Source organism: Pseudomonas sp. PDM24, from assembly GCF_019218905.1.
Lineage (GTDB): Bacteria > Pseudomonadota > Gammaproteobacteria > Pseudomonadales > Pseudomonadaceae > Aquipseudomonas.
In genome coordinates, this window is sequence record NZ_JAHUWR010000010.1 from 57,672 (window position 1) to 172,017 (window position 114,346).

The 114,346-nt window shown below is 57.7% G+C and carries 109 protein-coding genes and 2 pseudogenes (1 of these 111 running past the window's edge); 56 read left to right on the plus strand and 55 right to left on the minus strand.

The window, feature by feature from the left end; genetic code table 11:
- Positions 1–745, minus strand: the 5' end (the start) of a protein-coding gene (locus tag KW837_RS26205) for a MacB family efflux pump subunit (protein ID WP_218399053.1). The gene continues 1,229 nt to the left of window position 1, outside the view; only the first 745 of its 1,974 coding nucleotides appear in the window; it begins with the start codon at positions 743–745; its stop codon lies beyond the left edge, outside the window.
- Entirely contained in the window at positions 746–1,906 is a 1,161-nt protein-coding gene (locus KW837_RS26210; RefSeq protein ID WP_218399054.1) for an efflux RND transporter periplasmic adaptor subunit, read from the minus strand.
- A 314-nt stretch (positions 1,907–2,220) separates the two neighbouring features.
- On the opposite strand from KW837_RS26210, the gene KW837_RS26215 reads away from it, so the two are divergent.
- From KW837_RS26215 to KW837_RS26235, 5 genes are all read left to right on the plus strand, one after another.
- On the plus strand, positions 2,221–2,703 hold the full coding sequence (locus KW837_RS26215) for a sigma-70 family RNA polymerase sigma factor (RefSeq protein WP_192343244.1): 483 nt from the start codon (positions 2,221–2,223) through the stop codon (positions 2,701–2,703).
- Between the two features lie 144 nt (positions 2,704–2,847).
- Positions 2,848–4,185 carry a lysine N(6)-hydroxylase/L-ornithine N(5)-oxygenase family protein gene (locus tag KW837_RS26220; RefSeq protein ID WP_218399055.1) on the plus strand — a complete coding sequence of 446 codons (1,338 nt, stop codon included), beginning with the start codon at positions 2,848–2,850 and terminating at the stop codon, positions 4,183–4,185.
- 309 nt (positions 4,186–4,494) lie between these two features.
- Entirely contained in the window at positions 4,495–4,944 is a 450-nt protein-coding gene (locus KW837_RS26225; protein ID WP_218399056.1) for a response regulator, read from the plus strand.
- Between the two features lie 152 nt (positions 4,945–5,096).
- Complete coding sequence (locus KW837_RS26230; protein ID WP_218399057.1) at positions 5,097–5,717, plus strand: response regulator transcription factor; 621 nt, start codon at positions 5,097–5,099, stop codon at positions 5,715–5,717.
- Positions 5,718–8,969, plus strand: a complete 3,252-nt coding sequence (locus KW837_RS26235) for a transporter substrate-binding domain-containing protein (RefSeq protein ID WP_218399058.1) — start codon at positions 5,718–5,720, stop codon at positions 8,967–8,969.
- A gap of 3 nt (positions 8,970–8,972) precedes the next feature.
- Here KW837_RS26235 and dkgB read toward each other — a convergent pair whose 3' ends face one another.
- Both dkgB and KW837_RS26245 read right to left on the minus strand, forming a co-directional pair.
- Complete coding sequence (dkgB, locus tag KW837_RS26240; protein ID WP_218399059.1) at positions 8,973–9,776, minus strand: 2,5-didehydrogluconate reductase DkgB; 804 nt, start codon at positions 9,774–9,776, stop codon at positions 8,973–8,975.
- Between the two features lie 254 nt (positions 9,777–10,030).
- Positions 10,031–10,939, minus strand: a complete 909-nt coding sequence (locus KW837_RS26245; RefSeq protein WP_192343250.1) for a LysR substrate-binding domain-containing protein — start codon at positions 10,937–10,939, stop codon at positions 10,031–10,033.
- A 105-nt stretch (positions 10,940–11,044) separates the two neighbouring features.
- Here KW837_RS26245 and KW837_RS26250 point away from each other — a divergent pair, with 105 nt between their 5' ends.
- From KW837_RS26250 to KW837_RS26265, 4 genes are all read left to right on the plus strand, one after another.
- On the plus strand, positions 11,045–11,911 hold the full coding sequence (locus KW837_RS26250; protein ID WP_218399060.1) for a pirin family protein: 867 nt from the start codon (positions 11,045–11,047) through the stop codon (positions 11,909–11,911).
- 127 nt (positions 11,912–12,038) lie between these two features.
- Entirely contained in the window at positions 12,039–12,665 is a 627-nt protein-coding gene (gene ycaC, locus KW837_RS26255) for an isochorismate family cysteine hydrolase YcaC (RefSeq protein ID WP_007907677.1), read from the plus strand.
- Positions 12,666–12,850: 185 nt separating this feature from the next.
- The gene (locus KW837_RS26260; protein ID WP_218399061.1) at positions 12,851–14,296 is read left to right on the plus strand and encodes a mechanosensitive ion channel family protein; all 1,446 of its coding nucleotides are present in this window, start codon (positions 12,851–12,853) and stop codon (positions 14,294–14,296) included.
- Between the two features lie 244 nt (positions 14,297–14,540).
- The gene (locus KW837_RS26265; RefSeq protein WP_192343253.1) at positions 14,541–14,981 is read left to right on the plus strand and encodes a carboxymuconolactone decarboxylase family protein; all 441 of its coding nucleotides are present in this window, start codon (positions 14,541–14,543) and stop codon (positions 14,979–14,981) included.
- 9 nt (positions 14,982–14,990) lie between these two features.
- Here KW837_RS26265 and KW837_RS26270 read toward each other — a convergent pair whose 3' ends face one another.
- Together KW837_RS26270 and KW837_RS26275 are read right to left on the minus strand one after the other, a co-directional pair.
- On the minus strand, positions 14,991–16,583 hold the full coding sequence (locus tag KW837_RS26270; RefSeq protein WP_218399062.1) for a DHA2 family efflux MFS transporter permease subunit: 1,593 nt from the start codon (positions 16,581–16,583) through the stop codon (positions 14,991–14,993).
- Entirely contained in the window at positions 16,580–17,701 is a 1,122-nt protein-coding gene (locus tag KW837_RS26275) for an HlyD family secretion protein (protein WP_218399063.1), read from the minus strand. The genes KW837_RS26270 and KW837_RS26275 overlap by 4 nt, the downstream gene beginning before the upstream one ends.
- A 288-nt stretch (positions 17,702–17,989) precedes the next feature.
- On the opposite strand from KW837_RS26275, the gene KW837_RS26280 reads away from it, so the two are divergent.
- The 3 genes from KW837_RS26280 to KW837_RS26290 all read left to right on the plus strand — a co-directional run bounded on the left by KW837_RS26280 (position 17,990) and on the right by KW837_RS26290 (position 22,026).
- Entirely contained in the window at positions 17,990–18,490 is a 501-nt protein-coding gene (locus tag KW837_RS26280) for a sigma-70 family RNA polymerase sigma factor (RefSeq protein WP_007907700.1), read from the plus strand.
- A gap of 40 nt (positions 18,491–18,530) precedes the next feature.
- A complete protein-coding gene (locus tag KW837_RS26285) occupies positions 18,531–19,505 on the plus strand; it encodes a FecR family protein (protein ID WP_218399064.1) in 975 nt (324 codons plus the stop codon).
- 97 nt (positions 19,506–19,602) lie between these two features.
- Positions 19,603–22,026, plus strand: a complete 2,424-nt coding sequence (locus tag KW837_RS26290; protein ID WP_218399065.1) for a TonB-dependent receptor — start codon at positions 19,603–19,605, stop codon at positions 22,024–22,026.
- A gap of 111 nt (positions 22,027–22,137) precedes the next feature.
- Here KW837_RS26290 and KW837_RS26295 read toward each other — a convergent pair whose 3' ends face one another.
- Positions 22,138–23,289 carry an MFS transporter gene (locus KW837_RS26295; RefSeq protein WP_218399066.1) on the minus strand — a complete coding sequence of 384 codons (1,152 nt, stop codon included), beginning with the start codon at positions 23,287–23,289 and terminating at the stop codon, positions 22,138–22,140.
- Between the two features lie 168 nt (positions 23,290–23,457).
- Between KW837_RS26295 and KW837_RS26300 the strand changes: the two genes are divergently transcribed.
- On the plus strand, positions 23,458–24,447 hold the full coding sequence (locus tag KW837_RS26300) for a diaminopimelate epimerase (protein WP_218399067.1): 990 nt from the start codon (positions 23,458–23,460) through the stop codon (positions 24,445–24,447).
- A 112-nt stretch (positions 24,448–24,559) separates the two neighbouring features.
- Here the strand turns inward: KW837_RS26300 and codA are convergent, their stop codons facing one another.
- From codA to KW837_RS26325, 5 genes are all read right to left on the minus strand, one after another.
- On the minus strand, positions 24,560–25,804 hold the full coding sequence (gene codA, locus KW837_RS26305) for a cytosine deaminase (RefSeq protein ID WP_063340985.1): 1,245 nt from the start codon (positions 25,802–25,804) through the stop codon (positions 24,560–24,562).
- Positions 25,805–25,816: 12 nt separating this feature from the next.
- Entirely contained in the window at positions 25,817–27,088 is a 1,272-nt protein-coding gene (gene codB / locus KW837_RS26310) for a cytosine permease (protein ID WP_123497898.1), read from the minus strand.
- 228 nt (positions 27,089–27,316) lie between these two features.
- Positions 27,317–28,141, minus strand: a complete 825-nt coding sequence (locus KW837_RS26315) for an alpha/beta fold hydrolase (protein ID WP_218399068.1) — start codon at positions 28,139–28,141, stop codon at positions 27,317–27,319.
- Between the two features lie 216 nt (positions 28,142–28,357).
- A complete protein-coding gene (gene queD, locus KW837_RS26320; RefSeq protein ID WP_003173033.1) occupies positions 28,358–28,714 on the minus strand; it encodes a 6-carboxytetrahydropterin synthase QueD in 357 nt (118 codons plus the stop codon).
- 255 nt (positions 28,715–28,969) lie between these two features.
- Positions 28,970–30,049 carry a patatin-like phospholipase family protein gene (locus KW837_RS26325; protein WP_218399069.1) on the minus strand — a complete coding sequence of 360 codons (1,080 nt, stop codon included), beginning with the start codon at positions 30,047–30,049 and terminating at the stop codon, positions 28,970–28,972.
- A 242-nt stretch (positions 30,050–30,291) separates the two neighbouring features.
- On the opposite strand from KW837_RS26325, the gene KW837_RS26330 reads away from it, so the two are divergent.
- The 8 genes and pseudogenes from KW837_RS26330 to KW837_RS26360 all read left to right on the plus strand — a co-directional run bounded on the left by KW837_RS26330 (position 30,292) and on the right by KW837_RS26360 (position 37,047).
- A complete protein-coding gene (locus KW837_RS26330) occupies positions 30,292–30,600 on the plus strand; it encodes a PepSY domain-containing protein (RefSeq protein WP_123497891.1) in 309 nt (102 codons plus the stop codon).
- On the plus strand, positions 30,600–30,920 hold the full coding sequence (locus tag KW837_RS26335) for a PepSY domain-containing protein (protein WP_218399070.1): 321 nt from the start codon (positions 30,600–30,602) through the stop codon (positions 30,918–30,920). The genes KW837_RS26330 and KW837_RS26335 overlap by 1 nt, the downstream gene beginning before the upstream one ends.
- Positions 30,921–30,923: 3 nt before the next feature.
- Positions 30,924–31,592, plus strand: coding sequence for a response regulator transcription factor (locus KW837_RS26340; protein WP_218399071.1), 669 nt, complete (start codon positions 30,924–30,926; stop codon positions 31,590–31,592).
- Positions 31,589–32,902, plus strand: a complete 1,314-nt coding sequence (locus KW837_RS26345) for a sensor histidine kinase (protein ID WP_218399072.1) — start codon at positions 31,589–31,591, stop codon at positions 32,900–32,902. The genes KW837_RS26340 and KW837_RS26345 overlap by 4 nt, the downstream gene beginning before the upstream one ends.
- Before the next feature lie 504 nt (positions 32,903–33,406).
- The gene (locus KW837_RS26350; protein WP_123497885.1) at positions 33,407–34,723 is read left to right on the plus strand and encodes a Na+/H+ antiporter family protein; all 1,317 of its coding nucleotides are present in this window, start codon (positions 33,407–33,409) and stop codon (positions 34,721–34,723) included.
- Positions 34,724–34,869: 146 nt separating this feature from the next.
- Positions 34,870–35,688: pseudogene (locus KW837_RS29175) on the plus strand (cache domain-containing protein); the annotation flags it as partial.
- A 102-nt stretch (positions 35,689–35,790) separates the two neighbouring features.
- The gene (locus KW837_RS29180) at positions 35,791–36,546 is read left to right on the plus strand and encodes a methyl-accepting chemotaxis protein (protein WP_371317174.1); all 756 of its coding nucleotides are present in this window, start codon (positions 35,791–35,793) and stop codon (positions 36,544–36,546) included.
- 336 nt (positions 36,547–36,882) lie between these two features.
- Positions 36,883–37,047 (plus strand): metallothionein, encoded by a 165-nt coding sequence (locus KW837_RS26360; RefSeq protein ID WP_218399074.1) that lies wholly within the window; start codon positions 36,883–36,885, stop codon positions 37,045–37,047.
- 69 nt (positions 37,048–37,116) lie between these two features.
- On the opposite strand, the gene KW837_RS26365 is transcribed toward KW837_RS26360, so the two are convergent.
- From KW837_RS26365 to KW837_RS26375, 3 genes are all read right to left on the minus strand, one after another.
- Complete coding sequence (locus KW837_RS26365; RefSeq protein WP_008071169.1) at positions 37,117–37,344, minus strand: DUF6555 family protein; 228 nt, start codon at positions 37,342–37,344, stop codon at positions 37,117–37,119.
- A 308-nt stretch (positions 37,345–37,652) separates the two neighbouring features.
- Positions 37,653–38,687 (minus strand): purine nucleoside permease, encoded by a 1,035-nt coding sequence (locus KW837_RS26370; RefSeq protein WP_218399075.1) that lies wholly within the window; start codon positions 38,685–38,687, stop codon positions 37,653–37,655.
- Between the two features lie 24 nt (positions 38,688–38,711).
- Positions 38,712–39,668, minus strand: a complete 957-nt coding sequence (locus tag KW837_RS26375) for a nucleoside-specific channel-forming protein Tsx (RefSeq protein WP_218399076.1) — start codon at positions 39,666–39,668, stop codon at positions 38,712–38,714.
- A 501-nt stretch (positions 39,669–40,169) separates the two neighbouring features.
- Between KW837_RS26375 and selD the strand changes: the two genes are divergently transcribed.
- Entirely contained in the window at positions 40,170–41,204 is a 1,035-nt protein-coding gene (gene selD / locus KW837_RS26380) for a selenide, water dikinase SelD (protein ID WP_218399077.1), read from the plus strand.
- On the plus strand, positions 41,204–42,307 hold the full coding sequence (mnmH, locus tag KW837_RS26385; protein ID WP_218399078.1) for a tRNA 2-selenouridine(34) synthase MnmH: 1,104 nt from the start codon (positions 41,204–41,206) through the stop codon (positions 42,305–42,307). Before selD ends, mnmH begins: the two co-directional genes overlap by 1 nt.
- Before the next feature lie 106 nt (positions 42,308–42,413).
- Here the strand turns inward: mnmH and KW837_RS26390 are convergent, their stop codons facing one another.
- Complete coding sequence (locus KW837_RS26390) at positions 42,414–43,088, minus strand: histidine phosphatase family protein (protein WP_218399079.1); 675 nt, start codon at positions 43,086–43,088, stop codon at positions 42,414–42,416.
- A 379-nt stretch (positions 43,089–43,467) separates the two neighbouring features.
- Between KW837_RS26390 and KW837_RS26395 the strand changes: the two genes are divergently transcribed.
- Both KW837_RS26395 and hemB read left to right on the plus strand, forming a co-directional pair.
- Complete coding sequence (locus tag KW837_RS26395) at positions 43,468–44,175, plus strand: glutathione S-transferase family protein (RefSeq protein ID WP_218399080.1); 708 nt, start codon at positions 43,468–43,470, stop codon at positions 44,173–44,175.
- 247 nt (positions 44,176–44,422) lie between these two features.
- Positions 44,423–45,397, plus strand: a complete 975-nt coding sequence (hemB, locus tag KW837_RS26400; RefSeq protein ID WP_192343275.1) for a porphobilinogen synthase — start codon at positions 44,423–44,425, stop codon at positions 45,395–45,397.
- A gap of 131 nt (positions 45,398–45,528) precedes the next feature.
- Here hemB and KW837_RS26405 read toward each other — a convergent pair whose 3' ends face one another.
- The gene (locus tag KW837_RS26405) at positions 45,529–47,058 is read right to left on the minus strand and encodes an FAD-dependent oxidoreductase (protein ID WP_218399081.1); all 1,530 of its coding nucleotides are present in this window, start codon (positions 47,056–47,058) and stop codon (positions 45,529–45,531) included.
- A 329-nt stretch (positions 47,059–47,387) separates the two neighbouring features.
- Between KW837_RS26405 and KW837_RS26410 the strand changes: the two genes are divergently transcribed.
- Entirely contained in the window at positions 47,388–48,482 is a 1,095-nt protein-coding gene (locus tag KW837_RS26410) for a DUF1615 domain-containing protein (protein ID WP_218399082.1), read from the plus strand.
- A 98-nt stretch (positions 48,483–48,580) separates the two neighbouring features.
- The gene (locus KW837_RS26415; RefSeq protein WP_218399083.1) at positions 48,581–49,201 is read left to right on the plus strand and encodes a glutathione S-transferase N-terminal domain-containing protein; all 621 of its coding nucleotides are present in this window, start codon (positions 48,581–48,583) and stop codon (positions 49,199–49,201) included.
- A gap of 131 nt (positions 49,202–49,332) precedes the next feature.
- Here KW837_RS26415 and KW837_RS26420 read toward each other — a convergent pair whose 3' ends face one another.
- Complete coding sequence (locus tag KW837_RS26420) at positions 49,333–49,773, minus strand: CBS domain-containing protein (protein WP_063340970.1); 441 nt, start codon at positions 49,771–49,773, stop codon at positions 49,333–49,335.
- 313 nt (positions 49,774–50,086) lie between these two features.
- Between KW837_RS26420 and KW837_RS26425 the strand changes: the two genes are divergently transcribed.
- Positions 50,087–52,447, plus strand: a complete 2,361-nt coding sequence (locus KW837_RS26425; protein ID WP_218399171.1) for a DNA polymerase II — start codon at positions 50,087–50,089, stop codon at positions 52,445–52,447.
- Here KW837_RS26425 and KW837_RS26430 read toward each other — a convergent pair.
- The 3 genes from KW837_RS26430 to KW837_RS26440 all read right to left on the minus strand — a co-directional run bounded on the left by KW837_RS26430 (position 52,412) and on the right by KW837_RS26440 (position 55,012).
- Positions 52,412–52,882: a DUF1810 domain-containing protein gene (locus KW837_RS26430; protein ID WP_008071147.1), complete on the minus strand. Its 471-nt coding sequence runs from the start codon at positions 52,880–52,882 to the stop codon at positions 52,412–52,414. The two genes, KW837_RS26425 and KW837_RS26430, sit on opposite strands and share 36 nt — an antisense overlap.
- A 29-nt stretch (positions 52,883–52,911) precedes the next feature.
- Positions 52,912–53,733, minus strand: coding sequence for an aldo/keto reductase (locus tag KW837_RS26435; protein ID WP_218399084.1), 822 nt, complete (start codon positions 53,731–53,733; stop codon positions 52,912–52,914).
- Between the two features lie 130 nt (positions 53,734–53,863).
- Entirely contained in the window at positions 53,864–55,012 is a 1,149-nt protein-coding gene (locus KW837_RS26440) for an aldose epimerase family protein (protein WP_218399085.1), read from the minus strand.
- Between the two features lie 250 nt (positions 55,013–55,262).
- Between KW837_RS26440 and KW837_RS26445 the strand changes: the two genes are divergently transcribed.
- From KW837_RS26445 to KW837_RS26455, 3 genes are all read left to right on the plus strand, one after another.
- Positions 55,263–56,012 (plus strand): hypothetical protein, encoded by a 750-nt coding sequence (locus KW837_RS26445; protein ID WP_218399086.1) that lies wholly within the window; start codon positions 55,263–55,265, stop codon positions 56,010–56,012.
- A gap of 254 nt (positions 56,013–56,266) precedes the next feature.
- Complete coding sequence (locus KW837_RS26450) at positions 56,267–57,052, plus strand: sulfite exporter TauE/SafE family protein (protein ID WP_192343282.1); 786 nt, start codon at positions 56,267–56,269, stop codon at positions 57,050–57,052.
- 93 nt (positions 57,053–57,145) lie between these two features.
- The gene (locus tag KW837_RS26455; RefSeq protein ID WP_218399087.1) at positions 57,146–58,504 is read left to right on the plus strand and encodes an erythromycin esterase family protein; all 1,359 of its coding nucleotides are present in this window, start codon (positions 57,146–57,148) and stop codon (positions 58,502–58,504) included.
- A gap of 18 nt (positions 58,505–58,522) precedes the next feature.
- Here KW837_RS26455 and KW837_RS26460 read toward each other — a convergent pair whose 3' ends face one another.
- The gene (locus tag KW837_RS26460) at positions 58,523–58,891 is read right to left on the minus strand and encodes a VOC family protein (protein ID WP_218399088.1); all 369 of its coding nucleotides are present in this window, start codon (positions 58,889–58,891) and stop codon (positions 58,523–58,525) included.
- 176 nt (positions 58,892–59,067) lie between these two features.
- Between KW837_RS26460 and KW837_RS26465 the strand changes: the two genes are divergently transcribed.
- Entirely contained in the window at positions 59,068–59,601 is a 534-nt protein-coding gene (locus KW837_RS26465; RefSeq protein WP_192343285.1) for a DUF4174 domain-containing protein, read from the plus strand.
- Between the two features lie 334 nt (positions 59,602–59,935).
- On the opposite strand, the gene ampC is transcribed toward KW837_RS26465, so the two are convergent.
- Positions 59,936–61,105 (minus strand): class C beta-lactamase, encoded by a 1,170-nt coding sequence (gene ampC / locus KW837_RS26470; protein WP_218399089.1) that lies wholly within the window; start codon positions 61,103–61,105, stop codon positions 59,936–59,938.
- Positions 61,106–61,261: 156 nt separating this feature from the next.
- Here ampC and KW837_RS26475 point away from each other — a divergent pair, with 156 nt between their 5' ends.
- Positions 61,262–62,134, plus strand: a complete 873-nt coding sequence (locus KW837_RS26475; RefSeq protein ID WP_218399090.1) for a LysR family transcriptional regulator — start codon at positions 61,262–61,264, stop codon at positions 62,132–62,134.
- 123 nt (positions 62,135–62,257) lie between these two features.
- Here the strand turns inward: KW837_RS26475 and gudD are convergent, their stop codons facing one another.
- A complete protein-coding gene (gene gudD, locus KW837_RS26480; RefSeq protein ID WP_218399091.1) occupies positions 62,258–63,601 on the minus strand; it encodes a glucarate dehydratase in 1,344 nt (447 codons plus the stop codon).
- A 23-nt stretch (positions 63,602–63,624) separates the two neighbouring features.
- Positions 63,625–64,971, minus strand: a complete 1,347-nt coding sequence (locus KW837_RS26485) for an MFS transporter (RefSeq protein ID WP_192343288.1) — start codon at positions 64,969–64,971, stop codon at positions 63,625–63,627.
- 366 nt (positions 64,972–65,337) lie between these two features.
- Between KW837_RS26485 and KW837_RS26490 the strand changes: the two genes are divergently transcribed.
- Positions 65,338–66,051, plus strand: coding sequence for a FadR/GntR family transcriptional regulator (locus KW837_RS26490; protein ID WP_218399092.1), 714 nt, complete (start codon positions 65,338–65,340; stop codon positions 66,049–66,051).
- A gap of 295 nt (positions 66,052–66,346) precedes the next feature.
- Here the strand turns inward: KW837_RS26490 and KW837_RS26495 are convergent, their stop codons facing one another.
- Positions 66,347–67,696 (minus strand): heavy metal sensor histidine kinase, encoded by a 1,350-nt coding sequence (locus KW837_RS26495; protein WP_218399093.1) that lies wholly within the window; start codon positions 67,694–67,696, stop codon positions 66,347–66,349.
- Positions 67,696–68,376, minus strand: a complete 681-nt coding sequence (locus tag KW837_RS26500; RefSeq protein ID WP_218399094.1) for a heavy metal response regulator transcription factor — start codon at positions 68,374–68,376, stop codon at positions 67,696–67,698. Before KW837_RS26500 ends, KW837_RS26495 begins: the two co-directional genes overlap by 1 nt.
- A 152-nt stretch (positions 68,377–68,528) precedes the next feature.
- Between KW837_RS26500 and KW837_RS26505 the strand changes: the two genes are divergently transcribed.
- Both KW837_RS26505 and queF read left to right on the plus strand, forming a co-directional pair.
- Positions 68,529–69,065 (plus strand): plastocyanin/azurin family copper-binding protein, encoded by a 537-nt coding sequence (locus KW837_RS26505; RefSeq protein WP_008071115.1) that lies wholly within the window; start codon positions 68,529–68,531, stop codon positions 69,063–69,065.
- 61 nt (positions 69,066–69,126) lie between these two features.
- On the plus strand, positions 69,127–69,957 hold the full coding sequence (queF, locus tag KW837_RS26510; protein ID WP_218399095.1) for an NADPH-dependent 7-cyano-7-deazaguanine reductase QueF: 831 nt from the start codon (positions 69,127–69,129) through the stop codon (positions 69,955–69,957).
- Between the two features lie 171 nt (positions 69,958–70,128).
- On the opposite strand, the gene KW837_RS26515 is transcribed toward queF, so the two are convergent.
- Entirely contained in the window at positions 70,129–70,392 is a 264-nt protein-coding gene (locus KW837_RS26515) for a DUF4404 family protein (RefSeq protein WP_218399096.1), read from the minus strand.
- A gap of 109 nt (positions 70,393–70,501) precedes the next feature.
- On the minus strand, positions 70,502–71,122 hold the full coding sequence (locus tag KW837_RS26520; RefSeq protein WP_218399097.1) for an HAD family phosphatase: 621 nt from the start codon (positions 71,120–71,122) through the stop codon (positions 70,502–70,504).
- Positions 71,123–71,322: 200 nt separating this feature from the next.
- On the opposite strand from KW837_RS26520, the gene KW837_RS26525 reads away from it, so the two are divergent.
- The gene (locus KW837_RS26525; RefSeq protein ID WP_218399098.1) at positions 71,323–72,012 is read left to right on the plus strand and encodes a VacJ family lipoprotein; all 690 of its coding nucleotides are present in this window, start codon (positions 71,323–71,325) and stop codon (positions 72,010–72,012) included.
- Positions 72,013–72,241: 229 nt separating this feature from the next.
- On the opposite strand, the gene KW837_RS26530 is transcribed toward KW837_RS26525, so the two are convergent.
- Positions 72,242–72,541: a PilZ domain-containing protein gene (locus tag KW837_RS26530; RefSeq protein ID WP_218399099.1), complete on the minus strand. Its 300-nt coding sequence runs from the start codon at positions 72,539–72,541 to the stop codon at positions 72,242–72,244.
- Between the two features lie 276 nt (positions 72,542–72,817).
- Here KW837_RS26530 and rssB point away from each other — a divergent pair, with 276 nt between their 5' ends.
- Both rssB and rssC read left to right on the plus strand, forming a co-directional pair.
- Positions 72,818–73,999: a two-component system response regulator RssB gene (gene rssB, locus KW837_RS26535; protein WP_218399100.1), complete on the plus strand. Its 1,182-nt coding sequence runs from the start codon at positions 72,818–72,820 to the stop codon at positions 73,997–73,999.
- Positions 73,999–74,481 (plus strand): anti-sigma factor antagonist RssC, encoded by a 483-nt coding sequence (gene rssC, locus KW837_RS26540; RefSeq protein WP_007897104.1) that lies wholly within the window; start codon positions 73,999–74,001, stop codon positions 74,479–74,481. The genes rssB and rssC overlap by 1 nt, the downstream gene beginning before the upstream one ends.
- 219 nt (positions 74,482–74,700) lie before the next feature.
- Here rssC and tal read toward each other — a convergent pair whose 3' ends face one another.
- Together tal and dusA are read right to left on the minus strand one after the other, a co-directional pair.
- The gene (gene tal / locus KW837_RS26545; RefSeq protein WP_218399101.1) at positions 74,701–75,627 is read right to left on the minus strand and encodes a transaldolase; all 927 of its coding nucleotides are present in this window, start codon (positions 75,625–75,627) and stop codon (positions 74,701–74,703) included.
- A 178-nt stretch (positions 75,628–75,805) separates the two neighbouring features.
- Positions 75,806–76,816: a tRNA dihydrouridine(20/20a) synthase DusA gene (dusA, locus tag KW837_RS26550; RefSeq protein ID WP_218399102.1), complete on the minus strand. Its 1,011-nt coding sequence runs from the start codon at positions 76,814–76,816 to the stop codon at positions 75,806–75,808.
- Between the two features lie 102 nt (positions 76,817–76,918).
- On the opposite strand from dusA, the gene KW837_RS26555 reads away from it, so the two are divergent.
- Both KW837_RS26555 and KW837_RS26560 read left to right on the plus strand, forming a co-directional pair.
- A complete protein-coding gene (locus KW837_RS26555) occupies positions 76,919–78,043 on the plus strand; it encodes a tyrosine-type recombinase/integrase (protein WP_218399103.1) in 1,125 nt (374 codons plus the stop codon).
- A 427-nt stretch (positions 78,044–78,470) separates the two neighbouring features.
- Positions 78,471–79,442, plus strand: a complete 972-nt coding sequence (locus KW837_RS26560) for an HNH endonuclease (RefSeq protein ID WP_218399104.1) — start codon at positions 78,471–78,473, stop codon at positions 79,440–79,442.
- Positions 79,443–79,569: 127 nt separating this feature from the next.
- Here KW837_RS26560 and KW837_RS26565 read toward each other — a convergent pair whose 3' ends face one another.
- The 4 genes from KW837_RS26565 to KW837_RS26580 form a co-directional block, all read right to left on the minus strand.
- Positions 79,570–80,160 (minus strand): glyoxalase superfamily protein, encoded by a 591-nt coding sequence (locus KW837_RS26565; RefSeq protein WP_218399105.1) that lies wholly within the window; start codon positions 80,158–80,160, stop codon positions 79,570–79,572.
- A 607-nt stretch (positions 80,161–80,767) separates the two neighbouring features.
- Positions 80,768–82,099, minus strand: coding sequence for an OprD family porin (locus KW837_RS26570; protein ID WP_218399106.1), 1,332 nt, complete (start codon positions 82,097–82,099; stop codon positions 80,768–80,770).
- A gap of 63 nt (positions 82,100–82,162) precedes the next feature.
- Entirely contained in the window at positions 82,163–83,707 is a 1,545-nt protein-coding gene (locus tag KW837_RS26575; RefSeq protein ID WP_218399107.1) for an MFS transporter, read from the minus strand.
- A gap of 9 nt (positions 83,708–83,716) precedes the next feature.
- Complete coding sequence (locus KW837_RS26580) at positions 83,717–84,925, minus strand: aspartate transaminase (RefSeq protein ID WP_218399108.1); 1,209 nt, start codon at positions 84,923–84,925, stop codon at positions 83,717–83,719.
- Positions 84,926–85,338: 413 nt separating this feature from the next.
- Between KW837_RS26580 and nac the strand changes: the two genes are divergently transcribed.
- The 12 genes from nac to KW837_RS26640 all read left to right on the plus strand — a co-directional run bounded on the left by nac (position 85,339) and on the right by KW837_RS26640 (position 95,107).
- On the plus strand, positions 85,339–86,244 hold the full coding sequence (gene nac, locus KW837_RS26585) for a nitrogen assimilation transcriptional regulator NAC (RefSeq protein ID WP_218399109.1): 906 nt from the start codon (positions 85,339–85,341) through the stop codon (positions 86,242–86,244).
- Between the two features lie 114 nt (positions 86,245–86,358).
- Positions 86,359–86,787 carry an acetyl-CoA carboxylase biotin carboxyl carrier protein subunit gene (locus tag KW837_RS26590; RefSeq protein ID WP_218399110.1) on the plus strand — a complete coding sequence of 143 codons (429 nt, stop codon included), beginning with the start codon at positions 86,359–86,361 and terminating at the stop codon, positions 86,785–86,787.
- 31 nt (positions 86,788–86,818) lie between these two features.
- Positions 86,819–88,171, plus strand: coding sequence for an acetyl-CoA carboxylase biotin carboxylase subunit (gene accC / locus KW837_RS26595; protein ID WP_218399111.1), 1,353 nt, complete (start codon positions 86,819–86,821; stop codon positions 88,169–88,171).
- Positions 88,168–88,839 (plus strand): 5-oxoprolinase subunit PxpB, encoded by a 672-nt coding sequence (gene pxpB / locus KW837_RS26600; protein WP_218399112.1) that lies wholly within the window; start codon positions 88,168–88,170, stop codon positions 88,837–88,839. Before accC ends, pxpB begins: the two co-directional genes overlap by 4 nt.
- The gene (locus tag KW837_RS26605; RefSeq protein WP_218399113.1) at positions 88,836–89,807 is read left to right on the plus strand and encodes a biotin-dependent carboxyltransferase family protein; all 972 of its coding nucleotides are present in this window, start codon (positions 88,836–88,838) and stop codon (positions 89,805–89,807) included. Before pxpB ends, KW837_RS26605 begins: the two co-directional genes overlap by 4 nt.
- 12 nt (positions 89,808–89,819) lie before the next feature.
- Complete coding sequence (locus KW837_RS26610) at positions 89,820–90,224, plus strand: biotin/lipoyl-containing protein (RefSeq protein ID WP_218399114.1); 405 nt, start codon at positions 89,820–89,822, stop codon at positions 90,222–90,224.
- Positions 90,225–90,243: 19 nt separating this feature from the next.
- Complete coding sequence (locus tag KW837_RS26615; RefSeq protein WP_218399115.1) at positions 90,244–91,011, plus strand: LamB/YcsF family protein; 768 nt, start codon at positions 90,244–90,246, stop codon at positions 91,009–91,011.
- 132 nt (positions 91,012–91,143) lie between these two features.
- Positions 91,144–91,896: an SDR family oxidoreductase gene (locus KW837_RS26620; protein WP_218399116.1), complete on the plus strand. Its 753-nt coding sequence runs from the start codon at positions 91,144–91,146 to the stop codon at positions 91,894–91,896.
- Positions 91,897–92,013: 117 nt separating this feature from the next.
- Positions 92,014–92,715, plus strand: a complete 702-nt coding sequence (locus KW837_RS26625) for an amino acid ABC transporter permease (protein WP_007935475.1) — start codon at positions 92,014–92,016, stop codon at positions 92,713–92,715.
- 6 nt (positions 92,716–92,721) lie between these two features.
- Positions 92,722–93,465, plus strand: a complete 744-nt coding sequence (locus KW837_RS26630; RefSeq protein ID WP_218399117.1) for an amino acid ABC transporter permease — start codon at positions 92,722–92,724, stop codon at positions 93,463–93,465.
- A 23-nt stretch (positions 93,466–93,488) separates the two neighbouring features.
- Entirely contained in the window at positions 93,489–94,217 is a 729-nt protein-coding gene (locus KW837_RS26635) for an amino acid ABC transporter ATP-binding protein (RefSeq protein ID WP_218399172.1), read from the plus strand.
- Between the two features lie 56 nt (positions 94,218–94,273).
- Positions 94,274–95,107, plus strand: coding sequence for an ABC transporter substrate-binding protein (locus KW837_RS26640; protein ID WP_204124423.1), 834 nt, complete (start codon positions 94,274–94,276; stop codon positions 95,105–95,107).
- Positions 95,108–95,669: 562 nt separating this feature from the next.
- Here KW837_RS26640 and KW837_RS29185 read toward each other — a convergent pair.
- From KW837_RS29185 to KW837_RS26675, 7 genes are all read right to left on the minus strand, one after another.
- Positions 95,670–95,993, minus strand: a complete 324-nt coding sequence (locus KW837_RS29185; protein ID WP_371317173.1) for an ogr/Delta-like zinc finger family protein — start codon at positions 95,991–95,993, stop codon at positions 95,670–95,672.
- A 138-nt stretch (positions 95,994–96,131) separates the two neighbouring features.
- Positions 96,132–96,338: a hypothetical protein gene (locus KW837_RS26650; RefSeq protein WP_218399118.1), complete on the minus strand. Its 207-nt coding sequence runs from the start codon at positions 96,336–96,338 to the stop codon at positions 96,132–96,134.
- Positions 96,335–96,493 carry a hypothetical protein gene (locus tag KW837_RS26655; protein ID WP_218399119.1) on the minus strand — a complete coding sequence of 53 codons (159 nt, stop codon included), beginning with the start codon at positions 96,491–96,493 and terminating at the stop codon, positions 96,335–96,337. Before KW837_RS26655 ends, KW837_RS26650 begins: the two co-directional genes overlap by 4 nt.
- Positions 96,494–97,428: 935 nt before the next feature.
- On the minus strand, positions 97,429–97,935 hold the full coding sequence (locus KW837_RS26660) for a hypothetical protein (RefSeq protein WP_218399120.1): 507 nt from the start codon (positions 97,933–97,935) through the stop codon (positions 97,429–97,431).
- Positions 97,928–98,614: a hypothetical protein gene (locus tag KW837_RS26665; RefSeq protein ID WP_218399121.1), complete on the minus strand. Its 687-nt coding sequence runs from the start codon at positions 98,612–98,614 to the stop codon at positions 97,928–97,930. Before KW837_RS26665 ends, KW837_RS26660 begins: the two co-directional genes overlap by 8 nt.
- Positions 98,601–98,870 carry a hypothetical protein gene (locus KW837_RS26670; RefSeq protein WP_218399122.1) on the minus strand — a complete coding sequence of 90 codons (270 nt, stop codon included), beginning with the start codon at positions 98,868–98,870 and terminating at the stop codon, positions 98,601–98,603. The genes KW837_RS26665 and KW837_RS26670 overlap by 14 nt, the downstream gene beginning before the upstream one ends.
- Before the next feature lie 305 nt (positions 98,871–99,175).
- Positions 99,176–99,391, minus strand: coding sequence for a hypothetical protein (locus tag KW837_RS26675; RefSeq protein WP_218399123.1), 216 nt, complete (start codon positions 99,389–99,391; stop codon positions 99,176–99,178).
- A 492-nt stretch (positions 99,392–99,883) separates the two neighbouring features.
- On the opposite strand from KW837_RS26675, the gene KW837_RS26680 reads away from it, so the two are divergent.
- A complete protein-coding gene (locus KW837_RS26680) occupies positions 99,884–100,588 on the plus strand; it encodes a hypothetical protein (protein ID WP_218399124.1) in 705 nt (234 codons plus the stop codon).
- Positions 100,561–101,537 (plus strand): annotated as a pseudogene (locus KW837_RS26685) (hypothetical protein). Before KW837_RS26680 ends, KW837_RS26685 begins: the two are co-directional and overlap by 28 nt.
- Here KW837_RS26685 and KW837_RS26690 read toward each other — a convergent pair.
- From KW837_RS26690 to KW837_RS26735, 10 genes are all read right to left on the minus strand, one after another.
- Complete coding sequence (locus KW837_RS26690; RefSeq protein ID WP_218399125.1) at positions 101,527–102,432, minus strand: DUF4145 domain-containing protein; 906 nt, start codon at positions 102,430–102,432, stop codon at positions 101,527–101,529. The pseudogene KW837_RS26685 and the gene KW837_RS26690 overlap by 11 nt on opposite strands.
- A gap of 47 nt (positions 102,433–102,479) precedes the next feature.
- The gene (locus tag KW837_RS26695; RefSeq protein ID WP_218399126.1) at positions 102,480–103,604 is read right to left on the minus strand and encodes a hypothetical protein; all 1,125 of its coding nucleotides are present in this window, start codon (positions 103,602–103,604) and stop codon (positions 102,480–102,482) included.
- Positions 103,605–104,228: 624 nt separating this feature from the next.
- A complete protein-coding gene (locus KW837_RS26700; protein WP_218399127.1) occupies positions 104,229–104,609 on the minus strand; it encodes a hypothetical protein in 381 nt (126 codons plus the stop codon).
- Positions 104,610–104,736: 127 nt separating this feature from the next.
- Entirely contained in the window at positions 104,737–105,786 is a 1,050-nt protein-coding gene (locus KW837_RS26705; protein WP_218399128.1) for a hypothetical protein, read from the minus strand.
- A gap of 428 nt (positions 105,787–106,214) precedes the next feature.
- Complete coding sequence (locus KW837_RS26710) at positions 106,215–106,649, minus strand: hypothetical protein (protein ID WP_218399129.1); 435 nt, start codon at positions 106,647–106,649, stop codon at positions 106,215–106,217.
- Between the two features lie 834 nt (positions 106,650–107,483).
- On the minus strand, positions 107,484–107,699 hold the full coding sequence (locus KW837_RS26715; RefSeq protein WP_218399130.1) for a hypothetical protein: 216 nt from the start codon (positions 107,697–107,699) through the stop codon (positions 107,484–107,486).
- 1,329 nt (positions 107,700–109,028) lie between these two features.
- Positions 109,029–109,316, minus strand: a complete 288-nt coding sequence (locus tag KW837_RS26720) for a hypothetical protein (RefSeq protein WP_218399131.1) — start codon at positions 109,314–109,316, stop codon at positions 109,029–109,031.
- A complete protein-coding gene (locus KW837_RS26725; RefSeq protein ID WP_218399132.1) occupies positions 109,313–110,026 on the minus strand; it encodes a peptidoglycan recognition family protein in 714 nt (237 codons plus the stop codon). Before KW837_RS26725 ends, KW837_RS26720 begins: the two co-directional genes overlap by 4 nt.
- 6 nt (positions 110,027–110,032) lie before the next feature.
- Entirely contained in the window at positions 110,033–110,566 is a 534-nt protein-coding gene (locus KW837_RS26730; protein ID WP_218399133.1) for a PAAR domain-containing protein, read from the minus strand.
- A gap of 147 nt (positions 110,567–110,713) precedes the next feature.
- On the minus strand, positions 110,714–111,076 hold the full coding sequence (locus KW837_RS26735; protein WP_218399134.1) for a DUF6124 family protein: 363 nt from the start codon (positions 111,074–111,076) through the stop codon (positions 110,714–110,716).
- Between the two features lie 710 nt (positions 111,077–111,786).
- Here KW837_RS26735 and KW837_RS26740 point away from each other — a divergent pair.
- Entirely contained in the window at positions 111,787–112,242 is a 456-nt protein-coding gene (locus tag KW837_RS26740) for a type VI secretion system amidase immunity protein Tai4 (RefSeq protein WP_218399174.1), read from the plus strand.
- 237 nt (positions 112,243–112,479) lie between these two features.
- Here KW837_RS26740 and KW837_RS26745 read toward each other — a convergent pair whose 3' ends face one another.
- Positions 112,480–113,271 (minus strand): transporter substrate-binding domain-containing protein, encoded by a 792-nt coding sequence (locus KW837_RS26745; protein ID WP_218399135.1) that lies wholly within the window; start codon positions 113,269–113,271, stop codon positions 112,480–112,482.
- Positions 113,272–113,644: 373 nt separating this feature from the next.
- Entirely contained in the window at positions 113,645–114,103 is a 459-nt protein-coding gene (locus KW837_RS26750) for a hemerythrin domain-containing protein (protein WP_218399136.1), read from the minus strand.
- Between the last annotated feature and the right edge of the window lie 243 nt (positions 114,104–114,346).

Consider the following 114,346-nt stretch of genomic DNA (forward strand, 5'->3'; position numbering starts at 1 on the left):
GCAGGTCCACGGCTTGCAGCGCGCCGGGTCGGGCCGTGCGCGGGGCGGCCGAGGGATGTGTGGCGGTGTCGCTGATGATCAGGCCGTCGCGGATTTCGATGACCCGGTTGGCGCGCCTGGCCACTTCGCGGTCGTGGGTGATCAGGATCACCACGTGCCCCTGACTGGCCAGTTCGTCGAGCAGGCTCATGACTTCGGCGCCGCTGTGGCTGTCGAGGGCGCCAGTGGGTTCGTCGGCGAGAATGATGTGGCCGCCGTTCATCAAGGCGCGGGCGATCGACACCCGTTGCTGCTGACCACCGGAAAGCTGATGCGGACGGTTGCCGGTGCGCGAGCCCAGGCCGAGGCGCTCGAGCAGGGCCGCTGCGCGGGCATGGCGTTCGTCCGCCGGGGTGCCGGCATAAATGGCGGGCATTTCGACGTTTTCCTGGGCCGATCCGGACGGGATCAGGTGGTAACCCTGAAACACGAAGCCGAAGGCCTCGCGCCGTAGCCACGCCAGTTCGTCACTGCCCAGACCGGCGACGTTTTCCCCTGCGAACAGGTAGTCGCCGCTGGTGGGGCGGTCGAGGCAGCCGAGGATGTTCATCAGGGTTGATTTGCCGGAGCCGGAAGCGCCGACAATGGCGACAAATTCGCCGGCATGGATCGACAGGTCGATGCCGCGCAGCACTTCCACCACGGGGCTGTCGCCACCGCCGTAGGCTTTGCGGATCTGTCGCAGGTCAATCAGGGGCGTTTGCATTCAGCCTCCGCTGCCGGTGAGCGGGGCGCTCAGCACGTGATCGCCTTCCGCCAGCCCCTCGAGAATCTGCGTGCGTAACCGATCGCTGATCCCGGTGCGAACCTCGCGGCGCTGAACCTCGCCGTTGGCCGCCACCACTTGCGCGATCTGGTGATCCGCCGCGGTGCCGTTTTGCAGGGCGGCGGTGGGCACCGTCAGCACGTTCTGCGCTTGCTGGGCGACGAAAAATACCTGGGCGGTCATGTCGGTCATCAAGGCGTTGTCGGCGTTGTCGACATCCAGCAGCACGGTATAAAGCACCACCCGTTCGCTGCCGCTGCGACCGCTGGTGGGGCTGCCCTGCGACTGTTCGAGCGGGCGCGGCGGCACCGGCAAAATCTGCCGCACGGTGCTGCTCCAGCGCCGGCTGCCACCGCTGAGGGTGGTGAACCAGGCGGTCATGCCGGGTTTGACCTGGCCGATATCGGCCTCGGAAACCTCGGCCCATACGGTCATCGGTGACAATCTTGCAATGCGCAATATCAGCGGCGTCTGTTGTTGGGCATTGAGCGTCTGGCCTTCCCGGGCACCGACGGCGACCACCGTGCCGGACATCGGCGCGTAGATCCGTGTGTAACCGAGCTCTGCTTCATCGCTGCGCAAGCTTGCCTGGGCTTGACGAATCTGCGCCTCGAACATATCGATGCGCGCTTGTCTCGCCCGGACTTCGGCGCGGGCGGTCTGCACATCTTCTTCGCGGGTCGCGCCGCCAGCCTTGAGGTTCTGCTGGCGCTGATACTTTTGTTGCGCCAGGTCGTGCTGGGCGCGCTGCTCTTGCAACTGGGCCTTGAGGTTGTCGATGGAAAAGCGCCCGGCGTCGAGTTTGGCTTTCTGGGTCGAGGGATCGATCTCCACCAGCAATTGGCCTTCCTTGACTTGATCGCCGGCCTCGACATGAATCTTCTGGATCTGCCCGGACGCCTGGGCGCCGACGTCGACATAACGTCGCGGTTGCAGGGTGCCGAGGGCGGTCACGCTGTTTTCGATATCGGCGCGGGTCACGGTGGCGGTGGCAAGTTTTTCACGCCCCGGCGGGATCACTTGCCAGGCGGCCAGGGCTGCGGCGGGGATCAGGCACAGAGCGACAAACAGGGCGCGTCGGGTAGGGCGGGGACGTTTCATGCGGGGTTCCAGCCGGTAGAAATCGGCCCGTCGCTCGGCGTGCGCGGCAGTGACCGGCGCCGCTGAACGCTGTCGGTGGACCGACAGACACGGGAAGCTGTCCTGTAAACGAGAACCCCGAACGGGAATTTAAGCGTTGATACATGGCGTTACAGGACGACAAATGAGGTTATTTCTCAAGTAAATGGATCCAGTGCTTTAAATCTATATGAGAATTACTATAAATTACGCCCCTTGCGCGCTGCCATCATCGTGCCGCCATCTCTTTTATGGCGCACTCTTTATGGCACAGATTGGCCCAAGAACCGGGAGTCATGTTGGAAAACTACTATCGCGAGCTGGTGTATTTCCTGAACGCCAAGCTAGGCAACCGTCAGGTGGCTGAAGATGTGGTGCATGACGCTTATCTGCGGGTGCTGGAGCGTTCCAGTGACACGCCGATCGAACAACCCCGGGCGTTTCTTTATCGCACCGCGCTCAATCTGGTAATCGACGACCACCGACGCAATGCCTTGCGGCAGGTCGAATCCCTGGACGTGCTCGACAGCGAAGAACGCTACTTCACGCCATCCCCCCACAACAGCCTTGATCACGGCCAGCGCCTGGACATGCTTCAGCGCGCACTGGCGGAGTTGCCAAAGCTGTGTCGCGAGAGTTTTCTTTTGCGCAAGATCGACGGCTTGTCGCACCCGCAAATCGCCGAGCACCTGGGGATTTCCCGGGCGCTGGTGGAAAAGCACATCGTCAATGCCATGAAGCATTGTCGGGTGCGCATGCGCCAGTGGGACGCCCATTGATCGGCACCGTTTAATCAGGCCTCGTTAAATTTTTTTTCATTGTCCTCGTTCCTATTCAACAGACGATCTGCTGCCGCACAAGGCTGGTCAGGTCACCCAGGCTTTATCCCCGCTGGTCCGGGGTTCATCCAGAGGACACTGGAAATGACACAGGCAATTGCATCGCCCATCGTTCACGACCTGATCGGCGTCGGTTTCGGCCCTTCGAACCTGGCTCTGGCCATCGCCCTGCAAGAGCGCGGGCCGAGCCAGGGCGAGCTGGATGTGCTGTTTCTCGACAAGCAGGCGGACTACCGCTGGCACGGCAACACCCTGGTCACCCAGAGCGAACTGCAGATTTCCTTCCTCAAGGACCTGGTGACGCTGCGTAACCCGACCAGCCCGTATTCTTTCGTCAATTACCTCAAGCACCACGGTCGTCTGGTGGACTTCATCAACCTTGGCACCTTCTATCCGTGCCGCATGGAGTACAACGACTACCTGCGCTGGGTCGCCGGGCAATTTACCGAGCAGAGCCGCTATGGCGAGGAAGTGTTGGCCATCGAGCCAGTGCTGCACCACCAGCAGGTCGAAGCACTGCGAGTGATCTCGCGTGATACGCAAGGTCAGCAGCATGTGCGCACCACTCGTTCGGTAGTGGTCAGCGCCGGCGGTACACCGCGCATTCCCGAAGCGTTCAAGGCACTGAAGGATGACGGCCGGGTGTTCCATCATTCCCAGTACCTGGAGCGCATGGCCAGGCAGCCGTGCGTCAACAACCAACCGATGAACATTGCGATCATCGGCGGCGGGCAGAGTGCGGCGGAAGCCTTCATCGACCTGAACGACAGCTTCCCGTCGGTGCAGGTGGACATGATCCTGCGTGGCTCGGCCCTGAAGCCGGCCGATGACAGCCCCTTCGTCAACGAAGTGTTCTCGCCGGAGTTCACCGACCTGGTGTTCCAGCAGGCCAGCAGCGAACGCGAGCGTCTGGTCAACGAGTACCACAACACCAACTATTCGGTGGTGGACATCGACCTGATCGAACGCATCTACGGCATCTTCTACCGGCAGAAAGTCTCGGGCATCGCGCGCCATGCGTTCCGTACCCTGACCACCGTCGAAAAAGCCACCGCCACCGAGCGCGGCATCGAGCTGACGGTGCGCAACAATGCCACCGGCGAAGTCACGGTTCGCCATTACGACGCCGTGGTGCTGGCCACCGGTTACGAGCGCCAGATGCACCGCAAATTGCTGGCTCCGCTGGAGCAATACCTGGGCGATTTCGAGGTCGATCGCCACTACAAACTGATCACCGACGAGCGTTGCAAGGCCGGCATCTACATGCAGGGTTTCTGCCAGGCCAGCCACGGCTTGAGCGACACCTTGCTGTCGATCCTGCCGATCCGCGCCGATGAAATTGCCGGCTCGCTGTATGACCATGGCAAGTCGCGTGGGCATGGGCGGTCGGTGATGGATTTGTTGTTGGCCACAGCGAGCTGAGATCTTCGGCGTCTGTGAGGCCGCCTTCGCGAGCAAGCCCGCTCCCACATGGGACCTGTGTTCGCAGGACTAATGTGGGAGCGGGCTTGCTCGCGAAGAGGCCCGAAAGAACATCACAAATCTTGAATCCAGAACCCTCCTGAAGAATCCCGCGCTGCAACGGCGCGGCGAAACCCGACCCGTTCCGAGGGCCATGTACTGAAGGGATAAATGGCGCAGTTTTTAGGAAACGTCCTACAGAACGCTTCCTCGGTCTTGCGTAGCCTTGCCGCCTCACTCATCAGTCATTGATTGACCTGGAGGCACGCGATGATCAACAAAACCTTGCGTATCCTGATCGCCGACGAACAGCATTTTCACCGGATGAAAACCGAGCGGCTGTTCAATCAGCTCGGTTATTACCGGGTGGCCCCGGTACAAAGCCTTGTGGAGATGCTGACCCTGGTCGAGTACGGTTGCGAGCCATTTGACCTGGTGGTCATCAATGCCTCGCTGGCGGATGGGGCATTGAACCTGCTCGGGTTCTTCCTCGATAACGGCCAGGTTCACCACACCTTGATCTACGATGGCCGGCCGGCACAGTTGTCGCCGATCCCGGCCGCCGGTGTTAAACACAAGGTTCAGCAAAAGGTTCAGGTGAGCCACGGGGCGCGACCGGATCTGGTGTCCATTCAACGGCTGATGGCGCTCATCGATCCGCCTGCGGGTGAAGCTTCACAGTCCCCCGTGCCTGCGCGATATCAGCATCAAATTGCTTGATTCTGGGTTGCCGCTCGTCGGAACTATCATTTCTGACAGGTACCTTCTTCCTGTCCGTCATGCAAAAGTCTTAGCGCAGCCGTTGCGTCCGGCACGTCGTTATCCGGCGTGCATTGGTGCGCAATCGTCAGATCTTTGCACAGGGAATTACCATGAAGTCAGTGCTGATTGTTGACGATCATCCGGTGGTACGCGGCGCAGTCAAAATCGTATTGGAGAAGGAGGGTTTCAAACGGATTTATGAGGCGTCCAGCGGTAGCGAGGCGTTGTCGATGCTCCGAGAGCATTCACCCACGCTGCTGGTGCTGGATCTGGTCATGCCCGAGGGCGATGGGCTGGATGTGCTGGACCGGATCAGGGCCAGTGATTGGTCATGTCTGGTACTGGTTTTCACGTCCCTGGATCCGCTGTTTTTTCAAGAGCGTTGCATGCGCGCCGGGGCCATGGCGTATGTCGCCAAGACCAACGACCTGAGTCAATTGCACAAAGCCGTGCATGCGGTCATGACCGGTTACACCTATTTTGCGCGGCTGCCTTCGGGATCGCAGGACGCCCTGCAACGCAGCGAAAAACAGATGATCGACAAACTCTCCAACCGCGAACTGACCATCCTGCAATACCTGGCCCGGGGCGCGAGCAACAAGGCCATCGCTGAGCTTATGCACCTGAGTCACAAGACCGTCAGCACCTACAAGACCCGCTTGATCGAAAAGCTTGGCGTGAACGCGGCGGTGCACCTGCGGGACTTCGCCAAGCGCAATCATCTGATCTGAATGAAACCGACCGTGCGCATCGTCCTGTTGGCCTTGGTGTTGAGCCTTGTGCCGCACGTTTCAGCGGCACTGGCTGACGAGCCGCAGCGGTTGCATTTGCTGGGGCGCTCCACCGTGGAGGGCTTTGAGGTCAAGCTGGATGAAAAGGACTGGCAATGGCTACGCGATAAACGAGCCCTTCGCCTGGGTGTAACGGGGGCGGATTACCCGCCGTTCGAAGTGACGCGTCACCGCGATGAACTGGAGGGCATCACGGCCGATTACGCCGAGCTGCTGGGGCAACTGCTGCATGTCAAAATCGACGTGCTGCGTTATGCCACTCGTGAGGCCGCCATGGACGCCCTCAAACGCCATGAGCTGGATCTGCTCGGAACCTCGAACAACTTCGAAGCGACCGACCCCGCGCTGACCCGGTCCCGAGCCTATGCCGAAGATCAGCCCATGCTGGTCACCCGACTGGACGAGCGAATGCCCGTCGACCTTGCCGGCAAACGCATCGCCATGGTCGAAGACTATTTGCAGGCGCAGACCGTTGAAGATTTTTATCCCGATGCAAGTTTGCAACTCTATCCCTCGGCACTCGATGCGCTCGGAGCGGTAGCGTTCGGGCCAGACGATGTGTACCTCGGAGACCTCATCAGCGCCAATTATCTGATCAACAATAACTACCTCAACAATGTTCATCTGGCGGGGCCTTCCGGTCTGGATGCCAATCTGTTCGGCTTTGCTTTGGCGAAGGACAATCCGCGTCTCAAAAGCATCATCGACAAGGCTCTGGCGGCGATTCCGATGGAACAGCGCGTGGTCATCGAAGTGCGCTGGAGTGCCGGCAGGGCTGATTCGGCGGGTCAGGAGCAGGTGCGTTTGAGCCCCAGTGAACAACGCTGGCTGGACCGGCATCCGACGGTCACTGTCGGTGCGATCGACAACTTTTCCCCGCTGACGTTCTACGATGCCCAAGGCCGGTTCAACGGGTTGACGGCGCAGTTGCTGACGCTGATCAGCCAGCGCAGTGGTTTGACCTTTCAGGTGCAACGCGGCCACTCACTGGACCGGCAGATTGAGCAACTCCAGGACGGCGAAATCGACCTGTTGCCTGTGGTCACTCCCAGTACCGAGCGTGAAGATGCATTGCTGTTTACCCGCGCCTACCTCAGCAATCCATTTGTGCTGGTCAGTGCAACGACGACGGGCAGCCCAAGGACGCTGGACGATCTGGCCGGTAAACGCCTGGCGATTTATCGTGGTCATCCGTTGTTCGGGTTCCTGCAGGCCCGGGCGCCGCAGGTGCGCCTGGTCGAAGTGCAAAGCCCGGCCGAGGGCATGGAACGGGTGATCAAGGGGCAGGCTGATGCGACGCTCAGTTCATTGATCGTCGCCCGTTACCTGATCGCTCGGCACTACCCGGATCGTCTGCGCGTCAGCAGCACTGTCGGCGACCAACCCGCCCGTATCGCCTTGGCCACGCACCGCGGCGCGCTGGAATTGCACTCGATTCTGAACAAGGCGTTGCTGAGCATTTCGCCTCAGGAAATGGACGATCTGGTGGCCCGCTGGAGCAATGATGTGGTGCTGGATGACAGCTATTGGCTGCGCCATCGTCAAGGCATTCTTCAGGCGTTTGCCGTGGCTGGCGCCCTGTTGTTGCTCGCCCTGGGCTGGATCGCCTGGCAGCGCCGGCAAATCCGTCAGCGCCAGCACTGGTTACGGCAATTGCAGGAGGCCAAGAACGAGGCGGACGATGCCAACCGCGCCAAAACCACTTTTCTGGCCACCATGAGTCATGAGATCCGCACACCGATGAACGCCCTGATCGGCATGCTCGAACTGGCCCTCAAACGTGCGGACGAGGGCGTCACCGATCGCTTTGCCATTGAGGTGGCGTCCGGTGCCGCACAACAATTATTGGCGCTGATCGGTGACATTCTGGACATCGCCCGTATTGAGTCCGGGCATTTATCCCTGACACCTGAACGCGCCAATCTTCGGGAGCTGGTGGAGTCGGTGTGCCGGGTTTTCGAAGGCCTTGCACGGCAGAATGAACTGGCGTGGCGAATCGATCTGGATGAACACAGTAATTGCGACGTGTTGATCGACCCCACCCGTTTCAAGCAGGTGCTGTCCAATCTGCTGAGCAACGCCATCAAGTTCACCCGTGAAGGCGAGGTGAGCCTGACGCTGCGGGTGACGCCCGTGACGCCCGTGACGCCGGAGCATCTGACGGTCAGTGTGCGCATTGAAGACACCGGCATTGGCATCAGCGACGTCGATCGGCACCGGTTGTTCAGCCCGTTCGCCCAAGCCAGCAATAACCCGCAGTCAGCTCGCGGCGGCTCCGGGTTGGGCCTGGTAATCAGCCGCACCCTGTGCGAAATGATGGGCGGCCAGTTGCAACTCGACAGCGTCCCTGGGCAAGGCACACAGGTCGACATCACCCTTGAGCTGATCGCACTGCAACCGTTGCCTTCCATTGCGGCAGTGGATAGCGGGGTGCAGGTGCCGACGCGACCACTGACGATTCTGGTGGTCGACGATCACCCGGCTAATCGTTTGTTGCTTTCATGGCAACTGAGCCACTTGGGGCATCGTGTTCTGGAGGCTGAAGAGGGCGCACGGGGGCTTGAGCTGTGGCGCGACTGTGAGTTCGATCTGGTGGTTACCGACTGCAATATGCCCAGGCTCAGTGGTTATGAACTGGCGGGTGCAATACGCGATGAAGAACGCGCCCAGGGATTACCGTCGACGCTGATTCTGGGCTTTACCGCCAATGCGCAGCCCGAGGAGAAAGTCCGCTGTCTGGAGGCAGGTATGGACGACTGCCTGTTCAAACCCATCCTGCTGGCGGATTTGAGCGCATGGCTGGCGTCCAGGTTTGCAAACGAAGCACCCGAGACGCTCGAAAAGCAACCCCCGCCCGAGATGGACTTGAGTGGCCTGGAGCAATACGTCGGTGCGGACCGCACACTGCTCGATCAGCTGGTGCGCAAACTGGTGGTGACCAACCGGGTTGATCGGGATGATCTGCTCGAGGCGCACGCCAGAGGTAATCGCCATGACCTGCAAGCCCTGGCGCACCGCATCAAGGGCGGTGCGCGCATGGTCCGGGCGGTGCGTTTGATCGAGCATTGCGAGCAACTGGAGCGGGTCATCGATGAAGGGAACACGGTGCTGCTCGATGAAGCCGTCGATCGGTTGCAGCACGCAATGTCATCGCTGGACAAGTATTTGAGCGCAGATTTGAGTCAAGGCTGAAACTCAATCCCACTGCGGCGCAATGCCTTTGGGGCTGGTCAGCCGCTGGCCGCGATCCAGGCCTGCGATCAGCGCCATGTCGGCGTCGCTCAGGGTCAGGGCGCAGGCCTGCAGATTGCCTTGCAGGTTGGCGCGTTTGGTGGAGGAAGGAATCACCGCGTACCCAAGCTGCATGGCCCACGCCAGCGTGACCTGGGCCGGTGTCGCCTGAAGGCGATCGGCGATCTGCTGGATGAGCGGATCCTTCAGCACTTCGCCGTAGGCCAGGGTCATGTAAGAGGTGATCCGGATGCCTTGGCTTTGGGCGAATTCGACAACCTTGCGGTTTTGCAGGTACGGGTGCAGCTCGATCTGGTTGGTGGCGATGTTCTCGGCACCGATGGCAGTAATGGCCTGTTGCATCAGGTCGACCGTGAAGTTGGATACGCCGATCTTTCGGGTCAGGCCCAGTTGTTTGGCTTGGAGTAAGGCGCCCATGAATTCTTCGACCGGGACCTGATCTTCCGGCGACGGCCAGTGGATCAGCGTCAGGTCCAGGTAATCGGTTTGCAGCTTGTTCAGGCTCTCTTTAAGGCTGTCGATCAACCGGTCTTTGGCAAAGTTGGCGACCCAGATTTTGCTGGTGATGAACAGCTCGTCACGAGCAATGCCGCTGGTAGCGATGGCCTGGCCGACCTCGGCTTCGTTTTCGTAGATTTGCGCGGTATCGATGACCCGGTAGCCCAGCTCAAGACCAGTGCTCACCGAATCGATGACCACTTGGCCTTGCAAGCGAAATGTACCAAGACCGAATGCAGGGATAGACATCAATGACTCCAGGGGTTGCAGTGGGAATGAGCGGGAGTATCCCCGGCTGGCCCCTTGAGAAAAACCGCTGGTTGGGCAAAGCACTGTTTACCGTAAGTCATGAATGGGATGTTTCAGTGGCATTGATGGTGTTTGGTCCGACGCCTTCGCGAGCAAGCCCGCTCCCACATTGGATCTGTGGTGTACGCAGATCCAATGTGGGAGCGGGCTTGCTCGCGAAGGGCGCGACTCGGTGCTGGAACTTGACCCCACCCCTAAGCAATATCGCTATGGCTGAATTCCTCGCCCAGAAAGTCGATCAAGGTCCGCACCGACGGCAACAATCCGCGTCGTGAGGGGAAGATCGCGTGCACGATTCCGCACTTGGGGGCCCAGCCCGGCACCAGTTCCACCAGTCGGCCGGCGGCAATCTCATCGCGCACCACCACACTTGGCAGGTGGGCGATGCCGATGCCGGCGAGCACCGCGTGACGCAAGGCCAGCAAGTCGTCGGTGACCATCCGCGGGGAATGACGAATCAGCGCGCTGGCACCGTCGGCACCGAACAATTCCCACTGATATTCCCGCTGCGCGCCACCCCAATGCACGCTCGGCAGCCCACTGAGATCAGCCGGCGTGGCCGGTGACGACAAGCGCTGCAAAAACGCCGGAATGCCCACCAGGCATTGGGTGCTGTTGCCCAGCACCTTCATCACCATGTCGGTGTTTTCCAGTGGTGGAAAGCGCACGCGCAGCGCGATATCGAACCCTTCGTGGATCAGATCGACCCGGCGGTTGGTGCTTTCGATGAACAATTCCACCAACGGGTATTTGAGCATGTAGCGGGTCAGCATCGGCCCGACCCAGGAATTCAGCAGCGCGGTCGGGCAACTGATGCGCACCAGGCCCTGGGGTTCGGAGCGATTGCGTTCGATCAGTTCGGCGGCGCTTTCGGCTTCGACCCGCATGGCCAGGCAACGCTGGTAGTAAGCCTGGCCGATTTCGGTCAACGAGCAATGCCGGCTGCTGCGGTGCAGCAAGCGCACACCGAGGCGTTCTTCGAGCTCGGCAATGCGTCGGCTGAGCTTGGATTTGGGCATGTCCAGCGCGCGCCCAGCCGGGGCGAAACCGCGGTGCTCCACCACTTGGGTGAAGTAGTACAGGGTGTTGAGGTCTTCCACCATCGTTCTCCAAATAGAACGCTAAGGCTGATTTTTGCAGTCTAGCGCACCAAAGGCGCCGGTTTTAAGCTTTGTCCATCGCGTCAAACAACAGATTCGGAGGCAAAGATGAAAAACATCATCGGTATCTACACCAGCCCACGACCTCACTGGGTCGGCGACGGTTTTCCGGTTCGCACGCTGTTTTCCTACGACAACCTGGGCAAACACATCAGCCCGTTTCTGCTGCTGGATCACGCCGGCCCTGCCGAATTCACCCCGACCACCGAGCGTCGTGGCGTTGGTCAGCATCCGCACCGCGGTTTCGAAACCGTGACTATCGTCTACAAGGGCGAACTGGAACACCGCGATTCCACCGGCAGCGGCGGCAAGATCGGCCCCGGCGATGTGCAATGGATGACCGCAGCGTCGGGGATTCTCCATGAAGAGTTCCACTCCGAAGGTTTCGCCAAGAGCGGCGGCACCCTGGAAATGGTGCAGCTGTGGGTCAACTTGCCGGCCAGGGACAAGATGGCCGAGCCCGGTTACCAAACGATTCTCGACGCTGACATTCCGAGCATCCCACTGAAGAACAACGCTGGCAGCCTGCGCTTGATCGCCGGTGAGTTCGAAGGCCACAGCGGCCCGGCGCGGACCTTTACGCCAATCGATGTGTGGGACGTTCGCTTGAACGCCGGAAAATCGCTGACCCTGGATCTGCACCAAGGGCGCAACACGGCACTGGTGGTGCTGCGCGGCACGGTTCAGGTCAACGGTGTGGAGTTGGTGCGAGAAGGGCAGTTGGCGTTGTTCGAACGCAATGGCAATCAGCTCAGTCTGGAAGCCAATAACGACGCCGTGGTGTTGCTGCTAAGCGGAGAGCCAATTGACGAGCCCATTGTTGGCCACGGCCCGTTCGTGATGAACACCGAGCAAGAAATTCACCAGGCCTTTGCCGACTTCCAGTCGGGACGCTTTGGCCGGATGAGTGATTGAAATCATTGTTGTAGCGCTGTGGCGTGCCGGGTTTGGCTGACTACGCTTGCCTGGCCACGTTTAAACGAAAAATCAGAGTTCACTTACGCCGGCCCGTTCGGCATCGATAAAAAGCGAGGATTACCCCATGACTACTTCCTACAAACGTCTCGACAAGGATAACGCCGCCGTTCTGCTGGTCGATCATCAGGCAGGTTTGCTTTCTCTGGTGCGCGACATCGATCCGGACCGTTTCAAGAACAACGTGCTGGCCCTGGCCGACCTGGCCAAGTACTTCAAGCTGCCAACGATTCTGACCACCAGTTTCGAAACCGGCCCCAACGGCCCGCTGGTGCCGGAACTCAAGGAGTTGTTCCCGGATGCGCCGTACATCGCTCGCCCAGGCCAGATCAATGCCTGGGACAACGAAGACTTCGTCAAGGCGATCAAGGCTACCGGCAAGAAACAGCTGATCATCGCCGGTGTGGTGACCGAAGTCTGCGTGGCGTTCCCGGCGCTGTCGGCACTGGCCGAAGGTTTTGAGGTGTTCGTGGTGACCGATGCTTCCGGCACGTTCAACGAACTGACCCGTCAATCGGCGTGGGATCGCATGTCTTCGTCCGGTGCCCAACTGATGACCTGGTTCGGCCTGGCCTGTGAACTGCATCGCGACTGGCGCAACGACGTGGAAGGTCTGGCGACTTTGTTCTCCAACCACATTCCGGACTACCGCAATCTGATGACCAGCTACAACACCCTCACCAACAGCAAGTAATTAATGTGGGAGCGGGCTTGCTCGCGAAAGCGGTGTAACAGTCGACATTATTGTTGAATGTGAAGCAGCCTTCGCGAGCAAGCCCGCTCCCACATTGGTTTTGTGGTGTTTTGCCGATCGCAGGCTTCGCCAGCTCCTACAATCTGTGAGATCTTCGCGCCATTGGCCCTTGCTGGAGTTGCTTGATGCTGTCACTGCTTACCGATCACCCGTTGCTCAGCGCGCTGATTCTGATCCTGATCGATCTGGGATTGTGGCGTTTGATCACGGCCAGCGGCAGCAACTGGAAACTGGTGGTGCGGCTGGTGATTTTCGCGCTGTTCAGCATGCTGCTGTTCAACGAAGGCTTGAACCCCATGGAGCCGGCGCCCTGGGCTGACAACGTGCCGTTGCACCTGGCGGCAACCGGTTTGCAAATTGGCTGGTGGCTGTTCGCCGCGCGCACCCTGACGGTGTTGATCGGCGCGGTGATGATGCAACGGGTCGGGCACACCGGGCGTTTGTTGCAGGATCTGCTCGGCGCGGTGATTTTCCTGATCGCGGTCATAGCCGCCCTGGCTTACGTGCTCGAGTTACCGGTCAAGGGCGTGCTGGCAACGTCCGGTGCGTTGGCGATCATCGTCGGCCTGGCCTTGCAAAGTACCCTCAGCGACGTGTTTTCCGGGATCGTCCTCAACACCACAAAGCCCTATCAACTGGATGACTGGATCTCCATCGACGGCACCGAAGGCCGGGTCACCGACATCGACTGGCGCGCCACGCGCCTGCAAACCGCCCAAGGCAGCATGGCGGTGATTCCCAACTCCCTGGCGGCCAAGGCCAAGATCGTCAACTTCAGTCGCCCCAGCGATATTTTCGGCGTCTCGATCAGCTTGCAAGTGAGCCCCCACGCTCGTCCGCAAACGGTGATCGATGCACTGGAGCGGGCCATGCAGGGCTGCCGCTTCCTGTTGAACAAACCGGCACCGTGCGTGGCGTTGAAAAGCTCCGGCAGCACCGGCGTGGAGTATGAAATCAGCGGTTTCGTGGTTTCCATGGATCAGAAACGCATGGTGCGTAATTTGCTGTTCGATCTGGCATTCCGGCACTTGCAGGCGTCCGGGGTCAGTCTGTTGTCGAGCGTTGAACCCAACGCGCCTGCTGCGCTGTCACGGCAGCGGGCGTTGCTGGATAGCTCGAACATCTTCTCGACCCTGCGTCAGGAAGAGAAAGAAACCTTCAGCCAGAACATGAAGCTGCAAACCTTCCGCGCCGGGGAAATGATCCTGCCGGCGGGGGAGGTGAGCGATCACCTGTTCATCATCGAATCCGGCGTGGTGTCGGTCGCCCTGAGTCGCGGTGGCAAAAAGTTCGAGGCCGGGCGCATGGGACCGGGTGAGGTGATTGGCGAGGCCGGGATTCTGTCCGATGAATCGGCGCTCGCCGACTTTTCGGCCAAGACATTCTGCACGCTCTACCGCATCGAGAAGGAATACCTCAAGCCATGCCTGGATGCGCGGCATGACATCAGCGAAGCGATGAAGGCGTTGTTCGATTACAGGATGCATACGGCTCAGACGCTGATTCAGGAAACACCCAAGGTGGTGGAGAAAAAGGGGTTTTTGCAGTGGTTGCGCAAGCGTAGCGGCTGATGTGTTGGTTGCCTGTTCGGGCCCCTTCGCGAGCAAGCCCGCTCCCACATTAGATCTTCAGTGAACACAGGTTTTGTGTCCGGCGAAGTCCAATGTGGGAGCGGGCTTGCTCGCGAAGGGGCCTGAGCCATCACTGAATATCTTCCGGCCGATTGGCATCCTCAACTTCCCAATAATTGGCTATTTGTACAACGTCAGGTCGGCATTAACGTAGCGCCAACCTCACCTGTTATTGGAGCTCACCATGCAACCTCGTATCGATTTCTACACCGCCTCCCCGGACGGCCTGAAAGCCATGATGGCCCTGGAAGCCGCGGTCTCGAAGCTGCCGCTGGAAAAGTCGCTGATCGAACTGGTCAAGCTGCGCGCATCACAGATCAACGGCTGTGCCTTCTGCATCGACATGCACACCGCCGATGCCATCAAGGGTGGGGAAACGCCACGCCGGCTGTTTGCCGTGACGGCCTGGCGCGAGGCACCGTTCTTCACCGATCGTGAACGTGCCGCACTGGCCTGGACCGAATCCTTGACTCAACTGAGCCTGACCCACGCCCCGGACGAAGACTATGCACTGCTCAGCGCCGAGTTCAGCCCCAAGGAAATGGTCGACCTGACCGTGGCGATTTCCACCATCAACAGCTGGAACCGCCTGGCCGTGGGTTTTCGCAAAATGCCTCAAGAGTAAGAATCGGGCTCAATGCGCATCGGCACTCGGCGCGGCCGGTGGTTGTACCTTGCGCATCAAGGGCACCATCGCCGTGGCGAGGATGAAGCAGACCATGATCATCAGGAACACGTCGCCATAAGTTTGCGTCTGCGCTTCGCGGTAGGTCAGCAGCCACAACTGACGCAGGCTGGCGGTGACGCCGATGTCACCGCTCTGGCCGAGGGCGGCGAAGTTATTGCCGACCTGGGACAGCCACTGATTCAGCGCTTCGTTGGTGCTGTTGAGGTTCTCCGCCAACCTAGTGAAGTGCAGGTTGGTGCGGTCATTGAGGATCGTGGCGCACGCGGCGATGCCCATCGCGCCGCCGAGGTTGCGCATCAGGTTGAACAATCCCGAGGCATGTTTGAGCCGCGCGGGCGCCAGTCCGCCGAGGGTCAGGGTCACCGCGGGCGGCACTGCCAGTTGTTGAGCGATCCCGCGCAAGGCTTGCGGCAGCATCAACTCTTTAGCCCCCCAGTCATGGGTGATCGGGCTGAAATCCCACATCGACAGGGCGAACAGCCCAAGGCCGGTCATCATGATCCAGCGCAAGTCGATGCGGTTGGCCAGAAAGGCGTACAGCGGAATCGCCAGAATCTGGAACACCCCGGTGGAAAAAACCGCCAAGCCAATGTCCAGCGCACCGTAACCGCGCACCCGGCCGAGAAACAGTGGCGTCAGGTAAATTGTCGCGAACAGGCCGATCCCCGTGACGAACGAAAAGAAACAGCCGAGGGCGAAGTTGCGGTCTTTCAAGGCACGCAGATCGACGATCGGATTGGCCACGTGCAGGGTTCTACCAATGAAGGCCAATCCGGCCAGGCCGCTGATCCAGGCGGTGGTCAGAATCGTGCTGTCGCTGAACCAGTTCCAGCGCGGGCCTTCTTCGAGGGTGTATTCCAGGCAGCCGAGAAACACTGCCATGAACAGCATGCTCAGGTAGTCGGCGCCCTTGAGCAGTGACAATTCCGGCTGGTCGATTTTCACCAGCATCGGCACCGCCACCGCAACGAAAATCCCCGGCACCAGGTTGATGTAGAACAGCCAGTGCCAGGACGAAATGTCGGTGATCCAGCCACCGATCACCGGCCCGAGCGTCGGTGCCAGCGAGGCCACGGCGCCGATGGTCGCGGCGGCGATCACCCGTTGTTTACCGGTAAAGAAAAAGAACGCGGTGGTGAACACCAGCGGGATCATCGAACCACCGAGAAACCCTTGCAGGGCGCGAAAGGCGATCATGCTCTGGATGTTCCAGGCCGCGCCGCAGAGCAGGCTGGCCAGGGTGAAACCCACCGCCGAGGCGCAGAACAGCCAACGGGTCGAGAACACCCGGGACAGCCAGCCCGACAGTGGAATCACGATGATTTCGGCGATCAGGTAACTGGTCTGCACCCACGCGGTTTCGTCGGTGCCGGCCGAGAGCCCGCCGCCGATGTCACGCAGCGACGCCGAGACGATCTGGATATCCAGCAGCGCAATGAACATGCCGATGCACATCGTGGCGAAGGCGAACACCTTGGTCGCCGTCGCCATGTTGGCGGCGTTGAACGGCTGCGCGGGGGCGGCGAGGGCGCGATTCATGGCGCGCTGGCCACGGTCGGGGTTTCAGGCTCGGCGCGGGTGTCCACTTCGGCCGTCACCGACAGACCGGGACGCAGATGACCGAGCACGCCGTCGGCCGGGTCGAGCAGGATTCGCACCGGCACCCGCTGGACGATTTTGGTGAAATTGCCGGTGGCGTTTTCCGGTGGCAGCACACTGAACTGCGAACCGCTGGCTGGCGCGAGGCTGTCCAGATGACCGTGGAATTCACGTCCCTTGAGCACGTCCGCATGAACGATCACACGCTGGCCTGGCGTCATCCGCGACAGCTGATCTTCCTTGAAGTTGGCATCGACCCACAGCCCGCTGGCCGGCACCACCGACAACAGTTGCGAACCGGCTTGAGCGTAAGCGCCGACCCGTGCCCGACGATTGCCGATCACGCCGTCGACGGGGGCTTTCAACTCGGTGTAACCGACGTTCAACTGCGCCAGGTCACGCTCGGCTCGCGCCTGGATCAACGCGGCGTGCGCTTGCTGCTTCTGGGTTTCGATCACGTTCAACTGACGTTGCGCGGCCAGCAGTTCGGCCTGAGCCCGGGCACTCTGCGCCTGTGCAGTCTTGAAGGTGGCGTCGGCCCGTTGCGCGCTTTCCACCGAGACGGCATTGCTGTTCACCAAGCGTTTGTAGCGGGCGTTATCGTCCCGCGAGCGGGCCGTTTCGGCGCCGGCGGCATCGATGCCGGCGCGGGCCTGGCCGATCACCGCGTGTTGCAGTTGTTCGGTGGCGTCGAGGTTGGCGATTAACGCTTCTTCGGCAGCCACCGCACCCTCGGCCTTCGCCAGGTTGGCGCGATAGTCGCGGGCGTCGAGCCGAATCAGCACATCGCCGGCCTTGACCTTCTGGTTGTCGGTGACCAGTACCTGTTCGATATACCCCGCGACCTTCGGTCCGATCACCGTGACGTCGCCACCGATGTAGGCATCGTCGGTTTCTTCGATGAAACGGCCGGCGGTCCACCAATGGGTTGCGTACAGCCCGATGATTACCAGAGCCGCAATACCTGCTGTCAGCGAGAGCAACCTTTTAAGCAGGGGAGGCTTGGGTGTGTTCATCGCGACAGCAAGGTCGGGTTCAGGGCTGGGCATGCTGGTCATAGAGAAGTACCTGTGAGAAATGATGCTTTATTATGGATGCAATATGACGTAGGTAATATTTTCTGGCAATGGGTTCAGGCTGCCGGTTGTCAGGTTGGCTTTGAGTGACAGAACGCATCGCGGGCTTCTTTTATCGAAGCCTTGGCCGCCCGCCCTCATTTTTTGATTCTGATTCAACATCCCATCCAGTCTTCCGACGGGGTCACAACACGGGGGATCGAGGGAATCCATTGCTTCCAGTTAATAGGAAGCATTACTATTCGCGCCTCCTCTCCACAGCACACCGCAATGACCCCCAAGCTGCCCCGCAGACACGGCTTTTTCGAGCATTACGAAGAGTTGATCGGCACCTGGACCCGTCGCCTGAGAAATCGTCAGCAGGCCGAGGACCTGGCCCACGACACCTTCGTGCGGGTGCTTGAGTCCGATTCGGCGGCGGTGCAACAACCTCGGGCGTATTTGCACCAGACCGCACGCAACATTGCGGTGGACGGGTATCGGCGTGAGGATCGGCGGGGGGCCATGGAGTCGGAGGCGATTGATCACAGTGTGTCGTCGTCCGGCGACCCGGAGCATTTCATGCACGCGATCCAGTTGGCCGACTCCATCGAACGGGCGCTCACCGAGCTGCCGGTCAACTGCCGCAAGGTGTTCGTCTGGCAGAAGATCGAAGGCCTGACCCAGGCCGAAATCGCCGAACGCCTGGGGCTGTCCAAGAACATGGTGGAAAAGTATATGATCCGCACCCTGCGGCATTTGCGTGATCGTCTGGACGGGTTACAACCATGATTCGCCGCACCTTCTCATCCCCGGCCAAACAGGACTTTCCATGATGGATACTCGTGATTGTGCGTGCGGGCAAACAACGGTTCGCGACGACGCGGCGCGGTGGTTTGTGCGTTTGCAGGAGCCTGCCGTTAACGCCGAAGAGCGGCGAGGTTTCGAGGTCTGGCTGGACGAACACCCGCAGCATCGTGACGAATATCAAATGCTCCAGAGCCTGTGGGCGGCAGCCGATCTGCTTCCGGCCAAGCGTTTGCACGCCTTGTGCGAAACTTCGCCGGCCCGCGGCAAACGTCGTCCGTTGGTGCGTTATGCAGTGGCCGCCAGTGTGTTGGTAGTGGCGCTCGGCCTGGGGTTGTTCAGTGGCTTGAACCCTCCGGCGACCTACACGGCTGAATATTCCACGGCCCTTGGCGAGCGTCGTCATGTGGCGTTGCCGGACGGTTCGGTGATCGATCTGAACAGCCGCAGCCAGGTGCAGGTGCGCTATGAAAAGGATCGTCGCGGCATCGAGTTGACGCAAGGCGAGGCGATGTTCAGCGTCGAGCACGACAGCAGCCGACCGTTCGTGGTCGAGGCGGGCAGCGGTAAAGTGACCGTCACCGGCACCCGTTTCGACGTGCGTCGCGACAGCGCCGAAACCCGGGTCGCGGTGGAGCAGGGCACGGTCAAGGTTCAAGGCGACGGCGACGAATTCGTCAGTCTCACCGCCGGTCTCGGTACTCGCGTCGATGCCCAGGGCAAGGTGGCCGTCGCCTATGCGGTCAACCCTGCGGAACTGACCGCATGGCGCAGCGGAAAACTGGTGTTCAACAACGCCAGCCTCAGCGAAGTGGCCGAAGAAGTGTCGCGCTATCGGGAAAAACCGCTGACGGTTGGTAGTGCCAAAGTGGGCAATCTACGCCTGACCAGCGTGTTCAAATCTGACAACACCGACGCGCTGCTAAAGGCCTTGCCGAGCATTCTGCCGGTGGCCATCCGCACCCTGGATGACGGCAGTCAGGAAATAATTGCCCGATAGATTCAGGTTTTTTTCGAGTTCTTCGTCTTCTTGTCCAACTGCAACTGGTTTGCATTAACAGCCGCACACTCTTGCGATCCACAGGACAATGTTCGACGTGAAGAAAACCATCGCTAAAAATAACAAATCATCCTGGCTGCCCCTCGCTCTCGCCCTGGCGGTCAGTTCGGCGCTGCCCCAGGCGTTCGCTGCGGATACCATTCATATTCAGGCGCAGCCGTTGGGCCAGGCCTTGAGTCAGCTGGGCCAGCAAACCTCGCTGCAGGTTTTTTTCAGCCCTGAACTGGTGGCCGGCAAACAGGCTCCGGCAGTCGACGGCAATCTTTCACCGGAACAAGCCTTGCGCCAATTGCTGCAAGGCAGTGGTCTGGAATACCGGATCGATGAAGGCTCGGTGACCCTGATGCCAGCCCCGACTTCCGCCGCCAACGGCCCGCTGGAACTGGGCGTGACCGACATCAAAGTGGTCGGCGACTGGCTCGGCGATGCCGACGCCGCGGTGGTGCAAAACCATCCCGGCGCGCGCACGGTAATCCGTCGTGAAGCCATGGTCGAGCAGGGCGCCATGAACGTTGGTGACGTGCTGCGTCGTGTACCCGGCGTGCAAGTGCAGGACGCCAACGGCACCGGCGGCAGCGATATTTCCCTGAACGTTGGCGTGCGCGGCCTGACCTCACGCCTGTCGCCACGCTCCACCGTGCTGATCGACGGCGTGCCGGCCGCCTTCGCCCCTTATGGCCAACCGCAGCTGTCCATGGCGCCGATTTCCTCCGGCAACCTCGACAGCATTGACGTGGTGCGCGGCGCCGGTTCCGTACGTTATGGGCCGCAGAACGTCGGTGGCGTGATCAACTTCGTTACCCGCGCGATCCCGGAGAAGGCCACCGGCGAAATCGGCACCACCCTGGAAACCACTCAGCGCGGCGGCTGGAAACACATCGACACCGCGTTTCTCGGTGGCACCGCCGATAACGGCATGGGCGTGGCGCTGTTGTATTCCGGGGTGAACGGCAACGGTTATCGCAAAAGCAACAACAGCAATGACATCGACGACGTGATCCTCAAGACCCATTGGGTACCTACCGATCAGGACGATTTCAGCCTCAATTTCCATTACTACGATGCCAGCGCCGACATGCCCGGCGGCCTGACGCAGAAGCAGTACGACGCCGATCCGTTCCAGTCCGATCGTGACCATGACAACTTCAGCGGCCGCCGCAAGGACGTGTCCTTCAAGTGGATTCGGCAGATCGACGACCGCACCCAGGCCGAAGTGCTGACCTACTATTCCGACAGCTTCCGTGGCAGCACCATCGCCGCTCGCGACCAGAAAACCCTCAGCTCCTATCCGCGTACTTATTACACCTTCGGCATCGAACCGCGGGTGTCCCATGTATTCGATCTGGGCCCGACCACGCAGGAAGCCAGCGTCGGTTATCGCTACCTGAAAGAGGGCATGCATGAAGAGGCGAGCCGCCTGGCGCTGGTGAACAATCAGCCGGTGGTCACCAGAACCTCCGATGGTCATGTGTTCCAGGATCGTACCGGCGGCACCGAAGCCCATGCCGTGTACATCGATGACAAGATCGACGTCGGCAACTGGACCGTGACCCCCGGCATCCGTTTTGAAAGCATCAGCACTGAATGGCACGACCGGCCGGTTCTCGACACCGCTGGCAAACCTGTTCAGGAAAAGCGCCGCAGCATCGACAGCAACGAACCGCTGCCGGCCCTGAGCGTGATGTATCACATGTCCGAGGCCTGGAAGCTGTTTGCCAACTACGAAACCTCGTTTGGCAGCCTGCAATATTTCCAGCTCGGTCAGGGTGGTTCGGGTGACAACACCGCCAACGGCCTGAACCCGGAAAAGGCCAAGACCTACGAGATCGGTACGCGCTACAACGATGACGTGTGGGGCGGGGAAGTGACGCTGTTCTACATCGACTTCGATAAAGAACTGCAATACATCAGCAACGATGTGGGCTGGACCAACCTCGGCGCCACCACGCACCAGGGCCTTGAAGCCTCGGTGCACTACGACATGGCGGCGCTGGACCCTCGGCTCGACGGCCTGACCGCCAACGCCGGTTTCACCTACACACGCGCCGTTTATGAAGGCGAGATTCCAGGCTTCAAGGGCCGTGACCTACCGTTCTACTCGCGTCAGGTGGCGACCGCCGGCCTGCGTTACGACATCAACCGCTGGACCTACAACCTCGATGCCTTTGCCCAGTCCAAACAGCGCTCGCCAGGCACCGCGGTGAACGCTGATGGCAGCTTCAGCGGCAACTACATCACCGAAGGCAGCGCGGACGGCCAGTACGGCGACATCCCGGGTTACGTCACCTGGAACGTGCGTGGCGGGTATGACTTTGGCTCGCACCTGTCGAACCTGAAAGTCGGGGCAGGGGTGAAGAACATCTTCGACAAGCAGTACTTCACCCGCTCCAGCGACAACAACGCGGGGATGTACGTCGGCGCACCGCGTACGTTCTTTGTGCAGGCCAGCGTCGGGTTCTGATAGACCGAGGTGAATTCATTCGCGGGCAAGCCTCGCTCCTACGGATTTGTGTCGTTCGCATTGTCGGCGCACGACACAAATCCGTAGGAGCGAGGCTTGCCCGCGAAGCTTTTAAACCTTCAACACCTTCCCGCCAATCGCCACTGCCACCAGCAACACCGCCATCAACCCAAAGGCAAAACTCAAGCTGCTGCCGTGGGCGATAAAGCCGATCACCGCAGGCCCGGCGAGAATCCCTGCATAGCCCAACGTGGTAATGGCCGGCACGGCGATGCTTTCCGGCATGACGGTCTGTTTGCCGACGGCGGTATAGAGCACCGGCACAATGTTTGAACAGCCAGCGCCCAGCAGCGCATACCCCACCAGCGCCGCTTCCCAACTCGGGGCAAATGTCGCCAGTGCCAGGCCCGCCGCGGCCGTCAGCCCACCGAATACAATCACCCGCGTATAACCAAGACGCCGAACAATCCTGTCGCCGGTCAAGCGCCCGACGGTCATGGTCAGCGCAAACGCCGCATAACCCAGCCCGGCATACGCGGTGTCGATTCCGCGCTCCTGCGCCAGGAACACCGCGCTCCAGTCGAGCGCCGCGCCTTCGGCCAGGAACACGATGAAACACATCCCGCCGATAAACAGCACGATGCCATGGGGTACGGCGAATGCCGGGCCGGAGCTTTCACTGCCGTAAGGCAACAGGTGCGGCGCGGCTTTAAGCAATGCCAGCACTAGAATCACGATCACCACCAACATCGCCCCCAGCGGCGAAAAACCCAAACCGAGCAGGGCGCTGACACCCGCCGCGCCGACGATCCCGCCGAGGCTGAACAGCCCATGAAACCCCGACATCATGTTCTTGCCGCTGGCCCGCTCGACGATCACCGCTTGCAGGTTCACCGTCGAATCCACCGTGCCCAGGCCCGCGCCGAACATGAACAACGCGGCGATCAACGCCGGAATCGAAGACACCGTCGCCAACAGCGGCAGTGCCGCACAGATCAACAAAGTCCCGCCGCTCAACACCCGACGGCAGCCGAAGCGCGTAGCCAGAATCCCGGCCATGGGCATCGCCAGAATCGAGCCCACCCCCAGACACAGCAGTAACAGCCCGAGGGTTCCTTCATCCAGCCCGGCCCGCGCCTTGGCGTAAGGCACCAGCGGCGCCCAGGCCGCGATGCCGAAGCCTGCGATGAAGAAGGCGATGCGGGTGGACATCTGTTCCAGACGTCCGGGGACGAAGGTGGCTTGGGTGTTGAGGTTGGTCATATCGATCCTTGGCAAAAAACGTCGCGTCCCCAAGGGACAGTGAACTACCGCAAGGGGTTCGATCACCTCGTCCGGGCGGGCTGCCGTCAGGCAGGGTGACATCCTTGCACAGCCAGCCGCTGTTTCGCGATATCGTCGACGCATCAATTGTTCATAGAGGGGGGCGCCATGACGCGGATGTACGATGCTCGAGGGAATATCTACACGGTGGTGGCGCCTGACACCCTGCGCGGCAGCGGTATAGAGCTGCCTGAACAGGCCAGCCGTGCCGCGCAAATCCGGGAGACCTGGGCGTTGTCGGCCATCGAGGCATTCTGCGGCTGGGCTCCCGGGACACAACCACCCGGCAGCAAGGCACATCGCTGCGATGGCTTGCTGGTGGGGCCGTTTCAATCGTCGCCGCCGTTTGACCTGCTGATCGTCAACACCGACGGCAGCCTGGCCGAGCGCAGTGGCAATGGCCTGACGATTTTTTCCCAGGCCCTGAGTGAACAAGGGCTGATGCCGGAAGAGGCCTGTCAGCTGCGGGTTCATCACGACAAGAGCGACGCGGTTTCGCCGGTGGAGACTTCAGTGAAACCCGCTGAAATCGATGGTGTGCAAGGGTTCTGGCTGGACCTGGGGCGGCCATCGTTCGGCCCTGAGGCGGTGGGTGCGCAAGGTGTTGAACCCGTGACGTTGACGGGGCGCGAAGTCAGTCATGTGCGGCCGTTGTCGGCGCTCAATCCTGCCTGGAACCACAGCCAGTTCGTGCGCATAGGTAATCCCCATTGCGTAACGTTGGTGACAGACGCCGTTGCGTTGCCGAGTAACGCGCAGATGCGCGAACCGGGGTTGGCCGACGGCTTGACCCGCATCGCTTACGCCATGCCGACCGGGGCAGGGCAGCCATGCGCGGCAGGGGTGAACCTGCAATGGGCGATGCTTGAGTCCGAGGGCCGAATCGTTGCTCGGGTGTTCGAGCGTGGCGAAGGGCCGACCGCCTCGTCGGGCACCAGCGCCAGTGCGGTGGCGTGTTCGGCGTGGCGAGTGGGTTGGGTGGCGGCCGGGGCAGTGAAGGTGGTCATGCCTGGCGGCACGGCGCCGATTTTGCTGGAGGAAATGGAGGGCGAATTGAGTCGGGTCAGATTGTTTGGTACGGCGCGGTTGATGGGTTGAATTCAAGATCGCCTTCGCGAGCAAGCCCGCTCCCACAGTAGTTTTGCGTCGATCACAAATCCACTGTGGGAGCGGGCTTGCTCGCGAAGGGGCCATCACATTCAACGATGTTTCAGCTCAGACCACTGAATTCCACCACCGGCATCTGCCGCTTCATCAACACCTTACCCTCGCGAACCGAATACAGCGGCAAACCCTGGCTGCGAATCACCTCATAATCGCTGTCCGCCGACAGAATCAGCAGATTCGCCGGTCGCCCTTGTTCCAGCCCATAACGATCACCCAGGTTCATGGCCTTGGCACTGTTGTCGGTTACCAGATCCAGCGCACTTTGCAGATTGCGATAACCGAGCATGTGGCAGATGTGCAACCCAGCCTCGAGCACCCGCAAAATGTTGCCGTTACCCAACGGATACCACGGGTCGACGATCGAGTCCTGGCCGAAGCACACGTTCATCCCCGCCTCGAGCAACTCATTCACTCGGGTCACGCCGCGGCGTTTCGGGAAGCTGTCGAAGCGTCCTTGCAGGTGAATGCTTTCGGTGGGGCAGGAGACAAAGCTGATCCCCGAATGCCCGAGCAGCCGAAAGAGCTTGGCGCAGTAGGCGTTATCGTAGGAGCCCATGGCCGTGGTGTGGCTGGCGGTGACGCGCGAACCCATGTCACGGCTGCGGGCCTCTTCGGCCAGCACTTCAAGGAAACGTGAGTGCGGGTCGTCGGTTTCGTCGCAATGCACGTCCACCAGGCAACCGGTGCGCTCGGCCAGGTCCATGAGAAACTTCACCGAACTGACGCCCTGATCCCGGGTGTACTCGAAATGCGGAATGCCCCCGACCACATCGGCGCCCAGGCGGATCGCTTCTTCCATCAGCTCCCGACCGTTGCGGTACGACTCGATGCCTTCCTGGGGGAACGCGACGATTTGCAGATCGATCAGATGACGGCTTTCCTCGCGGACTTCAAGCATCGCCTTGAGCGCCGTCAGCTCCGGGTCAGTGACGTCGACGTGGGTGCGCACATGCTGAATGCCGTGGGCGGCGAGGGTCTGGATGGTCTTCTTGGCGCGGGTCTTGGTGTCTTCGTGGGTGATGGTCGCCTTGCGCTCGCCCCAGCACTCGATGCCTTCGAACAGCGTGCCGCTCATGTTCCAGCGCGGCTCGCCGGCGGTCAGGGTGGCATCGAGGTGAATGTGCGGCTCGACGAAGGGCGGCACCACCAGATTACCGCCGGCGTCCAAGTCGTCAGGCCCCAGTGACGGGGCTTCGGTTTGCCGGGCGATGCTGTGAATCAGGCCGTTTTCCAGGTGCAACTCATGCAGGCCTTCTTGGTTGCGCAGGCGGGCGTTGATGATATGCATCAGGCAATCCTTCTAGAGATCTTGTAGTGGTGCGTCGGCGGTACGGACACCCAGTACCCCGGTCAATAGCACATACGTTAGCGCGGCTACAGCAATCCCTACCAGCGGTGCGACCCACGGCGAGCTGAAGGCGGCGATTGTGCCAACCGCATAAGCGCTCAGCCCCGGCCAGTTGAACGCAGGCAACAATGTGTCGGCCAGGCGTGGGTAGCGGCCCCGATAGCGAAAGAAAAAGTCCGCCATGATCACCCCGCCAATTGGCGGAATGACCGTGCCCAGCAGAATCAGGTAAGGCACCAGCATGTCGTACATGCCCAGCAGCGCCAGCAGCGTACCGATCACCGCACCGGCCAGGGTCACGGCTTTGCGCCGGCCGGTGCGCAGCAGGTTGCAGCCAGCGACGGCGAAGTTGTAGATGGTGTTGTCCTGGGTGCTCCAGATGTTGAGCAGCAACATCGCCATCGCGGCCATGGCGAAACCTTGCAACAGCAGCACTTCGACCACATCCGGTTGCTGATAGACGATGGCGCCGTAGGCACCGATCAACACCATCAGACCGTTGCCGACGAAGAAGCCGATCAGGCTCGCCAGCACCGCCACCCGCGCCGAACGGGAGAAGCGTGTCCAGTTGGTGGCTTGCGTCGCACCGCTGACGAATGTGCCGAACACCAGGGTAATGGCGGTCGACCAATCCAGCGTTCCGGTCGGAACCACCGCGAGCAAGCCCTCGAGACCGCCGACCTTCACCGTGGCGACCCACATCGACAGCATCAGCAGCAACATCATGGCCGGCACGGCGATGTACGACAGAATCTCCAACCCTCGATAGCCAATGTACGCCGTGGCGCAGAAGCCCAGGCCGAACAGCACCATCAACCCGAGAACCGTGCCCTCGCTCAGTTCGAAATATTTTCCCAGCACCACTGCCGCCGTCGCGGTGCCCCAGGCATACCAGCCGATCTGGGTGAAACCGAGGATCAGGTCGCTGAGTTTGCTGCCCACTTCACCAAAGCAGAAACGTCCCATCAGCACCGAGTTCAGGCCGCTCTTGAAGGCGATGTAGCCCAGCCCCGCGGCGTAGATCCCCAGCAGCAGATTGCCGACGATAATCACCGCCATCATCTCGCCGAAACTGAACGCCACACCAAGCTTGCCACCGGCAAACATGGTCGCGGTGAAGAAGGTAAAACCCAGTAGCACCATGGCGGTGGAGGCAAGTCCCTTGCGGGCATGCATCGGGACTTCGCTGAGGGGGTAATCGTTGCCCGAATCGTTCTGCGTCATATGGCGTTCCTTGCTGGATGGAGGACGCGGGGGGTGTTGCAGTGGTCGTGCCAAGCGTGGGGTGGCGTAGTTATTTATAGCCAAGCCGACGGAGTTGGCCCGCAGAGGGCTCGAAAGCGGTGCGGGGTTGAGTCAAATTGGAACATTTGTTGATCGTTCCCACGCTCTGCGTGGGAATGCAGAGCGTCCATTGAGGCATTCCCACGCAGAGCGTGGGAACGATCATCATCAACCGGCCAACGGCAAAAACCGCAGCAGCGCCGCCACAATCACCTCCGGCGCATCCTCCTGAACCAGATGCCCGGCATTGGCAATGGCATGAAACTGCGACCCCGCAATCATCTGTTGCAGCGCCCGGCCGCGCTCGATGGGAATCCACTGATCGTCCTCTCCCCAAAGAATCTGCACCGGGCAGCGAACCGTCGGATACAGCCCTTCGACCTCGCGGGTATAACGTTCATCCATCTGCGCGATCTGCCGATAGAACGCTGCTTGCCCAGGCTCCCCAAGCCATGGCCGCACATAGGGCGCCAGCTCTTGATCGGGAATCTCGCGCTTGATCGCGCCGCGAATATAGGCCGGCACAATCGCCTGCTGAATGTAATCGGGCAATCCGCTGAATGCGGCTTCATGCTGACGCACATGCTGCACGAATGGCGAACCCCAGGGCGACAGCGCCACTGGATCGATCAGCGTCAGGCTGCGGTAATCCTTGCCATTGAGCAGATGCGCGCGCAACGCAGTGGCGCCGCCGAAATCGTGGGCCACCACGTCTGGCCGTTGCAGGCCCCAGTGCTCCAGCAATTGCGCCAACAGCTGGTTTTGTACGCCCAGCGACACATCGCCGTCCGGCTGTGTGGATTGCCCGTAACCCAGCAGATCGAAGTAGTGCACCCGGTGCGTGGTGATGAAGTGCGGCGCAATCCGGTGCCATACATAAGAAGAGAAGGGCGTGCCATGCACGAACACCAGCGGCGGCCCGTCGCCACGCACGGCGTAGCGTACGGAATGCCCGTTGAAGCGATAGGTCTGAGCCAGCGGCCAGTCAGCCATGGGAGCGTCCTCTTGGCGTGTGCGAGCCAAGAAGCATAGGCATAAAAAAACAGCCATTGAAGGCTGTTTTATTATTCACTGACGAAACGCAGTTCCACCTGTGGGAGCGGGCTTGCTCGCGAAGGCGTCGTGTCAGGCTACATCGATGTTGACTGTGCCGCCGCCTTCGCGAGCAAGCCCGCTCCCACAGGGGATTTTCGTTGTCTTTAGATCGGTTTACTCACCGCGATAGATGCAACCGCTGGTGCAGGTCTCGTGGATGCGAATCGCGCTGAGTTCCGGCAGCAGGGGCTTCAATTCATTCCAGATCCACTTGGCCAGCACTTCGCTGGTCGGATTTTCCAGGCCGGGAATGTCGTTCAGGTAGTTATGGTCCAGGCGCTCGTAGAGCGGCTTGAAGATCGCCTTGATTTCCGAAAAGTCGCGGATCCAGCCGGTGTGCGGATCGAGGTCGCCGCTCAGGTGAATCGCCACTTTGAACGAGTGACCGTGCAGGCGACCGCACTTGTGGCCGTCTGGCACGTGGGGCAGGCGGTGGGCGGACTCGAAGGTAAACTCTTTGAAGATTTCCACAGTGATGTTCAGCTCTGTCAGGTGGCGATCGCCGCGGCGATAGGGGCAGGTGGCGAGTTTACCAGCTTGTGTTTGGCGATGCGGGAAAACACTGACCAGTGTCCTGTCTCACCAATACGCTCCTCTTTTGGCGAGTGGCTGTTGTCGTCAGGCAAGGCGCCGCGACGAGTCATAGCTCGCTATGGCGAGGAGCGGCAACGCAGCATGGCGACAACAGCCACCGTCAAAAAGGAACAGTATTGGCGAGACAGGGCACTAGAGGGTCAGCAAGCGCTCGCCGAGGCGACCGTTGGCGGTCAGTTCGAGGAATTCGTCACCCATCCGGCGGCTTTCATCCATCGTCACGCGCCAGTACTTTTGCCGGCTCGGGGCGTCGCCCATGAAGCGCTTGAAATCGTTACGGTCCGGCAGTTTGCCGTAGGGCAGGCGCGACAGATATTCCTTTGATGGCGCCAGCAACAGAACATCCTGCAAGCGCGCAGGACAGGCGCGGCGCCACGGCAGCGTCTTGTCGAACCAGCCGGGGATCACTCGATCAGTGAAGTGCGGATACAGCACGATGTCATTGCCGCTGTAGGGCAAGTCGAGGTGATAGTCCAGCAGTCCGCCATCGCGAAACGTCCCGTCACCGGCACCCGGCAGGTCGCGCACGCCTTGCATGACCATGGGGATCGAACCCGAGGCGAGGAGGGCCTGGCGCAGGTTGCCGGCATCCAGCGCAACGAAGCGCGACGGGAAGTCATTCAGCGCGTTGACCGGTGGCGCCAGACGCGGGTCGTGGAGGATCAGCCGCTCGAAATGCCGCGACAGCCGCGCCCGCCCGCACAGGTTGTCAGCGATCACCGATGACAGGCCCAGCCCCAGCCGACCGCGATGATCGTCCGCCAGCAGGCCGTGACTTTTGACCACCATGATGTTCAGTCGGTAGTGGGCGTTGTCCAGAATCGAGGCATCGCGGCCGTCGAGCAAGTCATCGAGCATGCGCCGGGAACTCTGGCTGATCTGCGCCATGGTCACGCCCTTGGCGAAATTCTGCTCGGTGTACAGATGACCGAGGCGACGGATGCCTTCGGCGGCATCCGGCAAGCAGGCGCTGGCGAACCGCCAGGAACCCACCGAGGCGCCGATCAGCGAACGCTCCCGGGGCGCCGCCGGCAGCCATTCGCCGAACAGCGCCAGATCCAGCCCCTGAATTCCCAACGCTTTCGGGCCACCGGCAGCGCCCGGCAGCGTGCCCACATCGGCGGCGCTCAAGCCATTTGCACGGATGCGCGCCAAGGCTCGCGGGCCGGCCTTGACAGTCAGGGAAGGGAACTTGATGTGGATCGCGGTCATAACCGGTCTCGATGTCTGGCAGGCGGCGATTATGTGGGAGCGGGCTTGCTCGCGAAAGCGGTGTAACAGTCGACATTTTTGCTGAATGTTGAACCGCCTTCGCGAGCAAGCCCGCTCCCACAGGTTTTGTGTATGGCTGCGATATCGTGGTGCTATTCCCAATGATGGCAATTCAGTTTCAGTTAAGTTCGAATCACTAAGGTGACCCTCGTAGCAACACATAAAAAAATACGGAGACACCCATGAAAATCCTGACTGCCCTGTTCACCGCCTCCATCATCGCCATGACTGCCAGCATCGCTCACGCGCGCGACCTCGGCCCCGACGAAGCCCTGAGACTGCGCGACGCTGGTACCATTGTGTCCTTCGAGAAGCTCAACGCCACGGCATTGGCCAAACACCCCGGCGCCAAAATCAGCGAAACCGAGCTTGAAGAAGAGTACGGCAAGTACATCTACCAGGTGGAACTGCGCGACCCGCAGGGTCTTGAGTGGGACCTGGAATTGGACGCTGTCAGCGGGCAGGTTCTCAAGGATCATCAGGATACGTAATGAAGGTGTTTTGTTTAAATCGGCGCACCAGCAGTCGGATGGCGCTGGCGCTCCTGGCATTTTGCTCGGTGGTCATGGCCCGCGACCTGGATCAGGACGAGGCCCTGCGCCTGCGCCAACAAGGTGTGATCCTGCCGCTGGAGCAGCTCTTGCAGCAAGCGCTGGACCTCTATCCCGGGGCCAAGCTGCTGGAAGCGGAGCTTGAGGAAAAGCACGACGTCTACATTTACGAGGTCGAGCTGCTCACCGCCGAAGGTATGGTGCGCGAGCTGGACCTCGACGCCACCACCGGCCATTTACTGAAAGACAAGGAAGACTGACCGATGCGTTTGCTCCTGGTGGAAGACCACGTGCCGCTGGCCGACGAATTGATGGCCGGCCTCAACCGGCAGGGTTACGCGGTGGATTGGCTGGCCGACGGCCGCGATGCGGTGTACCAGGGCAGCAGCGAGCCTTATGACCTGATCATCCTTGACTTGGGACTGCCGGGTTTGCCGGGGCTCGACGTGCTGGCGCAATGGCGGGCCGGCGGCTTGGCCACGCCAGTGCTGATCCTCACCGCGCGCGGTTCCTGGGCTGAGCGGATCGAAGGTCTCAAGACCGGCGCCGATGATTACCTGACCAAACCGTTTCACCCCGAAGAGCTGCACCTGCGAGTCCAGGCATTGTTACGCCGCTCCCACGGTCACGCCAATCAGCCGACGCTCAAGGCCGCCGGTTTGCATCTGGATGAAGGTCGCCAGTGCGTGACCCGCGACGGTGCGGACATCCAGCTCACCGCCGCCGAGTTTCGCCTGCTGCGTTATTTCATGCTGCACCCTGAACAGATCCTTTCCAAAAGCCACCTCGCTGAACACCTCTACGACGGTGAAACCGAGCGCGATTCCAACGTGCTGGAAGTTCACGTCAACCACCTGCGACGCAAGCTCGGCCGCGGCGTGATCGAAACCCGTCGCGGTCAGGGTTACCTGTTCGGCGGGCAAGCCCAGTGAAGTCGATCCAGCGCCGCTTGAGCCTGGGCCTGATCAGCGTGATGGTGATCGTCGGCCTGGTGCTGGCGCAAACCAGCCTGTGGCTGTTCGAAATGGGGTTGCAACGCTACCTCGAAGACGGGTTGCGCAACGACAGCGAAAACCTGCTGGTGGCGCTGGTGCGTGGGCCGCAGGGTTTGCAACTGGATGAGCGGCATTTGTCGCCAGCCTATCAGCGACCGTTCTCCGGGCATTACTTCCGTATCGATTTCGCCAACAGCCATTGGCGCTCCCGCTCGTTATGGGATCAGGAGCTTCCGCAGCTTGAACATCCTGGCCTGCATAGCAATCTGCAATTGGGGCCGGAAGGCCAGCAGTTGTTGGTGTTGCGTTCGGACTATCGCCGGTTGGGCCAAGCGATTTCCATCAGCGTCGCCCAGGACTACACCCCGGTGCGCGAGAGCTTTCGGCGCATGCAGCAGGTCGGTCTGGGGTTGGGGCTGGCGGGGCTGTTGTTGATTTTGCTATTGCAACGGATCACCGTGCGCCGCGCCTTGCGCCCCCTGGAAAAGGCTCGCGAGCAAATCGCCCAATTGCAGCAGGGCCAGCGTTCGCAACTCGACGAAGAAGTACCGCTGGAGCTGGAACCGCTGGTGGCGCAGATCAACCATTTGCTGGCCCACACCGAAGACAGCCTCAAGCGTTCACGCAACGCCTTGGGCAACCTCGGCCATGCCTTGAAAACCCCGCTGGCGGTGTTGTTGAGCCTGGCTTCCAGCGAAAAACTCGATGCTCACCCGCAGTTGCGCAAAGTCATGCAGGCGCAACTGGAACAGGTTCAGCAACGGCTCAATCGCGAACTTAACCGCGCCCGGCTGTCCGGGGATGCACTGCCGGGAGCGTTGTTCGATTGTGATGCCGAGCTACCGGGGTTGTTAGCCACGTTGAACATGATCCACGGCGAACACCTCGACTTGAGCTACCGCGCGCCTGCCGGTTTGCAACTGCCGTGGGATCGCGAAGACTTGCTGGAGTTGCTCGGCAACCTGCTGGACAACGCCTGCAAATGGGCGGATGCCGAGGTGCGGCTGAGCGTGGTCGAAACGGCTGAAGGGTTTGAGTTGAGCGTGGAAGACGATGGGCCGGGAATTCCCGAAGAGCAGCGCACTCAGGTGTTCAGCCGCGGTACCCGGCTGGATGAACAGACGGATGGGCATGGCTTGGGCTTGGGCATCGTGCGCGACATCGTCGATACGTGGGGCGGGGTGTTGAAGTTGCAGGAAAGCGAGTGGGAAGGGTTGAAAGTCACGATCGAACTGCCCAAACGCTGACTCCGATCCAAAGAACACTGCTTTACCTGTGGGAGCGGGCTTGCTCGCGAAGACGGCGGCACAGTCAACATCGATATCGCCTGACACAACGCCATCGCGAGCAAGCCCGCTCCCACATTGGATCTGTATCGCCTGCAAATTTTGCGGACAACCGCTAACCCTGTGGGAGCGGGCCTGCTCGCGATAGCGGCGGCACAGTCAATATCAATGTCGCCTGACACAACTCATACCCTTATGCCACTGATTCACACCCTGTATGAGCTACCGAAGGCTGCGATCTTTTGATCTTCTGGCGTCATCGAGGTCGTTGAAAATCAAAAGATCGCAGCCTTCGGCAGCGCCTACAGGTGTTGGCTTTGACAAGGCAGCAGCGGTCCGGCACAGTGCGCGCCCTCTAATAAAACCCATTTCTCCTAATCCGCTGGCGGCGCTCATACAGACTGCCGGCCGGACTCATTCCGTTTGGCGGTGATTGCCTCACCGCGCTGCTTTGAGGTAACAACAATGAATGCAGTAATTGCCGCGGTCGGCATCATGCTGATACTCAGCCTGTCCCGCGTGCATGTGGTGATCGCGCTGATTGTGGGGGCGCTGGTCGGTGGTTTGACCGGTGGCCTGGGCATCGACGCGACCCTTAAAGCTTTCAACAGCGGCCTCGGCGGCGGGGCGACTGTTGCGTTGTCCTATGCCTTGCTCGGCGCGTTCGCGGTGGCCATCGCCAAGTCCGGCCTGGCCCATGCGCTGGCCGACAGGGCCCTGGCCATGGTCGATCGCCAGCACGCCAACGGTGGCGGAAACGTCAAATGGCTGCTGATCGGCCTGCTGTGGGTGGTGGCCATCGCCTCCCAGAACATTTTGCCGATTCATATCGCCTTTATCCCGTTGCTGGTGCCGCCACTGTTATATGTGCTGACCAAACTGCAACTGGACCGTCGTTTGATTGCCTGCGTCATTACGTTCGGTCTGATCACGCCGTACATGTTCCTGCCCGTGGGCTTCGGCAACATCTTTCTCAATGAAATCCTGCTGGCCAACGTCGCCCGTAGCGGGGTAGACATCAGCGGTATCAATGTCACCCATGCCATGGGCATTCCGGCGCTGGGCATGGTGTTTGGCCTCGCGGCGGCGTTCATCAGCTACCGCAAGAAACGCGTTTACGACCTCGAGAAAATCGAGAAAGTCGAACAGGTCGCGGTGCAGTACAACCCAATGAGCCTGATGATCGCCGGTCTGGCGATTGCCGCTGCGTTCATTGTTCAGTTGCTGCTGGACTCGATGATTATCGGGGCGCTGGTGGGCTTCCTGATCTTTTCGGTGTCGGGCATCGTCAAATGGCGCGACACCGATGACCTGTTCACCGAAGGCATGAAGATGATGGCGATGATTGGCTTCATCATGATCGCCGCGTCCGGGTTTGCCGAAGTGATGAAAGCCACCGGTCATGTGCAGACGCTGGTGGAGTCCTCGGCGTCGTGGATCAACCACAGTAAAGGCATCGGAGCGCTGTTGATGCTGCTGGTCGGATTGTTGGTGACCATGGGCATTGGCTCGTCGTTTTCCACCGTACCGATTCTGGCGGCGATTTTCGTGCCGTTGTGCGTGCAACTGGGTTTCAGCCCGATCGCCATCGTGTGCATCGTCGGCACCGCCGGTGCGTTGGGCGATGCCGGGTCACCCGCGTCGGATTCGACCCTGGGCCCGACCTCCGGTCTGAATATCGACGGCCAGCATCATCACATCTGGGACACCGTGGTCCCGACCTTCCTGCACTACAACCTGCCGCTGCTGGTGTTTGGTTGGGTGGCGGCGATGGTTCTCTGATTTCGCTCCCGTAGGAGCCAGGCTTACCGGCGAAGGCGATTTCGAGGACGCCTTCGCCGGCAAGCCTGGCTCCTACAGTTTTACGTTGGCCTGCCGTTATAGCCTTTAACCACGCCAACAAAATCAAAAGAGTGAACGTCATGCGCATGAGCCTGAAGGCTAAAGTCCTGTCCCTTGCCGTCCTCCCGGTGCTGCTCTTTGCGCTGGTCATCAGCCTGACCACATTGTTCATTCTCCAGGAGCAGGCCCGCAAGGAAGTCGAGGAAACCCGTCAGCGCCTGCTCAGCGATGCCAAGGCAACCCTGCAAAGTTACGTTGCCGTGGCCATGACCACGATCAAACCGCTCTACGACGCGGCCGCCCCCGGCGATGACGCAGCACGGGCGCAGGCGATCAAATTGCTGTCGAGCATCACCTATGGCAAGGACGGCTACTTCTTCGGCTACGACTCCAATACCGTGCGCCTGTTCAAGGCCAGCAGCCCCGAAGGCGTGGGCCAGAGCTTCAAGGACAACCGCGACCCGAATGGCGTCTACGTCAACCGTGACCTGGTGAAAGTCGCCAAGGACGGTACTCACTACCTGCAATACAGCTCGCCGCTGCCCGGCAACACCCAGGTGCTGGTGCCCAAACTCGGCTACACCGAGTACCTGTCGAAGTGGGACATGGCGGTCGGCACCTCGGTCAACCTTGACGGCATCGAAGCCCAAGTGGCGGTGGTCGAGGCCAAGGTCCAGGAGCGCATGCAAGGCGTGGTGCTGAGCATTGTCGGGATTGCCGTGGTGGTGCTGTTGTTGATCGCTGCCGCTGGGATGTTGCTGGCCAATACCATTCTGCGTCCGCTGAACCTGATGAAAGCCAACCTCGACGACATCGCGGCAGGCGAGGGCGACCTGACCCGGCGTCTGACCATCACCAGCCAGGATGAACTCGGCCAACTGGCCGGCTCGTTCAACCGTTTCGTCGACAAGATCCACGGTCTGGTACGGCAGATCACTGAAATGACCTCGCAACTGACCGGGCTGGTGAATCAGGTGTCCGATCAGGCCCAGCGTTCGGATCAGGCCATGGAGCGTCAGCGTCACGAAACCGATCAGGTAGCCACGGCGATCAACGAAATGTCGGCGGCGGCCCAGGAAGTGGCCAAGAGTGCACAAAACGCGGCGGTCGCTGCCCAGCAGACCGACGAAGAAGGCCAGGCCGCCAAGCGTGTGGTGGCCGGCAGCATTGTGAAGATTCATGCGTTGGTGAATGACATTCGCAGCAGCGGCGTGTCGCTCGACAGCCTGCAGAAAGACGTGTCGTCGATTGTCAGCGTGCTCGGGGTGATCCGTTCGATTGCCGAGCAGACCAACCTGCTGGCGCTCAACGCTGCTATTGAAGCCGCCCGCGCCGGTGAGGCCGGGCGTGGTTTTGCGGTGGTCGCCGACGAAGTGCGTGCATTGGCCAGTCGCACGCAAATCAGCACCCAGGAAATTCAGAGCATGATCGACCGCTTGCAGGCCGGTACCCAATCGGCGGTCGAAGCCATGCGCCGCTCCAGCGAGGCCGGCGACGGCACGTCGGCCCAGGCCAACGAGGCCGGGGCATCTCTGGACGCCATGGCCCAATTGATCGGCACCATCAACTCGATGAACGCCCAGATCGCCAGCGCCGCCGAAGAGCAAACCGCCGTGGCCGAAGAGATCAACCGCAGCGTGCACCAGATCGCCGTGGCCGTAGACAGCGTCGCCGACGAAACCCAACTCGGCGCCCAGACCTCGCGCAGCCTGGCCGACCTTGGTCAGCGCCTGGGGCAACTGGTCGGGCAATTCCGTATTTGATCGATGTTGCTCGTGTGGCGAGGGGCTTGCCCCCAATGCCGGTAAATCAGGACGCAGAACCTGTAGGAGCGAGGCTTGCCCGCGAAGAATGCGCCGCGGTTTTTCAGGTATTACGTGTCCTCGTTCTTCGCGGGCAAGCCTCGCTCCTACAGGTGCTGTGCTTCCCCTCACCACAGGGCAGTGTTCGCCCATGAGTAGCTGCATCGCGACTACCCTCATTAGTAAGCAAACACCGTCCAAGGGTTTGTTTGAACCCGTTTGGGGGACGAGCGGTCATTTGCTTCAGGTGTCGCGCACCCGCGGCACTTTGACGACCACAACAATGGAGTCAGACTCATGATCGACAGTGAAAGTATCTGCGACTGCCCCAAATGTTCCTGCAAACTGGGCGAACATCCGATCGCGCGTCACGGCAAGCACTATTGCTGTGAAGCCTGCGCCAAACATCACGAACACGACGAAGCATGCGCCACCAAAGGCTGCAAGTGTGCAAAGCACTGACCGTTCAGCCAAAAAAGTGGAGCCGTCCAGGCTCCACTCGGTTTGAATCTTTCCCCTCCTTTTTGACGCTCAACTGGCCGGTCGCCAGGTCACATTCTCGATGCCGAATTTCTCTGCCAGCGGTTTGCTGGTCTTTTGCACCCTCTCACGGCCAAAGCGCGGGATCCGGCCTACTCCGGCATCGCAACTTGCCCAGTGCCAAGCCTCTGCATTGTCCATTTTGTCGAGGCGGATAATGAAAGACTTGGGCTGGCCATGAAGGGTGTATTCAATGACGAAAAGTTTTGCGTTGTTCATAAAACCCGTATTCCTCCCTGTAGTTATAGAGGGATCACGAGGCGCGGCGAAAATTCAGTCGAATTGTCGGACGGTGACAGTGACTGGCGACAGCCGGGCGCCTCGTGATACTGGAGCGTTCCTGACTCCTGATGATCCTGGCGTAAGGCTACGCCGCCTGACTTGAACATGCCTGGGGTGGTTGCCGTAATGCTACTAAAGTGGGAGCGGGCTTGCTCGCGAAGGCGGCTTCACATTCAACATCCACGTTGACTGTCAGTTCGCCTTCGCGAGCAAGCCCGCTCCCACAGGGGTTGTGTTTTGTCAGATCAAGCTTCGGGAACACCTTTCTCCCAAACCGACCAGTTGGTCAAAATCTCCTGCACCAACGGATTCCCCGTGCGGTACAGGTTCTCCAGCGCCGGCACAAACCCACCTTGATCGGCGTATTTGAGCAGGTTATCCACCTCGCTCTGGCCCGGCGCCGGCCGGTCGAAGTCGGAACCGGCGCGCACCACCGCCAGACGCCGGACGTCCACCAGCCCCTCGCGGCTGGCGCGCAGCAGCGCCTCGTAGGTGGAGTTGTCTTCCTGCTGAGTCGTGCAATACACCCCTTCGTTATTGGTCAACAGCTTGGTCCAGACTTCTGCGCGCTCGCTCAAGCGCGTCCCGGAAAACCAGGTATTACCCGCCAGCGTGTCGCACTGGGTCACTACCGGTGGCTGATTGGCCGGGGCCGACGGATATTTCAAGCGCCATGCCGCTGATTCCTTACTCTCGCTCAGCTGAACCTTGTGGCTCAGGGCGAACGCCTTGGCCTGCAACTTCGGATTGAGTTCGAACACTTCGGTCTTGTAGTCCAGCGGTGGCTTTTCGTTCGGGCTTTTGGTGTTGATGCCCAGGTAACCGGTCGGCCAGTCTTTCGGCGCGTCCCGGGAATCCAGCTCCCACTGGGTGCCGAACTCCACCAGGTAGTGCGCCCACGCGGTGGTGCCGATGGTGCCGTGGTGCGGGCTGATGCCGGCAATCCCGGCGATCAGGAAGTAACTTTTGCGCAGGTCGAATTTCGGTGACAGCGCCAGGGCAAGGGTCGAGGCCGCGGCATTGGTCTGGCCCATGCCGGTGACCATCAGGCACACCTGTCGGGTGTTGCAGCGAATATTCGGGTACTCGGCGGACAGGCCCGGTACGCGCACTTCTTGCTTGAGCTCCAGGCGATCGATCCAGTTCTGCGCCTCGGGGGCAAACATGGTGATCAGCACTACTTTCGGCTGGATCGGCGTGTCAACCGCCCAGGCAGAAGAAGAGAGCAGGGTGCTCATGGCCAAACCGACGGACAGGGAAAAACGGGTCATTGCCTTCATAAAACCTCCTTATTCAAATGAGCCTTAAAACTGATAACCGACACCGGCGTAGTAGCCCCAGCCGTTGGAACGGGCGCGGAAGTCACCGTCGCCGAAATTCAATTCACTGCCGTCGTCCCAGTTGCCGCCGTTGTGGAAGTAACGGCCGACCAGGGTGAAACGCAAGTGGGTGAAGGCGTAGAGCAACACGTTGGTGGCCACGGTGGCGTTGGCGGTGCGGGCCGGGTTGTCCTTGTGCAGGTCGGAGCCGAAGTCGAAGTTGGTGAAACCGATGTAGGTCAACGAAGCGCCGTTGCTAAAACTGCTGATGGGCACGATGTATTTGAGCTGGGCGCGGTAGCCGTCCCATGAATACTCGTTGCTGGCACCGTAGTTTTCCCACTGGTAGCGGCCGTAGAAGTTGGCTGACAGATTGACCCGCGAATGGGTGTCGATGTCGGTGCCCAGACCGCTGTACAGCGTGTTGGCGCGATTGGCGCTATTGCTGCCGTGATCGTAGATCCAGTCGAACGCCACGTACCACTCCTTGAACGGCCCGACGGCCAGGCTGCGGCCGGCGAGGTAATCGATGGAGATCCGCGGTTCATGCTCCATGAACACCGGCGAGCCGTGGTCCCAGACACCTTTGTCATGGCTGTTGCCGATGTCGAAGATCTTCGGAATGTCGATGTAGCCGTACAACTCGAACGGCCCTTTGCGGCCGAAGTATTCATATTCCAGGTAGATGTCGTCGGCCGGTTGCGGGCCGAAGCTGATGTCTTTGCTGCCGATGACGGTCAGGTCCTGATTGAACCAGTCCGATAGGTAGGCGCCTTTTTTCGGCGGGCTCGCTTCAGGGCTGAGGGCTTCGCCCTGAGCGGATTCTTCGGTGCTGGCCGGTTGGGCCAAAACGTGGCTGCTGAGTAGTCCTGTAACGCTGGCCAGCAGCAAGGAAACAGCAAAAGTGCGCGAGCAAGTCACGCGGCTGGAGGTGCAATGCATTAAAAGTCCCTTTTCGTGCGGATCGAAAGCCCGGTGGTGCGGGTTTTACGCGGTTAGGTGGCGAACAGGCCGGTATCGGCGACTCGCAAACGTTTGCACAAGGCATACCAGTTTTGTTCAAGGTGCTGAAAAATTGAGGGAATTGGTAGTTTTACTGTCCTTTTGGTCAAGGATTTCGGGGAGATGAGCAGAAGGAGTGGTTTTCAGGGCGAAGGGGATCTGGCAGGGATATGCACCAAAGTGGTGTCGACTGTCAGACGAGTAACCCGATCTGTGGCAAAGAGCTTTTGTGGAGAGGGGGCAACCCTAATGCCAGTTAGTTTGCGCAATTCATGTGGGAGCGGGCTTGCTCGCGAAGGCGGTGTGCCAAACAGCATTAATGCCGACTGACGCTCCCTCTTCGCGAGCAAGCCCGCTCCCACAAGGTCAGTGCCAGGCGGAGCGCCTTGTCGCACCAGTGCTCTGTTAGAATCGGCGGCATTGACTTCATGAGGTACCCCGATGAGCGAGCCGATTCGTCTGACCCAATACAGCCACGGCGCAGGCTGTGGCTGCAAGATTTCACCCCAGGTGCTGGAGGTGATTCTGGCCGGCAGCGGCGCACAAAACCTGGACCCGAAACTCTGGGTCGGCAACGCCTCGCGCGATGACGCGGCGGTGTATGCCATCGACGAAGAACGCGGCGTGGTCTCGACTACCGATTTCTTTATGCCGATCGTCGACGATCCGTTCGACTTCGGCCGTATCGCCGCCACCAATGCCATCAGCGATATCTACGCCATGGGTGGCGATCCGTTGATGGCGATTGCGATCCTCGGCTGGCCGGTCAATGTGCTGGCGCCGGAGATTGCCCGGGAAGTGATTCGTGGCGGGCGTTCGGTCTGCGACGAGGCGGGGATTCCACTGGCCGGTGGCCATTCCATCGACGCGCCGGAGCCGATCTTCGGCCTGGCCGTGACCGGACTGGTGGAAAAACGCCATATGAAGCGCAATGACACCGCCACCGCCGGTTGCTTGCTGTACCTCACCAAACCCTTGGGTATCGGCATCCTCACCACGGCCGAGAAGAAGGGCAAGTTGCGCCATGCCGACATCGGCCTGGCCCGTGACTGGATGTGCACCCTGAACAAACCCGGCAGCCGTTTCGGCAAACTCGACGGTGTGACCGCGATGACTGACGTCACCGGTTTCGGCCTGCTCGGGCACTTGGTAGAAATGGCCGACGGCAGCAACGTGACCGCCCGCATCGAATATGACCGTGTACCGCGCCTGCCGGGTGTCGAGTACTACCTTGATCAAGGCTGCGTGCCGGGCGGCACGCTGCGCAATTTCGACAGCTACGCCAGCAAACTCGGGCGGCTTCAGGAAATGCACAAACGTGTGCTCTGCGATCCGCAGACCAGCGGCGGCCTGCTGATTGCGGTCACGCCTGAGGGCAATGAACAGTTTTTGATGGTGGCAGCCGAACTCGGTCTGACCCTTGAGCCGATCGGCGAACTGGTTGAGCGACAGACTAACGCGGTAGAGGTGTTTTGATGTCCATCGATTTCACCGATTACCGCGACATCTTCCTCAATGACCGGCCGATGATGGATACCCGCGCGCCGGTCGAATTCCTCAAGGGCTCATTCCCCGGTGTGGTCAACCTGCCGCTGATGAATGACCTTGAGCGGGAACGGATCGGCACTTGCTACAAGCAGCAAGGTCAGCAAGCAGCCATCACGCTGGGACATCAATTGGTGGCCGGCGAGATCAAGGCCGAGCGCATCCAGGCCTGGGCCGATTTTGCCCGGGCGCATCCAGAGGGGTATTTGTATTGTTTTCGCGGCGGTTTGCGTTCGCAGATCGTTCAGCAATGGCTGAAGGATGAAGCGGGCATCGACTATCCGCGGGTCGGTGGCGGCTACAAGGCCATGCGCACCTTCTTGCTCGACACGCTCGATCAGGCCATTGCCCAGTGCGATTTCGTTTTGCTGGGCGGTATGACCGGCACCGGCAAGACCGAGGTACTCACGCAATTGAGCAATGGGCTGGACCTTGAAGGCCACGCCCATCATCGCGGCTCCAGCTTCGGCAAACGCGCCACCGGCCAACCCTCCAACATCGACTTTGAAAACCGCCTGGCCGTGGATGTGCTGAAGAAGCGTGCCCGCGGTATCGAACAGTTCGTGCTGGAAGACGAGAGCCGTATGGTCGGCAGTTGCGCCTTGCCGTTGCCGCTGTATCAGGGCATGCAGCAATTTCCGATGGTTTGGCTGGAGGACAGCCTGGAAGGGCGTGTTGAACGGATCCTGCGTGATTACGTGGTGGATTTGTGCGCCGAGTTCATCGAAGTGTATGGCGATGAAGGCTTCGCGCTGTTTTCCGAGCGTTTGCTGGCGAGCCTGAACAATGTCCAGAAAAGGCTGGGCGGCGAACGCCATCAGCGGATGTTGACCTTGATGGAAGATGCGCTGGCAGAACAGGCGAACAGCGGTGCGGTGGATTTGCACCGAAGCTGGATCGAAGGGTTACTGCGCGAATATTACGACCCGATGTATGCGTTTCAGCGGGAGAAGAAGGGTTCGCGGATCGAGTTTGTCGGGGAGCGGGGGGCGGTGCTTGAATACCTGCGGGAGCGTGCTAACAAGCAAGTTTAGGTGGCGGGTTTGCTGGCCTCTTCGCGGGCAAGCCTCGCTCCTACAGTGAGATCCCCTGTAGGAGCGAGGCTTGCCCGCGAAGAGGCCCTGACAAACGCCCGACCGCTTACGTCGGACAAGTCTCCTGACCGTTATCCAGACCTTGCTTGTAGCTGTGGCTCTGCAGGCTGGCCTTGCCGTTGTGCCAGGTCAGTGTGAGCACGTACAGCGAGTCGTAGTCGCTGGATGCCCAATCATCGGTGATGTTCTGTTTCTCGCCGACCGCTTCCCCGGCGACCTTGTTGATCAGCTCGGGCAGGTAGCCGTGGGACCAGGCCGTATAAATGACCGAGTTGTGATACTTGTCGTGGAGCAGTTCATCCGCCAGGTCGCTGGTGTCGTTGGCCGAGAATTCGATGTTCACCGGCAAGCCGAGCTTGATCGCGCTGGGGCTGATGGTCATCAGGGGGCGGATGTAACTGTAGGAGTTATCGAATTCGCCTTCCTCGACATTGCGTGTCGGGTTGGCGGCGAACACGTAGTTGGCCTTGCCGAATTTTTCCGGCAACAAGGTGGCCAGGTCGATGGCGCGATTCAACCCCTGACAATTGAGCTGGCCCAGTCCGCCGGCGGGTTTTTCCGCGTGGCGCAGGAATACCAGCGTCTGGGTGCCGTCCGCCGGTTGGGCGCGGCTTTCACTGGACTCAAGCGACAAAAACAACGCGCTGACCGCCAGCAGGGAGGGCAGGAAGATATAGGCGCGATGCTTGAAGCGTTTGGCGAATTTCAATGCGTTCATCATCGAATAGGTCATCTTCAGCGTATTCGGTTAAGGCTGACAAACCTTGACACCGCGAGCTCCCAGCATCGGGTGTATTCCATGTCATTGACCCGGTCCGTTTCCTACAGGGCAATGCTCAGAGTCCTCTGAAGCCCTTTGGTTCGATCCGAGTGAGGTGCCCGACACTTTAACGGCAACCTTGAACGGATTGGGGAAAAGGTTATCGACTGGATGTTGCGGATTTATGGACACGGCACACACCTTACTCCTTGTAGGAACTGCCGAAGGCTGCGATCTGTTGATCTTTCTCTTCGGCGCCCCCCTGAGGACGCCAAAAGATCGCAGCCTTCGGCAGCTCTACATTATGATCTTCACTCCGTTTTTCCCGTGGATGCCCCTTATGACCGATTTGTCTGCATTCCCCATCACTCGAAAATGGCCGGCGCAATACCCGGAGTGGATCCAGCTCTATTCCTTGCCAACGCCCAATGGCGTCAAGGTTTCGATCATGCTCGAAGAGATCGGGCTGCCCTACGAGCCGCATCGTGTGGGCTTCGACACCAACGATCAGCTGTCCCCTGAATTTCTCTCGCTGAACCCCAATAACAAGATCCCGGCAATCCTCGACCCCCATGGTCCGGGGGACCATCCGCTGGCGTTGTTCGAGTCCGGGGCGATTCTGATTTACCTTTCCGACAAGAGTGGGCAACTGCTGGCGCAGGAATCGGCGGCGCGTTACGAGACCATTCAGTGGCTGATGTTTCAGATGGGCGGTATCGGGCCGATGTTCGGCCAGCTCGGTTTCTTCAACAAATTCGCTGGCAAGGACTACGAAGACAAGCGTCCCCGTGATCGCTACGTTGAGGAAAGCAAGCGCTTGCTTCAAGTCCTTGATGGCCGTCTGCAAGGGCGCGACTGGATCATGGGCGAGCGCTATACCATCGCCGACATCGCGACCTTTCCGTGGGTGCGCAACCTGATCGGCTTCTACGAAGCCGGCGACCTGGTCGGCATCCAGAATTTCCCCAATGTTACCCGCGTTCTGGAGCGTTTTCTGGCAAGGCCGGCGGTGATTCGCGGGCTGGAAATCCCCAAGCAACCCCTTTGAGTTATCGCACTGAACCTGTGGGAGCGGGCTTGCTCGCGAAAGCGATGGGTCAGTCGACATTAATATTGAATGGTAGGCCGCCTTCGCGAGCAAGCCCGCTCCCACAGGGTTCTGTGCTGGATGCGGGGATTGTTGCCGCCGCGGCAACGCAGTCTTGAGCGATCGAGGTTTGTGCGCCGCATCTTGCAGGGCATAAGCTTTGCCCCCTATAAGTTTCGTCTTTTCCGCTGTTTTTTCAGGAAGCCCCATGCCCAGTCAGTTCCCCGAAGCACGTCCACGCCGTCTGCGCCGCAATGCGAGCCTGCGCAGCCTGTTCCAGGAAACCGAGTTCAGCTTGAATGATCTGGTGCTGCCGATTTTCGTCGAGGAAGAAATCGACGATTTCGTGCCGATCAAGAGCATGCCCGGGGTGATGCGTATTCCCGAGTCTAAGCTGGCTGGCGAGATAGAGCGTTACGCTCGGGCCGGGATCAAGTCGGTGATGACGTTTGGCGTGTCCCATCATCTGGACAGCAATGGCAGCGATACCTGGAGCGACAATGGCCTGGTGTCACGCATGTCGCGCATCGCCAAAGACGCCGTGCCGGAAATGATCGTGATGTCCGACACCTGTTTCTGCGAGTACACCGATCACGGCCACTGCGGCGTGCTGCACCACCACGAAGTCGACAACGACCAGACCCTGATCAACCTCGGCAAACAAGCCGTAGCCGCTGCCCGCGCTGGCGCTGATGTGATCGCACCGTCGGCGGCCATGGACGGGCAGGTCCAGGCCATTCGCCGGGCGCTTGATGCAGCGGGTTTCAGCCAGACCGCAATCATGGCCTATTCGACCAAATTCGCTTCGGCGCTTTATGGCCCGTTCCGCGAGGCCGGCGGCAGTGCGCTGAAGGGCGACCGTAAAAGCTATCAGATGAACCCGATGAACCGCCGCGAAGCCGTGCGGGAATCGCTGATGGACGAACAGGAAGGCGCCGACGCGCTGATGGTCAAACCGGCCGGCGCGTACCTGGACATCATCCGCGACATCCGCGAAGCCTCGCGTTTGCCGCTGTCGGCGTATCAGGTGAGTGGCGAGTACGCGATGATCAAATTCGCCGCCCAGGCCGGGGCGATTGATGAAGACCGAGTGGTGCGTGAGAGCCTGGGGGCGATCAAACGGGCCGGGGCGGATTTGATCTTCACCTACTTCGCGATGGACCTGGCCCTGGCCGGGATCTAAAGACCACCACATAATCACTGTGGGAGCGGGCTTGCTCGCGAAGACGGCGTGTCAGTCGATATTTATGGTGACTGACACGCCGTCTTCGCGAGCAAGCCCGCTCCCACATTTGATCTTCGTCGTTCTTGGGGTCAGCCGAAGAACGGCCGAATCCCGTGATCCCGGAAATACCGCTCGATCACCTTCGGATCGGCGCTGTAGTCGGCAATCGCTACATAGGTATCCGGCCGCAACAGGTAAAACCCGTTGCGTGTGAGTCCCGCCGCTTCAAACGCCGGCCGCCAGTCGAACACCTGCAACGGCAGGTGATGCTCGGTGCACCAGGCGATCATCTCGTCGCTGGTATCGCCATACACATGCACCTGCCAGGTCGGATTTTTCAGCGACTCGAAATTGTCCCCTTCACCGTCGTGGGCCCAAGGCAGGCGATCACCGCCGTGAACATGGCCAGCAACGCCTTCGCTCAACGGCATGCCGCGATAGTTGAGGGTGGTCTGCGACACCGTGCGAAACAGAAACTCTCGAGCGGCTTCCAGCGATGTCATTTTCGGGATCAAAAAGGGTGCCACGCGGGTGCGCAGCACGTCGGCAATTCGCCCTTCGGCGGTGACAAAACTGAATACCCGGTCGGTAGTCGCCACCAATCGCCGGGCAAAGGCGATGCGCTCGGTTTCATAACTGTCGAGCAGTTTGGCCGAGGCGCCACCGCTTAACACTGCCGCGAGTTTCCAGGCCAGATTGATCGCATCGCCAATCCCGGTGTTCATGCCCTGGCCACCCGCCGGGCTGTGGACATGGGCGGCGTCACCCAACAGAAACGCGCGCCCCGTGCGAAAGTGATCCGCGACCCGGTGATGCACGCGGTAGGTCGAGAACCAGTTCACCTGATCGATCTGCACTTTTAGATGCTCGATGGCCCGGCTGCTGACGTCTGCAAACTGGAGGGTTTCGGCACGGTCGGCGCGCTCGTCGCGAACCGTGCCGATCAGTCGGGCGCGACCTTCGTCGGACAAGGGAAAAACGGCGAGGAAGTCGGCTTCGTCGAGATCCACATGCAGTTCACCGTTGAATGTGGGGCCGCGAGCTTGCACGTCCGCCACGTAAAAAATCTGCTGGTAGGTGCCGCCCGGAAAACCGGTGTCCAGCGTCTTGCGCACAATCGACCGGGCGCCATCGCAGCCTGCGAGGTAACAGGCCTGACAGGTTTCCTGCTGGCCATCGGGCAAGCGCAGCCGGGCGGTGATGCCGTCGCCGGTTTCCTCGAAGCTTTGCAGTTCGGTATCGCGCTCCACTGTAATACCGAAGGCCTCCAGGCGTTCGATCAGCAGGCGTTCGTGCTCGTCTTGCGGATAGATTTCCAGAAACGCGTAGGGCGTCAGACCCTCGCCGATGGTGCTCAGCGGCAGGCGTGCGACAGGTTCGCCCTTGACCCAGAAATTCGCTGCGGCCACTTTATGGCCGTTTTGCACAACGGCGTCGCTGAGGTCGAGCTGGCTATACAGTTCAAGCGTTCGCGCCTGTACCGCCAGTGCACGTGAAGTGGTGCCGGGTGTCGACGTCTTGTCGATAATCCGTACCCGAATCCCCAGTTTGCTCAACCACAGCGCCAGTACCAGCCCGGTCGGGCCGGCGCCGATGATCAGCACGTCGCTACGGTTCATGAGCCTGTCCTCCGCAGTATGTGGATCAAGTATGGTTCAGCCCGAATGCACTGGCCTCCCGGCTGCCCAACGGAAAACCACGCGTGTAGCAGCTGTCGAGCTTGCGAGGCTGCGTTCGGCTGCGAAGCAGTCGTGAATCCGATTGACGCGGTCTGCCTGACGCACCGCAATCTCTGGTTTTACGACTGCTGCGCAGCCGAACGCAGCCTCGCAAGCTCGACAGCTGCTACAGCGCTAAGGGGGAACAGTCCGCGACTGCCACAGTCATAGCCTGCGCCATGCCATTGATCGTATGGTTAACCCGGCTCAACGGATTTTGATGGAGCACCATGCAAGTCAATCGATTGATCATGAGCGTCGCGGCACTGTTGGTTCTGGCCGGTTGCGGTAGCCAACGCACGCAGGAACCGCCGGCCCGCAAGCCCGCCGAGGTCAAGGCAGAGATCATGCGCCTGTTGCCGGCCAAGACGGTCGATCGCCAAGGCTGGGCCACGGATATCTACGCGGCATTTGCTGCCCAGAACATTTCGCCGACTACGCAAAACCTGTGTTCGGTACTCGCGGTCACTGAGCAGGAATCGACGTTTCAGGCTGATCCGCGGGTGCCGGGCCTGGGCAAGATCGCCCGGGACGAGATCGACCGTCGCGCCGCCAAGGCTCACATCCCCGGCCTGTTGGTGAGCGGTGCCTTGCAGGTCAGTTCACCCAATGGCAAAAGTTACAGCGACCGGCTGAATGCCGCGCGCAGTGAAAGAGAACTCAGCGCGATTTTCGATGATTTCATCGGCATGGTGCCAATGGGGCGGACGCTGTTTGATGGTTTCAACCCGGTGCACACCGGCGGGCCGATGCAGGTCAGCATCGATTTTGCGGAGCAGCAGGCGCGGGCTTATCCCTACCCGGTGGACGGCTCGATTCGCCGTGAAGTGTTCACGCGTCGCGGTGGTCTGTATTTCGGTATTGCCCATTTGCTCGGTTATCCGGTGAGCTACGAGCAGCCGCTGTATCGCTTCGCCGATTTCAACGCCGGTTGGTACGCCAGCCGCAATGCGGCGTTTCAGAACGCGGTAAGCCGCGCGACCGGCATCCCGCTGGCGCTGGATGGCGATCTGGTGCGCTACGGTTCGATCATGCCTGGCGCTACGGAATTGGCGGTGCGCACCCTCGGCAAGCAATTGGACATGCGCAACATGACCATTCGGGATCAATTGGAGGAGGGGAAAGGCCTCGAGTTCGAGGACACCAAGCTTTATCGGCGGGTCTTCGCCTTGGCCGAACAGGCCGAAGGCCGGCCATTACCCCGTGCGGTATTGCCGGGGATTATGCTGCAAAGCCCGAAAATCACCCGCAAACTCACCACGGCGTGGTTCGCCAAGCGAGTCGATGAGCGTTATCAACGTTGCATGAAGCGTGCGGGGATGTGACTGGACCGAAAATGGTCAAAAAACCAACGCTTGACTGACAATTCGAACGCAATCTTCAGCAGCTGCTACAAAGAGAGAGTCGCAGAGGAGATTTAGTCATGTATCAGCTTTACGGACATCAGAACTCGGGTGCGGCCGCCATCGAAGCGGCGTTGGAGCTGTGCGAGGTGCCTTATCGCTTCATCGATGTCTTTTCGTCCCCGGAGACGGTTCAGGCATTGGAGAAACTCAACCCGCTCAAGCAAATTCCCACTCTGCAATTGCCCGATGGCGGTGTTCTGACCGAGAGTGCGGCCATCCTGATTCACCTGGGCCTGACGTTCCCGGAGTCGAACCTGCTGCCGGAAAACCCGCTCAAGCGTGATCAGGTTATTCGGGGCCTGGTGTACATCGTCAGCAATTGCTATGCCGCCATCGGTATCATCGACTACCCCGAGCGCTGGCTGGCCGAGGCGGACGAATCTTCGAGGGAAAACCTTATGGCCGGTGCCCGTCAGCGCCTGCACTGGAGCTGGGAGGTGTTTGCCGATCAGTTCGCCGGCAAGTTGTACCTGGGCGAGGGAGCGCCGGGCGCGCTGGATATTCTGGCGGCGGTGGTAACGCGTTGGGCGGGTACCCGAGAGCACTTGCGCGTTGCGCGGCCGGGGTTTTCCGCCTGGCTCGAACGCTTCGACCGGCACCCTGCATTGGCCCCGGTTTTCGCGCGGCATTGGCCGTAAGAACACCGCCAATCAAAATGTGGGAGCGGGCTTGCTCGCGAAAGCGGTGTATCAGTCACCATAACTGTTGACTGACATACCGCTTTCGCGAGCAAGCCCGCTCCCACAAGGGGATTTGCGGTGTGCTGGAATCACTCGCCGCGAATGTACTGCTCCAACTGGCGAATCAGTTCAGCCTGTTCGGCAATGGCTTCCTTGACCAGGTCGCCGATGGACAGCAAGCCGATCAACTCGCCGTTTTCCACCACCGGCAAGTGCCGCAGGCGCTTTTCGGACATGATGCCCATGCAGGTTTCGACGGTTTGATGGGTGTCCACGGTGATCACCGGCGACACCATGATGTCGCTGACCGGCGTGCCGACAGAGGAGCGCCCCTTGAGCACCAGTTTGCGCGCATAGTCACGCTCGCTGATGATGCCGACGACCTTTCCCTCTTTCAGCACCGGTAACGCGCCGACGTTTTTTGCGGCCATCACCATCAGCGCTTCCAGCACCATTTGATGCGGTGCAATTGAGTGGACTTGCTGATTCTGTTGGGCCTTTAACTTGAGCAGTTGGGCGACGGTTTTCATGGCGGATTCTCGGGTGTTGTCGTTGTTCTTGAAGAATCGTAGAGACGCGCTCACAGAGCAAGGCAGAAAGCGGCAGATACCGCGCAAAAAGCGTCATTCAGCGATTTTTCTTTGTAAAAGCCCCACGAAAATCCAGTAGGAGCGAGGCTTGCCCGCGAAGAACGATGACGCGTAATACCTGAAAAACCGCGGTGCATTCTTCGCGGGCAAGCCTCGCTCCTACAGGTTTTACTGGCGTTAGGGCAATCCCCCTCACCACACCGGCGATCACGCGTAGAATTACCTCTTGAATCAGTTCGTTGAGGTTGCAGTGGTGGATTTACAGCAGGGCTTCGTCCTGACCCGGCATTGGCGCGATACCCCGGCCGGCACGGAAGTCGAGTTCTGGCTGGCGACCGATGCCGGTCCCCGACGCATCCGCCTGCCGCATCAACCGTCGGTAGCGTTCATTCCCGCAGCCCAGCGTGAGCAAGCCGAAGCGCTGCTGCGCGGTGAGAAAAACGTCGAGCTGAAGCCCTTGGCCCTTCTGGACTTCGAACATCGTCCGGTGCTTGGCCTGTATTGCCAGCAGCACGGTCAGTTGATGCGCCTGGAAACCGCGCTGCGCAGATCAAGCGTCGATGTATTCGAAGCCGATATCCGCCCGCCGGAACGCTACATGATGGAGCGTTTCATCACCGCTCCCGTTTTGTTCGGCGGCACGCCCGGCGCGGAAGGTCTGCTGATCGACGCGCAAATGAAACCCGACCCCGGCTACCGACCGAAGCTCAGACTGGTCTCGCTGGACATCGAAACCACCGCTCAGGGCGAGTTGTATTCCATTGCCCTGGAAGGCTGCGGCGAGCGGCAGGTGTACATGCTCGGGCCGCCCAATGGCGATGACAGTGGGGTCGATTTCCAGCTCGAATACTGCGACTCGCGAACCCTGCTGCTGAAGAAACTCAATGAATGGTTCGCCCGCCACGATCCCGACGCCATCATTGGCTGGAACGTCGTGCAGTTCGATCTGCGCGTACTTCACGAACATGCTCGGCGCTTGGCGGTGCCGCTGAAGCTGGGGCGTGGCGACGAAGAAATGCAGTGGCGCGAACACGGCAGTGGCAACCATTACTTCGCTTCGGCTGCCGGCCGATTGATCATCGATGGCATCGAATCGCTGCGTTCGGCGACCTGGAGCTTCCCCTCGTTCAGCCTGGAAAACGTCGCACAAACCCTGCTGGGCGAGGGCAAGTCAATCGACAATCCGTACCAGCGCATGGACGAAATCAATCGCATGTTCGCCGAGGACAAACCGGCCCTGGCGAAGTACAACCTCAAGGACTGCGAACTGGTGACGCGGATCTTCGCCAAGACCGAATTGCTGACCTTCCTGCTCGAGCGCGCCAGCGTCACCGGTTTGCCGGCGGACCGCAGCGGTGGCTCGGTGGCGGCGTTCACTCACCTGTATATGCCGTTGATGCACCGTCAGGGTTTCGTCGCACCGAACCTCGGCGGCAAACCACCGGAGGCCAGCCCCGGCGGTTTTGTCATGGACTCGCAACCCGGGCTGTACGAATCGGTACTGGTGCTCGACTACAAAAGCCTCTATCCGTCGATCATCCGCACCTTCCTGATCGACCCGGTGGGCTTGATCGAAGGGCTCAAGCATCCCGACGACAGCGAGTCGGTGCCGGGCTTTCGCGGTGCACGTTTTTCTAGAACCCGCCATTGCCTGCCGGCCATTGTCGCCCGGGTCGCCGAAGGTCGCGAAACCGCCAAGCGCGAACACAATGCGCCGTTGTCCCAGGCCTTGAAGATCATCATGAATGCCTTCTACGGCGTGCTGGGTTCCAGCGGTTGCCGCTTCTTCGATACACGGCTGGCTTCGTCCATCACCTTGCGCGGTCACGAGATCATGCTGCGCACCCGCCAGTTGATCGAAGCCCAAGGCCACGCGGTGATCTACGGCGACACCGACTCCACCTTCGTTTGGTTGCGCCGCGCCCACGGTCAGGCAGAAGCCGCGCAGATCGGTCATGCGCTGGTGGACCACGTCAACCAGTGGTGGCGCGAGCATGTGAAACAGGAATACGGGCTGGAAAGTGCCCTGGAACTGCAGTTCGAAACCCACTACAAGCGCTTTCTGATGCCGACCATTCGCGGCGCCGAGGAGGGCAGCAAGAAGCGCTATGCCGGATTGGTTACCCGCGCCGATGGCACCGATGAAATGGTCTACAAGGGCCTGGAAACCGTGCGCACCGACTGGTCGCTGTTGGCCCGGCAATTCCAGCAGGAGTTGTACCTGCGCATCTTCAATCGCAAACCCTATCAGGACTATGTTCGTGACTATGTGCGCAAGACCTTGGCCGGCGAATTCGACGAACGCCTGATCTATCGCAAACGCCTGCGCCGTACCCTCGACGACTATCAACGTAACGTGCCGCCCCACGTGCGGGCCGCGCGAATCGCCGACGACTACAACGACCAGCAGGGACGCCCGCGGCAATATCAGAACGGCGGCTGGATCAGTTATGTCATCACCGTCGCCGGCCCCGAGCCGCTGGAAATCCGCAGCGCGCCCATCGACTACGACCATTACGTCACTCGGCAGCTGCAGCCGGTGGCGGATGCAATCCTGCCGTTCGTGGATGACGATTTCTCAACGCTGATTGGGGGGCAGTTGGGCTTGTTTTGAGTCCAGCAGCGACAACGTCCAGTCATCCGGTATGCCGTGAAAATATTGATCCAGCGCCTGATGGAACAGGCTGCCTTTGGGCGAAACCTGGGCGAACAGTGTCATCGATGAGTGAAATTTGAGGTTGTCGGGATGGCCGAAAATCTTGGCGATCGAGCTTTGAGGAATGTCCAGAACCAGTTGCGTGCACATGCGCAAGCGTGGCCCCAGTAACGGATGCTTCAGGTACGCCGTGGCTTCTTCACTGGAGCGAATGGCAAAGTAGCGGGACATCTCGCTGTCGCCCAACCCGGAAAACTGCGGAAAGATAAACCACATCCAGTGCCGGCGCTTCTGGCCGGCGCGCAGCTCTTCCTGCACCCACTCGAACACAGGGTCTTGCGCCTGAACGAAGCGTGGCAAATTGAACGCGTCGAGCTGATCGGTACTTCTCATGCCGATGCCCTCTGACAAACCGCGATGGCTCAGACCATGGCCAACCGCTGCTTACGTTGTGGCGCGCGAAACGCTTGGTCCAGCGCCTCCAGATCCCCGACTTCAAGCCGCAACTGCGCCGCTTGTGCGTTGAGCTGCACATGCTCGGGGCGGACCGCTTTGGGGATGGCGATCACGCCGTTCTGACGCAGAATCCATGCCAGCGCTACCTGCGCAGGTGTCGCCTCGTGACGGGCGGCAACGTGCTTGAGCGTCGAATTGGCCAGCATGTGCCCGCCCTGGCCGATCGGACAATAGGCCATCACCGGCATCCGTTGGTGTTGGCTCCAGGGGAGCAAATCAAATTCGATGCCGCGCTCTTCCAGGTTATACAGCACCTGATTGGTGGCGCAGGCCGGTGAGGCCAGTTCTTCCAGGTCGTCCAGGTCGAAATTGGACACACCCCAATGGCCGATCTTGCCATCTTCGCGCAGGCGTTCGAAGGCTTCGACGGTTTCCGCAAGGGGATAGTCGCCGCGCCAGTGCAACAGGTAGAGATCGATGTAATCGGTATTCAACCGCCGCAGGCTGCGCTCGCAGGCCTGGGGGATGCCTTTGCGGCTGGCGTTGAAGGGATAGACCTTGCTGACCAGAAAAACCTGGTCGCGAAGGCCGGCGATGGCTTCACCCACCACCTCTTCAGCGCCTCCTTCAGCGTACATTTCAGCGGTGTCGATCAGGGTCATGCCCAATTCGATGCCCAAGCGCAACGCTGCAACTTCCTTTGTGTGTCGGGAGCGTTCCTCTCCCATGCGCCAGGTTCCTTGGCCGATGACCGGCACTTGGCTGCCGGCCAGCTCAAGAATACGCATGCATCCTCCTTTCGAAAGTCCGATCGATACTTCAGTTGGCAGCAAAATGGCCCGGTGGTTCCGTGGCGATCTCGAAAGATCGCAGCCTCTGTAGGCGCTGCCGAAGGCTGCGATCTTTTGATCTTCTAACCTACAGGGTAGAAAACTTGTACACCGTAGTCTGGGTATAGCGCTTGCCCGGATCCAGCCGTGTGGACGGGAAGTTCGGCTGGTTCGGCGAATCCGGATAATGCTGAGTCTCCAGAGTAAACGCCCCCCAATGCGGATAAACCTTGCCAGCCTTACCCTTGACCGTGCCATCAAGGAAGTTGCTGGTATAGAACTGCACGCCGGGCTCGGTAGTGTAGAGCTGCAACCGGCGGCCGGATTGCGGATCGCTGACATCGGCAGCGAGTTTGCCCAGATCACCCTTGGCGTCCAGCACCCAGTTGAAATCGAAACCGCCTTGTTTCGGTTCGGCGAATTTCAGTTGCGGGTGATCAGCCTTGATGTGTTGACCAATGGCGGTCGGTTGGGTGAAGTCCATGGGTGTGCCGGCGACTAGGGCCAGCTCACCGGTGGGGATCAGTTTGCCGGTGACCGGCGTGTAACGGGCTGCATGCAAAGTCGCAAGTTGCTTCAGTACGTCGCCGTTGCCCGCGCCGGCCAGATTGAAATAACTGTGGTTGGTCAGGTTCAGCACGGTGGGTTGGTCGGTGCTGGCCTTGTACTCGATGCGCAGCTCATTGTTCTCGGTGAGGCTGTAGGTGACTTCGGTTTTCAGGTTGCCCGGGAAACCCATTTCACCCCCCGCCGACAGATACGACAGGGTCACGCCCACCGAATCCTTGCCTTTGCTCGGTTCGGCTTTCCACACCCGTTTGTCGAAACCTTGGGCCCCGCCGTGCAGTGAATTGCTGCCGTCGTTGAGTGGCACCTGATAGCGCTTGCCGTCCAGCTCGAAGGCACCGTTGGCCAGGCGATTGCCGAAGCGGCCGATGGTCGCGCCGAAGTACGCGGTACCGCTTTGGTAACCCTGCACGTCGTCGAAGCCCAGCACCACATCATCGAGTTTGCCGTTTTTGTCCGGCACTTTCAGCGACTGCAGAATCCCGCCGTAGGTAATGACCGTGGCTTGCAGGCCATGGCTGTTGCGCAAGATGTATTGCTCGACAGGCGTGCCGTCATTGGTTTTGCCGAAGGCTTTGTGTTCGCTGGACAAGCCAGCGGCGTGAGCGGGGAGGGTGGCGATCATCAGGGACAGTCCGAGGCCGGAGAGCAGGTATCGAGATTGAGGCATGGTTGACCTTCCTTTTTGTTGTTTTGCGAGAAGTAGTCATACTAATAATCGAGTTCTAACGCGATCAAGGAAGGATTTATAGCTTATCTACGCAGTGTTGCAATTATAAAGTATGACTAATAAGGAGCCGCTTTCACGGTGATTCGCGTTTACGGACCACCGGCACTGCACTTTTTCGGCTTTCGCGGTTCTATCCTTGGCCAGCCCGCGGCGATCCCCACCGCCGGCCCATGCCCAAGTTCAAGAACCCATGGCTCGAGTTTTACCCCGCTTTACCCCGCACATTCGCCGTTATTGCTGGCTGCTGACAGGCCTGTCGATGCTCTTCGCCAGTGGCTGCAGCCATCAGCCGGGCAACGATATCGTCAGCCAGTTTCGCAACGGCCAACCCCAGGAATTCCTCCAGACCAGCGTCGACCGCATGGCGACCCTGACGATGCGTGACAACCTCGAAAGCCTCTACCTGCTGATGAATAAGCTCTACCTGCGCAACCCGCAGGAGCTGAAGAAATCTGGCTTCCTCGATGTCGGCACCGCGGAAAAACAAGTGCGCATGGCCATCGAACAGCAACAGCCGCTACCCACTCTCGGCGGCAAAAAAGACCTCGCCGCGCTGAGCTACGCCATGAGCCCGGAATTTCTCGGCGACCGGGTCGGTGCCTTTATCTATGCCATCGGCAGCATGCTGGTCACCGCTCATGGCAATCGGCTGGAGTTCTACATGACGGATGCGATCAACCCGACCTTCGTCAGCAATGCCGCGCGCAACATCGAAAAAGCCACCTGGATTTTGAGTCAGCGGCAAAACAAGCAAGGCGAGCCCTTGCTGTTTTCCAACGAAATTTCGGAGGAGGGCAGCAACCTGAGCTTTGCCGTGGAGTTCGGCAAAATCGTCGCGCGGCTGGACCTGCTGACCCAAATGCTCGACGAACGCTACCGGCGGATCGGCCTCAACTATGCCCAGAGTTTGCTGTTCCTGAATTTTTTGCCGGTGCAGTAAAACGAGTGCTGAACCCAAATCCCCTGTGGGAGCGGGCTTGCTCGCGAATGCGTTGTGTCAGTCGCCATGAGTGTCGGCTGATACACCGCCTTCGCGAGCAAGCCCGCTCCCACAAGGGGGATTTGGTGGAGAGGGAAAACTGTGTTCCGCCTCAATGAGTTGGCATAACGATAGACCGCATCGATATAACTGGTTATAAGAAAAATCGCTATGCTGCGAGCCGGTTATTCTCCTGCGATTCTCTGGGCGTATTAATGGAATTCGGTAATTTCGGGTTGGTCGTTGCAGGTCTGGTGGTCGGCTTTATTGTCGGCATGACCGGCGTCGGAGGCGGTTCGTTGATGACGCCGATTCTGCTGTGGTTCGGCGTCAACCCGGCGACGGCGGTGGGCACGGACTTGCTGTACGCGGCCATTACCAAATCCAGTGGTGTGCTGGTTCATCGCAAGAACAAGAACATCGACTGGGCGATCACCGGTTGGCTGACCCTCGGCAGTGTGCCGGCGGTGGCGCTGACGCTGTGGTTTTTGAGCAGCTTGCAGACCTCGCCCGATGCGATGAACGCCGTTATCAAACAAGCCCTGGGCTTCGTATTGTTCGCCACGGCGCTGGCCATTTTCTTCAAGAAACGCTTGCTCGATTTCGCCCACAAACGGGCTGGCGGCTACTACAACCCTAGCGGGCCCCGGTTGAATGCACTGACCGTCATCACCGGATTGGTCCTTGGCGCCATGGTGGCCCTGACCTCCATCGGCGCTGGCGCTTTGGGCACAGTAGCGCTGTTCATTCTGTACCCGATGCTGCCTACCCGGCGGCTGGTCGGCACCGAAATCGCTCACGCGGTGCCCCTGACCCTGGTCGCCGGCCTGGGCCATGCGAGCATGGGCAACATGGATTGGCATATTTTGGGCTACTTGCTGGTCGGTTCGCTGCCGGGGATTTACCTGGGCAGCCATTTGACCGGGCGTATCTCCGACGAACTGCTGCGTCCATGCCTGGCCACGATGCTGGTGCTGATCGGCTACAAGCTGGCGTTCTGATCCGGCACCGTATAGATCACTGAATTTAGCGGAATCATGCCCTCACTGGCGTAGTCAAAATTATGACCACGTTCAGATGAGGTCATGACGTCCATGAACAGCCCCGTAAACGATCTTCTACGAAGATTCAGCCGCCCTCGCGGCGAGCCACCCGGCAACGCGGCCGAGGTGCTACGCCGTCATGCCGAGCCGTTGCCTGCACTCGACTCACCTGAATTCGGCAAACTCTTCGACCGCTTTGGCGATGCCAGCGTGGTGCTGATCGGCGAAGCCAGCCACGGCACCCAGGACTTCTACCAGACCCGAGCGGCGATCACCCGCCGCCTGATCGAGCAGCATGGCTTCGGCATCGTCGCGGTCGAAGCCGACTGGCCCGATGCCGGCCAGATCGACCGATGTGTCCGCGACCTGGGCCGCTCTGCCTGGAAAAAACAGGCCTTCGCCCGATTCCCCACCTGGATGTGGCGCAATACCGCTGTGCAGACTTTCACCCGCTGGCTGCACCACCATAATCGCGGCTTGGCGCTTGAGCAGCGGGTGGAATTTCGGGGGCTGGATGTTTACAGCATGCGTCATTCCATCGACGAAGTGCTGGGCTATCTCGACAAGACCGATCCGCAGCTGGCAAAAGAGGCCCGCCATCGCTACAGCTGCCTGACGCCGTGGCATGACGACCCGGCGCTGTACGGTCATTTCGCTGAGCGGGGCAACATGGCCACGTGCGAGGACGCAGTGGTCGAGCAATTGAATGTGTTGCTGGGCGAACGGCTTGACCCGATGGTCGCCGACGACGAGGCGTTTTTCAGCGCCACCCAGAACGCCCGCGTGGTGCGGGCCGCCGAGCAGTATTACCGCGCCATGTACCGCGGCTCGACCGCCTCGTGGAACCTGCGTGACCTGCACATGTTCGACACCTTGCAAACCCTGATGGTGCATCGCGGGGCAGGCGCCAAAGCGGTGGTGTGGGCGCATAACTCACACATCGGCAACGCCGCCGCGACGCAAATGGGCTGGGAGGGGCAATTCAACATCGGCCAGTTGTGCCGCACGGCCTACGGCTCACAAGCGGTGCTGATCGGCATGGGCACCGACCATGGCACCGTCGCCGCCGCCGACGACTGGGACGAGCCGATGCAGGTCAAACAGGTGAACCCGGCATTGGCCGACAGTTGGGAACAACTGTTTCTCCAGGCCGGTATTCCCGCAGCACTGCTCGACTGGCGGACGTCACCGAGCGAGGAATTGCTGGACGTACTGGCTGAGCCATTACTTGAGCGCGCCATCGGCGTCATCTATCGACCCAGGACCGAGCGCCAGAGCCATTACTTTCAGGCCGTACTGGCAGAGCAGTTCGACGCTTTTGTCTGGATCGAAAAAACCCACGCGGTCTCGCCATTGCCGGAGCCTGAGTTCATGGAACACGAGGAAGACACCTTTCCGTTCGGTATATGACACGCCAATGACGGGTCTCTATTCCCGGGTAAAGATCTCCATCAGATGCCCGTCCGGGTCATCGAAATACACCCGCTGGCCACCGCCGCAATCATTGATCTCATTCGGCCGTTGTTTGCCAGGATCTGCCCACCAGGGCTGCTTGCGCGCTTGCAGGCGAGCGAAGGCTGCATCGAAGTCTTTGTCGCCAATCAGGAACGCATAGTGTTGGGAGGCAATCGGCGGGTCGTTGTTGTAGAAATCCAGCGACACGCCATTATCGAATTTGACCACCAGCATTGGTCCGAACGGCTCGGGATCGGGCAGGCCGAGGAGGTCGGTCAGGTAGCGGGCCGACACCTGTTTGTCACGGCACCAGACGATGGTGTGGTTCAGCTGAGCGCTCATGGAAAAATCCTCACGGCGAATCAGGTGGTGCGAGTTGTGCTATGAGATTAGCTCAGGCTGTTGCGCAATGACCGCCCTGACCTAAGCTTGGGGCAAGGCGAACATAAATACGCCTCACCCGGAACGTTCGCCGCGATGCGCAATCATTAGAGCGTGGATATCAAAAGGAGATGCGCATGCTCATCAGGTCTTTGACCCTGGCTACTTTGCTGGCTTTCGTCGGCCCCTTGTTCGCCGCCGATGACGATTCCCCTCTGGTTAAAGACGTGGGCAGGGCCCGTCCCTTGATTGTCATCGCGCCCAGTTCGGTTGATCCCACCTGGGTCAGCCTGAAAAAATCGCTGGATGAACCCGCCAGCCGCAAGGGCTTCACCGAGCGAAACATGGTGCTGTACACCGTGATCAATACGATGGGGCAACGCGACGGAAAAGACCTCGACCCGCAAACGACAATGGCGTTGATCCGCTCGCTGAAATTGGGCGCCGGGGCGAAGAGCAAAATCATCCTGGTCGGCAAGGACGGCGAAAAGAAGCTTGAAAAGGATGTGGTCGAGCTGAAAGAGATTTTCAGCACCATCGACGCGCTGCCAGCCGCCGAAAAGGAAGCGACAGTACCGGTGCCAGCGCCGGTGGCTGAGGTTGCACCGGCCAAAGGCGCAAAGGGCAAACCGGCGAAGCCCGCCAAACCGCCTGAGATGCCGGATGATTGAATTTCTGCTGGTAAGTTAAGACATTTGAGCGACGAAAATCCTGTGGGAGCGTGGCTTGCCCGCGAAGAATGCGCTGCGGTTTTTCAGGTACTGCGCGTCATTGTTCTTCGCGGGCAAGCCACGCTCCCACAGGATCTGCGTCTTGACCATTTTTCGTTTATCCCCCGAACGTCCGTAGCAGCTGCTGAGCCCGCGAGGCTGCGTTCGGCTGCGAAGCAGTCGCAAGGTCTGTCACCGCGTTCTTTCAGGTAAACGGCATTCACCGGATGACGACCGCTTCGCGGCCGAACGCAGCCTCGTGGGCTCGGCAGCTGCTACGGCGCGTCACCCTCGGCTATTTGGTCAGCGCACTCAATATTTTGTGGGCGACTTTGACTCGCTCGGGGTTTGGGTAGTTTTTGTTGGCCAGGATCACGATGCCAATGTCCTTCGCCGGGACAAAGGCGACGTAGGCGCCAAAGCCGCCGGTTGAGCCGGTTTTGTTGATCAGCACAGTGTCACGTGGAGGCTGCGGCGGGTTCAGCCACCGGACTTCATGCGCCTCAAAGGCCATCTGCGACGAGTTGCCCGCCAGCAATGTATCGAGCGTCGCCGGGTAGTTGTAGAACTCCCACCCCAACCCTTGAGTCATCTCGCCAACGGTGTAGTAACCGGTATGAGTGGTGGCGATGGCTTGCTGCAAGGGCTTTTCCAGCGAAGCCGGATTCATGTTCGCTTCAACATAGCGAAGCAGGTCCGAGGCGCTGGTTTTAACGCCATAGGCTTCGGAATCCAGCGCGCCCGGTTCGACCCGCACAGGCTTGTCGTCCTTGTTGTAACCCTGGGCGTAAAGCGCCATCTGATCCTGCGGCACCTTGAGGTAGCTGTGCTTGAGGCCGAGTTTGGGCAGCAAGGTGTTCTCCATCAGTTCATCGAACGGCGCCCCCATGCTTTGCGCCGCCAGATAGCCGAACAACCCAAGGCTGGGGTTTGAATACAGGCGATGAGTGCCGGCGGCGTAGGTCGGTTTCCATTGCTTGAGATAGCCGAGCATCTTGTCCTGATGGTCCGCATCACCGGGGAACTGCAACGGCAGGCCGCCAGCGGTGTAGGTGCCGAGTTGCAGCACGCTGATGTTGTCGAACGCGCTGCCACTTAATGTTGGTAGAACCTGACTGGTGTTGTCCGACAGGGCCAGTTTGCCTGTCGCCTGCGCGTAGGCGGCAAGGGTGGCGGTGAAGGTTTTGCTCACCGAACCGATCTCGAACAGGGTGTTGTTTGCTACCGGTTGCCCGGTTTCTTTCGACGCCACGCCGTAGTTAAAGTAATGCTGCTTTCTGTTGAGCGTTATGGCCACGGCCATGCCGGGAATGCTCTGGGCCTGCATGACCGGTCGGACGGCGTCGTTAACAATCGTCTCGATGGGTTGGTCCGTCCGGGCCGCGGCAACACAATGGCTGGCGCCGAATACCGCCACGCAAGCCGCTAGAATCTTCAATCTGGCCGCATTTCTCTTGTTCGTCATTGTTTCAATTCCATTATTTTTCGTGGTGTTAACCGCTACACTCCGAGCGGTTTTTCAAGCCGGTCCGTTGTTGGGCGAGCCAAATCTATGCAGTTTGGCGAATACCCACAAACGACGATATTTCAGATGAGCCATTAGAAAATTTTGGGAGTGGGCATGATTCGACCTCATCTGCCGCTGAATGCGCTACGCGCCTTCGAGGCTTCGGCACGCCATCTGAGTTTTACACGGGCGGCGGTGGAGTTGTGTGTCACGCAGGCGGCGGTGAGTCATCAGGTCAAAAGCCTTGAAGCCCAGCTTAACGTGACCTTGTTCAAGCGCCTGCCCCGAGGCCTGATGCTGACCAACGAAGGTGAAACCCTGCTGCCGGTGTTGCGCGACTCTTTCGACCGGATCGCCGAAACCCTTGAGCGTTTCGAGGGCGGGCATTTTCGCGAGGTGTTGACAGTGGGGGCGGTGGGGACGTTTGCGGTCGGTTGGCTGTTACCGCGGCTGGCGGATTTTCAGACGAAACATCCGTTTATCGATTTGCGTCTGTCGACCAACAATAACCGGGTGGATGTGGCCGCTGAAGGGCTGGATTACGCCATTCGCTTTGGCGCGGGGGCGTGGCATGGGATCGAAGCGGTACGGTTGATCGAGGCGCCGTTGTCGGTGCTCTGCGTTCCCGAGATTGCGCGGCAATTGCACACGCCGGCCGATCTGTTGCAGCAAACGTTGTTGCGCTCCTATCGCACGGATGAGTGGCCGGAGTGGTTTCAGGCGACTGGTCTTTCGGCCCATGCCGCACCGCCCCGGAGCATCGTCTTCGATTCCTCGCTGGCGATGATGGAAGCGGCGTTGCAAGGAGCGGGAGTGGCATTGGCGCCGCCCTTGATGTTCTCTCGACAACTGGCGGCGGGTGCAATCGAGCAACCGTTCGACATCGGGATCACCACGGGCAGCTACTGGCTGACCCGCTTGCAGTCGCGCCCTGAAACGTCGGCGATGACCGCGTTCAAGGACTGGCTGCTGCAAGCATCGCATTAATACAAAACCCTGTGGGAGCGGGCTTGCTCGCGAAGGGGTCATCACATTCAACATTGATGTTGACTGACACACCGCCTTCGCGAGCAAGCCCGCTCCCACAGGGATCACGGCGCTTTCAGAAGCCTACCGCACCAGACACGGTCGCTTGTTATCGAATTTCCACCCCGGGATCAGAAACTGCATCGCCACGCTGTCATCCCGCGCGCCCAGTCCCATGCCTTTGTACAGCTCATGGGCCTTGGCCAGTTGATCCATGTCCAGCTCAACCCCCAGGCCAGGTTTTTTCGGCACCTGCACGCAGCCGTCGACGATTTGCAGCGGCGCTTTGGTCAGACGTTGGCCGTCCTGCCAGATCCAGTGGGTGTCGATGGCCGTGATTTCACCCGGCGCGGCGGCTGCGACGTGGGTGAACATGGCCAGGGAAATATCGAAGTGGTTGTTGGAATGTGAGCCCCAGGTCAGGCCCCATTCGTGGCACATCTGCGCGACTCGAACCGAGCCTTGCATGGTCCAGAAGTGCGGGTCTGCCAAAGGAATATCTACTGACTGCAACTGGATTGCATGGCCCATTTCCCGCCAGTCGGTGGCGATCATGTTGGTCGCGGTTTTCAGGCCCGTGGCACGACGGAATTCGGCCATGACTTCACGGCCCGAGTAACCGTTTTCCGCACCGCACGGGTCTTCGGCGTAAGCGAGAACGTGATGCTGATCCCGGCACAGGCGGATCGCTTCTTTGAGCGACCAGGCGCCATTCGGATCAAGGGTGATGCGCGCATCGGGAAAACGTTCGGCGAGGGCGGTGACCGCTTCGATTTCCTCGTCGCCACTCAACACGCCGCCCTTGAGTTTGAAGTCCTTGAAACCATAACGGGCGTGGGCAGCTTCCGCCAGGCGCACCACGGCGCCGGCGCTCATGGCTTTTTCGTGACGCAGGCGGAACCAGTCGTTGTCGGCGTCCGGTTCGCTGCGGTAGGCCAGATCGGTTTCGTTGCGATCACCGACATAAAACAGATAACCGAGCATCTTCACTTCGTCGCGCTGCTGGCCTTCGCCGAGCAGGGCCGCGACCGGTACGTCCAAATGCTGACCGAGCAAGTCGAGCAGGGCGGCTTCAAGGCCAGTGACCGCGTGAATGGTGATGCGCAGGTCGAAGGTCTGCAGGCCGCGACCGCCAGCATCGCGATCGGCAAAGGTCTGGCGCACTTGATTGAGGATCTTCTGGTAAGTGCCGATCGGGCTGCCGACCACCAGTGCGCGCGCATCTTCCAGCGTCTGACGAATACGCTCGCCACCCGGCACTTCTCCGACGCCAGTGTGACCGGCGTTGTCCTTGAGGATCACGATGTTGCGGGTGAAAAACGGGCCGTGGGCGCCACTCAGATTGAGCAGCATGCCATCGTGGCCAGCCACGGGAACAACCTGCATGCTGGTGATGATCGGGGCTTTTGCGGCTTCTTGTGGAGTCATTTTTTTGTCCTTACAACCAATGTTCAGGCGTGATTAGGTGCTGGTTTGCCCAGGGCAACCACAGGTGCAGGTTTCGGTTTATTGCGCGCGGCGAAAACGATGATCGCGGCGATGATCGAGGTGGCGGCCAGGCCGTACAGCCCGCCCTGAATCGAGCCGGTGTGTTGTTCCAGCAGACCGAAGGTGGTCGGCGCAACGAAGCCACCGAGGTTGCCCACCGAGTTGATGAGTGCAATCACACCCGCAGCAATCCGTGCATCCAGGTACGCCTGGGGAATTGGCCAGAACAGCGACGATGCCGATTTGAAACCCAGCGCGGCGAAGCAAATGGCGACGAAGGCGAAGATCGGCCCGCCCGTGGTGGACATGAACATCCCGGCGGCAGCGATCAGCAGCGCAGCGGCGACCCAGGCTTGCTGGTGTTTCCATTTGGCCGACAGTGTGGCGAAGGCGTACATGCCGACGATCGACAGCAACCACGGAATCGAGTTGAACAACCCGACCTGGATGTCGCTCAGGTCGCCCATCTTCTTGATGATGCTCGGCAGCCAGAAGGTCGCGGCGTAGATGGTCAATTGGATGAAGAAGTAGATCACGCAGAACAGGATGATCTGGCGATCCTTGAGCAGCGTGCCCAGCGACGGTTTGATCGGCGTCGCGGCTTCGCGGGCCAGTTGTTCGTCATCGATGGCTTTGACCAGCGCGTCCTGCTCAGGAAGGGTCAGCCATTTGGCGTCGTGGGGCTTGGAGTCCAGCCAGAACCAGACGAACACGCACAGCCCGACCGAGAACATCCCTTCAATGAAGTACATCCATTGCCAGCCGTGCATGCCCAAACCACTGATTTGCAGCAGCAGCCCGGACAGCGGGCCGGAGATCAGCGACGCAATGGCCGAGCCACTGAGGAAGATCGCAATCGCCTTGCCGCGTTCGACGCCAGGCAACCAGCGGGTGAAGTAATAAATCACCCCAGGGAAGAAACCGGCTTCGGCCACACCGAGCAAAAACCGCAGAATGTAGAAGTGGGTTTCGTTCTGGATGAACGCCATGCAGGCGGCCACCAGGCCCCAGGTCAGCATGATGCGGGTCAGCCAGATTCGTGCGCCGACTTTTTGCAGGAGGATGTTGGAGGGGACTTCAAACAGCGCGTAGCCGATGAAGAACAGACCGGCTCCGAGGCCGTAGGCGGCAGCGCCAATGCCCAGGTCATGTTCCATGTGCGCGCGGACGAAGCCGATGTTCACACGGTCGATGTAGTTGACGATGAACATGATCACGAACAGCGGCAGAACGTGGCGTTTCACTTTCGAGATGGCAGACTTCAGGACCGAATCGGCGCCCTCGGTCATCCCGGATATGGATGTATTCACTGCTTTTTCTCCCACTCGTTATTTTTATGCGGGGTGTGGCTGGGTGTTGCGTTGTTGATAGACATCATACAACTAGGTTTTTTTGTTCTACAAGTACTGTCACTCAACAAAATGGTGCTAGGCGGAAGGTTTTTTATTCGTTTTATGGGTTTGTGCGGCGTATTTGTTGGGTTGTGCCCCGGATTTCTTCAGTCGATAATTTCCCTTTGTCGCGGCGGAGCGCTTCGGTGCGATGGTGTAAATCGTCTTTTGTGCAGTGAAATTTGAGTGTTGTCATACAAGTTAGGCGGCGTTTTATTGAGATTCCCGTCATCGAAAAGCGCGCACGGTGATACGATCCGGATACCCGCTTTTCGGATGATCACCATGCAAGAAGACATCGACGCACCTGCCCGCAAGCGTGCCCATAACCTGGCTCATGATCTGGTGAGCAAACTGACCCAGAGCATCCTGCTCGGTCAGATGGTGCCGGGGGACAAGCTGCCGTCGGAGAACTCGATTGTTCAGGAGCATGGCGTCAGTCGCACAGTGGTGCGCGAAGCGATCTCGAAGTTGCAGGCTTCGGGGTTGGTGGAAACCCGTCACGGCATCGGCACTTTTGTTCTGGAGCGCGCACCGGATCAGGGGCTGCGTCTGAATGTCGATACGGCACTGGGCGTGCGCAGTATTCTGGAGTTGCGCATGGGCCTGGAAACCCAGGCTGCGGCGCTGGCAGCGGTTCGTCGCACAGACCAGCAATTGGCGCAGATGCGTGAAGCGCTGGATGACTATCAAAGCCTGTTGGCCAACAACGACAGTTGCGTCGAGGCAGACAAACGCTTTCATCTGCTGATCGCCGAAGCCACCGGCAACGCGTGTTTCACCGAGATCATGCAGCACCTGGGCAGCGCCATGATCCCCCGGACCCGCGTCAATGCCGCCGAGCGCGGGTCGGCGGATTTGAGCAAGCTGGGGCACCTCGCCAACCTCGAACACGAGGCGATTCTAAACGCCATCAAACGCCAGGATCCGGATGCGGCGCGGGCGGCAATGTGGTTACACCTGACCAACAGCCGCGACCGCTTTTCGGCTGATCGGTAGTCGCCGTTGGTCTCCTCGATAGCACCCCTTTTGCAGATTGTCCGACGACAGGCGATAAACGAAACCCCGGCCGATGGACCCAATGTCAGTCAGTTAAGGCGCGGAACCTGTGGGAGCGGGCTTGCTCGCGAAAGCGGTGTATCAGGCGACATCAATGTCGACTGTGCCGCCGTCTTCGCGAGCAAGCCCGCTCCCACATAGATTTGCGCCTTAACTGACTGGCATTGGCCAATGGGCCGGGTTCTTTGTGGTTGCAGGTTTATTGCGTCATCGTTCTTCGCGGGCACTATTGGCCTCAATCCCCCTTCGGCAACTCAATCACAAACCGCGTCCATCCCTTATCCGATTCGCAACGAATCTGCCCGCCATGGGCGCGGATGATTGACTGGGTGATGGCCAATCCCAGCCCCGCATGCTCACTGCTGCCTTCACGGCGCGCCGGGTCTGCCCGGTAGAAGCGGTCAAACAAGCGCGGCAACAAGTCTTCAGAAATCACTTCCCCGCTGTTTTCAACCGTCAGGCTCAGCCCTGTCGGCTGTTCAACAATCTTCACCCGAACCTCGCCACCGCCCGGGGTAAACCGCAGTGCATTGTCCAGCAGATTGGACAGCGCCCGACGCAACATGCTGCGGTCGCCCTGCATGCGCGCGGTGCCGTCACGACTCAATTTCACCTGAGCGTCCTCGGCCAGCGGCGCAAAAAACTCCAGCAGCACATCGGCTTCCTCCGACAGTTCCAGCGCTTCGCGCTTGGGCATCAGCAAGCCGTGGTCAGCCTTGGCCAGGTACAACATGTCGTTGACCAGTTGCGCCATCCATTGCAGTTCTTCGAGATTGCTGTGCAGTGCTTCGCGGTAATCCTCGATGGGGCGAGGGCGGGTGAGGGTGACCTGGGTGTGGGTCAGCAGGTTCGACAGCGGTGTGCGCAGTTCATGGGCGATGTCGGCGGAAAACGCCGAGAGCCGCTGAAAAGAGTCGTCGAGGCGTCCGAGCATGGCGTTGAAACTGTAAGCCAGTTCCTCGAGCTCTGGCGGCATGTCTGCTTCTGGCAGGCGAGCGTTGAGCGATTGCGCCGACACGCCGCTGGCGACCGCACTCATGCGCCGCAACGGGCGCAAACCGCTGCGTGCGGCCCAGGCTCCGAGCAGAGCAGTGGCCAGCGCCGACAAACTGACCGTCAGCCAAATCAGATGCTGCATGCGCTGCAGAAAATGTTGGTGATGGGTGATGTCCAGCAACAAGGTCAGTTGCGGTGAATCGGGTTTGTCGGGGAACAGCGGTGCATTCAGGACGCGGTAGTCAGTGCCGTCGTCGCTCATCGTCGACAGGCCCAACTGGCGCGGCAAGTCTTTGGGTAAACGGGCCGAGCTGTCGTACAAGCGTTGGCCGTCGCTGCCAATGATGCGCAGCGAAAGATCGGCTTGTCGGCTCAATTCATCGGCCAGTCTGGTCTCGCTTTCGCTGGACGGAATGTCATCCAGCGCCCGGCGCAAGCCAATCAGCTTGCCATCCAGCAACTGCTGGTCCAACTCGACAAAGTGCGCCTCGCTGGCGCGGCTGAACAACACCCCGGCGAACAACGACACCACGGCAGTGCAAGCTGCGAACAGCAGCGCCAGACGATTGCTTAGAGAGAGTCGGCGCATCAGGCAGGGCGCTCTTCAAGGACATAGCCCATGCCGCGCACGGTGTGGATCAACTTGTTCGGGAAGTCATCGTCGATCTTCAGGCGCAGACGGCGGATCGCCACTTCGATCACATTGGTGTCGCTGTCGAAATTCATGTCCCACACCTGGGAAGCGATCAGCGACTTGGGCAGAACTTCACCCTGACGTCGCAGGAGCATTTCCAGCAGGGCGAATTCCTTGGCGGTCAGGTCGATGCGCTGACCGTTGCGTTCGACCCGACGACGAATCAGATCCAGACGCAAGTCGGCCAGTTGCAGGCTGGTTTCCTGAGGCGTGGCACTGCCGCGACGCAGCAGACTGCGAACCCGCGCCAGCAGTTCGGAGAAGGCGAACGGTTTGACCAGATAGTCGTCGGCACCCAGTTCCAGGCCGTGAACCCTGTCCTCCACAGCGTCTCGCGCTGTAAGAAACAGTACTGGTGTGTCGAGGCCCGCGCCGCGCACTGCTTGCAGAATCTGCCAACCATCGCGACCGGGCAGCATCACATCGAGGATCAACAAGGCGTAATCGCCGCTCAACGCCAGTTGCTGGCCGGTGCTGCCATCGGCCGCCAGTTCGGTGGTGAAACCGGCCTCGGTCAGGCCCTGACGCAGGTAATGGCCAGTTTTCGGTTGGTCTTCGACAATCAGCAGTTTCATGGGCGACTCGCGCAGTTGGAACGGTGCGTTATACCGTGGGCGGCGGCGATACAGGCCAACCTGACAAAGTTGTAATCTGCCTGTCAGGTGGCTGGCAGAGCCCGCGGGTTAAGTTTCCCACAAGCTGAACCTCATCTTGTTGGAGTGCGACTATGTTTTTGCAAAATCGTCTGGTACTGACCGCTTGCTTGCTGACTCTGAGCTTGGGACTGGAGGCTTCGCCGGCGCATTCCTACGACTTCGGTCAACCGGCGGCAGCGACCAAGGCTACCCGTAGCGTTGAAGTGGTGATGGGCGATATGTCCTTCACTTCCAAGGCGATTGATATCAAGGCCGGAGAAACCGTGCGTTTTGTACTGGTGAATAAAGGCCAGTTACTGCACGAATTCAACCTCGGCGACGCGGCAATGCATGCCCGGCATCAGCAGGAAATGCTCCAGATGCAGCAAAGCGGCATGCTGATGCCTACAGGCATGAAGGCCATGGACCACGGCTCCATGGCCACAATGGACCATTCCTCCAAAGGGCATGGGATGAAACACGATGATCCGAACAGTGTGCTGGTGGAGCCGGGCAAAACCGCCGAGCTGACCTGGACCTTTACCAAGGCCACCAACCTGGAATTTGCCTGCAATATCCCCGGTCACTATCAGGCCGGTATGGTCGGCAAACTGACAGTCAGTCAGTAAGCACTCAAAGGCGGGACCAAAGGCTGGTAGAATCCGCTGATTCTTCAGTCAGGTTTCCGCCATGCATCCCGCAGCCGAACATTCGCCGCTGGGCAAGTCCAGCGAATACATCGCCACCTACACGCCGTCCCTGCTGTTCCCGATCCCGCGCACCGCGAAATGGGCCGAGCTGGGCCTGACGGCTGAAACCCTGCCGTACAAGGGCGTGGACTTCTGGAACTGCTTCGAACTGTCCTGGCTGTTGCCGTCCGGCAAACCCGTGGTGGCGATTGGCGAATTCAGCATTGCGGCGGATTCGCCGAACATCATCGAATCGAAGTCGTTCAAGCTGTACCTCAACTCCCTGAACCAAACAGCGTTTGCCGACACCGCAAGCCTTGAAGCGACGCTGGCAAAAGACCTTTCGGCCGCAGCCGGCAAACCGGTGGGCGTGCGGATTCGCAGCCTGAAAGATGTTGAGGCGGAAGGCGTCGTGGCGTTGCCGGGTGTGTGCATCGATGACCTGGATATCAGCGTCAGCAACTACGAGCATCCGCGTCCGGAACTGCTGCGGTGCAATGAGTCGCTCATTATTGAAGAGTGCGTACACAGCCATTTGCTCAAATCCAACTGCCCGGTCACCAGCCAACCGGATTGGGGCAGCGTAGCGGTGGAGTATCGCGGCGCGGCGCTGGACCATGCGAGTTTGCTGGAATACATCGTGAGCTTCCGTCAGCACTCGGACTTCCATGAGCAGTGTGTGGAGCGGATTTTCCTCGACCTGCAACGGTTGCTCAAGCCAGAGAAGCTGACGGTGTATGCGCGGTATGTGCGTCGTGGCGGGCTGGACATCAACCCGTATCGCAGCACGGAAGAAGTGCAATTGCCGAACCATCGGCTGGTTCGTCAGTAAAGTTCCAATGTGGGAGCGGGCTTGCTCGCGAAGACGTGGGCACATTCAACATGAAAGTGCCTGCTAGACCGCTTTCGCGAGCAAGCCCGCTCCCACAAGGGATTGCATTTCAGGTCGCAGGCATTAAAAAGCCCCGCTATCGATAGCAGGGCTTTTTTGTATCTGGCGGGTTCATATCCCCATGTTGCCCAACGCTTGCACGATGTTGCGCAAGGTGCCAGCAAGGGTTGGGTGTTCAAGTTCGAAGCGATCGACGGCCAGATTCACACTGTCGGCGAGGTTGGTGTCCTGGGTTTTGGTTTCCAGCTCAAGTTCGAGTTCGATCTGTTGCATCAGCGCGTGCAGGTCAGCGCGCTCGGCTTCGGTAAGCGGTGGATTCTGTTCCAATTGCTCGCGCAGTTTGTTGAGTTGTTCTTGCAGTTCGCGGGCAGGCATGGCGTTCTTCCTTTTATCGATAGGCACTGGCATAGACCGCAGCGGCGCGCCAAAGGTCTACGGCTGACCTTTAGATTAATCCACTCCCAGGCAAACTGCATGATCTCGATCAGGGCTTCTCACCCTTGAGCCGGCGCAGGCTGATATCGGCCAGGCAGGTGTCGAGTTCGCCCAGATGATCGATTACCGAATGCACGCCCAGGCCGAACAACTGCATTGTCGCCTTGCCGCGCAGATGTTCCCGTTCCTTTTGGCTCAAGACCTGCCATTCGCTGGGGGCCAGCCCGCACAGCGAGCCGCAGGACGCCAGGCCAATGGTCCACAACCCGGCATTCAGGCCCGATTGCAGGAGTCGCGGTTCGCCGCTGACCAGCACACAACCGTCCAGTCGTTCGACATTCAACGCCATTAAGGCTTGCCAACAGGCGTTCGGGGCTGGCCATGGATTGATTGTTGCCAGGTGTTGCGAAGGTTTGATCCATTCCGGGAGTGCCCCGGCCAGAGAGTGGCTGAGGGCGGGGGGCAGTTCATCGAGCCAGGCGCAAGGAATCTGTTGGCGCTGCAAGCTGGACAGGCTGTCCAGAGCGCCAAGCGTGACTTCGGCATGCTCGGCAGTCAGTGTGCCACCTTGGCGAGTACGTGCGCCGAAATCCACCAGGCATCCGCTGAGGCCGAAAAGTACCGCGGTCAGGCTGGGGGCGATGAGAGGCGTGGTTTCGGCGCGTGGCATATCAACATCCTTGAAATAGTAACAAGGCTATTCGTGGACGGTGACAGTTGAGTGACACTGATGTGAATCGCTTCCAGCCAGGAGAATCATCCGGAGGCCATCGCGCACGATGCTGCCTAAACCGGGTTTTCCGTCATATACTAGCGGCCTTTGCGCCTGGGCCAAGCCCCCGCGCCAGTACGAATCCAAGGAGTTTCTCTATGCGCTGGAGCAATCAGCTCGTTCAGCTTTGTATGTGTGCCAGTGTATTGCTGGCTCCGTTCGCGGCCCAGGCGGCCACGGAAGAAGACCCTTGGGAAAGCATTAACCGCCCGATCTACAAGTTCAACGATTTTGTCGACACTTACGCACTGAAGCCATTGGCTCAGGGCTATCAATTCGTCACGCCGCAGTTTCTGGAAGATGGCATCCACAACATGTTTCGCAACGTCGGCGACGTGACCAACCTCGCCAACGACGTGTTGCAAGCCAAGCCCGCTGCGGCAGGCGTCGATACCGCGCGTTTGATCTTCAACACCACCTTCGGCCTGCTGGGCTTCTTCGACGTGGGCACTCAGATGGGCCTGCATCGCAATGATGAAGACTTCGGCCAGACCCTCGGTTACTGGGGCGTGGGCAGCGGCCCATACTTGATGCTGCCGCTGCTGGGTCCAAGCACCTTGCGTGATGCGCCTTCCAAGTATGTCGACGGCTATACCGGCCCGTACCGCTACATCCACGACGTGCCGGTGCGTAATTCGATCTTCGGCCTGAACATCGTCGACGCCCGCGCCAACCTGCTGTCGGCCGAGAAGCTGGTCAGCGGCGACAAATACACCTTTATTCGCAATGCGTACCTGCAAAATCGCGAATTCAAGGTCAAGGACGGCCAGGTCGAAGACGATTTTTAATCTCGACCGGTAAAACGAAGAAGGCGGCCATTTGGCCCAATGTCAGTCAGTTCAGGCGCCATCCATGTGGGAGCGGGCTTGCTCGCGAAGACGGCGGCACAGTCAACATTGATGTCGCCTGATACACCGCTTTCGCGAGCAAGCCCGCTCCCACAGGTTCCGCGCCTTAACTGACGGGTGTTGGCCATCTGGCCGCCTTCTTTCGTTTGGCTTGCTGGTAAATTCGGGGCTATTTCATTTTCAGGATTGTAAGCCCGAGTTTCTGATTGGAACCCTCCTGTGTTTTCACCCACACCACTTCGGTATCGGCCTCAAGGCCTTTGAGCGCTGCATGATCGGAATCAATCCGCACGCTGAGATGGTCACCGACCTTGAATAAGCGGGGCGCCTCAACTTGCATGCCACTGCTGGAAAGGTCGATGCAGACGGCTGGCACCTCGTCGCCTTCATGAATCAGCGCCACATCGGCATCGACCCGCATGCGGATGAAATCGCGCTTTTCGCTGTAGTCCCGATCAGTTTGGCTCATGGGCTCGATCCTTCCTTTGGGTTACGGTTTTGCCTGTTCTTATAACTCCCGGTGATTTGACAAGTAAAGACGTCAAGCGACCATCGGCGTGAGCTTGAAACGCCTCGCGGATGGGAGTACCGTCTGCGCCTTAGAAGGGCACCTTTGGTGTACCTGTAAGTAGGGCTAACGCTCGAAAACGGTGCGGCAGAGAGGCTAGAAAGCGAATCCAGTAGTGTGTGCGGGGGCCAATGCCCAGCCTGCTACGCCAACCTAATTCTGGCGCCGTTTGCCCACATGCCAAAAACCAGTGCCACGCTGCTGATAATCGATGATGACGAAGTAGTGCGCGCGAGCCTCGCGGCCTACTTGGAAGACAGTGGTTTCAGTGTCCTGCAGGCCAGCAACGGCCAGCAGGGTCTTCAGGTATTCGAGCAAGACAAGCCCGACTTGGTCATCTGCGATCTGCGCATGCCGCAGATGGGCGGACTCGAACTCATTCGCCAGGTCACCGAGCTGTCGCCGCAAACCCCGGTGATCGTGGTGTCGGGCGCGGGCGTGATGAACGACGCGGTCGAGGCCCTGCGCCTGGGCGCGGCGGACTATCTGATCAAGCCTCTTGAAGATCTGGCCGTGCTCGAGCACTCCGTGCGCCGGGCCCTGGATCGTGCGCGCCTGCTGCTGGAAAACCAGCGCTATCGCGAGAAGCTGGAAAAGGCCAACCGCGAGCTCGAAGCCAGCCTGAACCTGCTCCAGGAAGACCAGAACGCCGGTCGCCAGGTGCAGATGAACATGCTGCCGGTCAGCCCCTGGAGCATCAACGAGTTCCAGTTTGCGCACCAGATCATTCCGTCGTTGTACCTGTCGGGCGATTTCGTCGACTACTTTCGGGTCGATGAGCGTCGGGTAGCGTTTTACCTGGCGGACGTTTCCGGCCATGGCGCCTCTTCAGCCTTCGTTACCGTGCTGCTGAAGTTCATGACCACGCGCTTGCTGTTCGAATCCAAGCGCAACGGCACATTGCCGGAGTTCAAGCCTTCAGAGGTTCTTGGTCATATCAACCGGGGCCTGATCAGTTGTAAGCTGGGTAAACACGTCACAATGGTCGGTGGAGTCATCGACGAGGAGACCGGTTTGTTGACCTATAGCATCGGCGGTCATCTGCCGTTGCCTGTGTTGTACACGCCAGACAGTGTTCGTTACCTGGAAGGGCGCGGTCTGCCGGTGGGCCTCTTCAATGAAGCCAGCTACGAAGACCACGTACTGGAATTGCCACCAGTGTTCAGCCTGACGCTGATGTCTGATGGCATTTTGGACCTTTTGCCAGAACCCACACTCAAAGATAAAGAAGCTGCTTTGCCTCAACGGGTGAAGGCAGCGGGCGGCAGCCTGGATGGTCTGCGCCAGGTTTTTGGATTGGCCACGCTAGGGGAGATGCCGGATGATATCGCCCTGTTGGTGTTGAGCAGGAATCTTTAATGAGTACCGGTAGAATCCAGTTCGCCGAGCAGGACGGCACCTTCGTCCTGAAGTTCGTCGGTGAAGTTCGCCTGACCCTGTGTTCGGCGTTGGATGCGACTATTGAGCGGATCTTCACCGCGTTGAATTTCAACGCCATCGTGATCGATCTGACCGAAACCCGCAGCATCGACAGCACCACCCTGGGCCTGCTGGCCAAACTGTCGATCCTGTCGCGGCAAAAGGTCGGCCTGCTGCCGACCGTCGTCACCACCCACGAAGACATCACCCGTTTGCTGCAGTCCATGGGCTTTGAGCAGGTGTTCAACATCGTTGATCGCCCGATCCCATGCCCTGAATGCCTGACCGACCTGCCGGACCAGGATCAGTCCGAAGAAGTGGTGCGCGTCAAAGTCCTCGAAGCGCACAAAATCCTCATGGGCCTGAACGACTCCAACCGTGAGGCGTTCCATGACCTGGTGAATGCGCTGGAGCGGCACTGATTCCCCTGAAACGGTGTGGGTCGGTCTGATCCCACACTAGCCCCGCGTAAACTCACCATCCCGACCCACTACGAATCCCTGTAGGAGCGAGGCTTGCCCGCGAAGGCGCCATAACGATCACCACATCCCCCAGCGCGAAGCCTATTCAATCTCCAACACAACGCACAAAAAAGGGCGAACCCGCTAAGGTTCGCCCTTTTTGCACAGCTTCGAACTAGATCACAGCTTGGCCTGCAACAACGCCTCAAGCTTCTCCTGATCCCGAGCAAACTGACGAATCCCCTCAGCCAGCTTCTCGGTCGCCATCGCATCCTCGTTGGACAACCAACGGAACTGCGCTTCATTCAGGCTCAGACGCGCCTCGCCAGCATGCCCCTGCGCCAATTTGCGCTCCAGCTTGCCAGTATCCGCCGCCAGCTTCTCCAGCAGATCCGGGCTGATGGTCAACCGATCACAACCGGCCAACTGCTCGATCTGATTCAGGTTACGGAAGCTCGCACCCATGACCACAGTCTTGTAGTCATTGGCCTTGTAGTAGTTGTAGATACGCGTCACCGACTGCACGCCCGGATCATCCGCGCCGGTGTAGTCGTTGCCGGTGGCCTTCTTGTACCAGTCGTAGATACGGCCAACGAACGGCGAAATCAGGAAAACCCCAGCGTCAGCACAAGCCGCAGCCTGAGCGAAAGAGAACAGCAAGGTCAGGTTGGTCTGGATGCCTTCCTTTTCCAGCTTCTCGGCAGCGCGGATACCTTCCCAGGTCGAAGCGATCTTGATCAGCACACGGTCACGGCCAACGCCGGCCTTCTCGTACAGGTCGATCAGACGGTGCGCACGCTTCAATACGGCGTCAGTGTCGAACGACAGGCGCGCATCCACCTCAGTGGAAATACGGCCCGGTACAACCTTCAGAATCTCTTGCCCTACCGCAACGCCAAAACGGTCACTGGCCAGGCCCACATCGCCCTTGCAGTCATGAACGCAAGCGTTCAGCAACTCGGCATAAGCGGGAATGGCCGCCGCTTTGAGCAGCAGGGAAGGGTTGGTGGTAGCGTCCACGGGTTTAACGCGAGCGATTGCTTCGAAGTCGCCGGTGTCGGCAACCACGGTGGTCATTTGTTTGAGTTGTTCCAGCTTGGAAGTCATGAGCGTGCTCTGTCCTATGGGTCTAATGACATTACCCGAGCGCTTGCAGCCACTCAAGGGCGCGTACGTGTATCGATAGCCCCAGCGGCAACATCCTGAAAACGGATGTTTGAAAGGCGGGGCGTGGTATCGGTAGATACGATGCTGAAATGGGGGACAGGTTCAACGCAGGTGACCGTTAACGCCCCTCCAGCAACTCTGCTGCCTGATCCAGCAACGCCAAAGGCTCTTTGGCCTTATGAATATCCACCGACAACAACTGCCGAAACTTCCGCGCCCCCGGAAACCCGGTGCCCAGCCCCAGCACATGCCGGGTGATATGGTGCATTGATCCACCCGCCAGCAGATGCTCGGCAATATAAGGCCGCAACTGCGCTAGCGCCTCGGCCCGGCTGATCACCGGCGCCGTGCTGCCGAACAGCTGCTGATCCACCTCAGCCATCACATAAGGATTGTGATACGCCTCACGACCCAGCATCACGCCGTCAAACGTCTGCAAATGCTCGTGACAGGCCTCCAGCGTCTTGATCCCGCCGTTGAGAATAATCTCCAGCTCTGGAAAATCCGTTTTCAACCGCGCCGCCACGTCATAGCGCAGAGGTGGAATGTCACGGTTCTCCTTCGGCGACAGCCCCTCCAGAATCGCAATCCGCGCATGCACGGTAAAACTCGTGCACCCGGCATCCCGAACCGTGCCGACGAAATCACACAACTGCTCGTAACTGTCCCGCCCATTAATCCCGATCCGATGCTTCACCGTCACCGGAATCGACACCGCATCACGCATCGCCTTCACACAATCGGCCACCAACTGCGGATGCCCCATCAGGCACGCGCCGATCATATTGTTCTGCACCCGATCACTTGGGCAGCCGACGTTTAGGTTTACCTCGTCGTAGCCATGGTCCTGGGCCATGCGTGCGCAGGCTGCCAGGTCCAGCGGGACACTGCCGCCGAGTTGCAGGGCGAGCGGGTGTTCGGCTTCGTTGTGACGCAGGAAGCGGTCATGGTCGCCGTTGAGGAGCGCGCCGGTGGTGACCATTTCGGTGTAGAGGAGGGCGTGCTTGGAGAGCAGGCGCAGGAAGAAGCGGCAGTGGCGATCGGTCCAATCCATCATGGGTGCAACGCTAAACCGCCGAGACAGCGCAGAGCTTGTGTTCTGTGGGTTAGTGACTGTTTTAGCTAACATTTTTCTCTGCGTATTCTGGGCCGTTTTTGGGCGTTTTCAGGCGTTTTTTAAAGGCCGGTGGTAAAATGTACCACTCACTTTCTCATTTGTACCACTGGAACGATGGCAACCATTAGAGCAAGAAAGAAGGCCGACGGATCGGTTAGTTATACGGTCCAAATCCGCCTTAAAAACAAAGGGGCAATAGTTTACCAAGAGTGCCAGACCTTCGCCCGGAAACAGGCTGCCCTGGCATGGGCTCGAAAACGCGAAGCGGAGCTGGACGAGCCAGGCGCGATCGAGCGGGCAAATCGCAAAGGCACGACGGTCAAGGAGATGATCGACCGTTATTTGATTGAGATGGAGAAGGTCCGGCCTTTGGGTAAGACCAAGCTCGCCACGCTCAAAGCGATCAGCGAATCATACCTGGGCAAATTGAATGACCAGGACATCAACAGTCAGCAGTTGGTGGAGTATGCGCTGTGGCGGATGGGCAAGGAGGGCGGGAGTGTACAGCCTCAGACGGCTGGTAATGATCTGGCGCATTTGGGCGCGGTGCTATCGATCGCTCGGCCTGCTTGGGGCTACGAAGTCGATCCGCACGCAATGACGGATGCCCGGCGGGTGTTGAAAAAGCTGGGGTACAACATGAAAAGTCGTGAGCGCGACCGACGCCCGACGTTGGATGAACTCGACAAGCTACTCACGCACTTTCAGGGTATCCAAGCCCGTCGCCCAACGTCGATCAACATGCTCAAAATGACTGGGTTTGCGTTGTTCTCAACACGCCGGCAGGAGGAAATTACGCGGATCCTGTGGACGGATCTGGATGAAGTGGGCCAGCGGGTATTGGTGCGTGACATGAAAAACCCCGGCCAGAAGATCGGTAACGATGTCTGGTGCCATTTACCGCCGGAAGCCTGGGCCATTCTCCAAACCATGCCGAAGGTGCTGCCTGAGATCTTCCCCTATAGCGCCGAATCCGTATCCACGTCGTGGACGAGGGCCTGCAAGATCCTTGGCATCGAGGATCTGCACTTTCATGACCTGCGCCACGACGGCGTTAGCCGGCTGTTCGAAATGGACTGGGATATTCCTCGGGTAGCGAGTGTATCGGGACATCGAGACTGGAACTCGATGCGGCGTTACACCCACCTCCGTGGACGAGGCGACATGTATGCCAATTGGAGGTGGTTTGAGCGAGTTCTGAAGACACCCGTAAAACTGGGCGCTAGGACGTTAAGGTGAGTCAGTGGCACTTAACTCCGCGCGCCCTTCCCTCAAAAAAACGATTCAATAGGTGCTGCTTTCTACCCAAAGATGCGTTCACGAACGGTAGGAAACTGCCGATTGTGTTGAAAAAGTCGACCCGGCCTGGCTACCCCTGCGTTCAGCGGTGAAAGAGCCTTTTTTGCACGTTGCTACGTCGAATCTGAGTCCTGAACCTTCTGCGCAAAACACAGATTTCAATCTCAGATGCGTACTTTTCTGCCTTGGAAACTGAGTGTACTGAGATGGAGTCGTCATTTGCCCAGCTGCGATTGCTCTTGGTTTCTCAGCCTTAGCGATCGTTCGCAGGTGCTTCTATGGGGCCAAGCGAATTTCAGTAATCCTAGCCAAAATGCTAGATCCTTGCTGTCATTTATTAGTACATACTTCGATTTGATAAGTTGCCATGAGCCTGACGCCAATGCAGATCAATACATTCCTAGAGCAATCCGACGATAACCATTTCGGATTATTGTTCTGGTTTGAGCAGCACGCCGGCCAAGTGCTGACCTGGAAACAACTGCAACAGGCCCCTGATACGGTCACAATCTCGGCAAAGGGAATCTACAAACCCGAAAAGCTCAATTATGCGTTGTCGATCCGCCAAACATTGAACAGCCCCTACAGCGATCAAGAGCCTATCTATCAAGAGGATGGGAGCTGGTGTTACCAGTATGCCCAAGAGGAAGACAAGTTGGGCGACTCCGCTGCACTGTTTACCAATCTAGGTTTGGAGCGGTGCATGGACGACGGTGTGCCGGTGGCAGTACTGAAGCAGCTATCCAAGAAGCCAGAAATAACGCGCTATCAGGTGCTAGGTTTAGCCAAAGTCGTTTCATGGGAGAACGGAGTCTTTACTCTTCAGAGCACGACGCTATCAGACCCCACTATTAAACTAGGTCTGACCGTTGAAGAACCGATGTCTTCCTTCACACCAGATGGGGCAGAAGATAACCGCAGGCGCGATCTACGTGAAATCGCCTTGCGCCAAGGGCAACCTGCTTTTCGCAGCGGCTTACTCACCGCCTACGAGGGGCAGTGCGCCTTAACCGGCTGCACAGTAGTGGAGGTGCTGGAAGCTGCACACATTACGCCTTACTTAGGACCAGACACTAATCACATCACTAACGGGCTGTTACTACGCAGTGATCTTCACACCCTGTGGGACAGAGGTCTGATTTACCTAAGCGACGATTTCACCCTGCAAATTAATCCTAGATTGGCAGCATCCGAATATGCCCCGCTAGTGGGCAAGCAAATTAGGAAAGCAACGCATCAGGCGCTGTGGCCCTCCCTGGCGGCGATTCGGGCACATCGAGAGTGGTGCAGCCGGGGGGCTGAGGCGCCCCGGCCTTTTTTGTCGCTCCCAGTAAAGTAAATTTGGCCGATCTTGGGTAATCACCTCGCTCTCTCTAACAAATGTCAGCTGTCTGGATTGCTGCTGGTATTCGTTTCCGAGATTGTGGCGAACAGTGTATGACTGGAAATGGCCGGAAGCCGACCCCCTAGAAACGGATGCCTATCACTTCTCCGTCATCGTTCAAAGCCGGTAGTCCATACGTATCCAGCAGTTTACCTTTCGCGAAAATGAAGCGCGGTGGCCAAAACGTGTATTTATGGATCAGCGATAGAAGCTGTTCTACCGTAGTCACCTGATAGGGGGCTTTCAGGCGGAAGAAGTACATGCATTCCCAATCGCTATTGAAATACTGTTTAAGATCATCGGGATCATGCGTTTCAGAAATCGGCCTTCCTTCAAGATCCTCCTCATCTGGCTGATTTCGATATTGCTCAAAAAACAGACTTCCTAACAGATCGAAGGCAAATTCCTCCCAGAGTAGCGGGCTATCTTCATCATCAGGGTCAGGAGCCTCCTTAGCATCGAAGGCTAAAACAAACCCTTTGCTATAAGCGTCCTGAATTGGTTGGCATAGCTTTGCCGCTTCTGAAATCTGATGCCAATTATCCAAGCCCACAGCGTTGGCTACGATCTCAAGAGCTTCAAGATGCGAAATGTCTTTAGCCCGTTTCAGGCGGCGAGCGCGTTGTTTTAGGCGAGAAACAGTAGATTGGTGGATCAAGATTATGCGTTTCATAGGATGCATCCTCTGTTCGCGGAAAGCCGGTGCCCACTGCCGAGATCCGCACAGGGAATCCCAAACGCATTGAAGAGGAGGAAATCGTCCCATTCGGGTTTGCCAAGGTGGGCAGCAGGCTTCGATCCAGCCTGCGCAAATCATAAGGGATTGGTCGTAGGTCTTTCAATACGTTTGAATGACCTATGCACGGCGCATAGCAATCCCCCTATGTATATGTCAGCGAATGACTGTTTTGGCCGATTTATGCTTGTCGTGACCGGCAGAGAACGGTTGAATCCACAGCCAAAAGTCATTCAGAGCAGAGCCACCTCCTGCCATAGGTAACGTGGTACAGGACGCATTCGGCAAAACGCAATTAGTCGATCTTTCTCGAAAATTTGGTGGTGCTCAGCAGTGGAAGCCGTGAGCATGTTCGCCTCCAGGTTGGATGAATCCAAAGACCGCCGTCGGTTGGGTGGGCTAGCAGCTAACGTCGGGTTTTGAAGGCTGACAGTGCTCGTCAGGGTGGCGAGGGGGGAGCTTGCTTCGCCCCCCGGCACTCCTTGCAGACTCAATAATGGAATCACACTGGATGACGATGCGCATCATCCAGTGCGCCCGGCGCTTACAGGATATTGAGCGGATAACTGATGATCACCCGATGCTCATCGCTATCGCGCTGTGTGGACACTTCAGTGCGCAACGACGCGTGACGCAAGGCAATGCTCAGGTCCTTGAGCGGTCCTTGTTGAATCACATAGCTCACGGTCAAATTGCGCTCCCACTCTTTTTTGTCGCCATCGGGTGTGCGGATGTTCGAGCCGCTTTCGTACATACCCAGTACGCTCAAACCAGGAACACCGACCGTCGCAAAATCATAGCCGTAGCGCACCTGCCAGGTGGTTTCCCCGGCGCGCTGGAACTTGCCGATCATCGACTCCGTCATGAAGTAAGCCGTAGAGCCGTCGCCCTGATTCAACCAGACCGCATCGCTGTCGCCGCTGACTTGTTGCAAGCCGGCGGCGAAGGTGTGGCCGTTCACCAGGTAGGTGAATTGCGCGCTGCTCAGGCGACTGTCGACTTTGCCTTTGGTGACACCGTTGCCGTAGTAGCCAAACGTGTAGAAGTCGGGGTCATGACCATTGGCGCCATCGGAGCGGTTGTCGAAGTGACGCAGGTCGGTGCGCAGGGTGCCGGGGCCGACCTGCCAATCGTATTTGAGGCCCAGATAGTTCTGTTTGTAGAAGTCCGGCAGGTTGCCGTAGTAGTACTGCAAGGTCAGGTCTTTGGTCGCTTTGTAGTCCACGCCGCCGTAATAGAACTTGTTGACGAACTCGCCCGTCTGCGCGTTGTTTGCACCGGGAATGGACATGCCCATCTGGTTGCTTGAGCCGCGACCTTTGACATGCTCCAACTGGCCGAGGGTGAAGGTGAAGTTCTCCAGATCCTTGGACTGGATCTGCCCGCCATTGAAGGTTTGCTGCAGCATGCGGTCGGTGGACATCACCACCGGCAACATCGGGACCAGCGTGCCGTATTTCAGTTCGGTGTTGGAGAACTTGGCTTTGGCCGTCAGGCCCAGGCTGCCGAACTCATCCACGGCACGCCCGTCGCTGTCGGTCGGGAAGATGTTGCCGTTGAAGGCTTTGCTTTCCGGGTTGTAGTGCCGGCCCTTGCCGGAGTCCAGCCGGATACCGTACATGCCAATGGCGTCTATGCCGAAACCGACCGTGCCCTGGGTGTAGCCGGACTGAAAGTTGGCGATGAAACCCTGGCCCCATTCCTGGGTGTAGTTGGGGGCGGCGGCGCCGCTGCGGTTGTCGGCATTACTGAAAAAGTTGCGGGCCAGCACACTGAGCTTGCTGTCTTCTACCAGGCCTGCGGCGTAGCCCTGTTGAGCGATGATCAGGCCGCAAATGCCGGCCACTACTTTAGGTGCGCGATTGAAAAGCTCCATCGGAGTCATCCCCATGAGTTGTCGAATGTTGTGAGAGGCAGTCAAAAGCGGCAGTAAAGGTTTTTATTGTTTTTCAGGAGCAGCGGTGGCCGGCAAGACGTTCAGTCTCACGGGCGGCAAGCGGTACAGGATGAACAGTGCGAGCACGCCGATGCCGGCGCAGAGCAGCAGGCCGACACCCACTGACTGGGCCAGGGCATCGCGGGCCAGGTTCAGCCATTGCGGGTGTTCGAGCAGTGCGGTGTCGGGGTGCAAAAGGATCTGCGGGTCGGCGTACAACGCCAAACCGTCAGCGTGCCCTTGGGCGATAAAAAGTCGTTGCAGGTTGGCGCTGTAAAGCAGGTTGACCAGCACACCCATCGAGGCGGTGCCGAGCAATCCGCCAACCAGTCGCAAGGACTGCGTCAGTGCGGTGGCGATCCCGAGGAACTGGCGCTCGGCGAGGGTTTGAGTGAATACCGTCAGGTTCAGCAGGATGAATCCCAAGCCAAGACCTGCCAGCAGAATCAAGCCGAGCAACACATTGAATGAGGCGCTACGCCCGGCGAGAGCCAGGCAGAAGCATGCCAGCAGCAGCGCCACAAAACCGCACAGCGGCAACAGGTTCGGATTACGCAAGCGGGTTACGATGCGGCTGTTGACGATCGCCCCCAGGGTGATGCTCAACGCCAGCGGCGTGATCAACAGGCCGGCATCCTGCGGCGAGTAGCCATAGCTGCCTTGCAGCAACAGCGGCAGATAGAACAGCAGTGAAAACATGATCGCGCCGGCCGCCATCGACAGCAGAAACAGCAGGCGCATGCTCGGTAGCCGCAGCAATGCCGAGGGCAGCAGTGCGTGCGTGCAGCGCCGCTCCCAAACGCACAACGCGACAGTCGCCGCCACGCAGATCAAACCCAGCGCCGCACTCAACATCAGGCTGGAATGCCCCAGCCATTCGACGAACAACTGCAGACTGCCCAATGCCAGGGCAATCAGCAGCGCGCCCGGCCAATCGAGGCTGATCTTTGTCAGTTGCTGTGGGCGGTAATAAGGCAGGTAGCGCCAGGCAAAAAACAGCGCCAGGCAACCCAGCGGCAGATTGAGATAGAACACCGAGCGCCAGCCAAACGCCCCGGTCAGATAACCACCTAAACCCGGACCGATAGCGTTGACCACGCTGAACAGGGCGCTGAGCAGCATCTGCCAGCGCAGGCGTTGTCTGGTGTCGGGAAACAGTTCCGGAATGCAGGCGAATGCGGTGCCGATTAACATGCCGCCACCGACACCCTGCAAGGCGCGACCAATCACCAGCAACAGCATGTCACTGGCCAGTGCGCAGGCCAGTGACGCCAGGGTGAAGATGAGGGTGGCGGCGATCACGAAGGGCTTGCGCCCATAGTAATCCCCCAGTCGGCCAAAGATCGGGATGGTGACGATCGACGCCAGCATGTAGCCCGTGGCGACCCATGCGTAAAGCTCAAAGCCCTTGAGTTCGGCGACGATGCTTGGCAAGGCGTTGCCGATCACCGTCTGGTCGAGCGCCGAGAGCATCAACACCAGCGAAATGCCCAGCATCGCCAGCAAGGCCTGTTTGAAACTCAGGGGAGGGTGGGTCGCCACGGCCATCGTCGGTCCTCAGCTCAAAGCCGCAACGGCAGCAGCAATGCGCGAGCAACCTTCGTCGAGGGTCTTGATGTCGGTGGCAATCGACATCCGGAAGAACGGCGCCAGGCCATAAGCGGTGCCTGCCACCACGGCCACGCCCTGGCTTTCCAGCAGGTACATGACCACGTCGTAGTCGCTGGCCAGCTGCTTGCCATGGGCCGTGGTTTTGCCGAGCAAGCCTGAGCAGTTCACATAGAGGTAGAACGCCCCGTCGGGCTTGCGGCAACTCAAGCCGTCAATGGCATTGAGCAGTTCCAGGCAGCGATCCCGGCGTTGCTGATAGACCGCCACGCTTTCCTTGACGAACGCCTGGTTGCCATTGAGCGCTTCGACGGCGGCGGCCTGGCTGATCGAACAGGCATTGCTGGTCGATTGCGATTGCAGGGTCGCCATGGCAGCGATCAGGTCGGCCGGACCTGCGGCGTAGCCGATACGCCAGCCAGTCATGGCATAAGTCTTGGACACGCCGTTGACCACCAGGGTGCGCTCGGTCAATGCCGGTTCGATGGCGAGGATGTGCGGGTTGTCCAGGCCTTCGTAGCGGATGTGTTCGTAGATGTCGTCGGTCATCAGCAACACCTGCGGATAATCCAACAGCACATCGGCCAGGGCGCGCAGTTCGGCAGCGCTGTAGCTGGCGCCGGTCGGGTTGCTGGGCGAATTGAGCAGCAACCAGCGAGTGCGCTCGGTGATCGCGCTACGCAGTTGCGCCGGGGTCAGCTTGAAGGCGTTTTCTTCGGGGCAGGCGAGGGTGACCGGTTCACCTTCGCAGGCCAGCACCATGTCCGGGTACGACACCCAGTACGGCGCCGGAATCAGCACTTCATCGCCCGCGCCGAGGGTGGCGGCGAAGGCATTGAAGATCGCGCTCTTCGCACCGCTGGTGACCAGAATCTGATTCGCACCGTAGGTCAGGCCGTTTTCTCGGGCCAGTTTGGCGACGATGGCCTGGCGCAGCTCCGGGGTGCCGGCATTTTGCGTGTAGCGGGTTTCGCCGCGCTCGATGGCGGCGCTGGCTGCTTGCCGAATGTGCACCGGGGTATCGAAGTCTGGCTCGCCGACGACCAGATTGATGATGGACTTGCCTTGCCGGCGCAGTTCGTTCGCACGGTCAGATGCGGCGCTGCTGGGCGATGGTTTGATACGTTGCACACGGGCGGCGATGCGGGAGGCGGTCACGTGTCTTTCCTCGTTGATGACGTTGACGAGGCCCTACAGTACGAGTCGCTACCCTGGCCGCCATAAGACGAGATCGTTCTGGTCGGATAGGCATCGCTTATGGCTGGAACTGAACAGTGCTTGCACTAATACGGTGCGCCAAAGCCTGTATGCCCTTGGCGGGTATCAACGCCGGCAACAACGATCAAGCCATAGCAAAGGCTTATGGTTGAGACACAAAAACCTGTGGGAGCGAGGCTTGCCCGCGAAGAGTGCTCTGCGGTTTTTCAGGTATTACGCGTCATCGTTCTTCGCGGGCAAGCCACGCTCCCACAGGTTCTGCGCCTTGCCACAAATGATTGGCATCAGGGCTGGCGTGGCTCTTGCTAAAGCTTGTGGGCAGCCCCCCTTTGTTGAGCAAGAGCATCGCCACCGTGAACCTGCGCCGTTTGAAGTATTTCGTGAAACTCGTCGATATCGGCAGCATGACTCAGGCCGCCGATGTGCTGCATGTCGCCCAACCGGCACTCAGTCAGCAACTGGCCACGCTGGAAGCCGAACTGCAGCAACAATTGCTGATCCGCACCAAACGCGGCGTCACCCCGACCGAGGCGGGGAAGGTGCTCTACGGCCACGCGCAAATCATTCTGCGCCAGTGTGAACAAGCTCAGAGTGACATCAATGCCACGGGGCAGGCGTTGTCCGGGCAAGTGTCGGTCGGCCTGGCGCCAGGCACTGCCGCATCGACGCTGTCCCTGCCGCTATTGCGCAGGGTGCGCGAGCGTCATCCGGGCATTCTGCTGTACCTCAATGAAAACTTCGGCACCACCTTGAGCGAGTTGATCATGAATGGCCGGATGGACATGGCCGTGCTCTATGGCGGGCGTGAAGTCCATGGCTTGAGCTTCGTCTCGCTGCTGCGCGAGCACCTCTATTTGGTGAGTGCCGATCCTGCTGTCAGCGCTCTCGAAGAGATCCCGCTGGCCGACCTGGCGGACATGGACATGCTCCTGCCGCGTCCCTACAACGTCATGCGTCGACTTGTGGATGAAGCCTTCCTGCGCATCGGCCTGAGTGCGCGGGTGGTGGCGGAAATCGAATCGTCGATCACCCTGACCGCTGCGGTCGCCGAGCACTTCGGTTCGACGATCCTGCCCGAGTCCTCGGCGCGGGTGATGGTCGCCGCCACCTCGATGCACATGTGTCGCATTGTCGAGCCCGCGGTCGAGGCGCCACTGGCGCTGTGTTTGTCCGGTCATCTACCGCTGTCGGTGCCGGCCCAAGCGGTCAAGGCGATCCTGCTGGAACTGGTCGCCGAGATGCGCGGCAGCCTGAACTGAGTGGTCATAAGGACGGCTTATCACCCCAAAGCCAAAGCGTCTTGGTCGTCGTTCGGTGGGCTCGCTACATTGACCCCATCCACTTAAGACAGCTCGACAGGCAGGGGCCCACGCATGGATTCAGAACGCATCAAGGGGTTGATCGATTTGCTCGCCGAATCCGATCTGCTCGAACTGAGTCTGACCGAAGGTGACAGTACGGTTCGTCTTTTCAAGCAGGCCGGAAAGGTTTTGACCGCAGAGCCGTTGACCGGGCAATCGCCGGTATCGACTCCGCTGCCATCCACGGCAGATACCCCGACGGTGCAGGCCATCGAGGTCAAGGCCAGTCTGTACGGCGTGCTGCATCTGACGCCCGCCGCGGGGGAAGCGCCGTTTGTCACGGTCGGTCAGCAGGTCGAAGCCGGGCAGACCCTGGCGGTCATCGAGGCAATGAAAATGTTCCACCCGGTCAAGGCCAAAGCCGCCGGACGGATCGCCGCGATTCTAGCCCAGAGTGGCGCCGAAGTCGAAGCCGGTCAGTCGTTGTTCCGTCTCGACTGATCCCAAGCCCATCCTCTTTCAGGTGAATTCAATGTTCGACAAAGTGCTGATCGCCAACCGTGGCGAAATCGCCCTGCGCATTCAGCGTGCCTGCCGTGGCCTGGGGATACAGACCGTGGTGGTGCACTCCGAGGCTGATCGCCACGCCCAGTACGTGCAAAACGCCGATCAGGCCCTGTGCATCGGGCCGGCGTGTCCCGGTCAGAGCTATCTGAACCAGGCTGCGCTGCTGTTCGCAGCCAAGGTCAGCGGCGCTCAGGCGATCCATCCGGGTTATGGCTTCCTGTCGGAGAACGCCGGATTTTCCGAACGCATCGAAGCCGCCAGGCTGACCTTTATCGGGCCGAGCGCCGAATGCATTCGCACCATGGGCGACAAGGTCGCTGCCAAACGGGCGATGCGCGAAGCCGGCGTACCGTGCGTGCCGGGTCCGGATTCGGTGATGCCGACGGACGATGCAAGCATCCTCGCCATTGCCCGTGAAATCGGTTATCCGGTGATCGTCAAGGCGGCTGGTGGCGGCGGTGGTCGCGGCATGCGGGTGGTGAAAGAAGAGGGAGAACTGCTCGATGCCATTGCGCTGACCCGTGAAGAAGCACGGCTGGCTTTTGGTAATCCGGAGCTCTACATCGAGAAGTTTCTCGGTCATCCGCGGCATGTGGAAATCCAGGTGTTGTGCGATGCCCATGGCCATGCGATCTGGCTGGGTTGCCGCGATTGCTCCTTGCAACGTAGGCATCAAAAGGTGCTTGAAGAAGCACCGGCGCCTGGTATCGACCCGGAACTGATTGCCAAGGTCGGCGAACGTTGTGCCGCCGCTTGCCGGCAGATCGGCTATCGCGGCGTCGGCACCTTCGAGTTTCTTTACGAAGACGGTGAGTTCTTCTTCATCGAGATGAACACCCGGCTGCAAGTCGAACACCCGGTGACGGAGATGACCACCGGCATCGATATCGTCCAGCAGCAACTGCGCATGGCCCGAGGCGAAGTGCTTGAGCTGCGTCAGCAAGACGTGCAACTCAACGGTCATTCACTGGAATGCCGGATCAACGCCGAAGACCCGATCACCTTCATGCCGACCCCGGGGCTGATTCAGCGCTGGGAAGTCCCGGGTGGCTTTGGTGTGCGGGTCGACTCTCATGTCACCACCGGCTATCGGGTGCCGCCGTATTACGACTCGATGGTGGCCAAGGTCATCACCCATGGCGCCACTCGTGATGAGGCGATGGCGCGGATGCGCCTGGCCCTGAGTGAGCTGGTCGTGGAAGGCATCTCGACCAATATCCCGCTGCACCGCGACATTCTCGACGACCCGGCGTTCTGTAGTGGTGGCGTAGACATTCATCACCTGGAGCGCTGGTTGCAACAACGGAGTCCGACATGAGTACTGCTACTGTATCGCTGCGTCCGCACATCAGCCTGCTGGGGTCCACGGCTTTGCTGTTCGAAGCCCCCGGCGAGCTGGATCTGGCGCCGCAACAACGCATTTGGAGCCTGGCTTTGCAGGCCGGGCAATGGGCCGACATACACGAAGCGGTCCCCGGCATGAACAACTTGATGCTGACCTTCATCAAGCCGCCGCATGACCTCAACGGATTGTGCGAGCGATTGCTTGAGGCCTGGGAGCAAAGCCAACCGCTGCCACTCGAAGGGCGCATCGTCGAGTTGCCGGTGGTGTACGGCGGCGAATTCGGTCCGCACATGAGTGATGTGGTGGCGCACACCGGACTGGATATCGACACCATTGCCAACCTGCATTGCGAGCCGCTGTACCCGGTGTATGCGTTGGGCAGCCATCCCGGCTATTGCTATCTCGGTGGCATGGACGCGCGTCTGGCCACGCCACGGCGCCAGGTGCCGGTGATCAGTATTGCCGCCGGCTCCGTGTCGATCGGCGGGGTGCAGACCGGTGTCTCCGCATCGGCCGGTCCCAGCGGCTGGAACACTATCGGCAGGACCGAAATGTCGTTTTTCGACCCGACCCAAAACCCTCCGGCCATGCTGCGGCCCGGCGATATGTTGCGCTTGCGCATCGAGAGGATCATTCGATGATCGAGATTTTATCGGCCACCGCCCTGGCCACCGTGCAGGACTTCGGCCGCTTCGGCAGCCTCGGTTACGGCGTCGGGACTTCCGGCGCGATGGACCATTTGGCGCTGGCGTTGGGCAATCTGCTGCTGGGTAATCCCAAGGGGGCGGCGGCCATCGAAATTCCGCTGTTTCCATTCGAGGTGCGGTTTGTTCAGGACTGCGCCTTCGCGGTGACTGGTGCGGCTTGCGAAGCCACCCTCGACGGTCAGCCATTGTTGCCATTCTGGGTAGCGCAGGCTCGGGAAGGCCAGGTGCTGAGCCTCGGCTATCCAACCTCCGGCAGTCGCGCTTATCTGTGTCTGGCCGGCGGTGTCGACGTGCCGCAGGTGCTCGGCTCGCGCAGCACGCAATTACGCGGTGAGTTCGGCGGCTTGCAGGGGCGGGCGTTGCAGCAGGGTGACCAGGTCTCGGCGTTGCGTCCCGGCATGAGCGCGCAGCCCACGGATTTTGGGGTCGTGTCACCCAGTCAGGCCTTGCCATTGCAACGCGATGGATTGCCCGCGATGCGGGTACTCCCGGCGGCCGAATACGAGTGTTTTCTGGATGAATCCCGGGCGGCATTCTGGTCCGGCGAGTGGAAGCTCACGACCCAGAGCAACCGTTACGGCTACCGGCTCGAAGGCGCGCCGATCTTGCCCAAGGCGCCGATGGAAGTTCGCTCCCACGGCATCGTCCCCGGTGTGATCCAGGTGCCCCACGGTGGCCAGCCGATCATCCAGATGCGCGACGCGCAACCGAGTGGCGGCTATCCGAAATTCGGCACGGTGATCGAGGCCGATCTCTGGCGCCTGGGCCAGGCGCCGATCGGCAGCAAGGTGCGCTTTATCGAGTGCAGTTACGCCGAAGCTGTCGCAGCCCTGGAAGACAATTCGCGCTATCTCGCGGAGGTCGGCCGCTTGGTTGACCTTCACGGGCTGGCCTCGCGTTAAGGACATTCAAACATGACAAATCAGGAAATCCGCCAGTTGGCGGTGTGGCTCAAGGAGACTCACCTGGCTGGCGCGGAAATTCGTCGTCCGGGGCTGCATCTGGTGCTCAAACGTAGCGTCGACGAAGTCGCGGAACCGGTTCAAATCGCCACGCCAGAGACATTAAAGGCACCGGAGGAGCAGCTGTTAAAGACTCCAGGCCTGGGCCGGTTGCTGCTTAAGCACCCGCAACAGAGCGAGGTGCTGGTATCGCTCGGCAGTCGGGTGGAGCCAGGGCAACTGGTCGCGCTGCTGCAAGTCGGTGATCTGCTGTTGCCGGTCCGCAGCCACAAGGCCGGACGGCTGGCGGCGGTGCTGACGGTGTGTGGCACGACCATCGGTTATGGCGAGGCGTTCATGCGCCTGGACGCGGCTTGAGCCGGCGAGGAAAGCAGCAATGAAAATCGATTTGAACGCTGATCTGGGCGAGGGCTTCGGGCCTTGGCGCATGGGTGAAGATGAAGCGTTGATGAGCCTGATCTCATCGGCCAACGTAGCGTGTGGTTTCCATGCTGGCGACCCGCAGATCATGGACAACACCGTGCGTTTGGCCAAGGCCGGCGGCATTGACCTGGGCGCCCATGTGGGCTTCCCCGACTTGATGGGTTTCGGTCGGCGGCAGATGAACATCGAGCTCAAGGAACTCGCGACTTATGTGGTCTATCAGCTCGGCGCGCTGGCGGGGATGGCGGCGGTCAATGGTCACCGCATGACCCACATGAGCTTTCACGGCGCGCTGGGCAACTTGGTCGCGGCCGACGCTGCACTGGCTGAGCCCTTGGTGTGTGCGGTGGCGGCGTTTGATCCGACGCTGATTATCAGCTCATCGAGCAGTCGTGCGATTGAAAACGCCGCTGACAAATGTGGCTTGCGGGTCGCCACCACGTTTCTGGCCGACCGCGCCTACGACGACGACTGCCTGCTGGTGCCGCGCAAGGTGCCGGGCTCGGTGATCAAGGAAGCGGCGGCCGTGTTGCAACGGGTTCGACAGTTGTTGGAGGAGGGCACCGTGACCAGCCTGAATGGCAAGCACATCAAGGTGCCGGCGCATTCGATCCTGTTGCACGGCGACACGCCTGGCGCGGTTGAACTGGCCCGCACCATCCGTCGAGAAATCGAGCTGGCGGGCGGTTCTATCACACCGATTTCGCAGCTGTTGGCGTAACGGTTGCACGGTCATAAGCAGGGCTTATTGCCACACAGTCATTCCGTCTTGGTCCAAGGCTTCAGGGCTGGATAGAGTCGAAGTCATCGCGATCACTCGAGTGATCCGCACACGTAATATGAGGACAGATCCATGCCATTTTCAGATTACAAAACCGCGCTGGTGACCGGCGCCTCTTCCGGGATTGGCGCCGCCGTCGTCGAGCGTCTGTGTCTGGAAGGCGTGCAGGTGCATGCACTGGCCCGCAGCGCCGACAAGCTGCAAGAACTGGCCGCTAAAACCGGCTGTATTGCTCACGCCATCGATGTCACTGATCTGGCCGGGCTGACGCGTCTGTTCGAAACCCAGCCGTTCGACATTCTGGTGAACAACGCCGGTGTCGACAAGCCGGGCTCGATTCTCAAGGCCGACGCCGAAGGCATCGACTTGCTGATCGACGTCAATTTGCGTGCGGTATTGCACCTGGCGCGTCTGGCGCTGCCGGGGATGGTCGAGCGCGATTGCGGCCACATCATCAACATCAGTTCGATTGCCGCGGCGTACAACTTCGGCGGCAACTCGACTTATCACGCGACCAAAGCGGCGGTGAGCATGCTGTCGCGACAGTTGCGCATCGATGCCTTCGGCAAGCGGGTGCGGGTCACCGAGATTTGTCCGGGGCGAGTGGCCACCGACATCTTCGCCCACGTCCACGGTGACTCCGAAGAAACCTACAAGCGCTTTGTCGAAGGGTTCGAACTGCCTCAGGCCAAGGACATCGCCGACGCCATCGCGTTTGCCATTGCCGCGCCGATTGCGGTCAATGTCGGGCACATGGAAATCACCCCGACCCTGCAAGTGCCCGGCGGCCTTTCCACCGCCCGTCCGCAGGATTATCAGGGCTGAGTTCCCCCGCACGAGACGCTACAGAAGAACGGATCGATCCGTCATCGCGGTACCCACGCCAAGCTTGTGCCTGGCGCCTTATCCCTGCCCTTATCCCAATGCCGATGGGGATTGACCATGAAGCATGACTTCGATTTGGCCGCGGTTCTGCAAGGCGAATATGCCGAGCTGATCGTCAAGGGCATCGAAATAACTCTGCAGCTGGCGCTGTTCGCCTGGCTGCTGGCAATGGCCCTGGCGCTGTTGCTGGTGACCGTACGCCTGACCGGCAACAAGTATGCCGATCGACTGGTGGCCGGTTACGTGTCTTACCACCGCAACGTGCCGACACTGGTGCAATTGATGCTCTGGTATTTCGGTGTGCCGACCTTGCTCAGCGAGTCCACGCAACTGTGGCTGGCGAACTACAGCACTGAATACCTGTTCTCGGTGATTGCCCTGGGACTGTGTCAGGCGGCGTATTTTTGTGAAGATATCCGCAGTGGCCTGCGCGCCATTCCGGCCGGGCAGACCGAAGCCTCCAGGGCGCTCGGGTTGGGTTATGTGCGCTCGATGCGTTACGTGATCCTGCCGCAAGGCGTGCGCAATTGCCTGCCGTCCTTGATCAACCACACCGTGCTGTTGTTCAAGAACACCAGCCTGGCCATGGCCATCGGCGTGGTCGAGCTGACCTACGCCACCCGCGAGGTCGAGAACTACACCTTCCGCACGTTCGAGTCTTACCTGGTCGCCACGGTGTTCTACCTGGTCTTTTCATTGCTGTTGATGGGGCTCGGCGCGCTGTTGGCGCGACGCTTCAACAAAGCGCTGGCGAGGTAGACGACGATGATCGATGTCTTTTCGATTGTGCAACAGAACTGGACCTTGTTCCTGATCGGCCAGTACCCGCACGGCCCTTTGGGCGGGTTGGCGAGTACGTTGATTCTCGCGGCCCTGGCGCTGTTGCTGGCATTCCCTTTCGGTTTGCTGCTGGCGTTGGCGCGGGTTTCGCCGTGGACCGGACTGCGCTGGGCCGCCACGGTCTGGGTGTATGTGCTGCGGGGCATCCCGCTGCTGATGGTGATCTTCTGGACCTACTTCCTGGTGCCGTTGCTGATCGGCCATAACATCACCGGGTTCGTGACGATGCTTTGTACGCTGGTGATCTACCAGAGCGCCTACCTGTGCGAAATCATTCGCGGCGGTATTCAGGCGCTGCCGGCGGGGCAGTACGAAGCGTCCCGGGCGTTGGGCCTTGGTTACCTGCGCACGACGATCTGGGTGATCTTGCCGCAAGCGTTGTACAACGCGCTGCCCAGCCTGATCAGCCAGTTCATTTCGATCATCAAGGAAACCTCCCTGGGTTATGTGATCAACGTCCAGGAAGTGACCTTCGCCGCCAACCAGGTCAATAACCAACTGCTGACCAAGCCGTTCCAGGTGTTTTTTATCCTGGCGATCATCTACTACCTGCTCTGTTTCGGTCTGACCCATCTGGCCGCCTGGGTGGAACGCCGTATCGCTCGCAAACGTTTGGGCAACGCCGGCCAAGCCGTGGCTGCCGACCCCTTGCTGGCCATTGATAATTGAAGAGGGTTGCGTCCATGCATCCAATGATCATGTTTTCGAACATCAACAAATGGTACGGCGAGTACCACGCACTGACTGACATCACCGCCGAAGTGAAACCCGGTGAAGTGGTGGTGTTGTGCGGCCCGTCCGGTTCCGGAAAATCGACACTGATCCGCACGGTCAATCGCCTGGAAGACATCCAGAAAGGCCAGATCCTATTCGACGGCCAGGATGTTCACGGCACTGACGCTCACATCAATCGACTGCGCAGCCGGGTGGGTTTCGTGTTCCAGAGCTTCAATCTTTTTCCGCACCTGTCGGTGCTGGAAAACATCACCCTGGCGCCCAGCAAAATCCGCAACCTGAAAGGCTCGGCCGCCAAGCAGCAGGCCATGCAATTGCTGGATCGGGTTGGCCTGGGCCACAAGGCCGGGGCCTATCCGGCGCAGTTGTCCGGCGGTCAGCAGCAGCGGGTGGCGATTGCCCGGGCGCTGGCGATGGAGCCGCCAGTGATGTTGTTCGATGAACCCACCAGTGCCCTTGACCCGGAAATGGTCGGTGAAGTGCTGAACGTCATGAAGAGTTTGGCCAAGGATGGAATGACCATGATGTGCGTGACCCACGAGATGAATTTCGCCCGTGAAGTCGCTGACACCATCTGGTTTATGGACGCGGGTCAGATTCTGGAAAAGAGCACGCCCGAGAATTTCTTCAGCCAGCCGACGCATCCACGCGCACAACGTTTTATTGCCGATCTGCGCGCCCATTGAACCGCAGTGATTTTGCTCCTTCTGCCATCCGACTTTCCAATCCCAGGAGTTTTTCCATGCGTATGAAGCATCTGTTTGTCACGCTGGCGTTAGGTCCTCTGGCTGTTGCGGTCGCGCAGGCCGATCAATTGAGCGACATCATGGCCAAGAAGTCGTTGAGCTGTGGGGTGTACGCCGACGTGCCGCCATTTTCCGCCCCGGACCCGAAAACCCGTGAGCTGGTGGGTATGGACGTCGACCTGTGCAAGGCCCTGGCCAAGACCATGGGCGTTGCATTGGAGCTCAAACCGCTGTCTGTCGAAGCACGGATTCCTGAAGTGAAAATGGGCCGAGTCGATGTGATCTTCGCCAATCTGGCCTACACCAAAACCCGGGCTGAACAGATCCAGTTCAGCGATCCGTACTACATCGCCAAGGAAACCCTGGTGGTGCGCGCGGCCCACGCCGATCAGCCGAAAAGCTACTTCAAGGACAAGCGCATCAGCTCCACCAAAGGCTCGACCTCCGAGCAGTCGATCCGCATTGCCGGGGCCACACCGGTGACGTTCCAGGACACCGGCTCGGCCTACATGGCCTTGCAGCAGAATAAGGTCGTGGGCCTGGTGACCAACACCATGACCGCGTTGAAACTGGTCAATCAGGCCAAGGCCAGCGGTGTCGAATTGGCGCTCGCCAAGGAGCCGATGGCGCTCGAGCCGATTGGCGCGGGCATGCGCAGGGATGAGCCGGCGTTTCTCGCCAAGGTCAACGAGTCATTGGCGACGATGGAAAAAGCCGGGGAGATCGACGCGATCTGGGATCGCTGGATTGGCCCGAACACTGAATACAAAATGGTCCGCGAGGACAAAGTGCAGAGCCTCAGCAGCTTGAAGTTCGATCCTTTACCTTGAACCGATACACCGTCATTGCCGGGCAATGATGGAAAAAGCCCGGCGAGTATTCCAGCGTCGGGCTTTTTTTCGTGCGTTATCAGTAAGCATTAGGTGTCTGCTGTTTGCACTATTTTCGGCTCGGGCACTACCGATGGAGGTTGGTATTCTTTGATGGATAAGCCGAAAGCGCCAAGGGCATATCACTCGTACCTGAGGTAGATTGGGATCCATGAATGTCTCGCTATGGCCCTCTCGGGGAGTAGTTGCCGTCTTCCTCATATAAAAACCGCTGGATAAAGGTTAGGCGATAATCATGCATTCATCTTGAGCGTCCTCTGGGCTGGTAGGTACTCTTCGAAGTAGCTTTGTCGATATCTAGAAAGTCTACGAATGAAACTCTTGACTAGGCCGTGTTTTTTAGTGAGTGCCCGCTTCTGGCCGAAAGTAAACGGTCCTAGTTTTATACAGCTGACGTCTAGTTCGGATAAGCCCATGGAATGGACGCTGTTGAATGACATCAGTCGACCGGTATCTTGGCTTGAAACATATTCACCAGAGCGAACAATTCGGCGGAGTGCTCTTACTGTTTCGGCTCGTTCAAAAAAGCTGCGTCGGTTACGAGTAGAGAGTTTGCAGGTTTTTTTAAAGTATGAGAAAAAGTTAAGTGAGCTACCCAAGTGTGTCCGCAATGGACGTCTAAACACTGACAATATAGGGCAATCACATCTGTTGATTCTTGCTTACTATTTCGAATCCCCCCTTTGGTCCCGCACTTACATTTGACTCGCATTTCATCCTCTTTGTGATAGATATAGGTTAGGCAGTTGTTGGTGGTAGTGTAACTACATAAAACTGAACGCGCATCAGCTGGATGTACACTCGCATCCTTCAAGTGCTTATTCATGTATCTCCATAATGGCGACACGCATTTTCAATTTGGGCCAGCAGTCAAGAACATCTTGCCGTTTACGGGCAGGTATGGTGAAAGTCGCCATGCCTGACGGTCAGTTGTGACGGGAAATCATCACAACTGACGTTGTATTTAACGGGTTGAAAAACTACCGCCTACAGACTGCAGTACACGTCCCATGTCCTCGCCTACCAGCGCCATGAATGACGCCATCATCTGCGGTGTCAGCGAGTTTGGGCGCTGTACCTCCTCGAGCAGGATTGTCACCATTTGGATGGAGTCCTGCGCCCGGCGCAGCTTGTCGAATTCGTCTTCGGAAAGGCTGTAGGGCTTCTTCATTGGACGCCGCCTTTCGCGTTCAGCGTGCGGACTAGAGCCATGTGATGGTTATAGCGCTTGAGGCGGACAGCCAGCGAGGAGTCAGCATGCAGTGCAGATAGGGCCATACGGCGGTGTGCCAAGGCGCGGATTTTGGACGGAATGAGGGCGGTCACGATGAGGCTCCTTTTGCTCGATGGAGCTGCCACGTTCGTTACCAAGCGAATGGGTGGCAGCTGTGCATAGGTTGGTAAACCGGGGCAAAAGGAACCCGGCAGACCCGAAGGTCTCCCACGCACAGCCGCCATGGCACGGAATCGCGGACATAAAAAAAGCGCCTGCAATCGTGATAGGGGCGCTGTTGCGCCTTTTGCTGATCGGGTTACCAAGCCCGGTCGCTGAATTTGCAGCGACAGCGGGAGGATAGGGACGGCCAGGTGATCACGTCAACAAAAAATCCTCGCCAGAATAAAAAACTTCGGAAAAAGCACTTATCCCCCTCCCGCCGGCGGGCCTCGTATCCATTTTTTGTGCAAGGGCGGCGGTATAACAATTCTAGGCCTTGGCCAAGCCGGTTGCGGGGTATGTGAGGCACATTGCAATTTCACTGAGTGAAAGTTTTTGAAAAGAATTACAGCGATTTTGTGTAGCGTACTGGTTGGGCCAAATCGGAAGCCGACCTTTTGAGACCTCAGTTTGCAAGGGGGCGCCGTCTGAAAAGACGTGTTTTATCGAGTTTTTATTTCTCAATAGCTCGCCTCAGAAGTATTTTTGACGGCTTCCGAGGAGGGTATTGAATCGACTCAGAAGCCCGGCCCTGTTGACTTTCATAGTGTTTAGGCTATTTCAATCTTGCTCAATGACATTGGGCTGATGCTTTGGCCAAAAGAGGATCTTCAAGGTATATGCAGTAAAACGCAGCAGGTTATGAATTGCAGGAATCGAAGGGAGAAATCTGGCGTAGATAGAAAACAGGAAATGAGTTACTAAGCTTTATTTTCAGTAGAAGCGTTCAAAACCCAGATTGAAGTTGTTGAATGCTTTTTTGTAGGGTTTTGTCTGAGTGGGATCGACTATATGGTTATCTTTCCCACTATTAATAGGATAGTGCTTATTCAGCTTCCTGAGTTATTTTTTTAGCGGGTCTCTCGGCCTTAGCTAAAGCTTTTGCCTTTCTATCAATGAATGTCTGGCAGTGGTTATAATCATAAACTCTGTCTTGGCTCATTGCTAATAGAATTGCGTTAGCCTCCTGGATTTCTCTGTCAACATCAGTAATGTACTTCATGCCGTAGTGTGGTGGGCCGGCCGGTATAAAAGTTACAATGTCTTTCTTTCGATTAATTCTTCGCGTAATTGATGGCAGGTGAAGCTCCCATGCTTTACCCGTCGAAGTTAAATTGAAAGCGCTTGATACTTTTCCCACCGCGTCACAAACTCTAGCTTCTGGTAATTCACCTTCGCCAGCGTAAAGTGATATGTACTCTTCAGGTGGAGGGCCGGGCCTAAGAACAAGCCACTGATGAGATTGGCCAAGCCACTGTGAACGAATAAATCTATAGAGAAAATCAGGTACGAGTTGCAGCGTGGAGTGAGACATGTCCTTTTGCTCAGTCATAAGCGATTCTTAAAAGTTTTTGTATTTGTCGGGAGTCAATGCTGTCTATCACTACAGCTTCGCCGCTAAAAGATGGGAAGCTTTTCTTGAGTCCTGGGGTTGCATAGGAAAAAACTATATCTGAATCTTCACGGATCTGAATGTCTAAAATGTTTTTATTTTTGTGTAATATGATTCCAAATCTACCAGTCATTCGATCAATGTATGATTTCGCTTTAGTATCTGCAAAAAAAGGTATGTATCTTAGGAAATAAGTTAAGGATTCTAATGAGGGAGGTGCAAAAGGTAACTCTTCTTTTGTTGCCTCTTCAAAATAAGTATTAATTGTTTCGATAATTTCGTCAAAATACCAACTCCATTGTGCTTTTTGGAATTTTATTGGAGTTGAATCAACAAAGCACTTTAGCTCCAAGGTTAATGGTTTTGTATTTGTGTTGATTGAATTGCTGCATTTTTTTAAGTTGTCAAGCCTGTGGCAAGAAACATTCTCCATAAAGATTGCCCAGTCTTCATGGAATCTTTCTGGTGAAGTGTGCTTGGATGAAGTAAATTTGTATGCTTCATATTTATGAATGGTGTCTGAATATACAAACTCAGTTTTGGCAGGAGCCGAAAATTTTTTTTCTGGAATAATATGATCCACGAAAAAAAATGGTTGCTTGGTTTTATGCTTGCTCATCGACTTCCTCTTCTTGCTCTTCGTCGATTGTTTCAAGTAGTTCAACTAAGTGCCTGCTGAGACTTTTGGCGGCAAACTTTGTTAATGCAACGGAGCTGAATATATTCTCGTAACCATCTTCTATATCTGCGAAATCGAAAACGATAACTTCATTATGCAGCGTGCTAAGTGCAAACGAATTAGCGAACCCTGGAGGGTTTTGACGTTTGGCTGCAGCATTAATTCGAACAGTTTTGGATTTGCTTTTGGTGGACACTTTGGCATGCTCACTGATTAAATGTACCAATCCTAGCAGGATTTTATATGTATTACAAGTTGTAGCACGGTTGATATGCGTGGTGTGATGGTTGTTCAGCTAAAACGTCTATCTTTTCTGGTGTTTTTATAGGTTTAAGTTTTCATTATTTCTTCGTCGATGTGTGACCGCTTCTAATAGAAGCCAAAGTTCAATGGTTTCGTATAAATTGCTTTAAGTTGCGGATGGGTTCAATAGTCCTAAATTTGCTAGGCGCTTGTGAAGTTGGGGCGACAGGCTGCTATTCCGATCTCCGACTTTGGCAATTAGTAGTCATTTAAAATTCGGTTCACGAGCAAGCCCTGATTAATAAACCCTGCATTCTCTCCGATTCGCTCAAGTGCCACGCGAGCATTCTCCCCTACGGTCTCGTATCCCTGCCGCTCGACTAACAACACCAATTCCATCAACGCGGCTTCGAGGCCCAGCTGATTTTCATACATTTTTTCGAGGACGACGGTAAGAGAATATTCGCTGGTCATGAATTCGACTCCATTCGGAAATCAGGAAGCATAGCAGCACGCCTGAAGGCGCTAATTTCAGTTCGAGGCTGGGGAAAAGGTAATTTTGGTAAGTGAACGCGAAAAATTGGCTGCAGCCCTTATAGGTCGTGACTTTGACGTATTACCTTCGAAGGTAATATTTGGTAAGCCAAGAGGTGATGTTTTTCCAAGTGGCTGATTTTAAAGGACTTCATAGGCGAGTGAAATTACTACAATTAAAAGTAATTTCCTAACCTCTTCCTTATCCTATTATTACCTTTATTGAATTTCTATAACTACCTAAATTTATTGGTTATTTTCGAGATCAAAAAAGAAAATTACCAAAATTACCTTTTTCCCAAGGGGCAACCTGAAAACGGGGCAGCGCACAGACGGGGGAGATTTTCCGGTCTTCCATGCACACGGTGTGACAGCCATAAAACTCGCCTGAGCCGACGATAGACAGTGCCGGGATCGGAGCTGAGAGCCGACGTGAAGCTGCACAAGGTTCTGGCCATCAATAGCGCGCCGTTCGCCCTGGTGAAAGAAGACGTTCGGCTGGACGCTACCAGTCCCGGCCGGGCGACCTTCACCATCCAATCCGCGGTGCCAGTGAAAGGTCTGGTGACGCTGGACATTGGCTACAACGAGGGCACGTTACAACGGCACTTCATTGGCTACGTCGAGCGCTGCACCGCCGCCAACGCCGTCGAGCAGGTGCTGTTCTGCCGTGAGCTGGCCGCCGTCCTGGCCAATCCGCTGCCGTTGAATCTGCGCCACGTCGATCTGCGCGCCGTGCTGACCGAGATCAGCGAACAGACTGGCTTGCGTTTTCGCGTGCCCGATCGGCTCTACGCCAGCGTCAAGGCGCCGTTCTTCTATAGCCTGGCCGCTGGTTATCAGGCGATGGACAGTCTGGCCCGGGTGTTCAGCATTCCCGACTTCACCTGGCACCAGCTGGGCAACGGTGAAGTGTTCGTAGGCAGCTGGGCCGACAGTTTCTTCGGCGCCCGTGCGCCACTGCAGATCCCCACGGAGCTGTTCGACGGCTACCAGGGCAACCAAAGCGCGATGGTCGCAGCCCTTCCCGGGTTGCGACCAGGTGCAACGATTAACCACGGCGAGCGCATCACCAGTGTGGCCCTTGCCAATGACCAGATGGCCATCCGATGGAAGACGCAATCCGCCGCGCTGTAGAGCGCCAATTCCCCGAACTCACCGGTGGTTACCACCTGCCACGCTTTGCCCGGGTTGTTGCCGTGGCCGATGCCCCGGCCGGCGCCGGCATCTGCGACGACTTCCGGCCGCGCTATGCGGTGGACATCGAAGTCCTCGGCCCGGACGGTGAGCCCGATCCGCAGCTGCCGCAGCTCGCCGGCGTGCCGTTGCCGCTGCCCACCGGCGGCGAGGAAATGGGCCTGTACGCCTTTCCGGAGGAAGGCACCCAGGTGGTGGTGTGCTTTGCCTACGGACTGCCGAACAAGCCCTACATCCAGACGATCCTGCCTCACGGCCTGAGCATGCCCAAGGTGCAAAAGGGCGATCAGGTGTGGCAGCACAGCGAGGCGGCCCAGCAGCGTGTCGACGCCGACGGCAACTTGCTACGCCGGACCGATGGCAAGATCCAGGACAAGTCGATCGAGCGCGAGGTGGAAGCCCTGGAGAACCGAGAGCAGTTTCAAAGCCACGCGCAGACGGTTGACGATCATTCGACCGAGTCGGTTGGAGGGGTCAATACGATCGAAGCCCTGGGCGCACTCAAGCTGCTGTCGGGTGGATCGGCGAGTCTGGCGGCCGTGGATGACCTGCACCAGGCCACCGGCCGTGATCTGAACCTGGTGGTGGGGCAGAAACACAACGCCACGGTGGGAGGCGACATGCAGGAGAAAATTCAGGGGCTGCGCAGGAGCGTGGCCGGAATCAGCCAGCAGTTGCAGGCGCCGAAAAACTGGATCGGGTCCAGTAGTGTGAACCTGTTTCAGGTCGTGTGTGACATGCTCGATCTGCTGCAACAGATGAACACGCAACTGGCTGCGCACACCCTGTACCGGGGCCAATACCGAGTCCCACCGATGCTGCATCATTCAATAACACAGCCCAGCAGGCATTGTTATTTGGGCAGACGCTGAAAAGCATCACGCTGTAGTAACTGTGGTTTCTAAGTCAGGTGATGGCATTAACGTATAGTGCTGAAGCTCTTCTTTAGAACCTTGATATTTTTGCTTCGCACCTATAGAAAGCAATGTAAATTCTTTCTTCCCAATTTGCTCTTTGAGTTTATCTTCGAATTTCTTCGTGGAACCGCTGATTTTGCGAATGTCTTTCCCTAGAAATTTGGAGACAGGATAAGAGTCGCCGATATTGAATTCAGGAATTTTACTTAACAATAATTTCTCAAAAACCTCATAGTCTTCAATAATTCCGTCGAGATGACTGGTTTCAAGATCTAAAATGTAGACAGTAGTAATTAGATGTTCCACAATTATTAAGGCTGCCTCTAAATGCTTTTTCTGAGGCTTTTTTATGTCATGAGCTGCGTCATTTCCCATAAAGCGAATGGAGTGTAAACGATTGGAATCTTTTTTTGAAATAAGGCCTCTAGTGGCCAAATTTGTTATTCGAGTACTAAGTTGATTTCCGGGGATATTTTGATCATTGCAGATTGCCTCTATCGTTGTCCGAAACCCGATGCCGGCCAAAGTTAAAGATCCTTGGGAGTATGCGTTACAAGTTTCTAAGTATATGCTTCCAACTATATCTGGAAGGTATAGGCCTTGTATGTTTGCCACGCTTAGCTGTGGATAAGTTTCAATATCCGTAGGTACATCCCAATCATTATCACCAGTTGGCCATGCATTTTCATAGTCAGTGAAAATTCTTCTGAATGACAAAGTATCACAGCCGTTACACTTAACTATCTGATGTCTTTCTATATAGTGGTATTCGCTAGGATTACCTTCTTCCACATGTTCTGAATGCACTGTATGATTCGTTTTCAGTTTGCATCTGACACAAGTGTTCTTGAATATTTTATTTGACATTTGTCGATCCTTTTCTGGGTGGGCGTCTTTGATCAGCCATATGCTGGCTAATCATCTTTGTCGGTTTTATTATTCGAGCCATCACTTAAGGAGTCAAAATTCTGCAAAGATTTTAAACTTTGCAGGGCTTTGCCGATAGAGCTACTAGATATTGTGTGACCAAACTTGATATTGTCAATTGTGTTAAATCCTATAACGGATTTAATGCCGTTTCTGGATAGCTTTCCAGTTTGAGAATTATATTCACCCTTCGATGATACGCTTTGGGAGTGACGAATTTTATCTAAATCTGTTTTTAACTTATTAATGATGTCTGCTGATTTTTTATCTTGTTTCTTCAAAGTGTCAAGCTCATTCAGCTTATCGCTCATATCCGCAATTGCTTGATCACGTTCTTGAATTGCTAATTTACGTTCCTGAATCGCTATGCTTTTTTCCTCCTCGCCAACTTTCAAGAGCTTCACTAAATCTTTTACGAAAGAACCCATTTCGTCCGCGCTACCAGCCAGACCATTGAACAAATCTAAAAAAACGCTGATATGCTCGTTGTCCGAAAAATCGGGGTACCTTACCTTGTGATCGATCTCGCTCCAGCCCTCCTGAAATATTGTCCTTACTTGAACCTCAGCGAAGAGTGTCTTTTTTTCTGGGCGACTCTCTATTATGTAGTGTATTGATCTATAACCCGCGTCGTGTATGGCAGCTCTACATCCACGCTCCGTTATAGCTGCAGGAACTCCATCCCCTTCACGAATATACATTACTGCTTCTTCATTTAGATCCCATGCTTCACGTATCGAATTATCGATAGCAATACATTCATCTTTAAAAAGATGAAGGGCTCTTATGCCAATTAGGTCAGTAACCACATCCAAATAATTCTCGTGACTTATAGTAATCCACTTTTCCTTTGGGTTTTTATCAAGTTTTTTTCTTACGATTTTCTTGAGTAAATGTAGAGTATTCTTAATGCGCCAACGAACAGAGTGGACGCCAGGAAATGTCCTAATCCGAGAGGAAATTTGTTCCGCTGCGCTAGAGAGAGCCTGATTGTGTTTTTCGAAATCATTTGCTATTTGACTAAGAGTGTTCCAGTCAGCTTGCGAATTGTTCCACTCAAGTTTTGTTATTGCGGACTGTTCTAAAAAGTCTTCCAAATCCATGCTGAACATAAAACACTCCTAATTATTCGGTCTGTAAGTCGCTTGCTGCATTGCGGCAATATCTTGTGAAGGATGATCGCTCCCGCAACGCAACCTCGACTTCACCATTCTCGAATGGTAGCGAAATTCTGTCGACTGAGAAAAAAACATATCAAAAAGCACTTATCCCCCTCCCGCCGACGGGCTTTGCGTCCCTTTGTTGTGCAAAGACAGGTAGTGGTGCAAATCAAGGCCGCGCCCAAGCCCGCTGCGGGGTCTTTGAGGCATTTTGCAGTTTCACGGCGTGCAAGGTTTTGCAAAGAAGTGCAGCAGCTTTACGAAGCGCCCAAAGCAAGCCAGATCGGTGGCTGATCTCTAGAGGCCCCGGTTTGCAAGGAAACGTCATTTGAAAACAAGCGTCATAACGAGTTTTTGATTTCTCAATAGCTCGCACCAGGGGAGGTTTGGACGTGTTTCAGGAAGGGTATCAACTTGCCTTAAAGCCCCGGCGCAGCGGGCTTTCAGGCTGTTTAGCGCATTTCACAGGTGACCAGCGGTGATATGGCTAATTCGGACGACCGTAATCGACCCAAAGCTGCCGGTTGGGATGCCTTTTTTCGAAAAAAAGAACTGTGGTAAGAATCACATCCGGTATCAACATGAGCTTGTGCATATTTTAAAGTTCTTGGATGTACAATTGCCCTTGCTTTCACAATAGTAATCCTGATAGTCGAGTAGAAGTATCGGCCCAATTCCACAGTAAGAGAATATTAGCTGGATTTCTGAAAGTGTGAGACTTTTCATTAGCGGGGAGTAATCGGCATGCCCTAGTCCTCCATTATTAAATGTCGCGGCATCTATGAACTGATCAAAATCTTCAGTAGCTAATTTTGAAAGAGGATTCTCACCTAGTGAGCGGATATGTTTCAGGTCATCTTTGCATCTGGCGAACCATTTTTCATTGCTCGCTAAAAGCTCCAAATATTCTTGAGGGTTTTTCGCTGTCAAATTTATGTTGAATTCAGCAAAATCCATAATGCACCTCATAGGTACTTTGCAGTCATGTTGTTCATCTTGTAGCTTACAGCATTTCCTTAATTTCAGTAGGCATCGTTAGCCGGCTTCGTGAGGACTTTTTATTCACGATAGATCTTGCGTTGCGTCAGCTTACGAAGCATCTGTAACTGTCCCAGCCTCGACTCACGACACCCAAGCTCTGAGTGGCTAGTGAAATCTGTCCAGCGCCATTAAATCTTGTTGGAACTATGTTTTTGAACTTTTGAGTGCCTGCTGCGGCGCCAATCGTGAGATCGCTGATAACTCCATCTTGGAATGTAAAAAGCCCGCTGTAATCTCCTAAGTTGTTTGTGCTACGATAAACGCCAAGAAGCATGCCGTCATGCTTCAATATGGATTGTCGAGCATCTACGAATTTATTTCCACCAAATTTGGTGGGGATGCTAATAACTGCTCCGTTTAGCACTAAAACTCCGGGCGCTTCCCATGAAGGCAAGGGGCTATTTTTTTCCATGCGAACAAAATTTCCATTGTCATCGATCTCAACAATGATCTTATCATCAATCTCGTTTATGATGCCGATCTCGAGACCATTTGTTAGTAGCAGTGTACGAAAAGTCGTAGTTGGGTCAGAAGCTTTACGAGCGGTTATTACGAGAAATTTTTCTGATGGTGCGTTTCTGACGACAGAGTTCTGCACATATCCTGGAATATTGAATGTTCGGGGCGCGCCATCGTTTAGTATGTATGTAGTAAGTAATGTAGGCCCAGGCCACACATCAAAGTGCGATAAGATTAAACCACTGTCGAGTATGCCGTAAAAACTGACTTGTCGGATCCCGACAGGAACGGGGATGTCAGTGAAGGTCCCAGTAAATGTATCGATCTCAAATACCCTGTAAGTGCCGTCCACCAATCGGGCACAGCCTGCCAATTTCCCTGCGTTGTTTATAAGTCGCCACGGCCAAAGCACTTGTGATGCAGGAATGCTGTACTGAGGCTGGTAGAGAGTAGTCGTTCCATTTCTGTTGACCCAGTATCCGAAGTAATGCTCAAAAGCTGTTGTGTGCTGCCCATACACCCCTGCCAATGATCCATCTGAAGATAATGTTACCGAGAACATTATGCGATCGCCTACGAGTGGCGGCGCATTGAACGGCGCCGGTACCAATTCCAGATAATTTATTTTACTCATAAGTGCGGATCCGCGTGGGTTGGCAGGTTTCGCCTCGAATGATGGCTGGCGATGTAGATTTATGTATAGCATCTTCTCATTGATGTTCCATATATTTTAATACCAGTAAGATATAAAGACGAGGCTGTTTATCGCGCCTGTAATTTGTTTGCGAATATTAGTTGAGGTAAAAGATTTATAACTCTGGTTCCTAAAATGGTCTGGAAAATGTCGTTGGTCGAATGGGCGACTGCCGTAGCCGTCTAACACTATAATATTCGAGCAGACTGGCAGCGCGGGTATGGGGCCTAGTACTTACCATCCAATCAAACTATGGCTATATTAATGCTCCTAATGAGGGCGCTGATTTGGCACGGCGACTGAATAGCAAAAAGGCTCAACTACACGTGCGGCTCTGCAAAAATTGGTCCGTCGGTCCTTCGATACTTCTAGCGTTCGCAATCGAAAGCGCCAGGATCAGTGATTGTGTAGGTGACATTGGAGGTATATAAGCTGCAAAACTCTCCGCTATACCCTGGCCTGATAGAGCCATTACAGTTTTGGGTGCCATTGTATCCTCCATTGGTGCTGTAAAAACAATATGAATGGCAAGAGCGCGATGAAGTATTCTGATTCTGCACAGTAATCATTACCCGATGGTTATTGTCAGTAGTGAAGCATTGCATGGACACATTCTGCCGCCCGGCAGCATCCTTAGTAGATATGTCGGTCGGAATCTGCTCCTTTGGATTCTCTTTTTTTATTTCTACCGACTTGGAATTAAGGTTTTGTATTTCTGTGCTCTTGCCCTGGTCTTGCGCAAAGGTCGCTGTTAGATTAAAAAATAGTCCGACTGCGAATAAAAAAGTTGTAATGTTTTTCATAATGACTCCGTGAGGTTTGTTATTGTTTGCTAGCTAAGAAGCATCTCTAGCTCTGCACTCATAGGTTTTATCTCATAGGAGGCTGACTTTGGCCTCAACAGATTCATACATTAAGGTATAGGAATAGCACCACTTGCAAAATGCGCAACTAGTTTTTATGATATAAAGAAATAATTTATTACCGCTTGATAGCCAATAATCATATATAGGTTTTAATGCTGGGCTATGATGAAGTTGTTCAAGATTATTGGTAGTGCAAAATAATTGGACCGCTAAACAATAAGGCCGGGTCTTGTCACATTATTAAATGTGCATCAGTTGAAAGCGCAGAACGCGACTTGAGATCAGGTAGTTATAGTGATTGGTATTCTGCTTTATGGCTGGCGGTTATCGGGGAAGTGGCAGCCTATCACGATGCTCCCTATTGGTCGGTGAGCATCGAGAATGTTCTGCTCACCTCAAAAGGAATACCCAGACATATTGCACCGCCCCCCGACTGCCGCCTGGAGCGCGAGAATCACGACCAATTCAGCCCGTTATTCTAGATAGTCATCGGGCTTGTCAAGGCGCAGAAACTAGCGAGGCGAGTGTCCGCTTTTGGCCGATTCTGTTGAAAAAGTCGGCTTCGGTTTCCACGGCAGAAAAGTACGCGCCTGAGATTGAAATCTGTGTTTTGCGCCGAAGGTTCAGGACTCGGATTTCACGTAGCAGCGTGCAAAAGAGGCATTTTCACCCATCAATATTCGAGCGTTTTGGGCAAACCGACTTTTTCAACAGAATCGGCCGTTAGCTGCCTGTGAGAGGGCCAATTAACGTCAGCGATAGGGTCACCAGCTAGTCCTTTTCCATCGTTCTCAGGCGCGCTAAACCCTGCTTGATAAAGCCAGCGTTCTCGCCAATTCGATCCAGGGCAGTCCGAGCGTTGTCACCGGCGACAGCGAAGCCTTGCTGTTCTGCCACGAGCGTCAGTTCCATGATCGCAGCTTCCAGGGCTTGCTGGTTTTCGTAGATTCTTTCAAGAACCACAGAGAGGGAATATTCGCTGACCATGGCTTCGACTCCATTCGGAAAGTTGGAAGCATAGCAGCGTAGCCGGGAGGGGCAATTTCAGGTCGAGGGCGGGGAAAGGGTAATTTTGGTAAGGCGACGCTTGAATAGGGCTGTAGCCCTTATAAACCTTGGCTTTGACGTATTACCTCAGAGGGTAATATTTGGTAAGGCTGGAGGTAATATTTTGCCAAGTGTCTGATTTTAAAGGGTTTCGTAAGGCAGGGGAATTACTAGGGCCAAAGGTAATTTTCTAACCTATTCCTTACCCTATTATTACCTTTGTAGAAGTTTCTTAAGTTATTGAATTCATAGAGTTATTTGTCGATCTAAAAAGAAAATTACCAAAATTACCTTTTTCCCATGGGTCAACCTAAAACCCGGTATTGCAGGGAGAAAGGGGAGCTGGCCGGCGCTTCCACACAATTCGTGTAACTGTCACCAGTCTCGCCTGACGCTACCTCGATACTGCTGGAGGCCCAAAAAATAGTGGGGGCGGGTGAAGGGAATCGAACCCTCGTTATCAGTTTGGGAAGCTTCCGACAAAGCGTGAAAGCACGGCAGCGATAGTGCTCGGGATTGGAGCTGAAAACGGTTGCTTAAATTTTGCTACAACGGGCGGAAGGAAGAAGTAGGCAGGTTGGGAGCAAGTGTTGGTGGTACGGAAGTGGTACGGGCGGTTCGGAGCAGGTCTATGGGCCTTTGTTTACAAGGGTGGGGCGATTAGTAAGTCCGATCCATCATCGGTGCGACGGAGAAACGGCGGGAGAGCGGGGCGGGTGTGGCGGTGATTGGGGGCATTGGCGTTTCTGGAATGGGTGAGGCTGGGAGATGGGGAGTTTATCAGGATTGGGCTTGCGGGGCTCAGGTGAGTCTTGCTGCGGTAGTTCGGGACAAGTGGAGCAAAGGAATGGGAGAGCTTCAGCGACAGCACGAGTAAATAAATCAGTCCCCTTTTTTGACTCGAATTTTCGAAGCTTCGTTTTCTAAGTAAAGTGAAATAAATTCATTGTCTTTTTGCATTTTAACTCCTTGAGTTTTTTGTTGATGTACCAGCTTTTTCGTGAGCGATCCGCTTATAAAAAACACTAAATGGCGGTCTGCGAAATGCTACTCTTCACCATCCTTTCTCCATCTCGGAAATCTGAATTAGGATGCGATGAAGAAAGGGGGGGCAAAAGGGGGATGGGTAAAGCGGATAGATTGATTTTTTTGGACGTGACAGCATGGGTAAATAAATCTACCTCTTTTTGTCCCCTTTTTTAGTTATTAAGACTAAGAGTTATGGTCTGTCCTTGAGAACCTTTGTCTAGTGTGTCAAGAAATTTGATCTTACTTTTTTTTGCATTTTTCAAGCTCATTTTGGTTTTTCAATATTGTAGTCACGCCTAACCGATATTTGCAGTACTGGATGACCATCTGCCGCTCCGTGTCGCTCAGCTCACTCAGCTTTTTGTCATCTGATTCGTACGCGAAAATATTTTCAAACTGAATTTGAAATGTCGGGCTTTTCTTAATGAAAAATACTCTTTCCGGGTAAGCGTCTTCCATCTTTTCGTAAAAGCCGATGTAGAGGAAGGCGACGAGTATGATCGGGAAAATGATAAGCAGCGATTTCATGATGTTGGTGGTCGCAATAGATTGGTTTTGATTCGAAGGTTTCTCACCAGCTCCATTCCAATGTTGCCAGGGCAAATCTTTCCTTCGCCGGCTTGCATTGGAAATTCCCGGTGTCCCCCCAAAGTAGTCACCCTGAAAACGCTGGTCAGGGCTTGAATTAGGTTCAATAGAGTGTCGATTTGTATAGCTGGGATTTTCTGGTCCATATTGCCATTGATGGCTTCAAGAGCCTGGCGAGCAAGAGCAACTACATCGCCGCCTTCATCGGCGGTTGTCAGATTTTCTAGCAAAACGATGCCAATTACGCCCGTGTTGTAATTATGTACGCTTGAGCCTTTGAACCGGATGTCGCGTCCTTCGAATACTTTACCCGTACAGTCGATGCCGTAGTGATAACCGATATCATCGAACTTCGCCTGATGCTCGCTCTGAATCGCACGCATCTGTCCTGCGCCGGCACCACAACCAACACTTCTACCAGCATGGTGAAGTGCGATCATCGAGTAGTCCCAGTCATCGACCATTTCGCCTTTTGCTTTATGCGCTCCCCAAGATGATCGTTCTATAAACTCAAAACCCTTTTTGCGGACGAGTCTGAGGATTGCTTCTCTAGTAGCGGCTCTATCGTTGACAGTGATGGTAGTGGGAGCTGTTGGTTCACTGGGTTTGACTTCGGTCGCTTTTGCTTCAGTAGTAAATTGTTCAGCCATGTTTGATCAATCCGTGAGTTCGCTAAGCGTCCGAGCTGGAGAGGTAAAGTCAATGCTCACAGAAATAGTGGCATCTTTGATGGGGGTTTTGATGTGCGCTATTCCTGCACTATCGGTGAGACCAATGATTTTTTCACCGTTAACGGTGGCAGTGAAACTTCTTCCGGCTAAAGGTTGACCGGTTTCGCTATTGACGATGCTAAAGGTGTGTCCGTAGGTTTTTTGCAGCAACAATGGGAGTGGGGGCGTGAACGGTGCTGGTGTATGCGAATCACCGATGACCACCGTGCCCGAGCCGCCGATCACGACGTCGCCATGGGTGCCGACAGTGCCGACCAGTGCGGCGTTCTTGCCATTGATGAAGACCGTTGCTGCTACGGCCGAGGCCAAAACGCTGCCACAGGTGCAGGCATCGCCTTTGGTCGCGGCTGCAAGTCCGTCGAAGAACACGTCGGGGGAACCAGAGGCGATGGCTTTTGGGCCGTGCCCTGGCATGGGACAACTGGTGGGGTCGGTGATACGTGCGGCTGGCTTTGCCATATTTGACTTCCTGTCAACGAATTTACCGGGGGACGACTGTATCAGACTTGCTTTGGAAGGTGACTCACGACTATGCACTCGCATTTGAAGTGTGTTCTGTGGCGCAACGGGGGGCTCACGCCTCCCCGCGCCGATTTTCAATATCAGTTACTTAGACGGCTCGACGTTATCCAGCGCCTGGTTCACCGCCAACTCACCCAGCATGACCACTTGCGCGATGCCCAGCAGGGTTTTGCGGTGTGTTCCTTCCAGCAGCGCAGCAAAATCACCGAGCATAACCGTGGCCGATCCCAGCGTCTCGCTGGCGTTGGCCAGCAGTGATTCGGTGTCGGACTTTGGATTGGCGAAAAACATTGTATTGGGTTGGTATGGTGTAGCCATGATTTGAGCGGCCGGTTTGAGATAGTAGTCGAGGGCGCGTTCTGCGGCTTCGTTGAGTTTTTTGGAATCAAGTGATTCGTAGGGGGATGCCGGTTCTGTGATCGGCGGATTGGGTGTTGGTTTGAACATAGATAGAACTCCTCATGCCATAAATAAAGGAGCCATCCAACCTCGCTACCAAACGAAGGGTGGCGGCCATGCGCAGGTTGGTAGACCGGGACATGAGGAAGCCGGCGCACCCGAAGGTGCCCTGTGCATGACCACCATAAAGCCGAGACGAAAAACGCCGCGAGTGGTGATGCTGTGCAAATCTCATGTACGGGCTACCAAACCCGATCGCTGTTTTTCAGCGACGGGGAAACGATAAAGCCCGGACCTTAAGCGCACAAGCCGGTGGATTCTGGCGTAGTCGTAGGCAACGACGCAAGCCGTTGTAGCCTTTGTGAAGTAACCGCGAGTGTCTTTAAACATCCCATTTAAACGAGCGAGTTTCTTCGAAGAAAACAAGGAAATATCTGACGTCTTTTTTATGGTTAGTCGTCGTGAATGTGGCGTTCATGTGCCGAGTAAGCTGCAGGACGTTATCGCATCAGCTGCATGACGGAGCTGCTAGACACCCTTCCGGGCAATACACCTTCATGACTCCGTCATTCAGGTCTATGTCACCTCAAGCATGAAGGATTAAACTGCTGCAGGTTTTCTGCTTCCTAAACTCAAGGATGAAACATGATTCGACCCTCATTTTCTAGCGCGTGGGCGGCTTCTCAGCGGAGTTACGACACCCTCAATCCATCTGAAAAAGTTGCGACAGTCATCGGCGGCAGTGTTGCAAAAACATGATGAAGTATTTGACTGCGGTCTTGGTGTTGGCTTGGGCCGCCGCGCCTTCCAACAGTTGGTCCAAGGATGATCCGACCAACTCCCCACAGGCAGGCGGGCGCACCTACGCGCAAAATTACAAGGATATGGTGCTGGCAGACTGCATCGCTACAGCCTACAAGAGCGAACCTAAAGCCGCCCAGGACGCCGGAAGCAGTGCCAGTGCGCTTATGGACTGGACCTATTTTGATCTGGAGCAAGCACCTCAAGCCGGTAGACCTCTGGTTGACCAGTTTCTGGCTCGTGATTATCACAATCCACTGGTCGAATCAGAGCGCCAAGGCGTTCGCTTTGAACTGCTCAAATGCCTGGACCTGTATCACAGCAAAGAGTTGGACAGCCAGGTCAGGCAATTGGTCATCAATCCCCAGCATACCTATCGTCAGGACAACCCGCCGCGACCCAAAAAGGATTGACCCTGTGTCGCGATTGAAGATGAGCAGCCGTTGACGGGCTTTCGGCCCAGGATGACGACTTAAGATCGTGCCGCCACGCTTCCGGTCCACAGGAAACTGAAAATGATTTCGAGGATGCAACGGCTGAAATGCTTCCGCCGTTGCGTGATCTGCCTGATGCATTGCGAGTTCTGTTTTTGCGACTGCTTCGCAGCCGGACGCAGGCTTCGCCAGCTGCTACAGGGGGTATGTAGCGAGCTATTTCGCCTCTGGCACCGCTATCCACTGACCCAGAATTTTCTGGTAGTTGCCCGTCACCTTGGCAAGATGCAGCCACTGATCGACGTACAACTTCCAACTAATATCATCGCGCGGCAACAGATAAGCCTTCTCCCCATACTGCATAAATTGCGTCGGGTTGACGGCGCAGAGGCCCGGTTTAAGTTTCTGCTGGTAGAGCGCTTCCGAGGCGTCGGTAATCATCACGTCAGCCTTCTTATCCAGCAGTTCCTGGAAGATGGTCACGTTGTCGTGAAGCTTCAATTGCGCTTTGGGCAGGAAGGCGTGGACGAAGGCTTCGTTGGTGCCGCCGGCCGGTTCGACCAGGCGAACGGAAGGTTGGTTGATTTGTTCGATGGTCTGGTATTGCGCCTGGTTTTCACAGCGCACCAGTGGGATTTTGCCGTCGACGTCCAGCGTGGTGCTGAAGAAGGCTTTTTTCTGGCGTTCCAGCGTGACGGAGATGCCGCCGACGCCAATATCGCATTTGCCCGCGAGCATGTCGGGCATCAGGGTTTTCCAGGTGGTCTGGACCCACTCAACCTTCACGCCCAGGCTGTCGGCCAATGAGCGGGCCATGGCGATGTCGATCCCCGAGTATTCGCCGTCTTCACCTTTGAAGGTATAGGGTTTGTAGTCGCCGGTCGTGCAAACGCGCAGTTGGCCTTGTTGCAGGACGGTGTCGAGATGGGAAGGGCTTTGCTCTGCCTGAACGCCGCTGGCTAGCGCGAGCAGGCCACAGAGCATCATTGTGCTTTTTATGGTTTTCATTGTTATAGGGCTTTTGTGATGGAGTGGGGTTCAAGCGGGAGTCAGTGTAGTTAAAGCGCTTCTCGACTGTCATCCACTGTCCCAATACTCCATTCACTCCAGCGCATGGTACGTGTCAGGCAAGGCCCGACACGTATCCCTTCACATTAGTTGTTTATCCACAAGCCAAGGACTTCGAATGCTTAAGATGCGCTTCAATCGAGTTGTTGGCAGAGTGGACTCTTACTCCCTTGAGTTTATCGAGTGGCGGCTCTTTCCAACGCTTTGATGTTGTCCATCCAGCAGAACCCACCAGACCAATTGCCGATATATGTAGCTGCGGTGGGTTTGATTTAAGTAATTTTAACTCGACGTCCACCACGTTCATTACTTCTTAATGCCATTGACGCTTGATTTCCTGCCACTGGTTGTCTGACAGCCACTTATCTGCCACCGGAAAGAAAATATTTTCCTCAGCGTCCATATGATCGTAATATTTTTTGATGAAATCATCGATAGTGTCAGCAATGACTCTCGTTTCCTGAGTTGTGTCCTCCAACATCTTCAGCTGTCCGGCAATGCGCCCAAATGCCTGATGATCTCGCTCGATATCCTTGACCCGTTGGTGGATCGGTGCCTCAGTCGTTAGCAAGGCCAGCCGAATAAGTTCTTCATTTTCATGGTGGTGTCGCTCTGCATCACCATGCAAGGCTTCCAGCATCTTGAACAACAGCTTGCAGTCATCAGCACCATCGGATTCATGCCTAATTTTCCTCAACAACTCTTTGATCTGAGTAATTTTCATAGCCACTTCATGATGATAGGCCTGAAGTTCTTTTAATAAGATGTTCATATTAAATCCTCGTTATGACCAAACCATCACGGGTTCCTGTACCTTTAAATTTCAATACCTTGTCAAACACACTCGCCAGCACTATTTAACCTTTTTAGTATAGGCGAGCACAAAACTTTCACCTCAGGAAATTTGCCGCCCTTGGAAAAAATTGAAATATCAAGTTTATGTTTATATGCACTATTTTATCTTCCGGATATCCGCCAGCGAAAACGGAAGGAAAAAGCAGCGCCCAAATCGACG

Bases quoted from the DNA above. Each gene is read 5' to 3' on its own strand.
- KW837_RS26700 (WP_218399127.1), bottom strand. From the start codon at position 104,609: ATGGATTTTGCTGAATTCAACATAAATTTGACAGCGAAAAACCCTCAA.
- pxpB (WP_218399112.1), top strand. From the start codon at position 88,168: ATGAGTACTGCTACTGTATCGCTGCGTCCGCACATCAGCCTGCTGGGG.
- KW837_RS26735 (WP_218399134.1), bottom strand. From the start codon at position 111,076: ATGTTCAAACCAACACCCAATCCGCCGATCACAGAACCGGCATCCCCC.
- KW837_RS26725 (WP_218399132.1), bottom strand. From the start codon at position 110,026: ATGGCTGAACAATTTACTACTGAAGCAAAAGCGACCGAAGTCAAACCC.
- KW837_RS26590 (WP_218399110.1), top strand. From the start codon at position 86,359: ATGGATTCAGAACGCATCAAGGGGTTGATCGATTTGCTCGCCGAATCC.
- KW837_RS26435 (WP_218399084.1), bottom strand. From the start codon at position 53,733: ATGCGTATTCTTGAGCTGGCCGGCAGCCAAGTGCCGGTCATCGGCCAA.
- KW837_RS26690 (WP_218399125.1), bottom strand. From the start codon at position 102,432: ATGTCAAATAAAATATTCAAGAACACTTGTGTCAGATGCAAACTGAAA.
- KW837_RS26740 (WP_218399174.1), top strand. From the start codon at position 111,787: ATGAAGTATTTGACTGCGGTCTTGGTGTTGGCTTGGGCCGCCGCGCCT.
- KW837_RS26245 (WP_192343250.1), bottom strand. From the start codon at position 10,939: ATGGTGGAAGACCTCAACACCCTGTACTACTTCACCCAAGTGGTGGAG.
- KW837_RS26300 (WP_218399067.1), top strand. From the start codon at position 23,458: ATGACGCGGATGTACGATGCTCGAGGGAATATCTACACGGTGGTGGCG.
- KW837_RS26520 (WP_218399097.1), bottom strand. From the start codon at position 71,122: ATGCCACGCGCCGAAACCACGCCTCTCATCGCCCCCAGCCTGACCGCG.
- KW837_RS26525 (WP_218399098.1), top strand. From the start codon at position 71,323: ATGCGCTGGAGCAATCAGCTCGTTCAGCTTTGTATGTGTGCCAGTGTA.
- KW837_RS26500 (WP_218399094.1), bottom strand. From the start codon at position 68,376: ATGAAACTGCTGATTGTCGAAGACCAACCGAAAACTGGCCATTACCTG.
- KW837_RS26450 (WP_192343282.1), top strand. From the start codon at position 56,267: ATGGAATTCGGTAATTTCGGGTTGGTCGTTGCAGGTCTGGTGGTCGGC.
- KW837_RS26465 (WP_192343285.1), top strand. From the start codon at position 59,068: ATGCTCATCAGGTCTTTGACCCTGGCTACTTTGCTGGCTTTCGTCGGC.
- KW837_RS26640 (WP_204124423.1), top strand. From the start codon at position 94,274: ATGCGTATGAAGCATCTGTTTGTCACGCTGGCGTTAGGTCCTCTGGCT.
- KW837_RS26350 (WP_123497885.1), top strand. From the start codon at position 33,407: ATGAATGCAGTAATTGCCGCGGTCGGCATCATGCTGATACTCAGCCTG.
- KW837_RS26280 (WP_007907700.1), top strand. From the start codon at position 17,990: ATGACCCCCAAGCTGCCCCGCAGACACGGCTTTTTCGAGCATTACGAA.
- KW837_RS26555 (WP_218399103.1), top strand. From the start codon at position 76,919: ATGGCAACCATTAGAGCAAGAAAGAAGGCCGACGGATCGGTTAGTTAT.
- gudD (WP_218399091.1), bottom strand. From the start codon at position 63,601: ATGACTCCACAAGAAGCCGCAAAAGCCCCGATCATCACCAGCATGCAG.
- KW837_RS26695 (WP_218399126.1), bottom strand. From the start codon at position 103,604: ATGTTCAGCATGGATTTGGAAGACTTTTTAGAACAGTCCGCAATAACA.
- KW837_RS26720 (WP_218399131.1), bottom strand. From the start codon at position 109,316: ATGAAATCGCTGCTTATCATTTTCCCGATCATACTCGTCGCCTTCCTC.
- KW837_RS26230 (WP_218399057.1), top strand. From the start codon at position 5,097: ATGAAGTCAGTGCTGATTGTTGACGATCATCCGGTGGTACGCGGCGCA.
- tal (WP_218399101.1), bottom strand. From the start codon at position 75,627: ATGACTTCCAAGCTGGAACAACTCAAACAAATGACCACCGTGGTTGCC.
- KW837_RS26315 (WP_218399068.1), bottom strand. From the start codon at position 28,141: ATGGCTGACTGGCCGCTGGCTCAGACCTATCGCTTCAACGGGCATTCC.
- KW837_RS26455 (WP_218399087.1), top strand. From the start codon at position 57,146: ATGAACAGCCCCGTAAACGATCTTCTACGAAGATTCAGCCGCCCTCGC.
- KW837_RS26335 (WP_218399070.1), top strand. From the start codon at position 30,600: ATGAAGGTGTTTTGTTTAAATCGGCGCACCAGCAGTCGGATGGCGCTG.
- KW837_RS26430 (WP_008071147.1), bottom strand. From the start codon at position 52,882: ATGAGAAGTACCGATCAGCTCGACGCGTTCAATTTGCCACGCTTCGTT.
- KW837_RS26620 (WP_218399116.1), top strand. From the start codon at position 91,144: ATGCCATTTTCAGATTACAAAACCGCGCTGGTGACCGGCGCCTCTTCC.
- KW837_RS26495 (WP_218399093.1), bottom strand. From the start codon at position 67,696: ATGCGCCGACTCTCTCTAAGCAATCGTCTGGCGCTGCTGTTCGCAGCT.
- codB (WP_123497898.1), bottom strand. From the start codon at position 27,088: ATGACGCAGAACGATTCGGGCAACGATTACCCCCTCAGCGAAGTCCCG.
- KW837_RS26515 (WP_218399096.1), bottom strand. From the start codon at position 70,392: ATGCCTGCCCGCGAACTGCAAGAACAACTCAACAAACTGCGCGAGCAA.
- selD (WP_218399077.1), top strand. From the start codon at position 40,170: ATGAGCGAGCCGATTCGTCTGACCCAATACAGCCACGGCGCAGGCTGT.
- dkgB (WP_218399059.1), bottom strand. From the start codon at position 9,776: ATGTCTATCCCTGCATTCGGTCTTGGTACATTTCGCTTGCAAGGCCAA.
- KW837_RS26460 (WP_218399088.1), bottom strand. From the start codon at position 58,891: ATGAGCGCTCAGCTGAACCACACCATCGTCTGGTGCCGTGACAAACAG.
- KW837_RS26440 (WP_218399085.1), bottom strand. From the start codon at position 55,012: ATGCCTCAATCTCGATACCTGCTCTCCGGCCTCGGACTGTCCCTGATG.
- KW837_RS26710 (WP_218399129.1), bottom strand. From the start codon at position 106,649: ATGAAAAACATTACAACTTTTTTATTCGCAGTCGGACTATTTTTTAAT.
- KW837_RS26610 (WP_218399114.1), top strand. From the start codon at position 89,820: ATGACAAATCAGGAAATCCGCCAGTTGGCGGTGTGGCTCAAGGAGACT.
- KW837_RS26375 (WP_218399076.1), bottom strand. From the start codon at position 39,668: ATGCATTGCACCTCCAGCCGCGTGACTTGCTCGCGCACTTTTGCTGTT.
- KW837_RS26630 (WP_218399117.1), top strand. From the start codon at position 92,722: ATGATCGATGTCTTTTCGATTGTGCAACAGAACTGGACCTTGTTCCTG.
- KW837_RS26395 (WP_218399080.1), top strand. From the start codon at position 43,468: ATGACCGATTTGTCTGCATTCCCCATCACTCGAAAATGGCCGGCGCAA.
- KW837_RS26560 (WP_218399104.1), top strand. From the start codon at position 78,471: ATGAGCCTGACGCCAATGCAGATCAATACATTCCTAGAGCAATCCGAC.
- KW837_RS26210 (WP_218399054.1), bottom strand. From the start codon at position 1,906: ATGAAACGTCCCCGCCCTACCCGACGCGCCCTGTTTGTCGCTCTGTGC.
- KW837_RS26570 (WP_218399106.1), bottom strand. From the start codon at position 82,099: ATGGAGCTTTTCAATCGCGCACCTAAAGTAGTGGCCGGCATTTGCGGC.
- KW837_RS26650 (WP_218399118.1), bottom strand. From the start codon at position 96,338: ATGAAGAAGCCCTACAGCCTTTCCGAAGACGAATTCGACAAGCTGCGC.
- KW837_RS26295 (WP_218399066.1), bottom strand. From the start codon at position 23,289: ATGACCAACCTCAACACCCAAGCCACCTTCGTCCCCGGACGTCTGGAA.
- KW837_RS26370 (WP_218399075.1), bottom strand. From the start codon at position 38,687: ATGAAGGCAATGACCCGTTTTTCCCTGTCCGTCGGTTTGGCCATGAGC.
- KW837_RS26340 (WP_218399071.1), top strand. From the start codon at position 30,924: ATGCGTTTGCTCCTGGTGGAAGACCACGTGCCGCTGGCCGACGAATTG.
- KW837_RS26330 (WP_123497891.1), top strand. From the start codon at position 30,292: ATGAAAATCCTGACTGCCCTGTTCACCGCCTCCATCATCGCCATGACT.
- KW837_RS26730 (WP_218399133.1), bottom strand. From the start codon at position 110,566: ATGGCAAAGCCAGCCGCACGTATCACCGACCCCACCAGTTGTCCCATG.
- accC (WP_218399111.1), top strand. From the start codon at position 86,819: ATGTTCGACAAAGTGCTGATCGCCAACCGTGGCGAAATCGCCCTGCGC.
- KW837_RS26275 (WP_218399063.1), bottom strand. From the start codon at position 17,701: ATGACCAGCATGCCCAGCCCTGAACCCGACCTTGCTGTCGCGATGAAC.
- KW837_RS26715 (WP_218399130.1), bottom strand. From the start codon at position 107,699: ATGGTCAGCGAATATTCCCTCTCTGTGGTTCTTGAAAGAATCTACGAA.
- KW837_RS26235 (WP_218399058.1), top strand. From the start codon at position 5,718: ATGAAACCGACCGTGCGCATCGTCCTGTTGGCCTTGGTGTTGAGCCTT.
- mnmH (WP_218399078.1), top strand. From the start codon at position 41,204: ATGTCCATCGATTTCACCGATTACCGCGACATCTTCCTCAATGACCGG.
- hemB (WP_192343275.1), top strand. From the start codon at position 44,423: ATGCCCAGTCAGTTCCCCGAAGCACGTCCACGCCGTCTGCGCCGCAAT.
- KW837_RS26390 (WP_218399079.1), bottom strand. From the start codon at position 43,088: ATGATGAACGCATTGAAATTCGCCAAACGCTTCAAGCATCGCGCCTAT.
- KW837_RS26420 (WP_063340970.1), bottom strand. From the start codon at position 49,773: ATGAAAACCGTCGCCCAACTGCTCAAGTTAAAGGCCCAACAGAATCAG.
- KW837_RS29185 (WP_371317173.1), bottom strand. From the start codon at position 95,993: ATGAATAAGCACTTGAAGGATGCGAGTGTACATCCAGCTGATGCGCGT.
- KW837_RS26615 (WP_218399115.1), top strand. From the start codon at position 90,244: ATGAAAATCGATTTGAACGCTGATCTGGGCGAGGGCTTCGGGCCTTGG.
- KW837_RS26285 (WP_218399064.1), top strand. From the start codon at position 18,531: ATGATGGATACTCGTGATTGTGCGTGCGGGCAAACAACGGTTCGCGAC.
- KW837_RS26405 (WP_218399081.1), bottom strand. From the start codon at position 47,058: ATGAACCGTAGCGACGTGCTGATCATCGGCGCCGGCCCGACCGGGCTG.
- KW837_RS26250 (WP_218399060.1), top strand. From the start codon at position 11,045: ATGAAAAACATCATCGGTATCTACACCAGCCCACGACCTCACTGGGTC.
- KW837_RS26565 (WP_218399105.1), bottom strand. From the start codon at position 80,160: ATGAAACGCATAATCTTGATCCACCAATCTACTGTTTCTCGCCTAAAA.
- KW837_RS26705 (WP_218399128.1), bottom strand. From the start codon at position 105,786: ATGAGTAAAATAAATTATCTGGAATTGGTACCGGCGCCGTTCAATGCG.
- ycaC (WP_007907677.1), top strand. From the start codon at position 12,039: ATGACTACTTCCTACAAACGTCTCGACAAGGATAACGCCGCCGTTCTG.
- KW837_RS26605 (WP_218399113.1), top strand. From the start codon at position 88,836: ATGATCGAGATTTTATCGGCCACCGCCCTGGCCACCGTGCAGGACTTC.
- KW837_RS26660 (WP_218399120.1), bottom strand. From the start codon at position 97,935: ATGACTGAGCAAAAGGACATGTCTCACTCCACGCTGCAACTCGTACCT.
- rssB (WP_218399100.1), top strand. From the start codon at position 72,818: ATGCCAAAAACCAGTGCCACGCTGCTGATAATCGATGATGACGAAGTA.
- KW837_RS26505 (WP_008071115.1), top strand. From the start codon at position 68,529: ATGTTTTTGCAAAATCGTCTGGTACTGACCGCTTGCTTGCTGACTCTG.
- KW837_RS26625 (WP_007935475.1), top strand. From the start codon at position 92,014: ATGAAGCATGACTTCGATTTGGCCGCGGTTCTGCAAGGCGAATATGCC.
- KW837_RS26360 (WP_218399074.1), top strand. From the start codon at position 36,883: ATGATCGACAGTGAAAGTATCTGCGACTGCCCCAAATGTTCCTGCAAA.
- KW837_RS26490 (WP_218399092.1), top strand. From the start codon at position 65,338: ATGCAAGAAGACATCGACGCACCTGCCCGCAAGCGTGCCCATAACCTG.
- KW837_RS26675 (WP_218399123.1), bottom strand. From the start codon at position 99,391: ATGACCAGCGAATATTCTCTTACCGTCGTCCTCGAAAAAATGTATGAA.
- KW837_RS26215 (WP_192343244.1), top strand. From the start codon at position 2,221: ATGTTGGAAAACTACTATCGCGAGCTGGTGTATTTCCTGAACGCCAAG.
- queF (WP_218399095.1), top strand. From the start codon at position 69,127: ATGCATCCCGCAGCCGAACATTCGCCGCTGGGCAAGTCCAGCGAATAC.
- dusA (WP_218399102.1), bottom strand. From the start codon at position 76,816: ATGTTAGCTAAAACAGTCACTAACCCACAGAACACAAGCTCTGCGCTG.
- KW837_RS26410 (WP_218399082.1), top strand. From the start codon at position 47,388: ATGCAAGTCAATCGATTGATCATGAGCGTCGCGGCACTGTTGGTTCTG.
- KW837_RS26270 (WP_218399062.1), bottom strand. From the start codon at position 16,583: ATGAATCGCGCCCTCGCCGCCCCCGCGCAGCCGTTCAACGCCGCCAAC.
- rssC (WP_007897104.1), top strand. From the start codon at position 73,999: ATGAGTACCGGTAGAATCCAGTTCGCCGAGCAGGACGGCACCTTCGTC.
- KW837_RS26365 (WP_008071169.1), bottom strand. From the start codon at position 37,344: ATGAACAACGCAAAACTTTTCGTCATTGAATACACCCTTCATGGCCAG.
- KW837_RS29180 (WP_371317174.1), top strand. From the start codon at position 35,791: ATGGAGCGTCAGCGTCACGAAACCGATCAGGTAGCCACGGCGATCAAC.
- KW837_RS26665 (WP_218399121.1), bottom strand. From the start codon at position 98,614: ATGAGCAAGCATAAAACCAAGCAACCATTTTTTTTCGTGGATCATATT.
- KW837_RS26325 (WP_218399069.1), bottom strand. From the start codon at position 30,049: ATGACCGCGATCCACATCAAGTTCCCTTCCCTGACTGTCAAGGCCGGC.
- KW837_RS26265 (WP_192343253.1), top strand. From the start codon at position 14,541: ATGCAACCTCGTATCGATTTCTACACCGCCTCCCCGGACGGCCTGAAA.
- KW837_RS26260 (WP_218399061.1), top strand. From the start codon at position 12,851: ATGCTGTCACTGCTTACCGATCACCCGTTGCTCAGCGCGCTGATTCTG.
- codA (WP_063340985.1), bottom strand. From the start codon at position 25,804: ATGCATATCATCAACGCCCGCCTGCGCAACCAAGAAGGCCTGCATGAG.
- ampC (WP_218399089.1), bottom strand. From the start codon at position 61,105: ATGACGAACAAGAGAAATGCGGCCAGATTGAAGATTCTAGCGGCTTGC.
- KW837_RS26575 (WP_218399107.1), bottom strand. From the start codon at position 83,707: ATGGCCGTGGCGACCCACCCTCCCCTGAGTTTCAAACAGGCCTTGCTG.
- KW837_RS26635 (WP_218399172.1), top strand. From the start codon at position 93,489: ATGATCATGTTTTCGAACATCAACAAATGGTACGGCGAGTACCACGCA.
- KW837_RS26530 (WP_218399099.1), bottom strand. From the start codon at position 72,541: ATGAGCCAAACTGATCGGGACTACAGCGAAAAGCGCGATTTCATCCGC.
- KW837_RS26415 (WP_218399083.1), top strand. From the start codon at position 48,581: ATGTATCAGCTTTACGGACATCAGAACTCGGGTGCGGCCGCCATCGAA.
- KW837_RS26745 (WP_218399135.1), bottom strand. From the start codon at position 113,271: ATGAAAACCATAAAAAGCACAATGATGCTCTGTGGCCTGCTCGCGCTA.
- KW837_RS26445 (WP_218399086.1), top strand. From the start codon at position 55,263: ATGGCTCGAGTTTTACCCCGCTTTACCCCGCACATTCGCCGTTATTGC.
- KW837_RS26475 (WP_218399090.1), top strand. From the start codon at position 61,262: ATGATTCGACCTCATCTGCCGCTGAATGCGCTACGCGCCTTCGAGGCT.
- KW837_RS26750 (WP_218399136.1), bottom strand. From the start codon at position 114,103: ATGAACATCTTATTAAAAGAACTTCAGGCCTATCATCATGAAGTGGCT.
- KW837_RS26220 (WP_218399055.1), top strand. From the start codon at position 2,848: ATGACACAGGCAATTGCATCGCCCATCGTTCACGACCTGATCGGCGTC.
- KW837_RS26225 (WP_218399056.1), top strand. From the start codon at position 4,495: ATGATCAACAAAACCTTGCGTATCCTGATCGCCGACGAACAGCATTTT.